The organism is Allobosea sp. GW821-FHT10B12 (assembly GCF_059415545.1).
The window spans coordinates 1-108914 of the sequence record NZ_JBWKNL010000008.1; the positions used below are offsets into that span (position 1 = coordinate 1).

A 108914-nucleotide genomic window follows, 5' to 3' on the forward strand; every position below is an offset into this window, starting at 1 on the left:
CCCGATCGAATTGCCCGGCGCGACCGTGCCGCCGCTGGCGACGCTGACACCGCCGATCGTGCCGGAGCCGCCGAGCGAACCGCCGCTCAAGCTCACCGAGCCGGTTATCGAGCCATTCACCACCAGCTTGCCGGACGAGACCGTCGTCCCGCCGGTATAGGTATTGCTACCTGTCAGGGTCAGCGTGCCAGTGCCGGTCTTGTCGAGTGCACCATTGCCGCTGATCGTGCCCGAGAACGTCGTCGAGGCATTGTTGCTGCCTGCTCTCAGTTTTGTACCGGTGCTGATCTGGATCGTCCCTGCGCCGGCGATGGAGCCGGCGGTCACCGCGCCCAGCCCATCGCTGATCTCCAGCCCCGCGCCGGCGGCGATGCTGTAGTCCGACGCCACCGACAGCGCCTGCGCGCCATTGATGAAGATCGCTCCGGCTTCGATCGTGGTCGTGCCGGAATAGGTGTTGGTGCCGGACAGGATCAGCGCGCCGGCACCCTGCTTGGTCAGGCTGCCCGTGCCGCTGATGGCGCCATTGAAGTTGATCGCATTGCTGCGATTGAAGACGAGCTGGCCATGATTGACGACGTCGCCAAGGATTGAGCCGGTCGTGCCGCCATCGCCGATCTGGAGCGCTCCACCCGAAATCGTCGTGCCGCCGGTATAGGTGTTCGCATCCGTCAGCGTCACCGTGCCGATACCGGTCTTGCGCAGGCCGCCCGCTCCGCTGATCACATTGGCGATGGTGATGTCGACACCATTGGCCTGATCGAGCGTCAGCGTGCCCGAGACCAGCTGGATGCCGCCAAACAGATTGGCAGTCCCTGCGCGCATGATCGTCAGTTTGCTGTCGCCGGACAGCGAGAGGGCATAGCCGCGGATGCCGTCGCCGCTCAGGCCGCCGGCGATCCCACCGCCGGTGGTCATGGTGATGGCGACGTTGTTGCCGACGATGCCCGTGCCTCCTGCGCCAGCCGCGCCAGTCACGAGACCGGCACCACCTGCACCGCCGCTACCGCCTTGGACCCCGTCATCGACCGTGATCACCGCGCCATTGATCGCGGACACGCCGGCACCGCCGGCGCCGCCGGCGCCACCGCCGCCAAACGTGCTGCTGCCGCCCGTGCCGCCGGCACCACCAACGACGTTCTGATAAAGCGTGACCGTCTCGGCGCCCGTCAGAAGCAGACCATGGCCGCCGGCTCCGCCAGTGCCACCGACGCTGCCGAAGCCCGAAACACCGCCACCGTCGCCGCCTCGTCCACCGCGAAGGTCGCGGATGGTTTCCAGCGTCGTCCCTGCACCGCCGGTCAGCGCCAGGCCATGGCCGCCACTGCCGCCGCTCCCGCCGCCGCTCTGGCTGTCGCCTCCGGCGCCGCCATTGCCGCCGGTCGCCGTCTCAGCGAACGTGCCGAGCGCGCCCGTGCCGGTGATCACGGCGCCCCAGCCGCCGGCGCCACCGCCACCGCCGCCCGCCGCCGCCCCAAGGGCACTGCCGCCACGGCCACCATTGCCGCCGCTCGACGCGGTGATCGGAGGCGTCGAACCGACGCTGCCATGAGCACCACCACCGCCGCCGCCGGCGCCGGCGCCGATGATGACACTGCCGCCGCCGCCGATGCCGGCACCTCCCGGGTTTATCCCAGCCGCGCCAGCCGAGCCGCCGGCCCCCGATCCGCCAACGCCGCCGGAAGTGCCGGCGCCGCCACCACCGCCGCCGCCGGAGGCGGCAATATTGCCCGGGCCGCCGCCGGCAGTCGCCGAGTCGGAGCCGCCGTTGCCGCCACCGGCACCACCGGCCCCGCCTTCAGCCATGACAGCGACTGTCGTACCGAGCAGCCCAAGGCCGGCGGTAAGAAGGGTCAGACCGATAAGAGCGGTCGACGCCTTGAGCGACCCACGACGCTTCGGCAAAGGCTCGCCGTCGCGGAACGGGCGAGCACAGGCCGGCGCCGCGATATCAGACAGGTGCCACATGCGCTGTCGCTGAATGCGCGCAGCCAGCAGAACGAATACGAAGGTCACGGCAATCCCCAGCCTAGCTGTCGGCAGGCTTAGGCAGCTCCGCGCGCGAGGCAATGAACAGCCGTTCACAACCCCCCAAATCGATCCGGTGTCGCAAATTTGCAGCGGCGTCCTGGCGGATCATCCGCTCCACCCGCCGCCCACCGGTCTTGCCCTTGCCGCAGCGGCCTGATACCGCAGCGCACAGGGCCGGCGTAGCACAGCGGTAGTGCAGCGGTTTTGTAAACCGAAGGTCGGGAGTTCGATCCTCTCCGCCGGCACCATTCGATTTCGGTGGCCTGCCGCTTGCTTATCATGCCACCGCGACGACGAGGACGACCGGAGCCTGCCGAGCGATGACCTCTGCCGACCAGCGCGACCAATTGCTCGCTCTCGCGCAACGCTGCGAGCGCACCGGCCGCCCCGACCGCAATCTCGACGCCGACATCTACGAGGCGCTCGGCTTCACCGTCCGGCGCAAGCCGACCACCCTGCTCGCTCCCCGCACCCCGCCCGGCGGCATCTATCAGCAGGGCTCGCTGTGGAAGGCGATCGGCAAGATCAGCGCCGAGATCGACGTCGCGGTCAACGTCATCCGCGAAAAGGCGCCGGACTGGAACTGGAGCCTGCAGTCGGTCGCGACCGAGCAGCAGACCTATGAGGCGCTGGTCGCCGGTTGCTCGGGCCAGGGCGCACTCGCCTCGCTGGCGCTCTGCGCCGCGCTGCTCAAGGCCTTCGCCAGGGGGCGGTCCGAGCAATCCCCGGCGCAGGGCGATCAGTAGAAAGCCCGCGGCTTCAAAGGCGAAGCCGATTCGCCGCACATATCGATTCAACCTGCCCGATCAAGCGTCGCTGCCGCGGCAACTTCACGGAAAGTTGACCCTGGGAAACCACAGGGCGGTTGAAGGCGTTGTTCCTCAAGCTAGTTTGGCGCTCGGGCCGATCCGAAGCCCAGGCATGATGCCGGCTGGCGGGGCGCTATCCGGGGGAGGTCATGCTCTTCTCGTTGTTGGAGCCTGACATGGCCCGTTTCGAACCCTCGCGCCGTACCGTGATGGCGGGCGCTGGCGCGCTTACCGCCGTTGCCGCGCTCGATCTGCCCGTCGGCATCGCGCCGGCCCAAGCGCAAGGAGCGCCCGTGAACCAGAATCCCGGATTCTACCGCTACAAGATCGGCGACATCACCGTCACCGCCCTGAATGACGGCTTCGCCAAGCGCCCGCTCGAAGGCTTCGTCCGCAATGCCGAGCTCGCCGACGTCAAGAAGGCGATGGAGCAGGCCTATCTGCCGAGCGACGCGCTCTCGATCACCTTCACCACGCTGGCTCTGCAGATCGGCGACAAGCTCGTTCTGATCGACACCGGCAACGGCGATTCCGGCGCGCCGACCTCGGGCGCCTGGATGAAGAACTTCCAGGCCGCCGGGCTCGATCCGAAGAACGTCTCGACCGTGGTCTTCAGCCATTTCCATGGCGACCATATCAACGGCTTCCGGCTCAAGGACGGCACCGCCGTCTTCCCGAACGCCGAGGTGATGGTGCCGGCAGCGGAATGGGCGTTCTGGATGGACGACGCCAGGATGAACGCCGCGCCCGAGGCGATGAAGGGCGCATTCAATGGCGTGCGCCGCGTCTTCGGCCCAGTCGCCAAGGATGTGAAGCAGTACGAGGCCGGCAAGGAGATCGTCCCGGGCGTGACCGCGATCGCCGCACCCGGCCATACGCCGGGCCACACCGTCTATGCCGTCTCCTCCGGCAACGGCAAGCTGATGGTGATGTCGGACACGACCAACCACCCGGCCCTGTTCGTGCGCAATCCCGACTGGTCGGCGGTGTTCGACATGGACGGGCCGCAAGCGGCCGCCACCCGGCGCAAGCTGCTCGACATGGCGGTCGCCGACAAGATGCAGGTCGCCTTCTATCATGCCCCCTTCCCCGCCACCGGCCATATCGCCAAGGCCGGCAACGGATTCGAGCTCGTACCGTTGCAGTGGAGCAGCGCGATCTGAGACCCTCGCGCACTCCGCTGGGGAAAGGCCGGGGCAAGCGCCTCGGCCTTTCTTTTTGGCGGCGTGTTCGCTGGGTGGCTCGCGATCCTGTCCGGGGCCGTGCTAGACCGCTAGGACTATGCCGACCGGATACCAGCGATGACCGAGCGTTTCGCCGCCATCTCCTTCGTCGCCAGCGAGACGCCCGAGGCTCAGGCCGCGCGCGCCAAGCTGGTCGAACGCTATGGCGACGCCGACCCGGCGCAGGCCGAGGTGATCGTCGCGCTCGGCGGCGACGGGCTGATGCTGCAGACACTGCATCGCTTCATGGGCACCGCCAAGCCGATCTACGGCATGAATCGTGGCTCGGTCGGCTTCCTGATGAACGAGTTCCGCGAGCGGGGCCTGCGCCAGAAGCTCGAGGCGGCGCAGCGCAGCGTCGTCCATCCGCTGGCGATGACCGCGGTCGACTGCAACGGCAAGCGCGTCGAGGCGCGCGCGATCAACGAGGTCTCGCTGCTGCGCCGCTCCTATCAGGCGGCGAAGCTGCGCATCTCGGTCGACGGGCAGGTGCGCCTGTCCGAACTCGTTGCAGATGGCGTGCTGCTCGCGACCCCGGCCGGCTCGACCGCCTACAACCTCTCCGCCAACGGCCCGATCCTGCCGCTCGACGCGCCATTGCTGGCGCTGACCCCGCTCTCGCCGTTCCGGCCGCGGCGCTGGCGCGGGGCCCTCCTGCCCGACCATGCCAGGGTGACGATCGCGGTGCTGGAGGCCGAGAAGCGCCCGGTCAGCGCCGTCGCCGACCATACCCAGATCGACAATGTCATCTCGGTGCAGATCGCGATCGACCGCTCGCTCGACCTCGTCATGCTGCACGATCCCGGCCACAGCCTGGACGAGCGCATCCTGCGCGAGCAGTTCGGCTATTGAGGCTGCTGCGCCGGCCGGCCGAGCCTCGCTGCCAGCCCTCCCTCTACCGGTTGCGCTGCTCTCCCGGCAGGCTTTCGTCAGTTCGCATTTTTGTCGGGGACAAGCCGCGGAAAAGCCCTTGAACAAAACAGGAACATCGTTGATAGTGGCCGCATGGCCGGCTAGGGTCCGGCTCCGGTCGATCGGCCGGTTTTGTGGTGAAGTGCGCAGGAAGTGGAGCCTGTCATGGCTGGTAGCGTCAACAAGGTCATCCTGGTCGGCAATCTCGGGCGCGACCCCGAGGTGCGGCGCCTCGGCAGCGGCGAGCCGGTGGTCAATCTGCGGATCGCCACTTCGGAGACCTGGCGCGACAAGCAGTCGGGCGAGCGCAAGGAGCGCACCGAGTGGCACTCCGTGGTGATCTTCAACGAGAACCTCGCCAAGGTCGCCGAGCAGTATCTGAAGAAAGGCTCGAAGGTTTACATCGAGGGCCAGCTGCAGACCCGCAAATGGCAGGATCAGCAGGGCGTCGAGAAGTACACGACCGAGATCGTGCTGCAGCGCTTCCGCGGCGAGCTCACCATCCTCGACAGCCGCGGCCAGGGCGGCGACGAGTTCGGCGGCGGCAGCGGTGGCGGCTATGGCGACGAGGGTTCTTCGGGCGGCTCCTTCGGCCGCTCGAGCCCGGTCGGCGGCGGCTCGCGCCAGCCGGCGATGGCGAGCGGCGGCAGCAGCAGCGGCTCGCGCTCGTCGAGCCATCTCGACGACGACATCCCGTTCTAGGACTTCTGAGCGGGTTTCATACCTGTCATTCCGGGGCTTCGCGCAGCGAAGAGCCCGGAATCAAGAACCGTTGCCAATTATCGGGATAGTGTTGCGGCCGAAAGCTCCTTTCGGCCGCTTCTTCGTTTCTGGCTTCCGGGCTCAGGCCTGCGGCCTGCCCCGGAATGACGGTAGCGCCAGTTCTTAAGGCACCTCGCCCTCGAAGCGCACGCCGAGCGAGCCGAGCGCGCGCCAGTAGTCCGGATAGGTCTTCGCGACGCAGCCTGGATCGAGGATGGTGACGCCGCCGATCTTCAGCCCTGCAAGCGCGAAGCTCATGGCGATACGGTGATCGGCGAAGGTGTCGATCTCGGCCGGCAGCGTCTGGCCGGCCAGTCCCGGATCGGAGGCGACCAGCAGGTCGTCGCCCTCCTCCGTGCCGAGCCCCTCGCGGATCCGCGACAGGCCCTGCGACAAGGCCGCGACCCGGTCGCATTCCTTCACGCGCAGATTGGCGATGCCGGTGAAACGCACCGGCGTGCGGTTGAAGGCGGCGAGCACGGCCAGCGTCGGCACTGCATCCTGCATCTGCGAGCCGTCGATCTCGGCCCGCAGATTCGGGAAGGCGGCGATCAATTCATGCGCCTTGGCGTCGGGCTGGGTGAAGGCGGAAGCCGGCACGCCGAGATCGATCGCGCCGCCGGTCAGCACCTCCGCCGCCCAGAGATAGGTCGCGGCCGAGGCGTCCGGCTCGATCAGGTAATCGGTCGCAGCATAGCCGGTCGGCGCGATCCGCCAGCCGCCGCCCTGCGGCTCGGAGACTTCGGCGCCGAAGGCACGCATCGTCGCCAGCGTCAGGTCGACATAGCCGCGCGCGCCGATCTCCTGCCCGGTCAGCACGACATCGACGGGATTGCGCGCGCAGGCGCCGGCCATCAGCAGCGCCGAGACGTATTGGCTGGAGAGCCCGCCATCGACCTCGACCAGCCCGCCATCGAAACCACCCTGCCCCGCGATCGTCACCGGCGGGCAGCCGCTCGGCGCGGCGATCGCGACGCCGAGCCTCGTGAGCGCCTCGACCAGCGGCAGGATCGGCCGCTTGCGCATATGCTCGTCGCCGTCGACCACGACCGTGCCGTCGACCAGCGCCGCCGCCGCCGTCAGGAAGCGCGTGGCCGTGCCGGCATTGCCGAGGAAGAGCGGCTTGGCCGGAGCCCGCAACTTTCCGTCGCTGGTGACGATGAAGCTGGTCGCATCGGGCTCGTCGATCGTGACGCCCATGTCGCGCAGCGCCTGCGCCATATAGCGGGTGTCGTCGCTCTTCAGCGCGCCGCTGAGCCGGCTGGTGCCCTTCGCCAGCGCCGCCACCAGCAGCGCCCGGTTGGTGATCGATTTCGAGCCGGGCGGCATCACGCGGCCGGTGAGCGCCGCCGTCGTCGGCAGGATGGTGAGTTTGCTCAGGGCGGATTGGGTCATGGCAGGCTCGCGGCTCGGTCGTGAGGGTCTTAGACCGTGCAGCCGGCAAGCGGAAGGCATACCGTCATTGCGAACCCAAACCGTCATGCTCGCCCTTGTGGCGAGCATCCACGTCTTGAGCACCACTCTCGATCAGAAAGACGTGGATGGTCGGGACAAGCCCGACCATGACGGCGAATGGGTCAGCCCTTCGCCAGCCCGAACCCACCCACCGGCTGCGTGACGACATGGCTGTCGAAGCCGGCGATGATCGGCTTGGCCTTGGCGATCGCCGCCTGCACGGCCGGCAAAGCGAGCGAGGCCTTGTGGCTCTCCTCGCGATCCCAGACCTCGGTCACCCAGATCGCGTCGGCATCGTCGGGATCGCGGGCGACGATGTAGCTCAGGCAGCCTGGCATTTCGCCGCTGCTCTCGAGGATATAGCCGATCAGCGCCTCGCGCTCGCCGGGCTTGGCCCGCATCCTTCCGATCAACCCGTACATGGCAGCGCCCTCTCCCGTTTCGGGCGGCACCCTGCCCAAGCGACGGATGCGGCGCAACCGATCGTCCTGACCGAATCCGTCAGCAGCCCCTGCTCACGTCGGCGGCCGCCGCTGCCGAAGGATCGCCTGCGCCATGCGGTCGAGCAGGATCGCCAGCGCCACGACCGCGAGCCCGCCAACGAAGCCCAGGCCGGGATCGGCACGCTGCAGGCCGAGGAGGACGACCTCGCCCAGCCCCTTGGCGCCGATCATCGAGGCGACCACGACCATGGCGAGCGAGAGCATGATCGCCTGGTTGAGGCCCTGCAGGATCACCGGCCGCGCCAAAGGCAATTCGACGAGCCAAAGCGTCTGCCACGGCCCGAGCCCAAGCGCGCGAGCGGCGTGGATCATGCCGATATCGATGCCGCGCAGGCCGAGCTCGGTCAGCCGCGCGAAGGGTGGCAGGGCGTAGATCAGGGTCGCGAGCAGCGCTGGCGCCCGCCCCAGCCCGAGCAGCATCGCTACCGGGATCAGATAGACGAAGTTCGGAATGGTCTGCATCAGGTCATAGACTGGTGCGAGCGCCCGCCCCAGGCGCGGCAGGCGCGCCGCAGCGACGCCGAGTGGAAGGCCGAGCAGAACGACCAGCAGCACCGCGACGATGACGAGCGCGAGCGTCTGCATCGCCTCGGTCCAGACGCCGAGCCCGACGAGCACCAGCGGCAGGATCGTCATGGCGAGGGCAAAGCGAACACTGCGACGCGCCAGCCAGGCCCCGGCGGCGACGGCCAGGACGAAAACCGGCACCGGGATGAGCAGCAGAGCCGCCTCGACGCCACGCACGGGCGCCGTCAGCAGCCTGCTAAAACCGTCGAGATCACTGCCATAGCCGGTGACGACGGCATCGACCGCCCGGTTGACCAGCCTTTGCAGCGCCTTGCCGAGATCCGGCAGCCCGTCGAGCGTCACAGGCCGGACGCGACCTTGCTGGCGATGTCAGCCGGCAGCCAGGCTTTCCAGACATCCGGTTGGGTCTTGAGGAAGACGAGCGCCTGCTGCTCGGGCGAGACGCCCTTCTCACGTGCCTCGGCGAGCATTTTCGAGGTCAGTTCGCTGGTGGTGGTGTACTTCCTGAAGAAGCCGGCGAGCTGCGGCGCCTTCTTCGCCAGCTCAACATTGGCGCCGATGACGACGCGGCTCACCGGATAGGCAGTGGCGCGCTTGGGCGCATCGCTCGCCTTGAGCTCGTCCCAGATCGCCTGGTCGAAGGCCGGTTCCTCGAGCTTGACCAGGTCATAGGCGCCGAGCAGCCAGCTCGGCCCCCAATAATAGAACACCACCGGCCGCTTGCGCTTCAGGGCGGATTCGACAGCGGCGACGATCGCCTCGCCCGAGCCGCCGCGCAGATTGGTGAAATCGCCGGAGAGCCCGTAGGCGACGAGCTTCTTGCTGTTGATGCCCTCGCAGACCCAGCCGGCGACGCAATTGTAGAAGCGACCCTTGCCCGGTTCGTCCGGATCGGTGAACAGGTCCTTATAGCGCTTGAGGTCCTGCACCGATTTCAGCTCGGGCGCCTTGGCGTCGGGGCCGGAGACGAGATAGCGCGGCACGAACCAGCCCTCGGTCGCATCGGGGAAGGTCGTGCCCAGCGGCTCGACCTTGCCGGCAGCAGATTCCTTGAGCCAGGCCTCGACCGGGTTGGCCAGCCAGATCTCCATGACGATGTCGACATCACCGCGCCCCAGGCCGTTGACCAATGGCGCAATCACGCCCGGCACGCGCTCGACCTTGCAGCCAAAGCCCTTCTCGGCGATGGCGCTGGCGACTGCGCCGTGGAAGGCGGCGGAATCATAGTCGAGCCCGGCCATCTTCAGCGGCCGGTTGAGCTCGCAGGCGAACCCGGAAGCGGTGAGGCCGAGGCCGAACAGCAGCGCGGCCCCTCGCAGAACGGCTTTCATCATGACGATCCCCCGCTGGCTGCTGTGCCCGATCGCGGCACCTGACTCCCCGGAATGTCCACGAAGCGCGAAAGCAGGCGAAATGTTCCGCCCGACAGGCGAAAACCTTAGCGCCGCTTTCAAATCATGGGCACTGCGCAAACGGCGGATGGGATGGACCGCGCGCCTGACCGGACCTGTCAGCAGTGCTAGCTCAGCCGAGCGTAGCGAGCGCCCGCAACGCCTTCAGCGTTTCGCGCAGGCCGCGATGCAGCGGCTTGTCTTTGCGCAGCACGAGGCCGAGGGTGCGATGCACCCGCGGCGACAAAGAGCGCACCACCAGCCCGTCGCTCTCGCCGCGCACCGCCATGCCGGGCAGGATAGCGCAGCCAAGGCCGGCGCCGACCAGCCGCTTGATCGCCTCGACACTGCCGAGCGACATCACCGGGCGCAGCGTCACGCCGGCGCGGGCAAACCATTCATCGGCGATGCGCCGCGTGATGCCGCCGGGTTCGAACAGCAGCACCGGCAGACGCGCCAGCGCTTCGGGCGTCAACCGCGCCGGCAAGTCCATGCCCGGTGGGGCGATCACGGCGAACTCGTCCTCCAGCAGCGGCGTCACGTCGAGGCTGCGGCCCGCGGCCGGCAGCGAGACCAGGCCGATATCGATCTGGTTGTCCTCGATCGCCTTGACGATGTCGGAGGTGTTGCCGGTGCTGACCGTGATCTCCAGCGTCGGGTGGCGCTGGCGCAATTCGCGCAGCACCGGCGGCAGCAGGAAGATGCAGGCGGTGGCGCCGGTGCCGATCCGGACGCGGCCCATCGCTCCGGTCGCGTGCCGCGCCATCGCCTCTTGCGCCGCCGCCACCGCCGCCGCGATCCGGCTGGCATGGTCGAGCAATTCGGTGCCTGCGGCCGTCGGCTGCGCCCGGCGTCCGACCCGCTCGATCAGCACCGTGCCGAGCCGGCGCTCGAGCTCGCGGATCTGCAGGCTGACCGCCGGCTGGCTCAGGCCGAGCCTCTCGGCCGCCGCCGAGAAGCTGCCGAGCGCGATCACCTGGCGGAAGCTGTCGAGCTGATCGAGGCGAAGATCGCGCATCTCAAAGAATTTCTCATGCTCTGCATAACTTCGAGAAGCTTCATTTATGAGACGGCAAAGCGCAAGCTGCCTTGGCGGTTCGGAAGAATCCGACCGCGGCAAGGCGCGAGCGATGAACGGGATCTGGTCTGCAGGACGACAGCTGCTGCTTGAGGCAGCAAACTATCTCGGCTCCTCCCAGCATTCGCGCTATCAGCAATTGCGGACCCTGCGCGAACTCGACGAGCACCGCCTCGCCGATATCGGTGTGACGCGACAGGAGGCGCTGACCGGGCGCCCCGACAAGACGGAAAGGCGGCCCTGCCGGGCCGGAACGATGACGATGACGACCTTTGAGGCCGCCGGCGACGCGGTACCGCCCATCCTCGTCCGCGATGCTGAGGAGGCGGACATGGCCGCGATCCAGGCGATCTACACCCATCATGTCCTTTATGGTCTTGCCAGCTTCGAGGAGACGCCGCCGAGCGTCGCGGAGATGCTGGCACGACGAGAGGCGGTGCTGGGACTCGGCCTGCCCTATCTCGCCGCCGAGCAGGACGGTCGGATCGTCGGCTACAGCTATGCGACGTCCTATCGCCCTCGCCCGGCCTATCGCCACACCATCGAGGACTCGATCTATGTCGCCGATGGGTTCGGTGGCCGGAAGATCGGCTCCTCTTTGCTCGGCGCACTGATCGGCCGCTGCGAGGCCGGGCCCTGGCGCCAGATGCTTGCCAATATCGGCGACAGCGGCAATGCCGGTTCGATCGGCCTGCATCGCCGCTTCGGCTTCGAGCCCGTCGGCACCTTGCGCTCGACCGGCTTCAAGTTCGGCCGCTGGGTTGACACCGTGCTGATGCAGCGCAGCCTCGGCCCGGGGGACGGGATGCTGCCACAGCCATGGACGGCCGGATCGGCCAGGTGATCTCCCGCCGCACCGTCTTCTGCCTCGGGCTGGCGCAGCTCATTTCCTGGGGCATCTCCTATTACCTGGTCGGCGCCTTTGGTGAACTGATCGGCAACGAACTCGGCTGGTCGCAGGCGATCATCCATGGCGGGCTCTCGGCCGGGCTGCTGGTGATGGGGCTGACCTCCGGCGCAGTCGGCCGGCTGATCGACCGCCATGGCGGCCGCGCCGCGATGTGCGTGGGCTCGCTGCTCACCGCCGCGGGCTGCCTCGGCCTCGCTTTCGCCCATACAATCGCCGCTTACTACGCCGCCTGGCTCTGCCTCGGCCTCGCCATGCGGCTCACCCTCTACGACGCCGCCTTCGCAGCACTGGCCCGGATCGGCGGCAGCGCCGCGCGCCGGCCGATCGCCCAGATCACCCTGCTCGGCGGCCTCGCCTCGACCGTGTTCTGGCCGCTCGGCCATGCGCTCGCCGAGCAGTTCGGCTGGCGCGGCGCACTGATCGCCTATGCCGGCTTCGCGCTGCTCACCTTGCCCCTGCATCTGACGCTGCCTGCGGTCTCGGCGCGGCCCCAGTCCGACGCTGCCGCCGCAAAGCCCGTCGTTACGCTCAGCCCGGCCGACACCCGCTTCGCCGGCCTGCTCTATGCGCTGATCGTCACCTTCGCCGGCATCCTCAATGCCGGCATGTCCGCCCATATGATCGGCATCCTCGCCGGGCTCGGCCTGCCCGCCGCGGCCGCGGTCTGGATCGGTGCGACGCGCGGCATCGGCCAGTCCCTGGCGCGGCTCGGCGAAGTCCTGTTCGGGGCGAAGACCAGCCCGTTCGACCTCAACCTCGTTGCCTGCCTGGTGCTGCCGCTCTGTTTCGTCGTCGGGCTCGCCGGTGGCGCGAGCGCCATCGCGGCGCTCGCCTTCGCCTTCTTCTATGGCGCCGGCAACGGCGTGCTGACGATCACGCGCGGCACGCTGCCATTGATGCTGTTCGATCCGAAAAGCTACGGCGCCTATGTCGGCCGCCTGCTGGCGCCTGGCTTCTTCCTCTCGGCCGCCGCGCCCCTCGCCTATGCGCTGCTGATCGAGCGCTATGGCGCCTCGGCGGCGTTGATCCTGTCGGGGACGCTGGCGCTGGCCATGCTGGTCGCGGCGATCCTGCTCCGGCGCCGCTTCCGCAGCCTGCCACGCTCCTGACAATCTCTGTCAGCACACCCCACAAGAACAATGCAGCAACATCGGCGGCTGCGTGCTACTCATGCCCGCCTCTCGCCCGGCTGCACTGGCACGGCACGGCGATTGCCCTATCTGTACGGCTAAAGCTCAATCGGACACCACCATGGCTCGCAAGACCACGCTCGCCGAACAGGCCGCGACGCTGGAAGACATGTTCGACCGCAACCGTGCGGCCGATCCGAATGCCCGCGTCATCTCGGTGCGCGGCGCGCGCGAGCACAATCTCAAGAATGTCGACCTCGCCATTCCGCGCGACAAGCTCGTGGTGTTCACCGGCCTTTCCGGCTCGGGCAAGTCCTCGCTCGCCTTCGACACGATCTATGCGGAGGGCCAGCGCCGCTATGTCGAGTCGCTCTCGGCCTATGCCCGCCAGTTCCTCGAGATGATGCAGAAGCCCGATGTCGACCAGATCGACGGGCTCTCGCCGGCGATCTCGATCGAGCAGAAGACGACCTCGAAGAACCCGCGCTCGACGGTCGGCACCGTCACCGAGATCCACGACTATATGCGCCTGCTCTGGGCGCGCGTCGGCATCCCCTATTCGCCGGCGACCGGCCTGCCGATCGAGAGCCAGACCGTGCAGCAGATGGTCGACCGGCTGGTCGAATTGCCGGAGAAGACCCGCGGCTACCTGCTCGCGCCGGTAGTGCGCGGCCGCAAGGGCGAGTTCCGCAAGGAGATGGCCGACTGGCTGAAGCGCGGCTTCCAGCGCGTCAAGGTCAATGGCGAGTTCTACGAGATCCCGGACGCCCCTAGCCTCGACAAGAAGTTCAAGCACGACATCGACGTCGTCGTCGACCGCATCGTGATCCGCCCCGATCTCGGTGCCCGCCTCGCCGACTCGCTGGAGCAGGCGCTCGACCTTGCCGACGGCATCGCGGTTTTCGAGTATGCCGACGAGAAGGAGGAGAACGGCGAGGCCCGCCGCGTCACCTTCTCCTCGAAGTTCGCCTGCCCGGTCTCCGGCTTCACCATCCCCGAGATCGAGCCGCGCCTGTTCTCGTTCAACAACCCGTTCGGCGCCTGCCCGGCCTGCGACGGGCTCGGCCACGAGATGCGGATCGATCCGGAGATGATCGTCCCGGATCATTCGCTCAGCTTGAAGAAGGGCGCGATCGCGCCCTGGGCCAAGTCGACCTCGCCCTATTACGGCCAGACGCTCGATGCGCTCGCCAAGCATTTCGGCTTCTCGACCACCAAGCCCTGGTCGGAGCTGCCAACGAGCGCCCGCGACGCCATCCTGTTCGGCACCGGCACGGAAGCCGTGCGCATGGCGTATAATGACGGCCTGCGCGCCTATGAGGTGAAGAAGCCCTTCGAGGGCGTGATCACCAATATGGAGCGGCGCTGGAAGGAGACCGAGAGCGACTGGGCCCGTGAGGAGATCGGCCGCTTCATGTCGGAGACGCCCTGCGCGGCCTGCAACGGCTTCCGGCTCAAGCCCGAGGCGCTGGCGGTCAAGATCGACATGCGCCATATCGGCGAGATCTCGCAGCTCTCGGTCAAGGACGCGCTCGCCTGGGTCAGCGCCCTGCCCTCGCGCCTGTCGGCGAAGCAGAACGAGATCGCCCCGCGCATCCTCAAGGAAATCCGCGACCGGCTGACCTTCCTGCTCGATGTCGGCCTGGAATACCTGACGCTGGCGCGCGGCTCGCGCACGCTGTCCGGCGGCGAGAGCCAGCGCATCCGCCTCGCCAGCCAGATCGGTTCGGGCCTCACCGGCGTGCTCTATGTGCTGGACGAGCCCTCGATCGGCCTGCATCAGCGCGACAATGAGCGCCTGCTCGGCACGCTGCGCCGGCTGCGCGACCTCGGCAACACCGTGATCGTGGTCGAGCATGACGAGGACGCGATCCTGACCGCCGACTATGTCGTCGATGTCGGCCCCGGCGCCGGCATCCATGGCGGCGAGATCGTCTCGAAGGGCACGCCGCAGGACATCCTCAGCGACCCGAACTCGCTCACCGGAAAATACCTCACCGGCGAGATGAGCGTGCCGGTGCCGCTGAAGCGCCGCAAGCCGCAGAAGGGCCGCTCCCTGAAGATCGTCGGCGCCCGCGGCAACAACCTCAAGGACGTCACGGTCGACGTGCCGCTCGGCCTGTTCACCTGCATTACCGGCGTCTCGGGCGGCGGCAAGTCGACGCTGATCATCGACACGCTCTACAAGGCCATCGCGCGCAAGCTCAACGGCTCGATCGAGCACCCGGCGAGCCATGACCGCATCGAGGGCATGGAGCATCTCGACAAGGTCATCGACATCGACCAGTCGCCCATTGGCAGAACTCCGCGCAGTAACCCGGCGACCTATACCGGCGCCTTCACGCCGATCCGCGAATGGTTCGCCGGCCTGCCCGAGGCCAAGGCGCGCGGCTACCAGGCCGGCCGCTTCTCGTTCAACGTCAAGGGCGGCCGCTGCGAGGCCTGCCAGGGCGACGGCGTCATCAAGATCGAGATGCACTTCCTGCCCGACGTCTACGTCACCTGCGACGTCTGCAAGGGCAAGCGCTATGACCGCGAGACGCTCGAGGTGAAATACCGCGAGCGCTCGATCGCCGACGTGCTCGACATGACGGTCGAGGAGGCCAAGGACCTGTTCAAGGCCGTGCCCTCGATCCGCGACAAGATGGTGACGCTCGCCCGCGTCGGGCTCGACTATGTCAAGGTCGGCCAGCAGGCGACGACGCTCTCGGGCGGCGAGGCGCAGCGCGTCAAGCTCTCCAAGGAGCTCAGCAAGCGCGCCACCGGCCGCACCCTCTACATCCTCGACGAGCCGACCACCGGCCTGCACTTCCACGACGTCGCCAAGCTGATGGAGGTGCTGCACGAGCTGGTCGAGCAGGGCAATTCCGTGGTGGTGATCGAGCACAATCTCGAAGTGATCAAGACCGCCGACTGGATCATCGACATGGGCCCCGAAGGCGGCGACGGCGGCGGCGAGGTCGTGGCGCAGGGCACGCCGGAGGATGTGGTGCGGATCGGCAAGGGCCACACCGCGCGCTTCCTCAAGGAGGTGCTGGAGCGGCGGCCGTTGAAAGGCAAGGGCGCGCGGGAGGCGGCGGAGTAGAGGTCAGGCCCGCCGCTTACTAGTTTTGAGCCGCGGCTGCCTTTTTCTTACCCGCATTAGCTCGTGCAAATCTGGGTAGACTTGGGCAGTTTGCGACCTGATCCTCGCCAATAATAGCGACAACCTGGGCGGTTAATTCAACGGGAACCCGCATCCGTCCAATTTGGAGTGCGCGGAGAATTGCCAATCTCTGGTGGTCTGCTTTCACTTTTAAAGCTGAGCCGGGCAATAGCAGAAGTTCGGCGCTACAAGACAATGACATTGTCGGAAAATGTTGCCCGCAGACTCGCCGAGCTTTCCGCTCATCCAGCACCGCGCAAGCACCTATCTCAATCGAATAGGCAATAGTAGCAGCTTCGCCATCATCTAAATCTACCCCCCGGGAGCCGTCGATAAGGGTTGCGAGCGTAAGCATTCCATTTTCGCCAAGCTCGCTAACTCTTAGCAAACCCTGATCGATCAAGGATTGCAGCGTAGCGATGTCCTCACTGCCAAAGCGGCAAGACGTCAATAGTTCACGCCTCACGTTAACGGTCATGATAGCTTGGCCGGGCAGAGCCTCCAAAATGGACGCCGCAAACCCGCTTGCAAGAAGATTGATAATCACGCTCGTGTCTAGAACAAGGGAAGCGCTCTTATCAGAGCGGAAGCTTCGTAAGCTCATTCGCTTCGCCTTCCTCCTGCTCAGCGCCGTCTAGAATTATTCGGATCGTATGCCGGTCCATGTCAAGCATACGAGCCAACTGCCCCTCACTATACAATTCCCTTTTCCACGTTTCTCTTATCAACAATGCGAGGCGAGCTGGAACCAGATCACCAGAAATAGAACCTAATGACGGGCGCAAAATAGAATCACCAAGCACTTCGCGTGCCTGTTCGTCGGTGATACCGCCGTTAGCTTGAAACCAATCCCAAGTGCCCTCTCTCGCTAAGTGTAGCTCCTCCAATCGGCGCGCCATCGCTTCCCGCGATACGCCAAATGCATTGGCTAACAAAATTATATGCCGCCGCGTCAGATGAGAATGCCCCGCCGTAATTTCACTGTAACGTTGCTGTATCGCACGCGCAGGCATAGAAAAACACCTTTGAAAGATATTTGCGTAACGTTCCTCTCTGGACTGAAAGCGCTCGTCAGTCGTTAGAACCTCTGGCTGCCTCCTCGTTGCGACAAAGTGACCGAGTTCATGAATTGCCGTTGCAATGACCCGCTCATAAAGCACACTGCCATTCAAAAGAATGCACGCACCGATACGATCATCGTAGGCAAACAGCCCCGATATTTTTGCTGGCAATCTCCGTATGTATACTCTTATCCCGATATGAAGCTCCAATAACGAAATAATGTCGCCAATTGGGCCAGCTCCGATGCCTAACCAATCGCGCATATCTTGCGCATCCTGCTCAGCTTGAAGCCGAATATCGCCGGGCAAGAGGGGTCGCTCTGGCGGATAGTTGCGCGCTCGCACAATGCCAAGCGCGTTTTCAAGTTCAACTTCAGCTCGAACTAGATTACTCAGCATTTTTGATGCATTCTCAGCATCGATATCGATAGCTTCTGCTAGCTTTCTAAATTTTGGAACAAGATCAAGATGGACCGCTTGTTGGCGCAGTACTGCATTCGCCGAAGTACCATAGGCGGCAGCAAGCGTTTGCAGCTCCGCCGTCTGAATACGTCTTTTTCCCTGTTCGATGGCAACAACCGTAGTACGAGCCGCATTGATGAGCGCGGCCGCATCAGCCTGAGTGATTTTTGCTGCTTCGCGGGCAATGCGAAGCCGCTCGCCAACCTCGGCGTCTGGTAGTCGCTCTCTGATTTCAGTCATGATATTCCCCAGGCCCGCCGGTTAATAAACGAGCCCTCTCCTAAGTCTTTTTTGAACGCGGCCAATTCGGTTGCGTGGCTTGCGAAAAGGCTGACTAATTCGCCCTCGATCTCCCCGGCGCTTAGTCTCATAGGCCCTGCAATCTGACGCGCGTGGCGACTTAGCAGCGGCCGGAACTCAGATGAAACCAAATCAGCCATATGCTCTAGATGGAGCAGCCCAGCGAGCGCATACTCTCGAAATGCGAGACCCATACGAGCAAAATCTCGATGGATCCCTTGATCAAGCACTGGCGCTTCCAGATTTTCGCAGATGTAGCGCTCTGGAGCCTCTGAAAGGCCAGCAGCATGTACACTCATACGGCGAAGCATGCACGCCGCACAGACTCCGCATTGCCGCTGCTTTCCATTGACTGAGCTCCATTGCTGATTGCGCCAGCAGGACGTCGTCGTCGCCCACTCCCTTTCGGGATCAAGAGGAGAAAAGGCCTCCAGCGTCTTACCTTTTGTCGACCAGATACGCGGCTGAACAAACTGAATATCACGCTCAAGTAACAAGCGCAGAAACTTGGAAGCTTTATCAAAGAACAGAGGATGATTGCGATAATCTGGATAGCTGTGCCCCAGGGACGCCAATACCGGCCCAAAGACACCTTGACCGCTTTCGGGAACAACGATCGTTGCGGCTCCAGCCATATAAGCGCCGAGCCCGCTGACAACCGCGAACTTCAACCCCCGACTTCGTGCCGTCGTCTCTCCTCGAGCTCTGACTCTATAAGGTACACCGACGAAGGGATCGCGCTGGCGCTTTGACGGGCGCCCCCCAGCCTTCCGGCCTAACCGGACCCGCAGGATACCTGTATTTCTGTTTGCTGCTTCCAGACCGTATACGGCGCGAGAATCCATGCCGTCGCTGTAAGCCATCACCGCGCTCGTTGGAACCTCGAACGGGAACAAGGGCTTGTTGTGAAACGGCTCTTGCGTCTCCCGCTTGGCGAACTCGAAGGACCAAAAATCACCGGTCAGAAACTGCGCCACAGCAACCAAGGCCTCAGAGACCTCAGACGACGCCCATTTAGCGCAATCATATACAGGAATCCGTAGGAAAAAACGGCGAGCCCATCCATGAGCCGGCCGCCGGATACTACGGTCAGCATACTCAATAGCACCCGCAATAACCATTGCGTCAAATAATCTTGGCTCCCACCCCTTAAAATAATAAGTCTCAAGCGCCTTGGTCGAAAAATCAATTGCGCTATCAATTAGAATTTCTCTTGGATTTATATCATAATTACTTTTGAATTCCACAAAATTTAAACTTATTTGGGGCGCGCGGAAATTTGGAGCACGTGAACTCATAGCTTTGGAACTCCGTCATCAAGGCCATCCCGTTGAGTTAACCGCAGTTTTGAACGCCTGACTCGCGTTAATGGGTTCATGATTTCTTTGGCGACGCGCTTTAAGTCAAACGTATCCCGTAACTCTCTTAAACGGCCTCGTAGTTGCCCCGCCTTGGCTGCGCCTGAACGTTCGTGATGCTCTTCCATTCCACGGCAATGCGAGCGAAGAGCCTCGTTTACAGCACCCTCTACAGACACTTGAATGGCAGCGTCGCCCCTTATGCCCTGCTGCAGCGCATCGATTGCATGATCAAGAGCCTGTTGCACAGCAACATCCCCCGCATGGGCGAGCGAAAGCGCCTCCAATTGCCTAGTCGAATCGTCTGGAAAAAGAGAACTTTCGATAATCTCGCGCATGCGCGAGATCGGCAGATTAAAGAGATCTCGCTTGATCGCTATTTCACTCGCTTCACACACCTCGGAAATTGGCGTGCTCAGATTTGAGGCCCGCCGCATCACCGCTTTCCAATGCGGTCGCTGCGGCAAGCTCTTGTAGGGTCCGTCGCTCATGCTGGCCTCCACTGTCAGGCTTCTAATACGAAACACCTGACAATGTCAACACAACGATCACTCCGAGCTGACATTGACAGCAAACTTATCCCCGCCCCCAAAACCTCCGGTATAATCCCCTCGCCCATCACCCATACGGGGCGGCCATCCGGAGGTATGCCAGAGGCTGGGTGAGGGTCGGCGCCTGCGGGCGGGGGTTACGCCCCGCTCCCGGGAGGCTTCGGGGCACCGCCCTGGGGGCAATACGACCCCTGTGCGAGGAGCTCGCTAGATGAAGCGGCTGCAACGGCCACCGCACGGCCCGAGGGAGCGACGACCCGAAGAGGGGACCTGGCTTCCAATGGCATCGCGGCACGGCCAGCAGCCGGCTTCGCAGAAGCGCGGCCCGGAGCTTTAAAATCGCCGAAGGCGGAGCGCCACGGGGCGTGCGGATGAGGCTTCATCCGCGCCGCTTCCTGGCTCAACGGAAGCGGATGCTACTCGACGCGCCTCGCGGCGCTCCGCCAGCCCCGTATTTTCGAAGCGCCCGCAGGCAGGCCTGCGGGCGGGGTCTGGCGCGTGGGTGAAGGAAGAGGCGCGGGAGGCGCAACAGAACCCCTCCAGCCGCGATCGGTCCTCAGTGGTCATTCTCAGGAGTCACCGCTCGCCAGGCGAGCCGCGGGCTGGTCATTGCCCTCCGATGTCCGCCCCTGGGCCAATTTGTCGCCCCAGGCCTGCCATGCCCCTAACTCGCCATTAACCTCGATCGTTCATTTCTTCGGGCGGGTAGTGGCTTCGCGCGGGCTGTAGCTGCTGTGGTGCGAGGGTAGCAAAACCATGCGGCTGATCGTCGGCGCAATCATCGTCTTCGTCTGCGTCTTCGGCAGTTTCGCGGCGATGGGTGGCCACCTCGAGGTCCTTTGGCAGCCGTTCGAGTTCGTCATCATTCTCGGTGCGGCGATCGGTGCCTTCATCATCGGCAACCCCGCGCCGGTCCTCAAGGCCGTGCCGTCCATGCTCGGCACGATCTTCAAGGGCTCCAAGTACAGCCAGGAGTGCTATGTCGAACTGCTGGGGATGCAGTATTCATTGTACAAGCTCGTGAAGCAGAAGGGCATGCTCGCGGTCGAGCAGCACATTGAAAATCCGAGCGAGTCGACGCTGTTCAATGCCTTCCCCACCTTTGCTGCGAACCATCATGCGGTCGAATTCGTCTGCGACTACATGCGCATGTTGACGCTGGGCGCCAACAACGCCCACGAGATCGACGCTCTCATGGACGAGGAACTGGAGACGCACCATCAGGAGCAGGAGCGTCTCGTTTCGGCCATGCAGTCGATCGCCGACGGAACACCGGCGCTCGGCATCGTCGCCGCCGTGCTCGGCGTGATCAAGACGATGGGGGCGATCAAGGAGCCGCCGGAGGTGCTGGGACATCTGATCGGCGGCGCGCTCGTCGGCACCTTCTTCGGCGTCTTCGTCGCCTACGGTTTCTTCGCGCCCATGGCGGCGTCGCTCAAGAGCACCTTCGACGCGGAAGCCAAATACTTCCTGTCACTCAAGGCGGGTCTCCTCGCCCATATCAGCGGCCAGCCGCCGGTGATGGCGGTCGAATTTGCCCGCAAGGCTCTGATGAGCGACGTCCGCCCGACCTTCAGCCAAGTGGAAGCGGCAACCGCCAAACTGGCCGCCTAGCTCCGGCCCAATCTCCAGCAGGGACTCGATGACCAAGCCCGCCCAGACGATTATCGTCAAGAAGGTCAAGAAGGCCGCGCATGCGCACCATGGCGGCGCCTGGAAGATCGCCTATGCGGACTTCGTGACCGCCATGATGGCGTTCTTTCTGCTGATGTGGCTGATCAGCATGACGACGCAGGAGCAGAAGGAAGGCCTGGCGGAGTATTTCGCGCCGGGGGCTCTGAGCCCCAGCACCAGTGGCGCTGGCGGCATGCTGTGGGGCACCGCCCTCGACAAATCAGGCAGCAAGCCGTCGCCGCCGCGCGAGGTGGCGACCGGGACCAAGCCGGAGGACAGGGCGCGCCGGACCAACGCTGGCGGCAGCGCCGACCGCGAGGTCAACCGCTCGGTTGCCGGCCAGCAGGCCAACCACAGCGCGATAGCCAGCCTCCGGCAGACGCTCCAGAGCATGCCCGAAATTGCCGATCTGTCGCGCAACATTGTGATCGAGCCGACCAAGGAGGGGTTGGATGTTGCCCTCTTGGACGAGTCCGGCCGCTCCATGTTCCCCGAGGGCTCGGTCCAGCCCTACCCGAGCACCCGTCGCGTGCTGGAGACGCTTGCGCCCACTCTGCGCCGCCTGCCCAACCGCCTGGCGATCACCGGTCACACGGCCACCCCGCGCCCGGGCTCGGCGGCGGGCGCCGATCCCTGGAGCCTCACCACCGGGCGCGCGCTCGCCGTCCGCGAGATCCTGTCGGGCGCAGGGTTCCCCAACGACCGCTTCGCTTCCGTGGTGGGGCGCGCCGACACCGAGCCGGTCTTCCCCGACAATCCCTACATCTCGCCAAACCGGCGGGTGAGGATCACCCTGCTCAACGAAGAGCCGCCATTGCCCCCGAACCACTTTCGCTGAACACGTCGCCGCGCGGCTGACGAAAGCGAAAATCGCTGGGCCTTGCGTGCTGCGAGAGCGCGACCGATAGTCTTGAGCGCTGCTTGCTCCAAGACTGGGTTTCATCGTGTCATTCGTTGAACAACCGGTTGTTGCGCTCTTCATTTCCCTGGCCCTCGGCTATCTGATTGGCAAGATCCGGATCGGCTCCGTCCAGGTCGGCGGTGTCTGCGGCACGCTGTTCGTCGCGCTGGCGATCGGACAGCTCGGTGTGAAGATCAGCCCGGACCTGAAGAACGTCGCCTTCGCGCTCTTCATCTTCGCGCTCGGCTTCACGGCGGGCCCACAATTCTTCAACAATATTCGCGGCGGCTGGCGCTACGGCATCCTGTCCTTCGTCGAGGTCGTCACGGTGCTGCTGTTGCTGGTAGCGGCCGTCGCGCTCTTCCGGCTCGACTACGGCACGGCCTCGGGATTGTTCGCCGGGTCGGCGACGGAATCCGCCGTTCTAGGCACCGCCTCCGAAGCGATTGCACGGCTTTCTCTGCCGACTGGCGAGATCGAGCGGCTTCAGGCCAACATGGCCACCGCCTACAGCGTCACCTATCTGTTCGGCCTCGTCGCCATCGTCGTCGTCGTCACGCAGATCGGCCCGCTGCTGCTCGGGGTCGATATCCGTGAGGCCTCGGCGGCGCTTGCCCGCGACCTCGGGGCCGAAGACGAGGCCGGCAAGGAGAACGGCGTACCCGAGATCGTCTCGCGCAGCTTCCGCGTCGGGCCGATCGCCGGCAGCACCGTCGGCACCTTCGAGAACAGCGTCAACGGCGTCGTGACCATCGATCAGGTCGGGCGCAGCTCAGGCTTCACCAAGGCGACGACCGAGACCGTGCTGGAGCCGGACGACATCGTGCTGGTGCTCGGCCGGCGGCGCTCCGTAATCGCCGTCAGCGAGCGCCTCGGCCCGGAAGTGCCGATGCCGGCCGGCGACAATGTCCCGCTGGTCGAGCGCGAGGTCGTGCTCGTACGCCGCGAGGTGAGCGGGCGCCGGATCCGCGATCTGCGCCGGCTCGCCAGCGCCGAGCAGCGGCGCGGCGTCTTCATCTCGCGCATTCGCCGGCTCGGCCAGAACATCCCTGCCCTGCCCGGCTCGGTTCTCGAGCAGGGCGACATCCTGACCCTCTACGGCTCGGAGGAGGCGATCATCCGCGCCGCCCCGGAGCTCGGCCATCTGCTGCCGGCGAGCGCCGCGACGGATTTCGTCATGCTCGGGCTCGGCATCGTCGTCGGCCTCCTGCTCGGCGAGCTCGGCCTGCAGGTCGGGGCGCTCAACCTCACGCTGGGCACCGGCGGCGGCGCGCTGGTCTCCGGCCTGATCTTCGGCTGGCTGCACATGCACCGGCCGCAGCGCGGCGCGATCCCGCATGCGGCCGCCGATTTCATGAAGGATTTCGGGCTCGCGACCTTCATTGCCGCGGTCGGGCTCTCCGTCGGCCCGGAGGCCTTCGCCCTGCTCAAGCAATACGGGCTCATCCTGCCGGTGCTGTCGATCCTGGTCTCGGCCCTGCCCGCGCTCGCCTCGCTCTATATCGGCCGCTATCTGCTCCGGATCGAGGCGCCGATCCTGCTCGGCGCCATTGCCGGGCAGCATTGCAGCACGCCCGCGATCAGCGCGCTCGTCTCGCTCGCGGGCAACTCCACGCCGGTCATCGGCTACACCGTCACCTACGCGATCTCCAATGTGCTGCTGCCGTTGATGGGGCCCATCGTCGTCGGCATGGTCGGGCTGATCGGCTAGCGCTCTTGCGGGCTCCATTCTGGCGCCGCAGGTGAGCGCTCGCCAAATGGACCAGTTCGCCAGGCTGATGGCAGTGCTGCACGAGCCGGTCGCGCAGGGCCATTCCGTGGTGGTGATCGAGCATAATCTGATCAGGACCGCCGACTGGATCATCGACTTGGGGGCCCGAAGGCGACGATGGCGGCGGCGAGGTCCCTCCCCCCGCGCCCTTCCGTCGCACGGCATTGTGAGGGTCTTGTTTACGCCTTGTTAAACCGCTCTTGGACATCCCTGCACTGCAAACAGGAGATGACCCGATGATCAGACTGGCCCCTCTCGCGGCGCTCAGCCTTCTCGCGGCCTCGGCCACGGCTTTCGCCGCGCCGGCCCAGCCACTCGGCCAGTTCAAGCAGTGGAACGCGGCCACCTATGACGGCGATAAAGGCAAGCGTTGCTATATCGTCTCCTCGCCGAATGCCGAGACACCTGCGACTTTGCGTCATGGCGACGTATTCTTCTTCGTGCAGACCGCGCCGAACGCGCAGGCACGCACCGAGTCGAGCTTCCAGACCGGCTATGATTTCGCCAAGGATTCGACCGTCACCGTGACGATCGGCGACGAGAGCTTCCGCATGCTGACCTCGGGCAACAATGCCTGGCTGCAGCGGCTGGAGCGCGAGGGCGAACTGCTCGCGGCGATGAAGGCCGGTGACGAGATGGTGCTGGCGGCGCGCTCGGCCCGCGGCAACGAAACCAGCTACACCTTCTCGCTCGAAGGCGTGACCGCGGCCTCGCGGCTGCTGGAGCGGTGTGGCTGACAAAGGCGCGTCTTTCCGGGACTTCGCGTAGCGAAGGGTCCGGAACCCAGAACCGACGCCGCAACTGGACAAGGCACGGCGTCCGATTGCAGAACGACCAGGCACATCGGTTCTGGTTTCCGGGCTCAGGCCTTCGGCCTGCCCCGGAATGACAGAGTGGCTCACAACACCCCGTGGCGCTCGAACACCGAGCGCAGGCTGTTCCCGGCGAGCAGCTCCTCGCGGGTCGAACCCTCGGCCTCGATCTTGGCCAGCGCCAACCGGATCGCCTCGCGTGCGATGGCGCGGGGCACGATAACGACGCCGTCGACGTCGCCGAAGACGAAATCGCCCGGCGCGACGCGGGCGCCGCCGAGCTCGACCGGCTCGTCGGCGGCCATCATCTCGGCCCGGCCCTTGGTGTCGAGCGGGCCGATGCCGCCATGAAAGACCGGGAAGCCGAGCTCGCGGATGCGGCGGACATCGCGCACCAGCCCATCGGTGAGGCAGCCGGCAGCGCCTCTGACCTTCGAGGCAGTGGTGAGCAGTTCGCCCCAGGGCGCGATCCGGTCGGTCGGCCCGTCGCAGGCGAGCACGGGAATCTCGCCGGGCTTGAGGCTGTCGATCAGGTCCATTTCGAGGGCGTAAGGGTTGTGCCCCGCCGGGAGATGGTAGCGCTTCATGTAGAGCCCGGTGCGGGCGAAGCCGCAGAGCACGCTGGCCTCGTCGAGCGGGCGCACGAAGGGTTTCACCGCCTGGTTCGGGAAGCCGAGCTCGTCGAGCACGTCGGAGAGCACCGCCGAATAGAGCCGGCCCTTCAGCCCGGCGAGATCAAGTTCCTGGGCCGGATCCGGCATGCGCTTCCCCTCTCCCTATAATAGAGGGGAAGCTTCCGGGCGGGCCGGCGGCGGGTCAAGCCGTCGCCGCTGCGTGGGGCGGAACAGCGCTCAGCCGGCCATCGCGTCGAGGCGGGCATAGCTCGCCTCCATGCCCTCTTCCATGCCGGTGGCGAGCATCATCTCGCGAGTGGCGGCGTCGGGCAGGGTCATGCGCATGGTCATCAGCGTGCCCTGGCCATCGGCCTCGAAGCGGGTCTCGATATGGTTGTCGGGCGTGACGTCCGGCATATGGAAGCGCTCGATATGGACGATGCGGCTGAACGGCTCGAGGGTGACGTATTCGCCGGTGAGCGTCAGCTCTTCGCCCTTGCCGTCGGTCCACTCATAGCGGAACTTGCCGCCGGGCCGGTGGTCGTTGATGCAGACCGGCATGGTCCAGCCATCCGGGCCGAGCAGCCATTTCTGGATCAGCGCCGTCTCGGTATGGGCGCGGTAGACCGCCTCGGGCGAGGCCTTGAAGCGACGGGTGACGAGGACATGGGTGTCGCCTTCGGTCGTCAGGGTAAGCTTGGTCATTGTCGGTCTTTCTCTTTGCTTGCTTCCATCTCGGCCAGAAGCTGGTCCAGCCGGTCGTAGTTCGCCTCTAAAGCCCGCCTGAGCATGGCGAGCCATTTGTCGATCTCCTCGAGCGCTCCCGGCGCGAGCCGGCAGGGCCGTTTCGTTCCCTCGATCCGCCGGGTGATCAGCCCCGCCTCCTCCAGCACCTTCAGGTGCCGCGACACCGCGGGCTGCGACATCGCGAAGGGCTCGGCGAGGTCCATCACCGTGGTTTCGCCGAGGGCCAGCCGCGCCAGGATCGCCCGGCGCGTCGGATCGGCGAGAGCGGAAAAGGCTGCGTCCAACCTGTTCATGTCGACCTCTCTATATAATTTATCTGTTATATAACTAGTCAAGCATCGTCAAGCGCCTTCTTCGGCGCCATGGCGAAACGGCGATGCGGCTCAGGAACGCGGCGCGAGGATGGCTGCCCGCAGCAGTAGATAAAGCAGCAGCCCGTTGAGCAAATGCCAGCCCCAGTGCAGGCCGAACGGGACCGCGCCGCACAGCGCGGAATCGAGCGAGCGGAAGCTGAGCGACAGGGCGAAGACGAGACCGGCGACGGCGATCCGCGCGCCGGTCGCGGCATCACCGCGCAGCTTTGCCGCCAGCGCGACGCCAAAAAGACCGATCAGAAAGCCGGCATAGCCGGCCGAGCCGCGCATGCCGGCGGGCAGGAACGGCGAGAGCACCGAAGCCAGACCGAAGCAGGCGGCGAGGAAGAGCAGCGCCCCGATCGCCGCGACAAGCGGCGACAGTCCGAGGAACCGGTTGAGCGCCAGGCCGAAATAGCAGAGCGCGAAGAGCTGGATCGGCACGACATCGGCCAGCAGGGTCCAGCGCTGCGGCATAGTGTGGAACAGGAAGGAGCCGACGCCGATGATTGCGACCAGCGCCATCAGCAGCTCAACCGGCCAATCACGCCCCCCCTGCCGCCGCAATATGAGAAATGCCGCCAACGCCGCCAGCAGGAAGGCGGCGTTGCTGATCGCATTGAGCGGCTCGGCCCAGAAGGCCCCGCTCAGCCGCTCGCAATAGCCCGTGCCCTGCATGCTTCGGCCACCCCACCCCGAATCTACGAATCATGCCGCCAGTCTCATGCACGCGCATGACGCCCGCCGCTGAACAGGGCGATAGTCGCCGAATCCGGCCATGGTGAACAGGTCGTTACGCCGCCCCTTGGCCCGGCAACCAATGTTGCAGTGCAAATCGCATAGCGAGCCGCGTCCAATTTGCGTAGATTTTTATCAAAATTGAGCGACCCTGGGCCTCGTCGCATTCTTCGCCTAAAAATTAGGCTCAATTTTCACTGTTCTGACAAAATCGTTAAGCGCCCTGCGCGGGTCTGCGGCCTTTTTGCAAACGATCTCTTAATTTGTCATGCGTTGAAAGCATAACAGAACTGACGACGCGCCCCTGTGAGAAGCACGATGACCTCTCTATATGCAGTGCACAACGAATTCATCGCTGTCGGGGCCAAACCCCGAAAAACCAAAAGGTTATCACCATGTTCCTGTCCATGATCGCTTCCAAGATCCGCGCCTATCTTCGCTATCGCGAGACCGTCCGCGAGCTGTCCCGCCTCACCGATCGTGAGCTCGACGACCTCGGCCTGTCGCGCTCGGACATCCAGTACGTCGCCCGCACCCACGCGACGGCCTGATTTCCGACCGCCCAGGTTGGACGAGTAGTTTCTCCTAGACCCCGCGTTCCTCCCCTCAGGGTCTGGTCGAAGAGCGAATGCCCGCTTTCGAGCGGGCATTTTGCGTTTCTGGGCCTGGATGCAGCCCAATGCCCTTGACCTCGGGCGCCGCCGCGGACACATCGCGGCCATGACAACATCCACCGCAATCGCACCCATCCACATCGTCGGCGGCGGCCTCGCTGGTTCGGAAGCCGCCTGGCAGATCGCGGAGGCCGGGGTTCCGGTCGTCCTGCATGAAATGCGCCCGGTGCGCGGCACCGACGCCCACAAGACGGAAGGGCTGGCCGAGCTGGTCTGCTCCAACTCGTTCCGCTCGGACGATTCGTCGTCCAACGCCGTCGGCCAATTGCATTGGGAGATGCGCCGGCTCGGCTCGCTGATCATGGCCAAGGGCGATGCGCACCAGGTCCCGGCGGGCGGCGCGCTCGCGGTCGATCGCGACGGCTTCTCCGCTGCCGTCACCGCCGCCCTCGAAGCCCACCCCAACGTCACGATCGAACGCGGCGAGATCGCCGGCCTGCCGCCGGCCGAATGGAACAAGGTCATCGTCGCGACCGGCCCGCTCACCTCGCCGGCGCTGGCCGAGGGCATCCGCTCGCTGACGGGAGCAGGTGAACTCGCCTTCTTCGACGCGATTGCTCCGATCGTCCATTTCGATTCGGTCGACATGAACGTGGCCTGGTTCCAGTCGCGCTACGACAAGGCCGGGCCCGGCGGCACCGGCGCCGACTACATCAACTGCCCGCTCGACCGCGACCAGTACGAGGCCTTCATCGACGCGCTGCTGGCGGCGGAGAAGACCGAGTTCAAGGAGTGGGAGGGCACGCCCTATTTCGACGGCTGCCTGCCGATCGAGGTCATGGCCGAGCGCGGCCGCGAGACCTTGCGCTGGGGGCCAATGAAGCCGGTCGGCCTGACCAACAAGCACAATCCGACAGTGAAGGCCTATGCCGTCGTCCAGCTGCGCCAGGACAATGCGCTGGGTACGCTGTTCAACATGACCGGCTTCCAGACCAAGCTGAAATATGGCGAGCAGGCCGCGATCTTCCGGATGATTCCCGGGCTGGAGAATGCCGAGTTCGCCCGGCTCGGCGGCATCCACCGCAACACCTATCTCAATTCGCCGGAATTGCTCGATCCGCAGTTGCGGCTGAAGGCCGACCCGCGCCTGCGCTTCGCCGGGCAGATCACCGGCTGCGAGGGCTATGTCGAGAGCGCGGCGATCGGCCTGCTGACCGGGCGGCTCGCCGCGGCCGAGCGGCTCGGCCAGCCGCTTTCGCTGCCACCGGCGACGACTGCGCTGGGAGCGCTGGTCAACCACATCACCGGCGGCCACATCGTCACCATCGACGAGGGGCCGCGCTCCTTCCAGCCGATGAACATCAATTTCGGCCTGTTCCCGCATATCGAGGGCGTCGCGACGACCGGGCCCGACGGCAAGCGCCTGAAGGGCCCGGCCAAGAGCCTCGCCCGCAAGCAAGCGCTGACGGCGCGCGCGAAGATCGAGCTCGATGGGTGGGTCGGCAAGGCAAGTGTGCAGGCGGCGGAGTGAACCGCGGGATCCCCTCTCCTGGAAGGAGAGGGGTAGGGGTGAGGTGTTCGGACTGGAAACGTTGGCCTGAACCCAACCGCGCAGTCAGCAAGTCGCGTCACTGGTCCAGCGGCCTACACCTCACCCTACCCTCTCCTTACAGGAGAGGGTTCCCCGCGCCCTATTCTTCGCCCGTGAGTTCTACGTCCGCGCCGCGCGCCACAACGTCCATTGCCGCCGCAGCGGTGAGAGGCTGATGATCGTGCGGTAGGGATCGTAGCCGCGCCGCTCCATCTGCCTGAGATAGGGCTCGACCAGCGCGACGGGCAGGAAGGCCGACCTTACCGCATCCGGCACGGTGGCGCTGAGATCGTTGAGCTTGCGCAGATGAATACGCGCCAGCGCCCGCATCTCCTTCAGCGAATAGATCAGCCCCGGCCCGCCGCGCCCGCGGACGATGTCCTCGCGGGTGACGCCGTTGCGGCTGAGCAGGTCGGCCGGGAGATAGACCTGGCCGCGGGCCGCATGCCAGGGGAAGGCGCGCATCAGCCCGGCAAGCGCATAGGCGACGCCGGCATGGCCGGCAGCGGTCGCACCGCCGGGATCGCGGCCCTGGGCCAGCACCAGGCAAGCGAGCCGGATCAGCGCACTCGAGGTCTCGCCGGCATAGCCTTCGAGGTCGGAGAGCGCGGGCATGGGATCGTCATAGAGGTCGAAGACGCGCGCCTCGATCAGGCTCGAGAGCGGGGCGATCGGCAGGCGGAAGCGCCTGACGGTGTCGAGCAGCGCCTGCGCGACCGGGTGCCCCGGCGCAGGCGCGTCCGGGCCGGCCTCGAGCACGTCGCGCCACCATTGCAGGCGGACCTCGCCCGGTAGCGGCTCGCTGACCTGTTCGCGGACGCGCGCGATCTCGTGGCTGAAAGCGTAGAGGGCAAACAGGCCGGGGCGCAGCGCCTCGGGCGCATAGAGCGAGGCGATGTAGCGGTCTGGATCGTGCTCGCGCACCAGCGCGAGGCAATAACCATAGGCCTGCGAGAGCGGACCCGGCGCAGTGCCGGCGCGGTCCTCGGTTTTCGTGGTCATGCGCCCTCCCCGCTCCCGCCGTCACGCGGGTCGAAGCGCCGGCAGTCTAGGCCGGGTCGGCTGGCTTGGCTACGCGGGAGCGGCATGGCTGGTTGGATTTGATCGATGTCCGTCATTCTCGGGCGGAGCGGAGCGTAGACCCGAGAATCTCTTGCTCTGGGCCAAGCCCGAGCACGATGCCTTTACTCCACCGCGATCAGCGCCGCGGCAACGCGTCGCTCCTCGCCGACCAAGACGTTGTACGTGCGCGCCGCCGCGGGCGTCGCCATCGCCTCGACGGTAACGCCCGCCGCCTTGAAGGGATCGCGCAAGGACGGCGGCAGGAAGGCGATGTCGTGGCCGATACCGAGGATCAGGAAGTCGATCGTCTCGGCCTCGTCGAGAACCGGCTGCAGGCTTGCCAGCGTCACCTGCGCGAACGAGGTGACCGGCCAGATCCGGATACCGGACGGCGTCGCCAGGATCGAGCCGCGATGACTCATACCGGCGAAACGAAAGCCGCCGGCGCCAAAGGCATCGAGCTGGTAGCGGCCGGGGACGAAACCGTCGAAGCGTCGTTCCACCAACCCCTTAGACCCGTGCCTTGGCCTCGGCCAGTTCCTCGCTCTGGTCGAGGCGGCCGGCGCGGACGTCGAGATAGAGCAGCACCGGCGTAGAGATGAACATCGCCGAATAGGTGCAGACCATCACGCCGAACAGCATGACAAGCGCAAAGCCCTCGATCGCCGTGCCGCCGAAGAAGACCAGCGCGACCAGCGCCAGAATGGTGGTGGTCGAGGTGATCGCGGTGCGCGACAGGGTCGAGTTGACCGAGAGGTCGAGCAGTTCCGGGATCGGCATGGTCTTGTAGCGACGCAGCAATTCGCGCGTACGGTCGAACACGACCACGGTCTCGTTCAGCGAGTAGCCGACGATGGTCAGGATTGCCGCGATCGAGGTCAGGTTGAATTCGAGCTGCGTGATCAGGAAGAAGCCCATGGTCAGCACGATGTCGTGCATGGTGCCGACGATCGCGCCGATGGCGAGCTGCATCTCGAAGCGGAACCAGAGATAGACCAGCACGCCGATGATCGCGAGTACGACACCGAGCGTGCCGGCCTGGACCAGCTCGCCCGAAACGCGCGGGCCGACCGTCTCGACCCGCCGGAACTCATAGGCTTCGGAGAATGCGGCCCGCGCCCTGGTGACGACCGCCTGCTGCGCGACCTCGCCGCCCGGCTGCAGCGCAAAGCGCATGGAGAGGTCGCCGGCATTGCCGAATTCCTGGACCTCGACCTCGCCGAAGCCGAAGCTATTGGCGGTCTGGCGCACCTGGGCAATGTCGGTCTTGCCGCTCTTGGCCTGCATCTCCATCAGCGTGCCGCCGCGGAAATCGATGCCGAAATTGAGGCCGACCGTCAGGAACAGCACCAGCACCAGCACGGAATAGGCGGCCGAGAACGGGTAGGCGAGCCGCCGCCAGTGGACGATGCGGAACTTGGTGTTGTCGGGAACGATGCGAAGCAGGCGCATGGTTTTTCTCTAACTCCTGGCCTGCGGGCTCAGAACGGAAGGGCCTTCGGCCGCGCCCAGCGATACCAGAGCGCGATCAGCATGCGCGTCAGTGTCACCGCGGTGATGACCGTGGTCAGGATGCCCAGGATGAAGACGACGGCGAAGCCGCGCACCGGGCCGGAGCCGAGTGCGAACAGCGCGACGGCGGCGATCAGCATGGTGACGTTGGAGTCGATGATCGTGGCGAAGGCTCGCGTGAAGCCGGCCTCGAGCGCCGAGACCAGCGACCTCCCGAGTTTGGATTCCTCGCGCATGCGCTCATAGATCAGCACGTTCGAGTCGACCGCCGTGCCGATGGTGAGCACGATGCCGGCGATGCCCGGCAAGGTCATGGTCGCTCCGAGCAGCGACATGAGCCCGAGGATCAGGCAGACGTGCACGAGCAGCGCGATGCTGGCGATGAAGCCGAACAGCCCGTAATTGCCGATCATGTAGAGGATGACCAGCACGGTCGCGATCACCGTCGCCATCTTGCCGGCCTGGATCGAATCCTGGCCGAGTCCGGGGCCGACGGTGCGCTCCTCGACGATCGTCATCTTCGCCGGCAGCGCACCGGCGCGCAGCAGGATGGCGAGGTTGTTGACCTGCTCGACGGTGAAGTTGCCGGAGATCTGGCCAGAGCCGCCGGTGATCGGCGACTGGATCACCGGGGCCGAGATCACCTTGTTGTCGAGTACGATGGCGAGCTGGCGGCCGAGATTCTCGGTGGTCGCCTGGCCGAAGCGCTGGGCGCCGCGGATGTTAAAGCGGAAATTGACGATCGGCTGGCTGGTGCGCTGGTCGAAGGCCGGCTGGGCGTCGATCAGGTCCTCGCCCTCGACGATGACCTGGCGGCTGATCGGGATCGGCTGGCCGCCCTGATCCTGCGAGGGCAGCATGTCGACATCGCTGGCGTTCTGGTCCGCGACCATGCGGAACTGGAGCTTGGCGGTCTCGCCGAGGATCTGCTTCAGGCGCTGCGGATCCTGCAGGCCCGGCACCTGGACCAGGATGCGGTCGAGGCCCTGGCGCTGGATGTTCGGCTCGGTGGTGCCGAGCGCGTCAACGCGCCGGCGCAGCACTTCCATCGCCTGCTCGACGGCGCGGCGGATGCGCTCGTTCGCGCCGGCCTCGGTGACGTTGAGCTGGATCAGCCCGTCGGGATTCTCGGCGACTTCGATCGACTGGTTCCCGGAGGGGCCGAAGGCACCGAAGGTGCCGATCGGCTGGGCGAGCTCGCGGAACTTCGGCATCAGCTTGGCGCGGTCGGCCGCTTCAGGCACGCGCAACTGGACACCGCGCGGGGTCAGGCCGATGCCGCCCTGCAGGCCGACGCGCTCTTCGCGCAGGATGCGGCGGACATCGTCACGCAGCTGCGTGACCTGGCTGCGGATCAGGTCGGCGCGGTCGATCTCGAGCAGGACGTGCGAGCCGCCCTGCAGATCGAGGCCGAGCGTCATCGCATGGATCGGCAGCAGGAAGCGCGGAATCCAGGCCGGGGCGCCCTGCTCGATCGCCTTGCGGGTCTCGGGCGAGAACAGGTTCGGCACGGCGAGCCCGCAGCCGAAGACCAGCACGAGCAGAACGAGAATGACCTTGCGGGCCTGGAGACGAAGCATCTGTATGAACAGCCTTGTTGGCGGGCGCGGGTGCCTTCAAGCCCCGCGCCTCACGGCCTTCAGCTCTTGACCGGCTCGCCCTTGGCGCGCACGTCCGACACCATGCCCTTGAGGATGCGCACGCGCACGCCATCGGCGATCTCGGCCTCGATCTCAGTGTCGTCCACCACCTTCGAGACCTTGGCGATGATGCCCCCCGAGGTGATGATCGTGTCGCCGCGGCGCACGTTCTTGATCATCTCCTGATGCGACTTCACCCGCTTCTGCTGCGGCCTGATGATCAGGAACCACATGATGATGAAGATCAGGACGAACGGAACCAGCGACATCAGCACGTCGTTGGTGCCGCCGCCTCCAAGGCCCTGGGCAAAAGCGGGGGTGATCACGGGAAGGCTCCTTCACGTCGCCGCCGATTGACGGCCGGCCGGCGCGGGGGTTGCAAAATCGCGCGGACTATAGCCAGCGATGTCATGAAATCAATCGAAAGCGAAACCGGTCTTTCGGCCGCATCCCCCAGCTAAGCGCTCCCTGCCCTGCGCGCAATGGTCTTGCCTTCCGAGGTCGTGGAGGTTTATGAGCGTACCGTACCGTTCGGTACGCATCATTTATGCGGACATGCCTGCAATGACCGACACCGCCACCGATCCGACGCTCGCCACCTTGCTGCGCATCGCCGACGCGCTCGAACGCCTCGCTCCGCCGGCCCGGCGCCCAGCCGATCTCACCGCTGCCGACGCTTTCGTCTGGCATGCGGCCGGACACGAGCTTGCGCCGGTCGCCAAGGTGAACCGGGTGGCGCTCTCGCTGCTGCGCGGCGTCGATCATGTGCGCGACACGTTGGCCGAGAACACCGAGCGCTTCGCCCGCGGCCTGCCGGCCAACAACGTCCTGCTCTGGGGCGCGCGCGGCATGGGCAAGTCGTCGCTGGTCAAGGCCGTGCATGCCGACACCAATCAGCGCCTGCCGGCCGGCGCCCTCCCCCTCAAGCTGATCGAGATCCATCGCGAGGACATCGAGAGCCTGCCGGTGCTGATGGGGCTGCTCAAGGCCGACCCGCACCCCGCCATCGTCTTCTGCGACGACCTCTCCTTCGACGGCCAGGACACCTCGTACAAGTCGTTGAAGGCGGCGCTCGACGGCGGCGTCGAGGGCCGGCCGGAGAACGTCGTGTTCTACGCGACCTCGAATCGCCGGCATCTGCTGGCGCGCGAGATGGTCGAGAACGAACGCTCGACCTCGATCAATCCTGGCGAGGCCGTGGAAGAGAAGGTCTCGTTGTCGGACCGGTTCGGCCTCTGGCTCGGCTTCCACAAATGCAGCCAGGACGAATACCTGGCGATGATCGACGGCTATGTCGGCCATTTCGGGCTCAAGATCGAACCCGAGCAATTGCGCCGCGAGGCGCTGGAATGGGCGACGACGCGCGGCTCGCGCTCGGGACGCACCGCCTGGCAGTACATCCAGGATCTGGCCGGGCGGCTGGAAAAGAGATTGGCGGAGTGAGCGAGCTTAGAATAAAAGCTGGCTCGAAACGGGAAACTCCCATGAAAAAGGCACTGAGCTACGTCTTAATTCAGCTTTGGTGGCTTCATCTCATCATGTTGGCGATTTACGGCTATAGTATTCTGTCGACAAGAGCCGACGGAAACACCGCTAAGCTTGAAACCTTATATGACAGATGGTGGGGAATCCCAGCTTACATATCGGCGCTAGCTATATGCTATATGATCTTGGATAAATTTGGCGATAAAAGTAAGTTATAATCTGAACATGACCGGCAACTTAAGGCTAAGTTGAAAACCCTCAGATCGTCATTTCAGAATGCAATGGCCTTGAGAAGCTCCTGATGAGGAGCGCGTCGGTCAGCCTCCTCTCCAAGCTGAGATGCTCGGGTCAAGCCCGAGCGTGACGTGCTTTAGACAAAGCAAAACGGGGCGGCCTTTCCTGGGACCGCCCCGCCTGGTTTCGACCGGTGGGGTCTCGCGAATGCCGGTCGAAGTCTAACCGGGATCAGTTGCTGCTGCTGAGATAGGGCATCGGATCGACCGGGGTCGAACCCTTGCGCAGCTCGAAGTGCAGCTGCGGCGAGTTGACGTTGCCGGACTGGCCCGACTTGGCGACGACCTGGCCGCGCTTGACCTGCTCGCCGCGCTTGACGCTGAGCTCGCCATTATGGGCGTAGGCCGAGACATAGCCGTTCGGGTGGCGGATCAGCACGAGATTGCCATAGCCCTTGAGCTCGCTGCCGGCATAGGCGACGACGCCGCCCTCGGCCGCCTTGACCGGCGTGCCTTCCGGCACTGCGATGTTGATGCCTTCGTTGCCGCCCTTGCCGGCATAGCCGGCGATGACGCGGCCGCGGGCCGGCCAGCGGAAATCGGCGCTGGACGAAGCCGACTCCTCGGCCTTGGGCAGGCTCGCGGTGGTCTGCGGCTCGGGCGCCTTCGGCTCCGGAGCAGGCGCGACGGCCCTGGGCTGAGTGGTGACCTTGTCAGCCGGAGCGCTGGCGACAACCGGCGCAGCAGCCTTGGGCTTGGCAGCGGGAGGCTGGGCCGGCAGGGCCGCGGTCTTGGTCTCGTTGGCCGCCTTGGCAGCCGCCTTGGCCTTGGCCTCGGCAGCGAAGCGAGCGCGGGCCTCGCCCATGCGCTTGGCGTCGGCGGCGGCCTTCTCCTTGGCCTCGGCCGCCTCGACCCTGGGATCGACGGCCACGACCTTGGGAGCAGCGGCCGGCCTGGCAGGCACGGACGCAACCGGACGCGACACCGGCGGCGGCGCGAGGCGTGGCTGCTCGAAACGGTTGTCGCTCGGCGCCGGCTGGCGCGCGGCGGTCTGGGCGCCACCGCCATTATAGACGGGGACGACGATGCGCGAGCCCGGCGTGACCTCGCCGGAGAGACCGTTGGCCTGCATCAGCGCGGAGCGCGGCACGCCGTAGCGGCCGGAGATCACTTCCAGCGTTTCGCCATGGGCGACGACGATCGGCGTGCCGCCCTGGGCGCTCCAGCCGGCGGCGGAACCTGGCGCGCTCGGAGCAGGAGCCGCGGGCGGCGTCGCGCGGAGGGCGACCGAAGAGGTCGGCGGCGGCAGAGGCTGGCTGCGCACGCCCGGATTGCCGGTGGCGGAGGCCGTCTCATAGGACTGGCTGGGCGCGCTGCGGCCGATCGAGCCGGTGGTCGCCGGATCGCGCTGGGACGCAGGGGCCTGAGCCGTCTTGAAGGGGTTGCTGAAGGGCGCCTCGGTGAAGCGCATCGCCTCCGAGGAGCAGGCGCCCAGACCGGCTGCAAGGGCGCAGACCGACACGACGCGAACCACGGATTTCGGCACGGCCAGCTCGACTTGCTTACGCATGGACTCTGCACTCGCGAACGACGCAACTCTACGGTCCGCATTAAAGAGCCGGTTAGGTTAAGAAGGCGTTTCGCTGCTGACAGCTCAGGTGAATTTCTGAAGGGGGCCGCAATCTTCCTGACGGGGGGCTCCCCGTCATGGTCGGGCTTGCCCCGACCATCCATGTCTTCGCTGGTCGAGCGTGGCGTTCAAGACGTGGATGCTCGGCACAAGGCCGAGCATGACGAGCTGGAAGAGCATTGAAGGTTCCAGCGTCAGGCCTTGGCCTGCCCTGGAATGGCGCCGCTCACAGCGCCTGCGACAATCCCGGCGCCAGTGGCGGGATGCGCACGACCCCGCCGAGGGCGTGGTCGAAGCCATCCTCGCTGCGCGTGACGACGACGAGCCGCCCTGCCCCCTCGACACGCAGCGCGCCGACCAGCCGGCCGCCGGTCTCGAGCCGGGCCAGCAGCGCCTCCGGCACCGTCTGCATCACGCCGTTGACCAGGATGCGCTCGAAGCGGCCGAGCGTGCGATCGGGCTGGAAACCGTCGGCATGGCGCAGTTCGACAAGCTTGGCGAAGCCGCCACCGGTGAGGCGCTCATGCGCCGCGAGCGCAAGCGTGCGGTAGCGCTCCAGCGAAACGACCTTGCCGCCCATCGCCGCGAGCAGCGCCGCGACATAGCCCGAGCCGGAGCCGACCTCGAGCACCTGGCAATCGGGCTTCATCTCGAGCGCGCCGACGAGCGCGGCGACGGTATGTGGCGCCGTCATGGTCTGGCCGCAGGGCAAGGGCACGGAAACGTCCTGCCGGGCGAGATCGGCGAAGCGCGACGGCGCGAAATGCTCGCGCGGCACGCGTTCCATCGCCCGCAGCAGCGCGATATCGCGCACGCCGCGCGCCCTGAGCGACAGCAGGAAGGCGACGGTGCGCTCGCTCTCGCTGCTGCTGGCGCCCTCCTCGCTCATTCCAATGGCTTTCAGGCGAAGAGCTGCGCGAAGCGCGTCATCGTCGGCTCATGCGTCAGGTCGAGCTCGAGCGGCGTCACCGAGATCTTCTTCTCGGCGAGCGCGCGCAGGTCGGTGCCGTTGGCCGGCTCGTGCTTCCCACGCTGGAACGCGATCCAGTAATAGGGGTTGCCGCGCCCGTCGCGCCGCGGCTCCAGCCGCATCAGCTCCTGGTCGCGCCGCCCCTGCGCGGTCACCGCAACGCCCGCGACCTCGGCGGGCGCGATGTTCGGGAAGTTGAGGTTGAACAGGATTCCTTCGGGAATCCCCTCCTCCAGCAGCCGGCGGATGATGCCGGGCGCATGCTGCAGGGCGCAGTCCCAGATGATGCTGGTGCGGTCACCAGCCATATAGGCCTGGCTCACCGCGATCGAGGGGATGCCGAGCAGCGTGCCTTCCATGGCGGCGGCGATGGTGCCGGAATAGGTCACGTCCTCGGCGACGTTCTGGCCGCGATTGACGCCGGAGAGCACCAGATCGGGCTTCATCTCGGCCATGACCGAGCGCACCGCCATGATCACGCAATCGGTCGGCGTGCCCTGCACGGCGAAGCGCTTCTCCTCGATCTGGCGCAGGCGCAGCGGGTTCGACAGCGACAGCGAATGCGCCACGCCCGACTGGTCGGTCTCGGGCGCGACGACCCAGACATCGTCGGAGAGCTGCCTGGCAATCTGCTCGAGGACGGCAAGGCCCTCGGCATGGATGCCGTCGTCATTGGTCACCAGGATGCGCATGGGCTCAGGCCGCCTTCTCGATGCGGGTCACCCCGCGCATATAGGGAACCAGCACGTCCGGCACGGTGATCGAGCCGTCGGCGTTCTGGTAGTTCTCCATCACCGCGATCAGCGCGCGGCCGACCGCCGTGCCCGAGCCGTTGAGGGTGTGGACGAAGAACGGGCCCTTGCCGTCCCTGGTCTTGTAGCGGGCGTTCATGCGCCTCGCCTGGAAATCGCCGCAGACCGAGCAGGACGAGATTTCGCGATAGGTCTTCTGGCCGGGCAGCCAGACCTCGATGTCGTAGGTCTTCTGCGAGGCGAAGCCCATGTCGCCGGTGCACAGCGTCATGACGCGATAATGCAGGTCGAGCTTCTTCAGGACATTCTCGGCGCAGGCGAGCATGCGCTCATGCTCCTCGCGCGACTTTTCCGGCGCGGTGATCGAGACGAGCTCGACCTTCTCGAACTGGTGCTGGCGCAGCATGCCGCGGGTGTCTCTGCCTGCCGAGCCGGCCTCGGAGCGGAAACAGGGCGTGAGCGCAGTGTAGCGGCGCGGCAGTTCCTCCTCGGAGAGGATCGATTCGCGCACGAGATTGGTCAGCGGCACCTCGGCTGTGGGGATGAGCCAATGGTCCTCGCCTGCCCGGAACTGATCATCCCGGAATTTCGGCAGCTGCGCCGTGCCGAACATCGCGTCATCCCGCACCATCAGCGGCGGATTGACCTCGGTGTAGCCGTGCTCTTCGACATGGGTGTCGAGCATGAACTGGCCAATGGCGCGGTTGAGGCGGGCGATCTGGCGCTCCAGCACGACGAAGCGCGAGCCGGAGAGCTTCGCCGCCGTCTCGAAATCCATCTGGCCGAGGGCCTCGCCGAGCTCGTAATGCTCCTTCGGCTGGTTGACGCCGACCAAGCGCTTGCCGCCCTCCTCCGGCTTCACGCCATGGCGGCTGTATTCGACATTGTCGTGCTCGTCGACGCCGTCCGGCACCTCGTCGAAGGGCTTGTTCGGGATCGCGGCAAGCTGCTCGTTCAGCGCCTCAACCGCAGCCTTCTCCTCGGCTTCCAGCGCCGGCACCTGCTCCTTCAGCGAGGCGACCTCGGCCTTGAGCTGTTCGGCGAGGGCGAGGTCCTTCTGGCCCATCGCCTTGCCGATCTCCTTGGAGAGAGCGTTGCGGCGCTCCTGGGCGGCTTGCGACTTGCCGATGGCGGCACGGCGCTGATCGTCCAGCGTCAGCAGCGACGACGACAGTTTCTCAAGCCCGCGTCGTTGCAAGCCCCGATCGAACGCCTCAGCGTTCTCGCGAATCCATCTGATGTCGTACATCGCCCAAGCCGATCCGTTGTGGAATCGGCTGATGCTCTAGAGCATGCCGCGCCGGCACGGAAGCGCCCCGTCCGCGCGACGCCGGTGCGGGCACCACAGGGCTCCGGTCACTTTGCGGCACGCGCTCTAGTCGACCCGCAACCTGCGCCCGCCATTCCACAGGAGGAACGGCAGCCCCGAGAGCAGGGCCCTGAGCGCAGCCTCGCTCTGGTGCAGGCCGTTGAGCGAGATGCGCGGCAGCGCGTGGAGATGCCCCGCATGTTCGGCGAAGAGATGGCCCGGCCGGGTCGTCACGGCGCTCGCGAACCCCGCCTCCCTGGCCAAAGCGAACTCGCGCGGCCCGGCGGAGGTCGGGTCGCCGACCGGATAGGCGAAGTGGCGGATGGGCATCTCCAAAGCCTGCTCCAGCCAGGCCTTGCTCTCGACGATCTCGCGTCGCGCAACCTCCTGCGGATGCTTGGCCAGCATCGGATGGCTCAGCGTATGCGCGCCGATGGTGACGCCGGGCGCGCCGGCGAGCGAGCGCAATGTCTCGACCGGCAGGCATTCGCGCTCGACCAGCGCAGCAGGGTCGATGCCAGCCTGCACTGCGAGTCCGGAAATCACCGAGAGCAGAATCGCTTCCGGCGCCTTGCGCAGGCGCCAGTAGAGGCGGTCGAACGCACTCTGCTTCTCGGCATCGGTTCCAGCTGGCGCGTCGAAGCGGCCATCGGGCAGCTCGACCGAGACACGCGGCAGCGCCCGGATCGCCTCCTCCAGCTCCAGCCACCAGAGCCGCGCGCTGCGCTCGGCAAAGCCGCGCACCACATAGAGCGTCCACGGCGCCTCATGTTTCGCCAGCACCGGCCAAGCATGGTCGAGATTGTCGCGATAGCCGTCGTCGAAGGTGAGCGCGACGAAGAAGCGACCGGGCCGCGGATCGGCCAGCCGCGCCAGCGCCTCATCGAGCGAGACGATGTCATAGCCCTCGGCCCGGATCAGCGTCAGTGCCCGGTCGAGGAAGTCCGGCGTGATCTCGAGCAGGCCATTCGGCCGGAAGCCATTGAGCGCGGCCGGGCGGACATGGTGCAGCGTCAGGATCGCGCCCTTGCCTTGGGCGAGCCCCCTGCCCCAGCGATCGGCGCCGGTCGCCGCGATGGCCGCGAAGGCGGCCGAAAAAGCCTTGTGGCGCAGGCTCATGCCCGGCGTCTCCGAGAGATCGATTCAACCCTTCGCTAACGCTGTTCGGCGAAGCTGTCTTGCAACGTCCGCGACAGTGGCAGGTCCGTTCACAATGCGGGGTTAAGGAAAGGGCATGTCCGCCGTCGCCGATCGTGCGCCCGATACGTCCGCCATCCCCGCCTTGCGGCGGGAGGAAGAGGCGCGTCCCTGGGCCCAGCTCCGGGCGAGCAGCGACATTGCGGCCCTCGAAGCGGACTGGCGGGCGCTCGAAGCCGAGGCCTTGGTGACGCCGTATCAGGCCTATGACTGGGTCCGCCCTTACGTCGAGACGATCGGGCGGGCCGAGGGCCAGCTATTTCGTTTCGTCCGCGTCGAGGACGGCCATGGCGCATTGCTGGCCCTGTTTCCGCTGGTGGTCACGCGGCGTCTCGGCACATGCTTCGCCGAATTCATCGGTGGCAAGCACGCCAACTACCACATGGCGCTCTACCGCCCGGGCTTCGCCGAGGCACTCGATGCAGCCGCCACCCAAATGCTGCTGAAGGAGGTCGGCGCGGCGATCGGCGGGATCGACGCGCTGTTCCTGATCAACCAGCCGGCCGCCTGGCAAGGCATCGCCAACCCACCGGCCGGGCTCGCCGCTGGGCAGAGCCCAAGCCGTGCCTACAAGCTCGCGCTCGATCCCCGCGATTGCGACGGCACGCTCAGGCGCTCGATGAGCAAGCATGCGCGCAAGAAGCTGACGACAAAGCGCAACCGCTTTGCCGAGTTCGGGCCGTCCGAACTGGTCCAGGCGCGCAGCGAAGCGGAGATCGAGCGCGTGCTCGATGCTTTCCTGGCGCAGAAGGCCGCGCGCTTCGCCCAGATGGGCCTGCCCGACCCGTTCGCCACCCCGGCCATCCGCGCCTTCCTGCGTCAGGGGGCGATGGGACAACCCGGCCGGCCGCCGGCGATCGAGCTTTACTCGCTCGACCTCGCGGGCCAATCGGTCGCGACCTATGTCGGCGCTGTGCAGGGTGAGCGCTTCTCAGGCATGGCGACGTCCTTCGACCTCGGCTCGGAAGCCGCCCGCACCAGTCCCGGCGAGATCCTCCTGGTCGAGCTGATCAAGCGCAAATGCCAGGCCGGCCTCACCATGTTCGACCTCGGCATCGGCGAAGCCCGCTACAAGACGACGATCTGCGATGACAGTGACGAGCTGGTCGACACCTTCTTCCCCCTGACGGCGAAGGGACGGGCCTATGCCGGCTACAGCCAGGCCAAGCGGGCGCTCAAGCGGCGGATCAAGGCCTCGCCTCTCGCCCTGAAGACGGCGCAGCGCGTCCTCGGCTGGCTGAGACGCCGCAAACCAGCAGAGCAGGACGAGTAGCCCACTCCTGCCAGATGCTGACAAGAAACTGCGGTTGATCTGTCGGCATCTTTTTCAAGGAGCGGGCGACATGACGATCATCAGCGGCAGCTGCCATTGCGGCGCGACCAGGTTCGAGGTGCTGGAGCCGGTGACTGAGGTCACGGCCTGCACCTGTTCGATCTGCTCCAAGCGGGGCGCGCTGTGGAGCTACCACAAGCCGGCGCAGTTCAGGCTGCTGACGCCGCGCGAGAGCCTTTCGACCTATCGCTGGCAGAGCCGGATGGTGGCGCATCATTTCTGCGGCGCCTGTGGCTGCACCACCTTCACCGAATCCCCGGACTGGTCGAGCGGCGAGCCGGACTTCGACAATCCGAAGGTCGCGGTGAACGCGCGCGTGCTCGACGATTTCGACCTCGACGCCGTCCCGGTCAGCGTGATCGACGGCAAGAACCTCTGGTAGCCGACCATCTGTTTGTCAGAGCATTGGTTCCATCCGAAAAGTGACCCCCACTTTTCGGCCCCATGCTCAGGCCGGAACCGGTTCCTTGTCCTGCGAGACCATTTCGGCCCGCTCCGGCGCATCGACCGTGACGAGCACGATCGGCGCCCCGGTGAGATCGGTGAGGCGGTAGGCGGCCTCGACCGCGTGGCCGTTGCCGGCATGGCCGGCCATGACCAGCGCGCCCTGTGCGCGCGCCAGCAGCGGCGACAGCACCTCGGCCTCGTCGGTCGAGGCGGTCGCGACCAGCACCCAGTCATAGGTCTCGCAGAGCGCGTCCAGCGCGACGTCGACGATGTCGGGTGCAGCCAGCACCGCCTCGCGCCCGGCCCGGCCCGGCGCGATCTCGTGCAGGCGCGAATCCTCCTGGCGGGTAATGATGTCGGAGAACATCGCCTCGCCGGCGAGCAGCTCGGAAAAGCCGGCCTGGTCGCGGCCATCGCTGGCGAGATCGACCAGGATGCAGCGGCTGCGCTCGGACAGGAGCTGCGCCAGAGCGCGCGGCGAGGCTTCACCCGGCTCGGCCCCGTCGAGCACCAGCACGAGCGGTGCATGGTCGTCGCTCGCCTTGTTGACGGTCGCCGCGAGTTCGGCCGCCCCAGCATCGGGATCGGCGAGATCGAGATGAAGCTGGCCGATGCGCCCGCCATGGGTCAGGAGGCCGGCGATGCGCTCGCGGCGCGGCTGCGGCGGCGGCGCCTGGGCCTCGCCCTCCTGCCTGTCCGCCTCCTCGTCCTTCGGCGTACCGAAGCTCGGCGCGCCACGGTTCGGCCCCTTGCGGAGCGGGGCGTCCTCTGCCGGAGTCGATGCGCCACCGTTCAGAAGCTCGCGCGAAACCACGGCGGCCAGCGCGACCAGGAAGGTCGCCAGCGTCGCGACGAGAATGGTCGGCAACTTCTTCGGGAAGGAGGGCTGCGTCGGCTCGATGGCGCGCGAGATCACGCGCGCATCGGCGGGCGCCGCGTTCTGCGCGTCGCGGGCGAGCGCCTCGCGATAGCGCAGCATGTACTGCTCGAGCTGCTCGCGCTGGGTGCGCGCCTCGCGCTCGAGCGCGCGCAACTGGACCTCGTCGTCATTGGCGCCCGAGGCGGTCTTCTTCTGGCCTTCGAGCGCCGCGGTGACGCTCTCGACGCGCTGGCCGGCGATCTTGGCCTCGTTCTCCAGCGTGCGCACGGCGCGCTCGGCGGCGGCGCGGATCTGGCCCTCGAGATCGGCGAGCTGGGCGTTCAGCTCCTTGATGCGCGGATGCTCCGACAGGAGATTGCGCGATTCCAGCGCGAGCTGGGCGCGCAGGTTGACGCGCTGCTCGATCAGGCGACGGACGAGGTCGTTGTTGGCGACGTCGGGAATCTCGAAGGTGCGCCCGGCCTTGATCGCATCGCGGATGATCGCCGCCTTGGCCTGGGCCTCGGCCTGCTGGTTGCGCGCATTGGAGAGCTGCGTCGAGAGGTCGGCGAGCTGCTGGGCCGTGATGGTGGTGTTGTTGGTGCCGACCAGCAGGCCGTGGCGGGAGCGGAACTCCTCGACCTTGGCTTCCGATTCCGCCAGCCTTTTGCGCAGAGGTTCGATCGTGGTCGAGAGCCAGGAGGAGGCGCTGCGGGCCGTGTCCTGCTTGGCTGCTTCCTGCATCTCCAGATAGACGGCGGCAATCTCGTTCGCCGCCTTGGCGGCGAGTACGGGATCCTGCGAGGTGAACTCGATCGAGACGATGCGCGAGCGGCCAACCGGGAAGACCAGGAGCCGGTCGTAATACTTCTCCAGCACTCGCTCCTCCGGCGAGCGGTCGGCCGGATGGGCGCCGATGCCGAGGAGGACGCCGACCTTCTTCAGCGCCCCGAGCGCGCCGGCGCCGGAATCGAATTCGGAATTGCCGACCAGGCCGATGCGCTTGATCGCCTCGCGCGCAAGGTCGCGCGACATGATGACCTGAACCTGGCTCTGCACGCCCTCGGGGTCGAATTGCTGGCCGGAACTCTCGCCCCCCGCCTGCCCCGGCCGCGTATAGAAGCTGTCGCGGTTCTCGAGCAGCAGGCGCGCCTCGCCGGTATAGCGCGGCGTGACGACATTGACCGCAACGAAGGACAGACCGAGCGCTGCGAGCGTCGGCCCGATGATCCAGAGCTTGCGCGCCTTGATCGCGGCCCAGAGGGCCGGCAGATCGAGCAGGTCGGAGCGGCTCTCGCCGGCGGCCGCAACGGTGTCGTAGCGAGCGGTCATGAGGCTTCCATTCACGCAGAACTCTCGCATCTCGCGCGAGACGCAGCGTCATGTGAGCCCATTAAGGTTAGTGGCCGGTTAAGAGCGACGATCTCGATTATGCCGGGAAGAACCGGCCCGATCAGCTTTTGTTAACCATGACGACCTATCCCTAGGAACATGTCTCGATGGGTCCGCCGGTGATGATGAGTAGACATCCCGTCTGTCTGGCGCTTGCCGCCGCGCTTGCCATATCCGGCTGCGCGCCGCGCATGGTCGCGCCGGAGTTCGCCGTCGAGACCTCAGCGCCCTACCAGCTCGCCAGTGGCGACAAGCTGCGCGTCATCGTCTTCGGCCAGGACAATCTCTCCAACATCTACGCCGTCGACGGCGCCGGCCGCATCTCGATGCCGCTGATCGGCGCGGTCGAGGCGCAAGGGCGCACGACGCAGCAGCTCGAACGGGCGATCGAGGAACGCCTGCGCGCCGGTTATCTGCGCGAACCGAAGGTTTCGGTCGAAGTCGACGCCTACCGGCCGTTCTTCGTACTCGGCGAAGTCACCAATTCCGGCCAGTTCCCGTTCGTGAACGGCATGACGGTGCAGACGGCGGTGGCGATCGCCGGCGGCTTCACGCCGCGCGGCCAGCGCAATTATGCCGAGGTCACTCGGCTGATGGACGGCCAGCTCGTCACCGGCACGGTGCCGATCACCTATCCGGTCAGGCCCGGTGACACGATCGTGATCAAGGAACGCTGGTTCTGACCGCGACCCGGAGCTTCTAAAGATGTCCGCCGCGGCCGGCTCCGCTCCCCTGACGATCCTGCACGTCTTCCGTGCGCCGCTCGGCGGCTTGTTCCGGCATGCGCTCGACCTCGCCCGCGGCCAGATCGCGCGCGGCCACGCGGTCGGCATCTTCTGCGATTCGAGCACGGGCGGTGCGCGCGCCGACCAGGTCTTCGCCGAACTCGGGCCACAGCTTGCGCTCGGCGTGACGCGCGTCCCGATGTCGCGCTATCCGAGCCTCACCGATATGCGCGCCCTCGCATCGGCGGTGTCGACCCGCAAGCGGATCGCGCCGCAAATCGTGCATGCGCATGGCTCCAAGGGCGGCGTCTATGCGCGCCTGCCCGCTCTGGTCGCGCCTGGGCGGGCCTATGTCACCGCCTATACGCCGCATGGCGGCAGCTTTAACTACAAGCCCGGCAGCGCCGAACACCGCATCTACATGGCGATCGAGCGCCTGCTCGAGCCGGCGACCGACATGTTCCTGTTCGAGAGCGCCTTCATCGCCGGACGCTTCGAGGCCCATGTCGGGCACAAGCCTCGCACCGATCACCGCATCGTCCTGAACGGCATCTCGGAGGCCGAGTTCGAGCCGATCGACCATGCCAAGGCCGAATTCGACCTCGTCTATCTGGGAGAGCTGCGCTCGGCCAAGGGCGTCGACACGCTGATCGAGGCGCTGGCGCTGCTGAAACGCCGCGACGGGCTGACGCCGCGCATCCTGATCGTCGGCTCCGGCCCGGACGAGGCGCTGCTGCGGCAGATGACGGTCGACCAGGGCGTTGCGGCGCAATGCGTGTTCGAGCCGCCGGGGCCGATTCGTGCCGCGCTCGCCAAGGCGCATGTGATGGTGATCCCGTCCCGGGCGGAATCGCTGCCTTATGTCATCCTCGAGGCGGCAGCCGCTGCACAGCCGCTGATCGCGACCGATGTCGGCGGCATCAAGGAGATCTACGGCCCCGGCCATGCCGGCCGGCTGATCGCGCCCGACGAGCCGACGCTGCTGGCCGATACGATCCGGAAGACCCTGGCGACCCCGGCCGTGGAGCGCCTCGCCGAAGCCACCGATCTCGCCGCGCATGTCAGGGCGAATTTCCGCCTCGACGCCATGGTCGACGGCGTGCTCGACGCCTATCGCGCCGCGCTCGTTCGGCGCACCGGCTGACGGCCGACAGGCTCGCGAACGTCTTCGGTTCCGCTTTCGCGAATCCTTCCCTATGCTTGTCCGCGTCGCGGGTCCTCGGCGTTGGCCCTATCCGCTCGCGGCGTGAACCGGTTCGGATGGCGCGAGCATGTGGCGCGACGAACGCAAGGCAGCAGCGCGCCGCGCGCGGCTCGAACGCGAATGGGGGCGGCTCTTCCGCTATGCCTGCGCGCTGACGCGCGACCGGGAGCGGGCGGCCGACGCCGCGCAGGAAGCCGCCTTGCGGGTGCTGACGGCGCGGAGCGAACCGGCGGAGGATCCCGCCTATCGCCGCTGGCTCTACAGCATCCTGCGCAACCTGCTGATCGACCAGAACCGGCGACAGCAGCGCGAGCAGGGAACGCAAGCACCCGAGCCGGCCGACTGGCGATTCGACGAACGCGCGCTCAGCGCGATCACGGTGCGGCAGGCGCTGGAACAGCTGCCCGTCGCGATGAAGGAGGTGGTGGTCTTGGTCGATCTCGACGGCTTCAGCTATGCGGAAGCGGCAGCGCTCATCGGCGTGCCCGCCGGCACCGTCATGAGCCGCCTGTCGCGCGCCCGGGCCATGCTGCTCTCGATCATAGGGGGAGCCAATATCCGCGTGCTCCCGGCCCGCCATGCCGCATCAAGCTGATCCGCACCAATCCGAGGACTGGAAGACGCTCAACGCCTTCGCCGACGGCGAACTGGCTCCGGCCGAGCAACGCGCCGCGGCGGAACGACTGGCGACCTCGCCGGACGCGGCGGAAGCGCTGCGCGGCATCATCAGGCTGAAACAGGAACTGCAGGCGCTGCCGGCCGATGAGGCGCCGCCCCTGCCCTCGCCTTCTGAGCCGCGGCGTCCGCGCTGGCCACAGGTTGCGGCAATCGCGGCTGCCCTCGTTATCGCCAGTGCCGTCGCGCTGACACCGGTCCTCTGGCAGCGCGATAGTGCCGAGACTTTTCTGGCAGTGTCTCTGACGGCGCATGGGCAGTTTGCGAGCTCAACGCCGCCCCAGCCCATGGCCACGATTGCGCCGGCTGCGGCATTGCCCGTAGCGAACGAACTCGCCCGCCTCGGCCTGCAGCCGGTCTGGCAGACGACCTCGGCGACGGGCCAGGTCCGGATCGGCTTCGTCGGCGCGCGCGGCTGCCGGCTCAGCCTGCATGTCAGCCCGCAGGCGGAGCCGACGCCTCGTCCCGATCAGGCCGTCGCGGCGCTGATGGGCTGGAATGCCGGCGAGCGCGGCTATCTGCTGATCGCAACCGGGATGCCGCCGGCCCGTTTCGAGATCATCGCGGGCTTCATCAAGGCGCTGACGAGCGAGCCGGCGGACAAGGTCGAGCCGCTGCGCACCGCCCTGCAGAGCGACTGGCGCGGCGCGCAGCCCTGCCTCGCCTGAAATATTTTGCGACCGGATGGAATGATCCGGCCTAGTCGCGCGTCTTGTCCCTCAGAGGCCGGCGCCAGGACGACGCCGCGAGGGAGGACAGCATGGCGAAGCAGGAACGGTCCCTGAGCGAACTCTATGGCGACGATCCGGAGCGGGCCGACGCCCTTGCCTTCGGCCGCCGTACCGGCTCCTCGCGCCGCGGCTTCCTCGGTGGCGCCGGGCTCGCGGCGATGGGTGCGGCCGTCGGCGGCACGGTCCCGTTCTCCGACACGATGCCTGGCGGGCTGATCCCCGCGGCATTGGCGCAGGGTGCGCCCCCTGCCTCGCCGGCTCCCTCCGCCGCCCCGACAACCGCGGCGCCGAAGGGCCCGCAACTGCTCGACTTCCCCGGCAAGGCCAAGGGGCTCGTCCTGCTCGGCGACCGGCCGCTCGTCGCCGAGACGCCGGAGCACCTGCTCGACGACGACACCACGCCGTTCGAGAAGTTCTTCATCCGCAACAACGGCCAGACGCCGGACGCCTTCACCGAGGGCGACGCCTGGGAGCTGACCATCGACGGCGAGGTCAACACGCCGCTGAAGATCAAGCTCGGTGAGCTCAAGCAGAAGTTCACGCACAAGACCTTCCGCACGGTGCTGGAGTGCGGCGGCAATGGCCGCTCCTTCTTCCAGCCGCAGGCACGCGGCAACCAGTGGACCAATGGCGGCGCCGGCTGCGCCGAATGGACCGGCGTGCCGCTCGCCGACGTGCTGCAGAGCGCCGGCCTCAAGTCGACCGCCGTCCATACCGGCAATTACGGTGCCGACCAGCACCTCTCCGGCGATCCGACCAAGGATTCGATCTCGCGCGGCGTACCGATCGCCGCGGCGCTGGAGCCGCATGCGCTGCTGGTCTGGGCGATGAACGGCCAGCCGCTTCCGGCCATCCATGGCGGCCCGCTGCGGGTGATCATTCCCGGCTTCCCGGCTTCGGTCTCGCATAAATGGCTGAAGCGGATCGCGATCCGCGACAAGGTCCATGACGGCCAGGGCATGGGCGGCACCTCCTATGCGGTCGCGATCAAGCCGATGATCCCCGGCGGCAAGACCGACGATGCCAATATGCGCACCATGACCGACATGCCGGTGCGCGGCATCATCACCAACCCGGCCAACGGCACGCGCCTGGCCGCCGGCACGCGCAAGCTCCCCCTGCGCGGCGCGGCCTGGGACGGGCATGAGGGCGTCTCGCGCGTCGACGTCTCCATCGACTTCGGCGCGACCTGGCAGCCGGCGAAGGCGGCCGAGCCGCGCAACCGCTACGACTGGCGGCGCTGGACGGCCGAGGTCGAGCTGCCTTCGGACGGCTATTACGAGCTCTGGGTGCGCGCGACCGACAGCAAGGGCCGCGGGCAGCCACATGTCGCCGGCGGCTGGAACCCGCAGGGCTACGGCGCCAATCCGATGCACCGGGTCGCGGTGCTGGTCGGGTGAGCAGCATGATCGCACGTATCCGCCGCGCCGGGCTTGGCCTCGGCGCGGGGCTTCTCCTCGCCGCATCGTCGGCGTTGGCACAGGCCCCTGCCCCCGCCGAGGAGACGCCGGAGATGTTCCCGGCCGGGCCGAACCGCGACGAGGCCTTTTATGCCTGCATCGCCTGCCACAACTTCAAGCTGGTCGCGGCCCAGGGCTTAAGCCGCGAGAAATGGAGCGAGACGCTCGACTGGATGGTCGCAAAGCACAACATGCCGGCGCCCGCCGCGGACGAGCGCGAGAAGGTGCTCGATTATCTCGCCCAGGTCTTTCCGCCGAAGGCGCCGTCCCAGCAGGGCGGGTGGAAGAACCCGTTCCTGAACTGAGGCGGCGCCGCCCGGTCAGAACAGCTTGAGCGCGACCACGCCGGCGACGACCAGCGCGATGCCGAGCCAGCCGGCCGGGCGGATGCGCTGACCGAAGGCGAGCGCGCCGACCACGGCCGTCAGCACGAGGCCGACGCCGCCCCAGACGGCGTAGGCGACCGAGAGGTCCATGCCGCGGATCGCCTGCGCCAGGGCGGCGAAGGCACCGACGACGCAGAGCACGCCGAGGGCGCCGACGAGCCGGCGCTTCAGCCCGTCGGAGAGCTTGAGTAGGCTGGTGCCGATCACCTCGAGGGCAACGGCGAGCGCAAGCCAGGCAAGCGCGAAGGCCTGCGCAGAGGCGGCGAAGGTCACACCAGCCTCCGCTCGTCCTCCTCAGTGGCGTCGTGACCGACGCCGCGTTCCAGCAGCACGATGCCGCCGATGATCAGGGCCAGCGCCAGAATGCGCGAGGCCGTCAGATGCTCGGCGAAGAAGGCATGGCCGATCAGGGCGATGCCGACGATGCCGAGGCCTTCCCAGACCGCATAGGCGACGGCCATGGGAATGACCCGTAAGGCGACGCTGAGCAGGGCGAAGGACAACCCGATCAGCACGAGCGGCAGGACCGCGACGAGGACCGGGGCCGCGACGAAGGCCTTCAGCGCCGACGTCGCGAGCAGCTCCACGGCAATGGCCGCGAGCAGGATCAACCAATGAAAAGACATAAGTCACACAAGGGCGCTGGCCCGGGGCGCAGGCGGCGCGGGTGCGGCGTCTGCGGGGTGCGCATCGTTAGCGTTTAAGAGACGAAGTTTGAGATGAAAGGAGCGTTCAGGCTTTCGCCCGAGGCCAGCACATCGCCATGCCCAAATCACCGGAAATACCCGTGGGCAAGGTCAATGAAATATGTGCTTCTCAGACACTCATCGCCATCTCAAATGCCTGAATCTATGCTTTTTGTCAACTCAAGCACGACTTTCAGGGCCTTTCGAGCCCGTTTTCAGACTATCGAAACCCTGCGCTAATACCTTGAAGGCCCGAGCGAAAATCGACCTTTTCGTACGCCCGAAAAAAGATGCTCCGACGAGGCGGTTTCGGACTGCTGGCGACGGCTGAATTCACATCAAATCCCGTTCGCTTCCGCAGAGTCCGATTAAGTCTTCCGTGAGCAATTTGCGCTAGGTGACGAGGGCTTTCAGCGCGGCTGTACCTGCCGCCGCGCGCGAGGACTGGACGAGATGGGCGCTTTCGACGTTCGCGACCTGATCAAGGCGGATTCCGCCGGCTCCGCACCGACGAGCGGAGATGCCGGCAGCACCCGGACCTTCCACCCACTGGCCGAGCGCATCGCCGCCATGCCGGTCAAGCAGACATTGTCGCCGGTGCTGATCGAGGGCCTCGTGCGCCTCGCCGACATGCTGGTGATCCTTAGCGTCGGCGGGCTGATCTTCGCCTTCTACGTCGCCGGCGCGGTCGACTACAGCTTGCCTTACCAGGTCACCGTTCCGCTGATGGCGGTCGGCGCGCTCGCTGCCTTCCAGGCGCTGCACCTCTATCATGTCGGTGCGCTGCGCAACTTCATTACCATGGCCATGCGGGTCGCCGCCGGCTGGACCGTGCTGTTCCTGCTCGCGCTCGCCGGCTTCTTCTTTCTCAAGGTCGGCGACCAGGTCTCGCGCGTCTGGCTCGCCAGCTTCTATGCGGTCGGCCTCGCATTGCTGCTGGCCGAACGGCTGGCGGTCTCGCTCATCGTGCTGCGCCTCACCCGGATGGGACGATTGGAGCGGCGCACTGCCGTCGTCGGTGGCGGCCCGGCCGGCGAGGAGCTGATCAAGGCGCTGGAAGCCCAGCGCGACACGGGCCTGCGCATCTGCGGCGTGTTCGACGACCGCAATGACGACCGCTCACCCGATCTCGTCGCCGGCTATCCCAAGCTCGGCACGATCGACGATCTCGTCGAGTTCGCACGCCGCACCAAGCTCGACCTCGTGATCTTCACCTTGCCGATCTCGGCCGAAGCGCGCCTGCTGACCATGCTGCGCAAGCTCTGGGTGCTGCCGATCGACATCAGGCTCTCGGCCCATATGTCGAAGCTGCGGTTCCGGCCGCGCTCCTATTCCTATATCGGCGCGGTCCCTGTGCTCGACGTGTTCGACCGGCCGATCGCCGACTGGGACATCGTCGTCAAATGGGTGTTCGACAAGATCGTCGGCGTGCTGGCGCTGATCGCGCTCTCGCCGCTGATGCTGGCGACCGCCGTCGCAGTGAAGCTCGGCTCGAAGGGCCCGATCCTGTTCCGCCAGAAGCGCTACGGCTTCAACAATGAGATGATCGAGGTGCTGAAGTTCCGCTCGCTCTATCATGAGATGAGCGACTTCGCCGCCGCCAAGCAGGTGACCAAGGACGATCCGCGCGTCACCCGCGTCGGCCGCTTCATCCGCAAGACCTCGATCGACGAATTGCCCCAACTGCTCAACGTCGTGTTCAAGGGCAATCTCTCGCTGGTCGGCCCGCGCCCGCACGCGATCCACGCCACCGCCTCGAACCGGGCCTATGAGCAGGTCGTCGACGGCTATTTCGCCCGCCACAAGGTCAAGCCCGGCATCACCGGCTGGGCCCAGATCAATGGCTGGCGCGGCGAGACCGACACCGAGGACAAGATCCAGCGCCGCGTCGAGCACGATCTCTATTACATCGAGAACTGGTCGGTGCTGCTCGACCTCTACATCCTGATCAAGACGCCGTTCTCGCTGATGACCAAGAACGAGAACGCCTATTGAGCACGCTGGCGCATGCGCATGACGGTGAAGCCCGCCGCAGGCGGCTGACCATCTCCCATGCCGCGATCAAGCGCGGCGCGCTGTGGCTGCTGACGGCGGTCAGCTTCGTCGCGCTGATCGAGCCGTCACCTTACGAATTCGTCTTCCTGATCGCGCTGCTTGTCTTTGCGCTCACCGGCATCCGCTTCTCGCAGAAGCTGCTGCCGATGGCATTGCTGCTGCTGCTCTACAATATCGGCGGCGTGATCTCGCTGATCCCCTGGATGGACGAAGCGGCCTCGGTCCGCTTCACCGCCGTCTCGGTCTACCTGATGCTGACGGCGATCTTCTTCGCCGCGATCATGGCGGAGGACACGCTCAGCCGGCTCGACACCCTGCGCAAGGGCTACCTGTTCGCCGCCTGGTGCGCCGGCCTTGCCGGTGTCATCGGCTATTTCGACATCGCCGGGCTGGGGAGCATCTTCACGCTCAGCGGCCGCGCCTCGGGCACCTTCAAGGATCCGAACGTGCTCGGCCCCTTCCTGGTGCTGCCGCTGATCTATCTGCTGCATGCCGTGCTCATCGGCCGCATCGGGCTGGTGAAGGGCTTCCTGCTGATGAGCATTCCGTTGCTGGCGATCTTCCTGTCGTTCTCGCGCGGCGCCTGGGGCAACATCGTCGCCGCGACCCTGATGATGGTCGGCCTGAGCTTCCTGACCTCGACCAGCGCCTCGCAGCGCGCCCGCATCGTCTTCCTGACCCTGACGATGCTGGTGCTGGTGGTCGTGGCGATGCTGATCGCCCTCTCCTTCGAGAACATCCGCAGCGTCTTCGAGGTCCGCGCCAGCCTGGACCAGGACTACGACCAGGGCGTCACCGGCCGCTTCGGCAACCAATTGCGCTCGATCCCGATGCTGCTCGACCTGCCGAACGGATTCGGGCCGCTGCGCTTCCGCTTCACCTTCCCGGAAGACCCGCACAACGTCTACGTCAACGCCTTCGCCTCCTATGGCTGGATCGGCGGCTTCGCTTACCTGGCGCTGACCGCGGCGACCTGCATCGCCGGCTGGCGGGCGGTGTTCCGCCGCACGCCCTGGCAGGGCCATGCGATCGTGATCTGGTCGGTGCTGTTCGTCACGATCCTGCAGGGGCTGCAGATCGACACCGACCACTGGCGGCACTTCTACCTGATGCTCGGACTGATCTGGGGGCTGGCGGCACTGCCCACACCGGCTTCGGAAAGTCAGCGGTCCTTGCGCACCACGACATAGGCGTAGGTCGTCACGAAGCGCCAGTCGACCTTGGCCGCCAGCCGGTTGAAGGCGGCATCGAGGCCGCGCAGGCCCGGCATGCGGTCGAAATAGCCGCTGCCCCAGAAGGGCTGGATGTGGATATCGCGGAAGCCGGCCCGCTGCAGCATCGGCGCGAGCGTATCACTGCTGCCGCGGCACCAGTCGTAGAAGGCCGGGAACTTCGGATCGCCGCCACCGTCGCGCCGGGCCGGGAAAAGCGCGTGCACGATGGCGCGCGAAGCCTTCTCCGGCAGGATGTGGTTGAGCGCGAAGACCGGCGCCCACAGGGTCGGCACGAAGGCGAGGCCGATGCCGCCCGGCGCCAGCAGAGCGTGGATGTTGCTCCAGGCGCGCTCGACGTCATGGACATGCTCGAACACCATGCGCGAGACCATCATGTCGTAGCCGCCGCGGGCGATGTCCGGCTCGGAGAGATCGCCGGCGATGTCGAAGCGGGCGGTACGCAACCCTTCCGGCGTCAGCGCCAGCTCGCCCGCATCGATATCGTTGACGACGAGGTCGAGCCCGTAGCGGCCCGCCTCCTCGGCGCTGAAGAGCGGGTCGCGGCCGCCACCGATCTCGCAGAGCCGCTTCAGGCGAAACTGATGCATCAGCGCCAGGATCGTCGCCTCATAGTGATCCCAGGCCCAGCTGGAATGCCAATCGGGCTGGAGGCCGGCGAAGAAGCTATCGAGCGAGCCCTTGCCAGCCACAACGGCGCCCTGTGGCCGCAACGGCCGACGATCGGCCAACGCCATCGACATGACGACAATTCCCGTTTCCAGCTGTGAGGCATGGACCCTGCGCCGGTCGCGCCCGCCGGGCAATCAAAGGCTTAAGAGAAGGTTAACAAATGAGCACGAACTGCTCGAAATGACGCACCTGGCCGACCTTCGCCGAAGGCGCGCCCTCAATTGCACTCCGTCAGTTCACCATTGCTGACTTTGTGCGTGTGACAGGTCACGGGGTGCCGGTCGTCTCGCGCGCAGGCCGAGATTGCCAGCGCGACGAGCAGCGGGATCAGACGTCTGGCAAGCGTGAACGACATGCGACGACCTTCCGAAAGGCGGCGGGAACCTTCCGCCTGCGATTGGCGCAAGGTGAGCCGGTTTCGTCGAAGGCGCGGCAGTGCTGCCGGCAACGCCAGCTTGCCCCCAAGTCCTGCCAGGGTGCACAAGCCATTGCTGCCTAAGCGCCCTCGGTGCTCCGCGCCGGCGAGGCGGGGACCAGAGCGTCGATGATCTGATTGTGGTCAGCGTAGAGCCGCGGCAGATGATGGCGATCGAACCAGCGCGCGTCGTCAGCGTCATCGCCAGCAACGAGTTCGGGTCGATCGCCGGCGCGCCATATCCTGATCAGCACGGCGCCGGAGATGATCCTGCTGCGCGGGTCTCGCTCAATTGCGTCGAAAGCTACTGGCCGCTCGACGGCCTGGATCAGCTCACCAGCAAGGAGATCGACACCGGCCTCCTCCTTGAACTCACGCAGTGCGCAGGTCTGGAAGGTCTCGCTGGGGTCGAGGAAGCCTCCGGGCAGGGCCCAAACGCCGTCCCTCCGCCGGCGGACGAGCGCAATCTTGTCACCGTGAACGACGACGGCATCAGCGCTCAGGTGAGGGCCCCTGCCGTATTTGGCCTCATAAGCGGGATCAGGCAGCAGAGCCTCCTGCAGGTTCGAAGGTCGACACGGCAAGGTGCACCCCGGCATCTCCTAGCTTGAGGCACGGGTGGTTGAAATGATGCAGCTATTCTTCGCGTTCACGATCTCATATCGGTGCCCGCTTTTCTTAGGGGCGATTGGATACGGTCTCTATCGCCTGAATATCGCGGGCAGTTGGTCGCTCAGAGGAAGCGCGCGGCGCTGGGCCTCAGCCGACGTTCGCATCCCGGTCCGGCTGAAATGCCCAGCGAAGGACGATGGCATACGCCACCAGGTTGACAATCGTCCGTGAAAACGTCCGAAGAGCGGGCATCGTGGCTCCAAAGCAGCTGGCCTTAGCCAGCCTTCGCAGCAGTCAACGGAACTGCCCCATCCTCGGTTCCTGTTGGAGCGAAGCTGCCTGAAGCATCGCCCGTCTCGCCGTCTGCGACCACCGTCTCGAGATCGTCGCCCAAGACGCAGAACCGCCTCGTCAACGAGGCCGCGATTCTCACGAGATCCAACTGGCCGTCGATCAAAACCGATTGAAGGTCGCGATTGTCGAGCAGGCGGTCGCCGCCGCGCTTTGGCAGCTGCCTTTCGATCTCACGATAGATCGCTTCGGCCAGCCGTTCGCAATCGCACGACATGGGCGGTCGGGTCCTTCGGTGCCTGAGTGTTACCGAACAAATGGGGTCGAATCGCCGGAAAGGAAGTCCCTGGCTGTATTCGCGGGATGCGGCCAGACCGCGTAATCACCGGCGCCCGCCCTGCCCGCTCGATCCGATGGGTCGATTCGCGCAATGCTGACGACGCGAACGCTGATGGGACTTTCTGTCCCGAACGGCGCACCTTGCTCCCGTTTCGTTCCGAAACGGCTGATGCAAGCCGCTCACACGGATCGCCCAAGATATTGAAATTTAAGAAGAAAATGGTCGGAGCGAGAGGATTCGAACCTCCGACCCCTTGTCCCCCAGACAAGTGCGCTAACCGGGCTGCGCTACGCTCCGACGCGACGGCTTATAGAGGGCAGCCCGCCGCGATGCAACGCGGCAATTTCCAGGTTCGACGTGTCTTTCACACTTGCCGGTCGTCGCCGTGCGAAGGTGGCTCGATCTCCGCGGGGGTGATCCCTCTCCGACCCAAGCGACGCACCAGCGTACGAAGGAGCCCGGCGAACACGATCACCAGCGGCAAGGCCAGAGCTGCGCTGTCTTCGAGCGCGAGCCAGATCGAGGTCGCCAGCGTCGCAACGATCCCGACGGCGAGGAGACTGTTGGTCATGCCAGCCGCCAACCGGCCGCAAAGCAGCAGGACGACGAGGCAAAGCCCCGCGCCATGGCCAATCCAGAATTCAGCCGGCCAACCATATCCCAACTCTCCTGGCGAAGCGGCAAATCGTCAAGCAAGGTCAACGCGCGAAGGCGGCCAAAGTGCCGTTGAACCGCGACAGGCTCGGCATCCTGCGGCATGCTGAGAGGCCTTTCCAATAGGGACGCTCGATGATCCGCCCTGCCCTGCTCGCCCTGTTCGGCCTTCTTCTCGATGGCGGCGACGCCAGGGCCTCATCGTTCTGCCTCATCCCCCAAACGGCCGACGGCTTCGTCGCGCTCCGCGCCGTGCCTGGCGCGCAGGGCCGGCTGATCCTGCGCATGAAGCCCGGCGACGAGGTCCAGATCGTCGAAGGCGGGCGCGGCGGCTGGAGCAAGGTCAGACATTGGCCCGGTGATGCCAGGCTGGCGAAGGGCTATGGCGGTTTCACCGAAGGCCATGTCGCGCGTCGCTTCCTCAGGGATTGCGGCTGAACCGCAGCTCAGGACCCCAAATGGTTCCGGTCCATGAAACGCCGTCGGCGACTTTGCCGGCGCGGGTGGAATCGGCTTCAGTGGGCCGGGTACTGGAGAGCGCCCCCATGGCCACGCCCTGCATCATCACGGTCGCGATCACCGGCTCGCTGCCGAGCAAGCGCGACAACCCGGCAGTGCCGATCACGATCGCCGAGCAGGTCGAGTCGACCCATGCCGCCTTCGAGGCCGGCGCCAGCCTGGCGCATTGCCATGTCCGCAGCGACGAGGGCACGCCGACCTCCGATCCCGAGCGTTTCGGGCGCCTGCTCGAGGGTTTGCGCAAGCACTGCCCGGGCATGATCGTGCAGTTCTCGACTGGCGGGCGCTCCGGCGCCGGCCGGGAGCGCGGCGGCATGATCCCGCTCAGGCCCGACATGGCCTCGCTCTCGACAGGTTCCTGCAATTTCCCGACCCGGGTCTACGAGAACAGTCCCGAGCTGGTCGACTGGCTCGCCGGCGAGATGAAGGCGCACGGCGTCAAGCCGGAGATCGAGGCCTTCGACCTGTCGATGATCTTCAAGGCGGTCGAGATGGGCACCGCTGGTGCGATCGAGGGGCCGCTGCACGTCCAGTTCGTCATGGGCGTGAAGAACGCCATGCCGGTCGACCGCGCCGTGTTCGAGTTCTACATCGCGACGCTGAAGCGCCTCGCCCCGGACGCGACCTGGACCGGTGCCGGCATCGGCCGCGACCAGATCACGCTCAACCGCTGGTCGCTCGAGCTCGGCGGCCATTGCCGCACCGGGCTGGAAGACAATGTCCGGCTCGACCGCGACACGCTGGCGCCTTCGAACGCCGCGCTGGTCGAGCGCATCGTCGCGCTCTGCCCGCAATATGATCGCCGGCCGGCCACGCCGGCAGAGGCGCGAGCCCTGCTGAAGCTGCCGGCAGCCGCCTGAGCAAGGACCTGCAACGGCAAGATTCCATTAACGTATTCTGTTCAAAAGCGGTTCACAGGGTGAACGTTATCTTCATGATATAGGCACCGATTCGTGGAGGCCCGTCATGACCCTGGACTGGCGTAACAGCCTGATGCTCGGCTTCATCGCGGCGGTGTTCGTCGCCTGCCTGTTCGGCCCCTATATGATCTCGGTGGTGCTCGGCGGGCTCGGCCTGACGTGCTATTTCACGAAGCACGCCAGGCCTGGAGCCTAGCGTCGTCTCAAGCGGCGAGCGCCGGACGTTGCGCGAACCAGTCCCGCACCAATCCCAGATCCGCCTGCGACAGGCCGTGCCCGGTCGGCAGGCTGCGATGCTCGACTGCAGCCCCTGCCCCAGTGAGCGTCGCCGCCAACCGCGCCGCGTTCTCTTCCGGGATGATCGGATCGAAACTCCCGGAGACGATCAGCACCGGCTTGCCATTGAGAGCCGCCACCGGCGGCCTGGCGAAGGGCGACATCGCCCGCAGCAGCACCGCTCCCGACAGCACCTCCGGCCGCAGCAGCAGCATCGCGGCGGCGATGTTGGCGCCATTCGAGAAGCCGAGCGCGATCGGCGCCGGCAGCCCGTACTGCGCCCGCGCCTGCTCGACGAAGTCGGCGAGCTCATGGGTGCGCTGGCGCAGATCATCCTCGTCGAAGACGCCTTCGGCGAGACGGCGGAAGAAGCGCGGCATGCCGGCCTCGAGCGTACGGCCGCGCGGCGAGAGCAGCGCCGCTCCCGGCGCAACGGTGCGCCCGAGCGGCAGCAGATCGTTCTCGTCGCCGCCGGTGCCGTGCAGCAGCAGGAGCGGCGCCTGGCCGGGTACAGTCGCCGGCTCGAAGCGATGGATAAAGGTTTCGGACACGCTCATGGCACGGCCTCCTTTCAGAATGTTCGGTGAGGGGCGCCCCGCCCGAAGGCGGAGCGCTTCTCAGGTCAGACGAGCGCCGGCAGGACGGCCTCGATCTCGGCGCGGCGCGTCTCGTACTGCGCCGGCAGCTTGAGCGCGCCACCGAGATCCTCGGCCGGCTCGTCGATGGCAAAGCCGGGCGCGTCGGTCGCGATCTCGAACAACACGCCGCCGGGCTCGCGGAAGTAGACGGAGCGGAAATAGTTCCGGTCCCTCTGCTCGGTGGTCCGCAGGCCGAACGTATCGGACAGCGTCTTCACCATGCGCTCCTGCTCGGCGTCGTCGCCGGCGCGGAAGGCGATGTGATGCACCGAGCCCGCCCCCATGCGAGCCGGCAGGAAGCCGCCGGCGGCGCGCAGGTCGACGACGCTGCCATGCGTCGTGCCCTCGGCCCGCATGCGGACGGTGCTGCCCTCGCGGCCGGCTTCGACGAAGCCGAAGACGTCGCGCAGGATCGCCGCGGTCGTCTCGGTCTTGTCGAGCAACAGCGTGACGCCGTGGAAGCCGCGGATCGCGACTTCAGCGGGCACCTCGCCATTGTCCCAGGCCGGCTCGCTCTCGCTGCCGGGCACTGCGACCAGCGCGAGCCGCATGCCGTCCGGATCGCGGAAGCTCAGCACGGTCTCGCCGAAGCGTTTCTGCGGCACGTCATGCGCGACGCCATTGGCGATGAGCCGATGCGTCCAGTAGCCGACCGCCGCTTCCGGAATCCGGAAGGAGGTTTCCTGCGTTTCGCCGACGCCGAGACGGCCGGCCGCGACATGCTCCCAGGGGAAGAAGGTCAGGATCGTGCCCGGATTGCCGCCGCCATCGCCGAAATAGAGATGCCAGGTGGTCGGGTCGTCGAAGTTCACCGTCTTCTTGACCAGGCGCAGGCCGAGCACCCGGCTGTAGAAGTCGAGATTGCGGCGAGCAGGGCCGGCGATGGCGGTGACGTGGTGAATGCCGTTGATCTGCATAATGTCGTCCTCCGGGCTGCGAGACGCTGCCCTCGTTGACGCCAAGATGATTGCGTTTCGCCAGATTGCCAGACTCAGATCATTGCAAAACAGCAATGTCACCCTCTGAAATTGCCAATTTGAATTGCTGAATCGAAATCGTCATTCTTCGCCGCAGACCAAACCGGTCCTTCGGAGAAAGACCATGATCGACACCCGTTTCGCCCCCTATGGCGCGCTCGCCTTGCGCATCGCGCTCGGCGTCATGTTCATCGCCCACGCCTATCTGAAGTTCGCGATCTTCACCGTGCCCGGCTTCGCCGGCTTCCTCGGTCAGATCGGCCTGCCGGGCTTCCTCGCCTGGCCGATCATCCTGGCGGAGACGCTGGGCGGGCTCGCAATCCTCACCGGCTTCTATGGCCGCTATGTCTCGCTCGCTTTGCTGCCGATCCTGCTCGGCGCGCTCAGCGTCCACGCGCCCAATGGCTGGCTGTTCACCGCCCCGAACGGCGGCTGGGAATATCCCGCCTTCCTGGCGTTCACCGCCCTCGCCCATGTGCTGATCGGCGATGGCGCTCTTGCCCTGCGCCCGGCCGGTGCTGCGCCCAAGCCCGCCCTCGCCTGAGCGCCACCTCGCTATCAAACAGAACGGGCGACAGGTTGCTGCAACCTGTCGCCCGTACCATCTTTGCAGGGCAGCCTTTGAAGGGCAGCATGATTTCGCCGGAGCCGCCTGCTTGCCGAACGCCGCCTCTTCCGTCGCCTGGGACGATTTCCGGCTGATCAAGGCCATTGCCGAGGCGCGCAGCCTGCCGGCCGCGGCCGAATTGATCGGTCTCAACCATTCGACCGTGTTCCGCCGGCTCGGCCAGATCGAGGAAAATCTCGGCACGCGCCTGTTCGAGCGGCACCGCTCCGGCTATGTGCCGACCCCTGCCGGGGAGGAGATGGCTGTCCTCGCCGAGCGGCTGGAAACCGATATCGCCGGCTTCACCCGCCGCCTCGCCGGCCGCGAGATCCTGCCGGCCGGAGAGCTGCGCGTCACCACCAACGACTCGCTGCTGGTCGAATTGCTGACCCCGCTCTTTGCCGCCTTCATGAAGCAATGCCCGGACATCAAGCTCGACGTGCTGCTCGGCAATCAGGCGCTCAATCTCAGCAAGCGCGACGCCGATGTCGCGATCCGCGCCACCGACAATCCGCCGGAGAACCTGATCGGCCGACGCGTAGCCCAGATCGGCTGGGCGCTCTACGGACGCGCCGCAGACTTTCCGGAGGGCGCGCCGGCTGATCAAACGGAACTTGCGCAGCTCCGCTGGATCTCGCTCGGCGACCAGTTCAGCAACTTCAAGGTGGTGCAGTACCGGCAGAAGCACATTCCGGCGGACCAGACCGTCTACAAGCTCAACACGGTGCTTGGCCTGGCCGAGGCGGTCGAAGCCGGTATCGGCATCGGCTTCCTGCCCTGCTTCATCGCGGACAAGCGTCCGGGCCTGGTCCGGCTCGCGGCACCGCAGACCGGCTATGCCGCCGATCTGTGGCTGCTGACCCACCCGGACCTGCGCCACTCGCCACGTGTGCGCCTGTTCCTCGATTTCATGGCGGCCGAGCTCACCAAGTTGCGGTCCCTGATGGAAGGCAGCGTCATAGGCAGCGAGGACACAGAAGCATCCTCGCTGCCCGAGACCTGAAGGGAAATCGAGACGAAGATCAGGCCGCCTGACGGTTGATCCCGGACTCCGCCAGCTTGGTCAGCTTGCTGTCGGCGGCATGCTCCTCGTCGAGATTCTGCTGCAGCAAGGCGGCACAATCCTCGCGGCCGAGCTGCTTGGCCCAGGCGGTCAGGGTGCCGTAGCGGGTGATCTCATAATGCTCGACCGCCTGCGCCGCGGCGATGATGGCGGCATCGAGCACCTGCTTGTCCTCGACCTCGCCGGTCACCTCGTCGGCCTCTTCGAGGATGCCGTCGATCGCCGGGCAGTCAGTTCCCTTGGCCTCGACGCCATGCTGCTGGAAGACCTGCTCGAGCCGGCGGATATGGCCTTCGGTCTCGCCGAGATGAGCCTGCAGACCGTTGCGCAGCTGCGTGTCGGTGGCCTTCTCGATCATGGTCGGCAGCGCTTTCCTGATCTGCTTCTCGGCGTAATAGATGTCCTGGAGCTGATGCACGAAGAGATCGTCCATCGTCTTGATGTCCTTGGAAAACAGGCCCATGCCTTCCTCCTGCTCGCATGTGTCCGGATTGCTGAAACCGACGCCGTCTGCCGACAACGTGCTTCCCTGTCGCTGCAACGTGTGCCGCCGCGAACTGTTCCGGAGATTTGCGATGGCGGATGCAGCCCGCGGACATCTGCGCTAGGCTGCCCGCATGGAACTCCTGATCCCCCTGATCGCGGGCCTCGCACTGATCTGGCTGATCGGCCGCGGCGTGCCCTGGAACGCCAAGCTGACGACCATTGTCGTGACGCTCGCCGTCATCGTCGCGGTCGTGCTGCTCGAGCGCAACGGCCTCTGGCCCGAGGCATTCCGGCGGCGCTGAGACGGCCGCCGGTCAGGCCTGCCGAACTCGCTCAGGAGACGAGCTTGAGGCCGACAATGCCGGCGACGATCAGGCCGATGCAGGCAAGGCGCAGCGCGGTCGCCGGCTCGCCGAACAGGATGATGCCGAGGATGGCGGTGCCGATCGTGCCGATACCGGTCCAGATCGCATAGGCGGTGCCGAGCGGCAGGCTCTTCAGCGCGAGGCCGAGCAGACCGAGGCTCACCACCATGCTGCCGACCGTCAGCACGGTCGGGACAAAGCGCGTGAAACCATGCGTGTATTTCAGGCCGATGGCCCAGCCGATTTCGAACAGGCCGGCGAAGAAGAGATAGGTCCAGGCCATGGCGGCCCTCCTCATGAGAAGGGCGAGGTCGTCCGCGCCTATTGGGAAACGCAAGCGGAAAGCCTGCGGAGGTCGTCCTCACCGGCTGATCTAGCGAGCGAGAGCCAAAGGTTCAAGCACCTGGGCTCACGATGCCCCCCGCTCAGGCGTCCTCGCCGGCCGAGGCCGTTGCCAGGGTGCCATGCAGCAGGCGACGACATTCGATCAGCTCTGAGAGCGTCGCCTTCAGGAAGGCAAGATCGTCGGCACCAACCAATGGCTGGGCCGAGCGTGGCAGGGACGAGAGAAGCGCCTTCGCTGCGAAGCCCGGCTCGGCGGCGGCAGGGTTATGCTGCTGCACCATCTGAGGCGCCGGCGTCGGCTCGACACGCGAGGCCGCGACCTGGGCCGCAGGCGAAGGAACCGGAGCCTTGCCGCCGATGATCTCGCCGCCGCGGCCGATCGCCTGGACATAACGCGGTCCCTGTTCCTTCAGGATGCGCTGCAGGCCCTTGATCGTATAGCCCTCGCCATAGAGCAGGCGGCGGATACCCTTGAGCAGGGCGACATCGTCGGGCCGGTAATAGCGCCGGCCGCCGCCGCGCTTCAGCGGCTTGATCTGGGAAAAGCGCGTTTCCCAGAAACGCAGGACGTGTTGGGGAATGTCGAGGTCTTCTGCGACCTCGCTGATGGTTCTGAATGCGTCTGGGCTCTTGTTATCCAATTCGGCCTCGAATCCGCCGTCGTGGAACTCCAGAGTCACTCCTCCTCACCCGCGCCGTTCAGTCCGTTGATCCGCGCCTTCATCACGTTCGACGGCTTGAACACCATCACGCGACGCGGCTCGATCGGGACTTCGACGCCGGTTTTCGGATTACGCCCGATTCGCTCGCCCTTGTCGCGCACAACGAAGGAACCGAACGAGGATAATTTGACGTTTTCCCCACGCGCGACCGCGTCGCAGATCTCGTCCAGCACCGCCTCGACCAGCTTTGACGACTCCGTCCGCGACAGGCCTATCTTCTGATAGACCGCTTCACACAGATCAGCGCGCGTAATCGTTTGCCCCGCCATCAATTCCTCCAAGGCGTTTCTTCCAGTAGCGGCGTCCCCGTTAACCCTAGCCCCACCGGAGGCGGACGCTAGGCGGGCAGGCGATTGCGGTCAATCCTCGACGCGCTCGCACAGGTTGAAAAACGCGGAAAATCCGCGCTGACGACCGCTAAGAAAATGTCATAAATCCAAAGCGCTTAGCTTGGCCGGCCGAACCGGCGCCGCTACCAGCGGATCAGCGCCGAGCCCCAGGTGAAGCCGCCACCCATAGCCTCGATCAGGACGAGCTGGCCGCGCTTGATCCGCCCGTCCGCATGGGCCTCAGCCAGCGCCAGCGGAATCGAGGCGGCGGAGGTGTTGCCGTGCCTGTCGACGGTGATGACGACCCGGTCCTCGCCGATGCCGAGCTTGTGGGCGGTGGCGTCGATAATGCGGCGATTGGCCTGATGCGGCACGAACCAGTCGATATCGTCGCCGGTGAGCCCGGTCTCCTCGAAGGTGTGGCGCACCGTCTCGGCCAGATTGATCACGGCGTGCTTGAAGACCTCCCGGCCTTCCATGCGCAGGAAGCCGACGGTCTTGGTCGAGCCTGGCCCGCCATCGACATAGAGCTTGTTGGCGTAGCGGCCATCGGAGCGGACATGGGTCGTCAGCACGCCGCGGTCGGCGAGCGTGCCGGTGCCTTCCTCCGCACGCAGCACCACGGCGCCGGCGCCATCGCCGAACAGCACGCAGGTGGCGCGATCTTCCCAGTCGAGGATGCGCGAGAAGGTCTCGGCGCCGATGACGAGCGCGGTCTTGGCGGCGCCGCTGGTCAGGAACTTGTCGGCGGTGGCGAGCCCGAAGACAAAGCCGGAGCAGACGGCCTGCAGGTCGAAGGCGGCGCCTTGCGTGATGCCAAGCTCGGCCTGGATATAGGTCGCGGTCGCCGGGAAGGTGTGGTCAGGCGTTGCGGTGGCGACGATGATGAGGTCGACCTCGCTCGCCGGGATGCCGGCATCGGCGAGCGCAGCTTCGGCCGCTTTCAGGCCAACCATGCCGGTGGTCTCGCCCTCGGCGGCGATGTGGCGGGAGCGAATGCCGGTGCGCTGGACGATCCACTCGTCGCTGGTGTCGACCTTCTCAGCCAGTTCGGCATTGGTCAGGATGCGCGCCGGCAGATAGGAGCCGCAGCCGCGCAGGACGGATCGCATTCTGGACAAGGACGTTTCTCTTCCCTACTCGCCGCCGACGGCTTGCGGAACAGCCGGTGCTGCGCTGGGCCGCGCCGTCGCGGCGACCATCTCGCGCACCTTCGCCATCAGATTCTCGCGCGCCATCTCGTAGCCCAGTTCGGTCGCGCTGGCGAACCCGACGGCATCCGTGCCGCCATGGCTCTTGATCACGATGCCTTCAAGGCCGAGGAAGACGCCGCCATTGACCTTGCGCGGGTCCATCTTGTCCTTCAGCGCAGCGAAGGCGCCACGGGCAAGAAGATAGCCGATTTTCGACATCAGCGAACGGCCCATCGCGGCACGCAGATATTCGCCGATCTGCTTGGCCGTGCCTTCGGCCGTCTTGAGCGCAATGTTACCGGTGAAGCCCTCGGTGACGACGACGTCGACCGTGCCCTTGCCGAGATCGTCGCCCTCGACGAAGCCGTGATAGTCGAGATGCGGGAGGTTGCCTTCGCGCAGGATGCGACCGGCCTCCTTCACCGCCTCGACGCCCTTGATCTCCTCGACGCCGACATTGAGCAGGCCGACGCTCGGCCGGTCGATATCGAAGACGACACGCGCCATCGCCGCGCCCATCACGGCAAGGTCGACCAGATGCTGCGCATCGGCGCCGATCGTCGCGCCGACATCGAGCACGACGCTTTCGCCGCGCACCGTCGGCCACAGGCAGGCGATCGCCGGCCGGTCGACCTGCGGCATCGACTTCAGGCAGAACTTCGACATCGCCATCAGCGCGCCGGTGTTGCCGGCCGAGATGGTGACATCGGCCTCGCCGGTCTTGGTCGCGTCGATGGCGCGCCACATCGACGACTTGTAGCGGCCATAGCGCAGCGCCTGGCTCGGCTTGTCGTCCATCTTCACCGAGACCTCGGTGTGGTGGAAGGTGGTGACGGCCTTCAATTGCGGATGCGCGTCGAGCAGCGGCACGACCAGCGCCTCGTCGCCGAAGATCACGAACTTCGTGTCGGGGCGGCGTTCGAGCGTGATGGCGGCGCCCGGAATGACCACGGATGGGCCGTGATCACCGCCCATGGCGTCGAGCGCGATTGTAACCGGACGTGTCATGCGGAGGTGATCGATTCCAGGCGCTGCGCCCCCTGCCGGGGCGGCCGGGCGGGCGGCGGACAATAGCGGGTTGGCCGCCCGCCGCAAGCCAAGGTGTTGAGGTTTTTGGCAGTCATTGCTCGCGCTTCAGCTGCAGGAGCGCAGCGAAGGGCGATTCGGCCGGCGTCTCGGGAGCCGGTTCGCTGAACTCCACGCCAGGCTTGCGCGGATAGTGATCGAGCGACAGCGCCAGGAATTCGAGCGTGACCGCACCGAGATCGATCGCGCCGTCGACGATCGGCTCCGGCTGCTCCTCCTCGTTGAGCAGCACCTCGATGTCGATCTCGTCGTCCTCGGACGGCTGCGCCATTGCGGCGATCTCTTCCTCCGGCACGAAATCGAGCTTGACCGGTACGTTGAGCTCGACCGGGAAGGCCTCGAGCGTGACGACGCAGTTCTGGTGCAGCCCCGCCTTGATCATGCCTTCGAGCTTCACCCGCTCGCCGTTGCGCGAGAGCGAATAGCTCGCCTTCAGCGCCTCGACCGAGGCCACGCCGAGAAAGGCCGCGATCGCGGCAAGATCGCCCTGTTCCGGCACGATCTCGAGCGCGACCGGGCGCAAGGTGATGCTCTCGACCCGGATCGGGCGGCGAAGCGGTAACTTGTCCTGATCGGAAACGGTCATGCGGTAACGCTGTCGGAGAAAGGTGGGAACAAGGGATCGGCGGCAAGGATATCGTCGAGCGAGCGCGTGGCCAAGACGAGCGCAGCCGCCCTGACATGGCGTGCGAGCGCCGATGCGGCAACCCCGGGTGCAATATTGCGGATGAGCGCTGCCTCGAAGGCCTCAGCCTGCTTTGAGGCGAACGCCTCCTCATAGCCGCCAAGACGGCCATAGAAGCTGCGGCCGATCTTCTTCATCCGCTTCGGCACGGCGACGTCGCTGATGCCGCCCTGGCGAAAGCCGAGCTCGAGATAGGCGAAGCTGGCGTCGATCAGATCCTGCGCCGCGTCAGCCGCCGGCGCCGGCAATTCGCGCAGGCGACGCAGCACCAGGAAAAGATGCAGCGTCAACGCCTCGAAACGCCCTTCGAAGTCATCCGGAATGCCGCCTTGCAGATAAAGGGCGGGCTGGCGCGAGGCGCCGACAATGCGCTCCAGCAATACGTTGACCGGCGCCGTGCGCGCGCGCTTCCTGCCGAACAGGCCGAAGATCACAGCCCTACCCCACCTTTCCCGACTTGCTTGACTAAAAAGCGACTTGCCTTGCCAAAGCCATGCTCGGGCGTTACGCCAAGCGCACCCACCCTGACAAGCGCGGCAGCTCCGCGCGCCTCCCCTTCGGATCCGCCACGCATGACTGCTCCGACCCGCCGTACCGCCCTGATCGGCTCGCTGACCGCTGCGCTGGCGCTGGCCGGCTGCGGCAACGCCACCAATCTCGGCTTCCGCGTCCGCACCTCGGCCGGCCTCAACGAGGAGTTCACCCGCGGCTTCGTCATGGACGACGAGCTGATCGCCAAGGTGAAGGTCGGCATGGACGTACAGACGGTGCTGACCACGCTCGGCACGCCGTCGACCACCTCGACCGTCGGCAACCGGACCTTCTACTACATCAGCCAGAAGGTTCGCCGGCGCTTCCAGTTCCAGGATTTCAGCGTCATCGACCAGAACGTGCTGGTGATCTATTTCAACAAGGGCTTCAAGGTCGAACGCATCGCCAATTACGGCCTGCAGGACGGCGTGATCTTCGACTTCATCAGCCGCACCACCGCAACCGGCGGCGAGGAGCAGAGCTTCCTGCGCAACCTGTTCCGTGGCGTCACCAAGTTCACGCCGTTCGGCTCCTGACGAGCGTTTCTCCTCGCGGCATGAAAAAAAGCCCCGCGGCACTGCCGCGGGGTTCTTTTTTTTGGGGGGGCGGTTTCGTACTCCTCAGGCGCCTTTCGGCCTCCGCTCCGGCAGCGTCATCGCGAACACGCCGACGATCACCAGCGCAAGCCCGGCCCAGGCGGTCGTGCTCAGGCGCTCGCCGAGGAAGAGGACACCGATGGCGACACCGGTCGGCACGCGCAGATAGGCGACCGAGGTGGTGCCGACCGTGCCGAGCCGGTCGATCAGCCGGAAATAGAGGATGAAGGCGAGCGCAGTCGAGAACACCGACAGCGCCAGCAGCGCCTGGACCGATTCGCTCGATGGCGAGAGCGTCCAGGGCCGATCGACGAGCAGGCTGAACGGGATCAGGATTACGGCGCCGCAGATCAGCGAGCCGGCGGCCGGCATGATCGGGTCGAGCCCCTTGAAATTGCGCCCGAACAGCGCTGCCCCGCCATAGCAGGCCGCCGCCGCGACCAGAGCGAGCTGCGCCCAGAGCTCGCGGCCGAAGCCCGACAGCGCCTCGACGCCGATGATCAGGCAGACGCCGAGCAAGCCGGCCACGACGCCAAGCAGCTTGCGGCCGGCTGCGGCCTCGGCCCGAAACAGCAGCAGGCTGAGCAGGAAGGCGAAGATCGGCGAACCGGCATTGAGGATCGTCGCAAGGCCAGCATCGACGCTGGTCTCGGCCCAGGCGATCAGCGTGAACGGCACGGCGCTGTTGAGGCAGGCCTGGATCAGGAAGCGCCGCCAGATGACGGGATCGCGCGGCAGGGCAAGGCTGCGCCAGCGGATGACGACGATGAGGAGCACGCCGGCGATCAGCGTCCGTGCCGCGATCAGGGTCAGCGGCGGGATCGTCTCGACCCCGAGCTTGATGAAGCTGTAGGAGGCGCCCCAGAGCGTCGCCAGCACGAGCAGCGCGGCAAGATCGGTCGGATGCCCGGATCGTGCGGTGGTGGAAGCGGCTGGGGTGGTCATCAGGTCCTCCTTGGATGGCCGGGACCATGACAGGCGACGGCGGGCGCGTCGTGCTGGAACGCTACGGTTCTGGCCGTAGGTTCCCGGACCGATTCAAGTCCCTCCGGGATTGATTCCGCTGCTTCGCGCAAGTCTTTGTGCGGCAAGGAAAAACCCCGCGGATCGCTCCGCAGGGCTTCACTTCGACAGGCCGTGTTGCCTGCTCAGCTATGCGCCAGGATGGCGAGCAGCAGGAGCGCGATGATGTTGGTGATCTTGATCGCGGGGTTCACGGCGGGGCCCGCCGTGTCCTTGTAGGGGTCGCCGACGGTGTCGCCGGTGACCGAGGCCTTGTGCGCCTCCGAGCCCTTGAGATGGCGCACGCCGTCCTTGTCGACGAAGCCGTCCTCGAAGCTCTTCTTGGCATTGTCCCAGGCGCCGCCGCCCGAGGTCATCGAGATCGCGACGAAGATGCCGGTGACGATCACGCCCATCAGCATGGCGCCGACGGCCGCGAAGGCCTGGTTCTTGCCGGCGATCGCGTTGATGACGAAGAAGGTCACGATCGGCGCCAGCACCGGCAGCAGCGACGGCAGCACCATTTCCTTGATCGCCGCCTTGGTCAGCAGGTCGACGGCGCGGGCATAATCCGGCCGATCCGTGCCCTGCATGATGCCGGGCTTCTCCCGGAACTGCCGGCGCACCTCCTCGACCACCGAGCCCGCCGCCTTGCCGACGGCGGTCATGCCCATGCCGCCGAAGAGGAAGGGGATCAGGCCGCCGAGCAGCAGGCCGACGACGACATAGGGGTTCGACAGGGTGAAGTCGACGGTGACGCCCTTGAAGTACTGGAAGGTGGTCGAACCCGCCTTGTTGGCCTCGGCCACGAAGAAGTTGAGGTCCGAGGTATAGGCGGCGAACAGCACCAGCGCGCCGAGGCCGGCCGAGCCGATCGCGTAGCCCTTGGTGATCGCCTTGGTGGTGTTGCCGACCGCGTCGAGCGCGTCGGTGGAGTGACGAACCTCCTTGGGCAGGCCGGCCATCTCGGCGATGCCGCCGGCGTTGTCGGTAACCGGGCCGAAGGCGTCGAGCGCGACGACGACACCGGCCAGCGCCAGCATGGCGGTGGTGGCGATGGCGATGCCGAACAGGCCGGCGAGGCCATAGGAGACGATGATGCCGGCGATGATCACGATGGTCGGCAGCGCCGTCGATTCCAGCGAGACCGCGAGGCCCTGGATGACGTTGGTGCCGTGGCCGGTGACCGAGGCCTGGGCGATCGAGACGACCGGGCGCTTGCCGGTGCCGGTGTAGTACTCGGTGATGACGACGATCAGCAGCGTGACCGCGAGGCCGACCAGCGCACAGCCGAACAGGGCGCCCGAGGTGAAGGTCGCGCCCTGCCCCGTGGTGAACGAGGCGGCGAAGCCGCCGAACATCAGGTAGTTGACCGCGGCGATCGCGCCGACCGAGAGCACGCCCGCGGCGATGAAGCCTTTGTAGAGCGCGCCCATGATCGACTGGTTGGCGCCAAGCTTGACGAAGAAGGTGCCGATGATCGAGGTGACGACGCAAGCCGCGCCGATCGCCATCGGGTAGAGCATCATCGCGCCGAGCACGGGCTGGCCGGCGAAGAAGATCGCGGAGAGCACCATGGTCGCGACCAGCGTCACCGCATAGGTCTCGAACAGGTCGGCCGCCATGCCGGCGCAGTCGCCGACATTGTCGCCGACATTGTCGGCGATCGTCGCCGGGTTGCGCGGATCATCCTCGGGAATGCCGGCCTCGACCTTGCCGACGAGGTCGGCGCCGACGTCGGCGCCCTTGGTGAAGATGCCGCCGCCGAGACGGGCGAAGATCGAGATCAGCGAGGCGCCGAAGCCCAGTGCGACGAGCGAATCGATGACGACGCGGTCCGAGGGGGCGAAGCTCTTCACGCCGGTGAGGAAGCCGTAATAGCAGGCGACGCCGAGCAGAGCGAGACCGGCGACCAGCATGCCGGTGACCGCGCCCGCCTTGAAGGCGACGTCGAGGCCGTCGCCGAGCGACTTCATCGCGGCTTGGGCGGTGCGGACGTTGGCGCGGACAGAGACGTTCATGCCGATGAAGCCGGCGACGCCCGAGAGCACGGCGCCGATCAGGAAGCCGATGCCGACATAGGCGCCGAGCAGCCAGGTCAGGCCGAGGAAGAGCACGACGCCGACCATGCCGATCGTCATGTACTGGCGCTTGAGATAAGCCTGCGCGCCTTCCGCCACCGCGCCGGAAATCTCCTGCATGCGCTGGCTGCCGGCATCGCGTTTCATCACGTCGCCATAGGCCCATAAGCCGTAGACGATCGATAACGCACTCAAGACAATGATGATGAGCAAGGCCGACATCGAATTTCCTATCCCTGAGAATTCGTCATCCGGGGCAGGACGCCCCGACGGAGCCGGTTTTCCGGTTCTTTGAACGCAAGGAACGGCTCAGTCGGCCTCGCAAAGAATCAGGCCAACAGCGCCGATCACCAGTGTCGGGGAGGATTGTTGCCCAGTTTCCGCCAGAATCGCAAACGGGTCGGCTGACAATTTTGGGAGAATGTCAGGGCTCAGCACAGCATTGTGCCGTTCGGCCGCGAGCTTTCGAGAATGGCTCTAAAGCGCCACGTCCCGATTGACGTTTTTGTAGAGCAGGTAGCAGGCGTCGCCGAAGCCGGTCGGATAGAATTGCTGCGGGCAGTAGCCGCCCATCCAGATGAAGTCCTCGGCCCAGATCTCGTGCCAGTCCTGCCCGAGGAAATAGAGGCCCTGCCCTTCCAGCATGTAGAGCCCATGCTCCATCACATGGGTCTCGACATCGGGGAAAAACGCGCCGGGCTTGAACCACATCAGGTTCATCTCGAAATCGAAGCGCATGTCGCCATAGGGCAGCAGGAACTGGAAGCCGCGCCCCTCCATGCCGGTGTGGTTGGTCAGCGGCACAGCGTCGCGATGCGACAGGATCGGCTCAGGCACGGCGAGGCTGGGCGCCGGCTCGTAGCGCTTGCGCAAGGCGAGCACGCGCACCGCAGCGCCGCTGTCGTTGCGCAGCGAAAATCGCATCCCGCCCGGGACATAGGCAAAGCTGCCGGGGCGGAAGGAGGTGCCGGCCGAACCGTCGATGGCGAACGCCGCCTCGCCTGAGAGGCCGTAGTAGAAGTGCTGGACGTCGTCCTCGGCGAAGGGCGCGAGCGTGCCGCCGCCAGGCTCGATCTCGAGCACATATTGCGCGAATTGGGCCCCGAGCACCGGCGCCGCGAGAATGCGCGCAATGGTCTTCTCAAAATGCGGCAGCCGGCTGACCAGCACGCCCTCGGGCGGCATGAAGGCGTAGTTCCTCTGCACGACGCCGCGGTTGTGGCCGATCGCGCCCGCGACGGGGCGGCCGGCGAACTGGGGAAGCTGGTGCGGGCGCATGCGAGGTCTCCTGCTTGAAGCGGCCTACCCCGCAAGGATCACGCCGCCACCCGCCTCTGCAAGCCCTGCCAGGCGACCAGCGCCAGCGCGATCGCGACCGGCGGAAAGACCAGCCAGTTGACGCTGTCCCAGCCGCCGGCGCTGAGCAGCCCGCCCGAGGAGAAGGAGGCGATAGCGACCGAGCCGAAGACGAGGAAGTCGTTGGCGGCCTGAACCTTGACCCGCTCCTCCGGCCGGTAGCAGTCGGTGACCAGCGCAGTCGCGCCGATGAAGCCGAAATTCCAGCCGACCCCGAGCAGCACGAGCGCGATCCAGAAATGCGCGACGCTGAGGCCGGTGAGGCCGACCACCGCCGCGAGCGCGGTGAGTACAAGGCCGGCAGCAGTGAGCTTCTCCTTGCCAAAGCGGGCGATCAGGCGGCCGGTGAAGAAGCTCGGCGCGAACATGGCGAGCACATGCCACTGGATGCCCAGCGCCGCGTCACCGACGCTGTGGCCGCAGCCGACCATGGCGAGCGGCGCCGCCGTCATGACGAAGCTCATCAGCCCGTAGGTGACCAGCGCCGCGATCACCGAGGCGATGAACCTGGGTTGGCGCATGATCTCGGGAAGTGGCCGGCCACCGCTGGCCTTGACCGTGGCCACCGGCGGCGCGCGCAGGGCCAGAACGACGCCGATGGCGATGAGAGCGAGCACGCCCTGGGCCAGGAAGCTCGCGGCGAAGGGGGCAGCCGGCGTCAGGTCGCGCGTCCAGAAGACCGATTGCGGTCCGATCACCGCCGCCGCCAGCCCGCCGATCATCACCCAGGAGATGGCGCGCGGCTTGAAGCTCTCGCTCGCCGTATCGGCCGCGGCGAAGCGGTAGCTCTGGACATAGGAGCCGTAGAGCCCGCAGAGGAAAGTCCCGAGGCAGAACAGCCAGAACAGCCGCTCGGCAATACCGGTGGCGGCAATGGCCGCGCCGATCGCACCGATCAGCGCGCCGATGACATAGCCGCTGCGGCGGCCGAGCCGACGCATCATGAACGCGGCCGGGATGACGCCGGCGGCGAGGCCGAGCTGCATCAGGCTGACCGGGACGGTGGCGAAGGCCTGGTTCGAGACCAGCTGCGAGCCGACGATGCCGCCGAGCGAGATCACGATCGCCGGGCTCGCGCCGCCGAGCGCCTGCGCGCCGGCGAGCACCAGCGCGTTGCGCCTGGCGAGCGTATCGCCATCCATCACCGGAACATGCTGGTTCATCGCAGCCGCCGCCCTTCGCGGCCGCGCGGCCGCTTTCTAAAAATGAGCGAAGGAGCCGCGCGCGAAGGTTCGCGGCCGGCCCGCTTCGGTATAGCGCACGCTCCCTGCCTCGGCAGTGACACGCCCGATGCGTGCCAAGCCAAGCCCCGCCGCCTTAGCCGCAGCGGCGAGAGAAGGATATTCTCCTTCTGGGACCGCACAGAGAATTTCGTAGTCGTCTCCGCCCGTCCAGGCCAGTTCCGCCAATGCGGGATCGGCCATGACGGCATTGCGGGCCGCGGGCGAGAAAGGCACGGCGTCGAGATCGATCTCGGCGCCTGCCTTCGAGGCTGCCAGCAGCTTGGCGAGATCGCCAACGAGGCCGTCGGAGATGTCCATCGCCGCCGAGGCATGTGCCTGCAGGGCAGCTGCGAGTGCGGTTCGCGGCTGCGGGTGCAGATAGCGGTCGGCGAGGAACGCGCGATCAGCCTCGGAGAGCTTGCCGACCCATGCCGGGCGGTCCGGCCCATGCGCCTTCAGCCCGAGCGCGCCATCGCCGATCGTGCCGGTGACGGCGACGACATCGCCCGGCTTCGCACCGGAGCGCAGCACCATGCGGCCGGCGGGAACGCTGCCGAAAGCGGTGATCGACAGCGTCAGCGGGCCGGCGGTCGAGACGGTGTCGCCGCCGATCAGCGGGCAGGCGCCCTCGCCCGCCATGGCAGCGAGTCCCTCGGCGAAACCGGCGAGCCATCCTTCCGTCCAGCCCTTGGGCAAAGCCAGCGTCAGCACGAAACCGTCAGGCTTGGCGCCCTTGGCGGCGAGATCCGACAGATTGACGCCAAGCACCTTGCGCCCGATCGAGGCTGGCGGATCGTCCGGGAAGAAATGCACGCCGGCGACCAGTGCATCGGCGGTGATGACGAGCTCATAGCCGCGCGCCGGGCGCAGCAGGGCAGCGTCGTCGACGAGGCCGAGCCCATCGCGGCCGGCGATCGGCGCGAAATAGCGGGCGATCAGCTCGAATTCACCGGGGGATTGGGTTCCGGCCACGGCGCCGCTCACGCCGCCGGCGCGTCGAATTCCTCGGCGCGGACGTCGCGGGCCATCTTGTCGAGCACCGCATTGACCATGCCGACCTCCTCGCCCTCGTAGAAAGAGCGGGCGACTGCGACATATTCCGAGATCACGGCGCGGGCCGGCACGTCCTTGCGGAAGGCGAGCTCGTAGGCGCCGGCGCGCAGGATGGCGCGCACGACGGCCTCGACGCGTTTCAGCGGCCAGCCGGAGGCCAGGAGATCGTCGACCGAGCGGTCGACCAGACGCTGCTCGCGCACGACGCCACCGAGCAGATCGCGGAAGAAGGCGATCTCGGCCTTGGGGAGCTCGATATCCTCGACCTCCTTGCCGATCCAGAAGGCTTCGAACTCGGCCATGGCCTCGACCACGCCGCGCCCGCCGACCTCCATCTCGTAGAGCGCCTGGACGGCCGAGAGCCGCGCGCCGCGGCGCATCTCGGATCGGCTCATTTCGACTCCTCCGCCAGCGAGCGCTTGTAACGCAGCACCGCGAGCGCAGCTTCCGCCGCGCCGCCGCCCTTGTCCATCTCGCTGCGGTTGGCGCGGGCCCAGGCCTGGGCATCGTTCTCGACGGTCAGGATGCCGTTGCCGAGCGGCAGGGCGAAGGCGACCGACAGGTCCATCAGCGCGCGCGAGCTCTCGCCAGCGACGATGTCGTAATGGCCGGTCTCGCCACGGATGACGGTGCCGAGCGCGATGACGGCCTCATAGGGATCGACCGCCTCATCGGCGGCGCGCAAGCCGATGACGATGGCGGAGGGGATTTCGAGCGCGCCGGGCACGGTGACGACGTCGACGCGGCAACCGGCCTTCTCCAGCACGGCGGTGGCGCCGGCGAGGAGCTCGTCGGCGAGGCCATCATAGAAGCGGGCCTCGACGACGAGCACGCGGGCGCCGTCGAGCGGAGTGACCGAAACGGCCGATGATTGCCGGGATCCGGCCATGGTGACATTCCTCGTCTGGGATTGAGGACGCTGGTTAGCCGCCCGGGCGCGCCTCCGCAAGCCGCGCGGCATACCGCGCCATCAGATCGACCTCGACATGGACGCCGTCCCCCTTCCGGCGCTCACCCCAGGTGGTGACGCTGAAGGAATGCGGGATCAGCAGCACCGTGAAGACGTCGTCCTCGACGCTGTTCACGGTCAGCGAGGTGCCATCGAGGCAGATCGAGCCCTTGGCGGCGATGAAGCGGGCAAGCCCCTGCGGCGCGCGGATATGGAAACGCGCCGTCGCGCCCCAGGGTTCGTTCGGGTCAGCGGCGATCTCGTCGATCTTCAGGATGGTGCCGACGCCGTCGACATGGCCGGTGACGAGATGGCCGCCCAGTTCGTCGCCCATCTTCAGCGAGCGCTCGAGGTTGATCTTGGTGCCGGGCATCCATTCGGCGACCCTGGTCTTCGCCAGGGTCTCGGCCGCGGTCTCGACCTGGAAGACGCAGCCGGGCTCGCCCTCCTCGCGCGGCTTCAGCGCCGTCACGGTCAGGCAGACGCCGGCGCAGCAGATCGAGGCGCCGAGCTCGATGCCGGAGGCTTCCCAGGGGCAGGACAAATCGAACTGCTTGAGGCTCGGGCCCTTGGTCTCGGCGCGGGTGACGGTGCCGATGGCGGTGACGATGCCGGTGAACATCAGGCGATCCTCGTGAAAACTTCGAAACGGTCGCAGCCGATCTGCCCGGCTTGCGTGACGGCGTAGATTTCGGGATCGGCGAGCAGCGCCGCAAGCCCCGGCCTGACGGCGACGATGCCCTCGGCCCCGAGCGGCTTCGGCGAGGTCGAGACGATGACCTCGTCGGCGAGGCCCTGCAGGGCGAGTTGCTCGCCGATCGTCGGGCCGCCTTCCGAGAAGATGCGGGTGATGCCGCGCGTCGCCAGCAGGCGCAGCGCCTCAAGCAGATCGAGATGGCCGTCGGCGCCGCGCGAGACGCGCATCACCTCGACGCCAGCGGCGACCAGCTTCTCCTCGGCCGCAACCGGCGCATCCTCGGCCGCTATCACCCAGAGCGGCACTGTCGCCGCCCCTTGCACCAGCTTGGCGGTCAGCGGCAGGCGCAGGGAAGAATCGAGCACGACGCGGACCGGCGAGCGGACTTCCATTCCCGGCAGGCGCACCGTCAGCAGCGGATCGTCGGCGAGAACGCTGCCGATGCCGAGCATGATCGCATCATGGCTGGCGCGCAGGCGATGCACCCACTCACCCGATTCCGGACAGGAGATGGCAAGGCGCGCGCCCCCCGCCCCGCCGGCGAAGCCGTCCGCCGTGCGCGCGACCTTGAAGGTCACCATCGGCCGCCCTTGCGTCACCCGCAGGACATGGCCGCGATGGCTGCGCTGCGCCTCGTCCTCCAGCAAGCCGGTGACGACCTCCACACCCGCCATGCGCAGCAAAGCGTGGCTGAGGCCGGCGATCTGCGGATTGGGGTCGGCCATAGCCGAGACCACGCGCCTGACGCCGGCGAGCAAGGTGCGTTCGACGCAAGGCGTGCCGCCACGGATCGTGCGATGCGAGCAGGGCTCCAGCGTGACGTAAAGCGTGCCGCCGCTCGCGGCTGCGCCGGCCTGCTCGAAAGCCATCGCCTCGGCATGCGGGCGGCCGCCCGGTTGCGTGCGGCCCTCGCCGACGATGACGGGACCATCCGGACCATTCTGCACGACCACAGCGCCGACGCTCGGATTCGGCCAGGTCTGACCGAGACCGCGCGCGCCGAGTTCCAAGGCCCGCGCCATGAAGGCGCGGTCGATCGCGTCCTGATCAGGCATCGTCGCGGGCAGGCGCCGGCTTGGTCGCGGGCTCGATCTCATCGCCGCCGAGCTGGCCGAGCAGTTCCTCGAAATCACGGGCCTCGCGGAAATTCCGGTAGACCGAGGCGAAGCGGACATAGGCGACGTCGTCGAGCGACTTCAGTCCCTCCATCACCAGCTCGCCGATCGCCGAGCTCTGGATCTCGCCTTCGCCGGAGCTTTCGAGCTGGCGGACGATGCCGTTGACCATGCGCTCGATCCGCTCGGGCGCGACCGGACGCTTGCGCAGCGCCACCTCGATCGAGGTCTGCAGCTTGTCGCGGTCGAAGGCGGTGCGCCGGCCCGAGCGCTTGACTACGGTGAGCTCGCGCAGCTGCACGCGCTCGAAGGTGGTGAAGCGGCCGCCGCAATCCGGGCAGACGCGCCGGCGCCGGATCGAGGCGTGGTCGTCGGTCGGCCGCGAATCCTTCACCTGGGTATCGAGCGAGCCGCAATAGGGACAGCGCATGAACTGGGCCTCGAGGTTGACTTGAGGGACGATACCGTCCGCGGCCCTTCATTGCCTCAGCCATGCCGTCGCAGGCCAGCGAAAAACGACCAGCCGGCGGCAAGGGGCACGCACGAGACCGCGTGACCGTCCGGCTACCGGCCGCGACCCTCGCAAAAATGACGACAGGCGATTGGCCTTCCCATGGCAAGCTATCGTCCTGCGACCCGCCTGCGCCTGACTGCCGACCCCATCGCCTGCCAATCGGAGTTTCGCAGATGTCCAATGACAATGTCGGCGACGCCTTTGGCGGCCTGGTCGTCCTGGCCTTCGACCTTCTCGACAGCGAGATCCACAGGTCTCCCGAACGTCTCGCCGAGATCCTCAAGAGCCCGGTCGTGCTGTCGACGGCACAAAAGGGGCTGCTGAGCTTTGCGAACGCCAAGCTGAAAAGCCAGACGACCCAGCTTTCGCCCGAGGATATCCAGAAGCTGCGCTCGATCGGCGACGACGTCCTGTCCAAGGCGGCCGACGAGTATTTCAAGCAGATCAAGAAGTCGTCGGCCTATAAATCTCTGGAGAAGCAGGTCGACGCCTTCAAGGAGGCCGCCAGCTCGTCAGCGCTCGGCGTTTGGGTCGATCAGCACAAGGGCATCGTCTACGTCGTCGGCGCCGCGCTCGCGCTCGGGGCGGGCGCGGCCCTGTTCGTCACCAAGCCGAACAATGGCGCGGTGACGCTCGGCCTGCAGCAGCTGGAGAAGCTGAAATTCGAGGTGGTCAAGCTCGGCGCGCTCAAGCTCGGCGTCGGCGGCATCGTCTTCGATCCGACGGCCGAGCTGGTCGGCGCCAAATTGACCGGCAAGCTGAAATGGGAGCGGCTGAAGCTCGATCTTTCGCTTCAGGTCGTGACCAAGTCGGCCGCGATCGAGAAGGTCGAGGGCGAGGTTATGGTCCAGTACGGCTCGTTCGAGCTCAGCGGCATCATCAAGAAGGACGTGACCAAGCCGACCGTCGACCTCAATCTCAAGCTGAGCGCGACGGAGGACCGCTTCAACGTCGCCGTCGCCGCACAGGTCAAGGACGGCCAGTTCGGCGGCAGCGCCTCGGCCGGTTACAAGGTCATGAAGGGGCTCGACCTCAACGCCGAGCTGAGCCGGACCAACCGGGGCGATGCGCCCGGCGGCCCGGAGAACCTGTTCATGATCAAGCTGACCGGGACCTTCCCTTAAAGACTGGTCCCGGCCTCTTCCCGCTCAGTAGATCGGGAAGCGCGCGGTCAGCTCGTGGGCCTTGGCCTTGACCGCCTGCTCGACGGCGGCGTTGCCCTCTTCGCCATTGGCGGCGAGGCCGTCCAGAACCTCGGCGATCAGCTCGCCGACCTTCTTGAACTCGGCGACGCCGAAGCCGCGCGAGGTCGCCGCCGGGGTGCCGAGACGAATGCCGGAGGTGACCATCGGCTTCTCCGGATCGAAGGGGATGCCGTTCTTGTTGCAGGTGATGTGGGCGCGCCCCAGCGCAGCCTCGGCCGCCTTGCCGGTGACCTTCTTCGAGCGCAGGTCGACCAGCATCAGGTGGTTGTCGGTGCCGCCGGTGACGAGGTCGAAGCCCTTCGACTTCAGCGTCTCGGCCAGCGCCTTGGCGTTGGCGACGACGGCGTGGGCGTAGGTCTTGAACTCCGGCTGCAGCGCCTCGTGGAACGAGACGGCCTTGGCGGCGATGACGTGCATCAGCGGGCCGCCCTGCAGGCCCGGGAACACGGCCGAGTTGATCTTCTTGGCGATCGCCTCGTCATTGGTCAGCACCATGCCGCCGCGCGGGCCGCGCAGCGTCTTGTGGGTGGTGGTGGTGACGACATGGGCGTGCGGGAACGGCGAGGGATGCGCGCCGCCGGCGACCAGCCCGGCGAAATGGGCGATGTCGACCATGAAATAGGCACCGACCTTGTCGGCAATCTCGCGGAAGCGAGCGAAGTCCCAGTGGCGGGCATAGGCCGAGCCGCCGGCGACGATGATCTTCGGCTTGTTCTCGACGGCGAGGCGCTCCATCGCGTCATAGTCGATGATCTGGTCGACGACGCAGACGCCATAGGGCACGACCTTGAACCACTTGCCCGACTGGTTGACCGGGGCGCCGTGGGTGAGATGGCCGCCGGCGGCGAGGTCGAGACCCATGAAGGTGTCGCCCGGCTGCATCAGCGCCATGAACACGGCCTGGTTGGCCTGCGAGCCCGAATTCGGCTGGACATTGGCGAACTGGCAGTCGAACAGGCGGCAGGCGCGCTCGATCGCGAGCTTCTCGGCGATGTCGACGAACTGGCAGCCGCCATAATAGCGCCGGCCCGGATAGCCCTCGGCGTATTTGTTGGTCATCACCGAGCCCTGCGCTTCGAGCACGGCCTGCGAGACGATGTTTTCGGAGGCGATCAGCTCGATCTCGTCGCGCTGGCGACCGAGTTCGAGCTCGATGGCGCGGGCGATCTCGGGATCGACATCGGCAAGGCCGGCGCCGAAGAAGGAGTTGGAGAGGTGCTTGCGCGCGGCGTCGGTCATGTCCGGCTCCTGAAGAATGCGGCGGCCGATCGCGGCCCAGCCCCGTGCGCGGTCCCTATCACGCACGGTGAGGCTGTCCAAGTGATAGATAGCCGCGGAAGAAGCTCTTGGGGGATGGCGGGGCGAGGCTGGATGAGGGCAGTGTAACATCGACCGGGGCGAGGCAACTGCCGCCGCCACCTCAGCAATCGAAAGCGGGGGGAGATGACTCAATCCGACACGCGCTCCCGGATCATCGCCGCAGCCGAGACGCTGTTCTATGGCCATGGCCTGCACAGCGTCGGCGTCGATGCGATCGCCGAGGCGGCAGGCGTCACCAAGCGCACGCTCTATAATCACTTCCAGAGCAAGGACGAGCTGATCGCCGCCTATCTCGGCGCGCGCGACACAGCTGCGATCGAGCGCTACCGGCAATGGCTCGGCGATCCCGGCCGGCCATTGCCTGAGCGGATCGCGACCCTGTTCGGCGAGCTGGCCGAGCATGCGAAGCGCCCGAAATGGCGCGGCTGCGGCTTCACCCGCGCCGCGGTCGAGCTCGCAGGCCAGCCCGGCCATCCGGCGGTCGCGATGGCGGCCAGCCACAAGCGCCGCTTCGAAGCCTGGCTCGCCGGGGAACTGCGCGAGGCTGGCCTTGCCGGGCCGGAGCCGGTCGCCCGGCAGCTCGCGATCCTCGTCGAAGGTGCGATCGCGCAGATGCTGATCCATCGCGACACCAGCTACGCGCTGTCTGCGGGCGAGGCGGCGGGCGTCCTCGTCGAGAGCCATCTCGCCCGGGGCAGGGAGCAGGCCGTGGGGCCAAGTCACCCGCTCCGCGCATGCTGCCCGGTATACCGACTAGTGAATTTCATCTGATCGACCGGCGCCTATCGTCCCCTTGCTTTCGCGGGGAGACCGATCGTGCCGACACCGACATCCAAATCCTGGCCGCCTGCGCTGATTCTGGCCCTGATCGCAGCCGGGACGATCCTGTCGATCTCGATGGGCTTGCGGCAGAGCCTCGGCCTGTTCATGGAGCCGATGGTGCGCGGCGCCGGGGTTTCCGTCGCAGGCTTCGGTTTCGCCATGGCGCTGCAGAACCTGGCTTGGGGGATCGGCCAGCCTTTCATGGGCGCGCTCTGCGACCGCTATGGCGGGCGTATCGTCGTGATCGGCTCATCGGCGCTGTTCTGCGCCGGCCTCTATCTGATCGGCACCGGCAGCCAGCTCGGCCTGCAGCTCGGCGGCGGGCTGATGATCGGCCTTGCCGTCGCCGGCACCTCGCATGGCGTGCTGGTCGGCATCATCTCGCGCCTCGCCTCCCCTGCCGTGCGCGCAACCGCAATCGCGATCCTCGCTGCAACCGGCTCGCTCGGCACCTTCGTATTGGCGCCGACGACGCAGGCGTTGATCGAGCGCTGGTCGTGGCAGGGAGCTCTCGGCGGCTTGGCCGCGCTGGCGGCCGGCATGGCGGCACTCGCCTTGCTCTTCCGATCAGGCGGCAGCGCAGCTGGCCCGTCGCAAGAGAAGCCTGACCCGCGCCGCGCGATCGCCGAGGCGATGGCCGACCGCTCCTTCGTGATCTCGACGATCGCCTTCTTCGCCTGCGGCTTCCAGTTGATCTTCATCGCGACGCATCTGCCGAAATACATCGCGATCTGCGGCCTGCCGCCGTCAGTCAGCGCCGAGGCGCTGGCGCTGATCGGCATCTGCAATGCGGTCGGCACCCTCGTCGCCGGGTATCTCTGCCAGCTCTGGGGCAACCGGACGGTACTGGCGCTGATCTATCTGCTGCGAACCGCCTCGATCGCCGTGTTCTTTGCCCTGCCCGTCAGTGTCGAGACGACCCTGGTCTTCGCTGCCGCCATGGGGCTGCTCTGGCTCAGCGTCGTGCCGCCGGTCAGTGGCTTGATCAACTCACGCTTCGGCACGGCGAATTTCGGGACGCTTTTCGGCGTGATGTTCCTGAGCCATCAGCTCGGAGCCTTTCTCGGCGCCTGGCTCGGCGGGCTGAGTTTCGAGTGGAGCAGCAGCTATGCGATCGCCTGGGTATCGCTGATCCTGGTCGGCGCAATGGCTGCGATCCTGCAGTTCCTGGCCAAGGACGAAGGATCGCCACGGCAGCAGCCGGCGTGAGGATCCCGGCCTCGGCCCCGCAGATCAGTCGCGCATCGACGCCCGTTTGCGACCGCCGGACGGGTGATAGACGAGCTTTCTGTGCGAGGCGGCCTTCAAAAGGCCTCTGAAGGTCGGGCATTCCAGATGGCTCGGAGCAGGACAGTCGGCGACGTGACGGAGCATATCCCGTAGCGCCCGCAGTTCGATGATCTGCCGTTGCAGCTTGTCGGCCCTCGTTCGCAATTGGTCCCGCGGGATCTCGGGCCTGCCGTCGCGCCCGAACATGCCGGCGATCTCCTCCAGCGAGAAGCCGGCCGCCTTGCCCATGGCGATCAGCGACAGCTTCAGCAGCACGTCGGCATCGAACTGCCGCCGCAAGCCATACCGGCCCACGGAGGAAATGAGGCCGATCTCCTCGTAGTAGCGCAGCGTCGACGCCGTCACGCCCGAGCGTTCCGCGACCTCGCCTATGTCCAGAACAAGCATGCTTGACCTCAAGTCGACTTGAATTCGTACGCTCTGCCGAAAGGTTCACTTCGGCAAGAGGTTCATCATGGAAGCTATTCTCGTTTCAAAGCAAATTCCGATCTGGCAGGACCGGCGCGCCATCGCGCTTCTGATGGCGGCATCGCTCACCACCATGGCGAACGCGACGATCGCCCCGGCCCTGCCCGGGCTGGAGCGGCTGTTCGTGGACGATCCCAACGCCGCCCTGCTGACGCGGCTGCTGGTACCGGCGCCCTCGCTCAGCGTCGCGATCTTTGCCCCGCTGGCGGGAATCGCCGCCGACCGGACCGGGCGGCGCAGACTGCTGCTCATCGGCGTCCTGCTGTTCGTCGTCTCGGGATGCGCCGGGCTCGTGCTGCCCGACCTGCCGACGATCTTCGCGAGCCGCCTCGTGCTCGGCATCGCGGTTGCGCTGATCATGACGGCGCAGACGGCTCTGATCGGCGACTATTTCAGCGGCGACAACCGCAACGCCCTGACCGGCCTGCAGATCTCGGCCCGCAATCTCGGCGGCCTCGTCTTCATCCTGACCGCCGGCTGGGCCGCGACGCTTTCGCCGCGCCTGCCCTTCGCGATCTACGGGCTCGCCGCCGCCTTCCTGCCGCTGATGTGGCTGGTCATCGTCGATCCGCCGCGGCTGCTACCGGCTGATGGCACGAAGCCGGCGAGTGTGAACGACGATCAGCCCGCTTGGCGGCTTCTCCTGATCTTGCTCGTGCTGCTGCAGGGCGCCACGAACATGATCTTCTTCGTCATGCCGACGCAGCTGTCCTTCTTTCTGGATGCGCGGGGCTATGACAGCGCCATCATGACCGGCTCGGCGCTGGGCGTGCTGATGCTGTCGGGCGGCGGCTTCGCCCTGCTCTATCCCCGTGTCCAGCGTGCCACCGGCTATGCCGGCATCTTCGCGCTGGGCTACGGAGCGATGGCGCTGGGCTTCCTCTTGCTGGTCACCGCCTCAACGGCCCTATCGATCTTCGGCGCGGTCGCCGCGATCGGCGCGGGCTACGCGCTGGTCTCGCCGAGCTTCGTCGCCCTCGCCTTGAATCTGGCGCCGCCGCAGAAGCGCGGGCTCGCCGGTGGCATCCTCACCGCCTCGATCTTCATCGGCCAGTTCTGCTCGCCGCTGCTCAGTACGCCCTTGATCGCAGGCTATGGATATCCTGCCCTCTTCGGCGGCACGGCCGTGCTCCTCGCGGTGATGACGGCTACGGCTGTATCGGCAGGCGGCACAAAACGGCTCCGCCGGCGCTGATGCGACGAAATGGAATGCGGCGGCGCGCCCGCTCTGCTCTATTCCACAACTTGAGCAGGCCGACTCGCCACCCAGCGGCGCAACCGCCGGCTGCAATGAAACCGACATCGGGATGTCGCAGCGCGCCTGCGATATCCGGCGACAAGAAGAAGGGGATGCCGGCGTGACCCAGGATGCGCAGCAGATCGAGGCCGAAGCGCCGGAATGGCCGCCCAAGCGCCGCTCGCCCCTGCACGCCTTCTTCGAAAGCGGCGCCGCCGCCGGCGTCCTGCTCGTCCTCGCTGCGGCGAACGCGCTGATCATCGCCAATTCGCCGCTCGGCCTGCTCTATTTCAAGGTGCTGGAGACGAAGGTCGCGGGCCTCTCCGTCCTGCACTGGATCAACGACGCGTTGATGGCGCTGTTCTTCCTGCTCGTCGGACTGGAGATCAAGCGCGAGTTCATCGAGGGCCAGCTCGCGAGCTGGAGCCGGCGCGCTTTGCCCGCCTTCGCCGCGCTCGGCGGCATGATCGCGCCCGCGCTGATTTATGTCGCGCTTGCCCGCGGTGACGCCGAGGCGATACGCGGCTGGGCGATCCCCGCCGCGACCGACATCGCCTTCGCGCTCGGCGTGCTTGCCATCCTCGGCTCGCGCGTGCCGGTCTCGCTGAAGATATTCCTGACCGCGCTCGCCATTCTCGACGATCTCGGCGCGATCCTGATCATAGCCCTGTTCTATTCCGGCGACCTCTCGCTGCCGATGCTGGCCGGCGCCGCCGCCTGCCTCGCCGTGCTGATCGCGCTCAACCTGCGCGGCGTGCGCTCGCTGCCGCTCTATCTCATCGTCGGCGCCGTGCTCTGGTTCTTCGTGCTGAAGTCCGGCATCCATGCCACGCTCGCCGGCGTCGCGCTGGCGCTGACCATTCCGATCGGCGGCCACGGCACAGAGAGCGACGAGCCCGAGCATTCGCCACTGCACACGCTGGAGCACAAGCTCCACCCGTGGTCGTCCTATTTCATCGTGCCGGTCTTCGGCTTCGCCAACGCCGGCGTCTCGATCGCCGGCATGTCGCCCTCGCTCCTGCTGACGCCGGTGCCGCTCGGCATCGTGCTCGGGCTCTTCCTCGGCAAGCAGATCGGCGTCTTCGGCTTCGCCTGGCTGGCGGTCCGGCTCGGCCTCGGCACCATGCCGGCCAAGGCGACCTGGGCGCAGCTCTATGGTGTCTCGCTGCTTTGCGGCATCGGCTTCACCATGAGCCTGTTCATCGGGGCGCTGGCCTTCGCGAATAGTGCCGCGCTCAACGACGCCACCAAGATCGGCGTGCTCGCCGGCTCGGCCCTGTCGGCGGTGATCGGCTATGTCGTGCTCCATGTCGCGGGTCGGCATCTGGCGACGGCGGAGGATGAGCCTGTGCCGGTGGCCGTGCCGCGCAAGCGGGCGCATTGAGCGCCGGACCGCAAGATCGCGACAGTCAGCGAAATCGGCAGACGGCCCGATCCGGCGGCAGACCCTATCCCTTCGATCAGCGGATGATCCGCAGCATCGAAGGGAGATCGATCATGAAGACCTGGTTCATCACCGGCGCATCACGCGGTTTCGGCCAACGTATCGCGCGCCTTGCCCTGGAGCGCGGCGACAATGTCGTCGCCACCGCCCGCCGCGCGCCGGCCGTGATCGAAGCCCTGGGCGAGCATCCTAGGCTCCTTGCCCTGTCGCTCGACGTGACCGAGGAAAAACAGGCTCTGGCAGCCGCCGAGGCTGCGATCGCCCGCTTCGGAGTGATCGACGTGCTGCTGAACAATGCCGGCTACGGCCTGCTTGGCGCGGTCGAGGAGGCGAGCGCCCAGGAGGTGGAACAGCTCTACCGCACCAATGTGTTCGGCCTGCTCAATGTCACCCGTGCCGTGCTGCCGCATATGCGGGCGCGCCGATCGGGCCGCATCCTCAACATTTCCTCGGTCGGCGGCTATCGCAGCGCGGCTGGCTTCGGCGTCTACTGCTCGACCAAGTTCGCGGTCGAGGGGCTGTCCGAAGCGTTGCACGCCGAGCTCGCGCCGCTCGGCATCCATGTCACGGTGGTCGAACCCGGCTATTTCCGCACGGATTTTCTCGACGCGTCCTCGCTCTCGGTCAGCCCGCACGGCATCGCCGACTACAACGGCACGGCCGGTGCCGTGCGCACGCATGCGTCGGTGCTGAACCATCAGCAGCCCGGCGATCCAGCCAAGCTCGCGCAGGTGCTGGTCGCGTTCGCCGATGCGCCGAACCCGCCCGTGCGGCTGCCTCTGGGCAGCGACACGATCGCGGCGATCGAAGCGAAGCAGGCGGCGGATGCCGAGATCCTGCGGGAGTGGCGGCCGGTCTCGTTCTCCACCGATTTCGCCAACGCAGCCGCCTGATCTGCCGGCTTGCGATCGTGAGCAGGGGCACCGCTCCCGGTCGCCCGCGACCGAAGCCAGGCCTTGCGCCAGCCCGGCGGTGGATTGCGAGGAGGCCACCGCTTCGTTCATAGTTCCGGCCGCATCCGCACCTCGGCGAACAGCTTCGCCGAGGTGCACTTTCGGTTGCGAGCTTGGGGGCGATGCGTCGTCGCGATCACCATGGCGGATGAGGGTGGGACGCTGGGCAATGCGCCGGCCTCGCTCGGGCGCATCCTCGACCGGGCACCGCCGGTCACCGATGCTGTCCTGCGCGGTGACACCCGCCTGACCGCTCCCTGGGGCCACGGCGCCCTGCACGATTACCTGCCGGGCATGGCCGGCCATGTCGTCATCACCTATTACGGCGAGCCGCAGGATATCGTGTGGCGCAGCGCCGGCGAGCGCCTGGCCGGCAAGACCCGTCCGGGCACGATCACGATCATTCCCCAGGGCCATGAGGGGCGCTGGGACATCGCCGGACCGATCGGCGTCAGCCACGTCTTTCTCCCGCATCAGCGGCTTCTCGCCTGCGCCGAGCAGCTGACCGGCGGCAAACCCCTCGAACTGCTCGGCCGCGTCGGTTTCGACGACCCGATCGCCGCGCGCGTCATGGAGATGCTGGGCCGCGACGCCGCAGCCGCGGCCGATCCGGCCGCACAACTCTTCGTCGAACAGGCGACGGATCTGCTCGTCGTCCAGCTCCTGCGCGGCCACTCCTCCTTCGGCGCGATCTCGGCCCCCGCACAAAGCGGCCTCGCCGACTGGCAGGTCCGCAAGGTCACGAGCTACATGCAGGATCACCTCGGCGAGGCGGTCGGGCTCGACGATCTCGCCGCGCTGGTCGGCCTCAGCCGCTTCCACTTCTGCACGGCGTTCCGGAAGGCGACCGGCCGCACGCCGCATGCCCAGCTCGTCGAATTGCGGATGGACCGGGCCCGGCGCATGCTGACCAGCCCGGAGCTGGCAGTGACCGAGATCGCGCTTGCAGTCGGCTACGAGACGCCCTCTTCCTTCACAGCGGCGTTCCGCAAGGCGACCGGCGTCACGCCGAGCGCGTTCCGCCAGCGGCTGTAGCGCTCGCGCTTCCGGCACCGCAATTTCGCGATAGTGGCCGCAACGGCGGGACGGTCGCGCATCGAGTGCTCCCCTATTCCTTGGACATCGGACGCCACCGGCGCCGACCAGACAAGGGAGCAGGACCATGAGCAAGAAGACCATCCTCATCACCGGCGCCGCGGGCGGCTTCGGCAAGGGCGCCGCGATCGGCATGGCGAAGAACGGCCACGACATCATCGCCACCGTCCATGTCTCGTCGCAGGTGACGGCACTGCGCGAGGACATCGCCGCGCTGGGGCTGTCCGACCGCATCCGCGTCGAGCGCCTCGACCTGACCGACGCCTACGACATCAAGCAGGCGCTCAAATGGGATGTCGACGTTCTCTGGAACAATGCCGGGATGGGCGAGGCCGGCCCGGTCTGGGAAATCCCGCTCGACCTCGTCCGCAAGAATTTCGAGGTCAACGTCTTCCTGCCGCTGCTCCTGACGCAGGGCGTCGTCCAGCGCTGGGTCCGCGAAGGCAAGAGCCAGGGCAGGAAGGTGGTCTTCACCTCGTCCATGGGCGGCCTGTTCACGCCGGCCAACTGGGGCACCTATGTCTCGACCAAGCACGCGCTGGAATCGATCGCCGAAGCCCTGCAGCAGGAGCTGGCCTCCTACGGCGTCAAGGTTCAGACCATCAATCCGGGCGCCTATTACACCGGCTACAACGAGACGATGGCGGACAATCCGTTCCGCTGGCTCGACGACGAGGTCAACTTCACCAAGCGCGCCGAGCTGCGCAAGGGCTTCGACGACTTCTTCGCCACGCCGGAAGGCAAGATGGATCCGGCCAAGATGATCGAGCGGATGATCGAGATCGTCCCGGCCGACGAAGGCAATTTCCGCAACGTCGTGCCGAAGTCGATCGAGGACATGCTGAAGGCGCACCAGCTCGCCGCCTGGACGAACCGGATCTGACCTTGCGTCTCGTCCCCGCCGGCTGCAGCCGCCCTCGCCCGGCTCGCTGCAGCGGCCCCAGCCCCTTCCAAAAGGAACCAGCAATGAGCATCACCCAGGCTCAGGCGCGGACCGCCACGGCGGCCGCGGAACGCGAGGCCGCCGCGGTCGGCGTTCCCATGAACATCGCCGTCTATGACGACGGCGCCAACCTCAGGGCCTTCGTTCGGATGGATGGCGCGTTGCTCGGCTCGGTCGACATCGCGCTCGGCAAGGCCCGCACCGCCGCATTGTTCGGCTTCAACACCGAGGCGCTCTACGAGTTCAGCAAGCCGGGCGGCACCTCGCCGGGCTTCGACCGGACGAATGGCGGGCTCGTGGTCTTCGCCGGCGGCATCCCGGTGCGCGACGCCGAAGGTCGCCTGATCGGTGCCGTCGGGGTGTCAGGCGGTGCAGTCGCGCAGGACTATCAGGTCGCGACGGCGGCTGTCGCGGCGCTCGCCACAGGCGCATGACGGCAGGTGTCGAGAAAGCAGGCGCGCCGAGAGTGTGACCGGCATCATCACAAAATCGCCGCAGCTGCGGCGGAACCATGGCGGGCGAAGCGAGTTACCTCCCCAGCGGTGGAGGCGGCAATGGGCTTCAGTCTTCTGGAAATCTCGATCGTGATGGCGTGCATCTCGCTGCTCGGCTACCTGATCGCCGACAGAGTGGCCTAACCAGACCGACCGCAGGCGAGGTCAGCTCGCCTGCACCAGCCGCCGCAGCCGCTCGCGCCCGGCGGCCCTGATGTGATCACGGGCCGCGGCTTCGGCTTTGGCGGGATCGCGAGCCTCGATCGCCGAGACGATGGCATCATGCTCGGCATGCGCCCGCGCCGCCCGGTCCGCATCGAGCAGCGTCGAAGCCCCGAGCAGAGCCCGCGCATCGCGCAGCGCGTTCAGCGCCTTCAGCAGATAGCGATTATGCGCCGCGCCATAGAGCGCCGAATGGAAGCGCTCATTGTGACGGGCGAGCTCCTGCGGCTGCGCAAGCAGCCCGGCTTCGATCGCATGCAGATCGCGCAGCAGCGCAACCTCGCCCTCCGAGGCATGGCGCGCGGCGAAGGCCGCGACGGTCCCCTCCAGCACCTCGCGCATCGCATAGAGCTCGGACACCGCCTGGTGATCGAGCGTCTTGACGACGAGCGTGCGCGAATCCCGGGTGAAGAAGCCCTCGGCCTCGAGCCGGCGCACCGCCTCGCGCAAGGGCGTGCGGCTCATTTCAAGGCGCGTGGCCAGGTCCTCCTCGCGCAGGCGCATGCCGGGCCTGAGCTCGCCGGCGTCGATCGCCTCGCGCAGGCGGGCATAGGCCTGGCCCGCAAGCGAGCGCACCGGCTGGACATCGGCAAACACCGTCAAACTGCGCCCTCTCCACTTCCAGCACCGGCTGCGGTGATCGCCCGCCCCCGCGCCGAAATCAACGCTTGCCCTCACTCTCTCGTTTCAGCATACTTCGGTATACTGAAAATAAGAACCGTCTGGGAGGCCACCTTGTCACGCCGGATCGCCAAGCTTCTGCTCTCCGCCGCTTTAGTCGCCATGCCCACCATCGCCGCCAAGGCACAGGACTGGCCGAGCAAACCGATCACCATGGTCGTGCCCTATGTCGCCGGCGGTGGCACCGACGTGATCGCGCGGGCGGTGGCACAGAAGCTCCAGGATCGCCTCGGCGTCGGCGTCGTCGTCGAGAACCGCGCCGGAGCCGGCGGCAATCTCGGCACCACCGCGGCGGCGCAGGCCCCGGCCGACGGCTACACCGTGCTGATCAGCAATATCGGCCCGATGGCGGTCAATCCGAGCCTGTTCAAGAACCTCAAGCACGATCCGGCCGAGGTGCTGGAGCCGGTGACGCTGATCGCCAAGGCGCCGCTGCTCCTGCTGGTCCACCCCTCGGTCAAGGCCAACTCGGTCGCCGAATTGATCGCGCTCGCCAAGGCGCAGCCGGAGGGGCTGACCTATGGTACCGCCGGGCATGGCTCGGCCAACCATATCGCCACCGCCCTGTTCGAGCTGATGGCAGGCGTCAAGCTGAAGCACGCCCCCTATCGCGGCGCCGGCCCGGCGCTGAACGACCTCATCGGCGGGCATATCCCGATGATGTTCGCGACGCTGCCCTCGGCTATCGGGCATGTGCATGGCGGCAGCCTGAAGGCGCTTGCGGTCACCACCGCCGAGCGGGCGCCGGCCCTGCCGCAGGTGCCGACGCTGGCGAAGGCCGGCGTGCCCGGCTACGAGGCCAGCGGCTGGTATGGCGTCTTCGTGCGCAAGGGCACGCCGCAGGCGATCATCGACAGGCTGCGCAGCGAGGTCGCGACCATCATCAACCTGCCGGAGGTGCGCCGGAACCTCGAGCTCGAAGGTGCCCAGCCGATCGGCAACACGCCCGCCGAGTTCGCCACCTTCGTCAAGGCCGAGCGCGAGAAGTGGTCGAAGATCGTCGCCGAAGCCGACATCAAGATCGAGTGACGCGTCCTACCGCCCTATCCCTTCCATCAGCCACGGACCGACGCCACCCATGACCGACACGACCTCACCTGCCCTGCGCCTGCTCGTCCTCGAAGGGGATGGCATCGGCCCCGAGATCGCGGCGGCGACCTGCAAGGTGCTCGACGCCGCCAGCGCGCTGTTCGGCTTCAAGCTCGCCTATGAGCGGGCAGAGATCGGTTTCGCCGCTCTCGCGAGCCAGGGCACGACCTTCTCTGAGGCGGTGCTGGAGGCCGCCAAACGTGCAGACGGCGTCATTCTCGGCCCGGTCTCGCACAACGAATACCCGCCGGCCGAGAAGGGCGGGCTCAACCCGTCAGGCCAGCTGCGCAAGCGACTCGACCTCTACGCCAATATCCGCCCGGCGCGCTCGCGCGAGGGCTTTGCGCCGCGCTGCGGCAAGCCGCTCGACCTCGTCATGGTGCGGGAGAACACCGAAGGCTTCTACTCCGACCGCTCGATGCATCTGGGGCCCGGCGAGATCATGCCGACGCCGGACCTCGCCATGTCATTCCGCAAGGTGACGCGGCAAGCCTCCTTGCGCATCGCCGAAAGCGCCTTTGCCCTCGCCCGCCAGCGCCGGCGCAAAGTCACGGCCGTGCACAAGGCCAATGTGCTGCGCATCTCCGACGGGCTCTTCCTCGAATGCGTGCGTGCCGTGGCGGAGCGCTATCCGGATGTCGAATACGAAGAGAAGATCATCGACGCGATGGCGGCGCTGCTGGTGCGCGACGCCAGCGTCTTCGACGTGATCGTCACCACCAACATGTTCGGCGACATCCTGTCCGACCAGGCCTCCGAGATCTCCGGCAGCCTCGGCCTCGCCGCCTCGCTCAATGCCGGCGAAGATCACGCGGTGGCGCAGGCCCAGCACGGCTCGGCGCCCGATATCGCCGGACGCGACCTCGCCAATCCGGCCTCGCTGATCGGCTCGGCCGCGATGCTGCTCGCCTGGCTCGGCGAGCGGCGACAGGCCCCTGCCCTGCTGCAGACCGCGCAAGCGATCGAGCGGGCGATCGACCTGACGATCAAGGCGCCGGAACTGCGCACCCGCGATCTCGGCGGTCCGCTCGGCACCAGGGCCTTCGCGAGCTGCGTTGCCGCCAACCTGGCCGAGGTGGCCTAGCGAGCCATCATTCACAAGCCTCGAACGCTGCCAACAACGCCCGTCCCAGTTCACCATTGCCAGACGGGCTTCTCACTATCTTTCCCGGCAAGGGCTCGTAGCCGTCGCGAGCGCCGCCATTGCGGGTCGGCAGGAAGGAGATCGTCTCCCCGGCCCTCTCGATCTCGACGCATTTGGCGGATTGGGCGAAGCTGTTCCAGGACTTGACGCCGGCTGCGTCCAGCAGTGGATCAGTCAGCCCCGTCCAGTCCGCCGGATGCGGCACGCCGGTCTTCGACCCGGCGAGCGCCTGCAGAACGCCCGCACCGAGTTTGCCGTCTTCACCCGGCTCGTGAGCGAGCACCGGCGGCCAGAAGATCAGGACGCCATCAGTCGTCCTTGCGTCGGGATGCAGGAAGACCTTGTTCTTCCGCAGATAGGCGGTCGCGGCTTGCATGGCAGTCTCACGGATAGACCCGGATCGTGACGGTTACGCCACGCTGCGCGCCATAGGCAACGATGTCGTTGAGGACGGCGCGCTGCGCGGCCGTACCGGCATGCGGCACCGCGACCTCGAGCGTGCGGCCGGCGATCTGTCCGGCCTGGACACGCGCACCGGCCCAGCTTCGCCCGGAAAAAGCAGCAAGATCATCGACATAGCGCGTCATCACGCTCCTCAGCGCCTGCGCGCTCTGGTAGCTGGCAGCGTTCAGGTCGAGGCTCTTGATGCTGGTCGCGATGCCCGCGGCGAAGCGGTCGATCACCGGGAAATTTCCGGGCAGGTTGGCGCCGAGCGCTCGCTCGATCGCGACGCCGCGCGTCGCCGGCCCGAGGCTCCAGACATTACTGGCAGGGCCAGCCATGGGCGCAGCCCGCATCATCGGCACGGACATGCCGAGGCCGGCCAGCGAGGGGCCTATCCGCTGCGCGAAGCCGAGCGGGTCTTCCCGCAGATCCTCGGCCATTCTCTGGACGTCGCCGGGAATGCGGCTGAGGGCCTCCCAGCTATTGCTCAGATAGCTGCCGAAATCGCGGGCAAGGTCATCGACCCATGACGGAGCGGCCGGCTCCGGACGGGCGGCCGGCATTCCATCCAGAGGCTGGCCGGCCGGGTCGAGCCCCGTGACGAAACCGGTATAGAGGCCGCTGGGGTCGGGGAATCCGGCCAGAGTGAGATCGGTCTGCGCCGGCGCCGTTCCCGGTCCCAGAGCCGCGGCTACCGCCGCCTTCTGCACATCGGCAACCGCGGGTCCGGTGACGGCGCGCCCGTTCGCATCGATCTCGCAAGTGATCCGCCCCTGCGCGGTGACGTCGGCGACCACATTGTTGGTCACAGGATCGATGTCGCCGGGCGAGAGCTCCTGGCTCGGGCTGAGATTGGCACTCGCTGCATCGACGGCGCGAGCATCGGCAGCGAGCGAGGCAGCCGCCGGTGCGGCGTCATTGAAATCGCGCAAGCCTTCATCGCCGAGCGTGCAGGCAGCTGGCGAGTCGGCATCGTCCTGCGCAGCCTCGGTCTCGCCGGCCGCCTCGCCGAGGGCACCGCCGAAACTGTCCGCCTCGGCCTCGGAGGTCGCGCCAGCGCTGCCAGTACCTGTCGAATTGCTGCCAGCGACCCCGCCGGCACTGCTGTCGGACACCCCGCCCGTGCCGGCCGAGCTGGAGGAACCGCCCGTTCCTCCGCTGCCCGCGCCACTCGCTCCGCCGACGCTCTCGAAGCAGATCCGGATGCCCAGTCGCTCGAGCAGCTCACCTGACAGCCACATCGGTCGCCTCCCGCGTGATGCGGGAACTGTGCGCCCACGCGCTGACGACAAGCTGTCATCGCTTCCGGCGCGGGCGACGGTCGCTCCGGTGCGCTGGCGAACCCAAAAAATGGCTGCTTGATGCAGGCGCAATCGCCCATCCTGCGGAGGACATGACGGCAGCGGGAACGCCTTCACGACTGGCGAATTGAAAGGAGGCGCCTCTCGATCCGGGGCGCGGCCGGAGCCTTCAGATGCCGACTGCCGATCATTCCGCCGCCGCGATCAGGCAGCTCGCCTCCGACTTCCAGAAATGGCCTTCCTCACAGACAGCGAAGGCGCTCGCGCAGATCGCGAAACAGGCCAGTGCGTCCTCCGGAGAGCTCGCTCCTTATTTTGAACGCATTCACCTCGCGGCCACCGACTTGCTCAAGCCCGGAGCCAGGCCCGACCCGACCTATGCCGCGCTGCGGCGGGCGGTGGCGATCCTCGATACCGTCACGAAGGTCAAGCGACAGGTCGAAGGCGGGCTGCAATGATCTGACATAAAGCAAAAAAGCTCCCGGCTTTCGCCGGGAGCTCGTAATGCGGAAGGCTTTAAACCGAGCCGGGCTCAGATGTCCTGATCGCCCTGCAGGGCAGCGACCGGGACCGGGCCGAGCCCGTCCTTGTTGTAGATGTCGTCGCGGAACTGCACGCCGCCATCGGGCGTCGCCCAGGCGGTGATGTAGACCCAGTAGCAGGGCACCGGATTGGCGATGCGGGCGTTGACGCGCTCGCCCGAGGCGATGGTCTCGTCGATCTTGGCGCGATCCCAGCCGGGCGTCTCCTTGAGCAGGAAGGCGATGTAGTCGCGCACGTTCTGGACGCGGATGCAGCCCGAGGAGACGAAGCGGAAATCGTCGCCGAAGATGCCCTTCGACGGCGTGTCGTGCATGTAGACGCCGTGCGGGCTCGGGATGTTGATGCGCACGAAGCCGAGCGAGTTGAACTCGCCGCCCGGATCCTGGCGGAAGGTGTAGCGGGTCGCCTCGTCCGAGCGCCAGTTGACGCGCTCGGGCGGAATCTCGCCATTGGGACCGATGATGCGGATCTTGTTCTCGGTGAGGTAGCTCGGCTCCTTCTGCATCTTCGGGATCAGATCCTTGCGGATGATCGAAGCCGGAACCGTCCAGGTCGGGTTGAAGTTGACCTCGGGGATCTTGGTCTGCAGCAGCGGCGACTGGCGGTCGATCTTGCCGACGCCGGCGGCGTGGCGGGTCGCGACATGGCCGTTCTCGACCGTCTCGACCGCCGCCGCCGGGATGTTCGCCACGACATAGCGATTGCCGAGATTGCCCGACCAGGTGCGCAGGCGCACGATATTGGTCTCGAGCTGGCGGATGCGCCGGTCGACCGGCACGTTGAGCGCAGTCAGCGTGGCGCGGTTGATGCTGCCGGTGGTCGACAGGCCCATGCGCGACTGGAAGCGGCGCACGCCGCCCTCGACATAGGAATCATAAATGTTGCTGTCGCCGGCGGAGGCGTCGAGATCGCCGGTGATGATCAGCCGCTGGCGCAAGGCGACGACGCTGGCGCCGCGCGAGCCGACGGCGAGCTTGTCGCTGACCTGCAGAGGCTGCCAGCCGCCGCGTGCAGCGAGCGCCCGATAGGCCTCGACCGCCTGCTCGGTCGCGGTCAGTGCGGCCGGAGACAGCATCGGCGTCGAGGAGCGCTGTACCGCATTGCGCGAGCCGGCATCATAGCTCTGGCGCCATTCGGCCTGCTGGGCGAAAGCCGGCAGGCTCGCACCGGCGGCAGCACCCGACAACAGGGCCAGGAGCGTCTCGCGACGCGTCAGGCTGAGTTTCGGCATCGATCGTAACCCCTTGGACTTCGCATATCATCGGAGCGGGACGCGACCCGCCCCTTCGGCCGGGCATGAGCCACGGCCGGTCGCTGGGGACGATCCCTTACCACAGTTAACAGCTCATGATGAGCGCGGCATTTTTAGGGCGGCGATGCGTCGCGCTCACGCGGGTTTGATCGCTGTGGCCGGAAAGAAGTCGCTGTGGCCAGAAAGAAACAGGCGCACGCGCCCCGGCCTGAAGGCTGGAGCGCGCTGCGGGATATTCTTCTTGGAACGGGGCTGAACGCCCCGCCTCTCAGAGCTTGTAGCGGATCTGGTCGGTCCAGAAGCGCTCGAGGCGCAGCAGGGCATTGTTCATCCGCTCGAAGTCGTCGGCCGCGATGCCGCCGATCTGCTCGACCGTGCGGACATGCTTGTCGTAGACGCCCTTGACGATGTGGTGCACCTCGCGGCCCTTGTCGGTCAGGCTGATGCGCACCGAGCGACGGTCGATCCGCGAACGGGCATGGTGCAGGAAGCCGAGCTCGACCAGCTTCTTGACGTTGTAGGAGACGTTCGAGCCGAGATAGTAGCCGCGGGTGCGCAGCTCGCTGGCCGAGAGCTCGGCGTCGCCGATATTGTAGAGGAGCAGCGCCTGCACGCTGTTGACGTCGTCGCGGTTGCGACGCTCGAACTCGTCCTTGATCACGTCGAGCAGCCGGCGATGCAACCGCTCGACCAAGGTGAGGGACTCAAGGTAAAGTGGCTTCACCTTGAGCTGAACCTCTTCGGACGCAGCCGGCTCCACAGTCTTTACATTGCTCTTCATGGTAATATCCCGCCTGTTGATTACCGGCCAGGATTTGTCTCCCGGTCCGCTTCTGAGAGACACCATAGGCGGGGCGGATGAAAACGAGTTTAAATATCAGGATGAATCAGGGATTTACCCTTTTGGGTGAATCCAAAATGAACCGCAAATCTCTTAAGCTAAAGCGATTCTTACCGCAGCTCAGCGTATTCGAGGCAGGCGCGCCGCCTCAGGATTCCTGATTCTCGGCCGCCCAGGTGGCGAGGAAATAAGCCAGCACCAGTGCGACATAGGTGCCGATCAAAGCCGGCGAAACCGTCAGCCAGCGCGGGAAGAAGAAGCCGAGCAGCAGCTGGCTGACGGCGGCGAGCAGCCAGAGCACGCCGCCCCAGGTCGCGGTCAGCCAGAGGCCGACGCCGGCGACGAGATCGAAGACCGCGAAATAGACGGTGATCGCCTGGAAGGTCAGCGGGCGCGTCTCGAAGGCAGGGCCTGGTTCGAATACCAAACCGAGGCCGAGGATCGTCGCCCAGTGCATCAGGCCCTTGCCGATCCAGACCACCGAGAGCAGGCGCAGCAGCCAGACCAGCAGCAGCCGCCAACGAACCCGGCGCTTCACCTCACCTGTCTGGCCCGGACCGCGCAGGATCTCGCCATCGCGCAATACCGCCATCTCAGCCGCCCAGCACGAGTTCGGTTTCGCCGAGCGGGGCGAAATAGGACGCGACCGCTGCCGGATCGAGCTCCTCCAGCGTCTGCGGCCGCCAGGACGGCGCCTGGTTCTTGTCGATCACCACCGCACGCACCCCTTCATAGAAATCATGGCCGTGCGTAACGCGCGAGACGATGCGGAATTCGAGCTGCATGGCCTCGGCGAAGCTGAGCGAGCCGCCGCGGCGCATCTGCTCGAAGGCGATGGCGACGCTGGTCGGCGACTTCGCGCGGATCGTCGCGAGCGTCTTGGCGGCAAAGGCATCGCCAGCGGCCGCCCTGGCGTCCAGACGACCGAGGACATCGGACAGGGTCGCCGCGCCGAAGCAATGCGCGATCGTCGCACGCTCCGGCGCGAGCTTGCCCGGCCCGGGATCGTGAGCGAAGCGCGCCAGCGTCTCATCGACCGGCTCGGGACCGGTCAGTGCCTCGGCGAGCTCGGCCATGCGCGCCGACGGCACTGCATGCGTCGCGAGCCCGAACGCCAGCGCGTCGGCTTGGCCGACACGGTCGCCGGTCAAAGCGAGATAGGTGCCGCTGTGATCCGGCAGTCGCGGCAGGGCATAGGTCGCGCCGACATCGGGGAAGAAGCCGATGCCGACCTCGGGCATGGCGAAAAGCCAGCGCTCGCCGGCGACACGATGGTTGCCATGCAGCGAAACGCCGACGCCGCCGCCCATGACGATACCGTCGACCAATGCGACATAAGGCTTGGGATAGCTCTGGATGCGGATGTTGAGGATGTACTCCTCGCGCCAGAAGGTGAGCATCTCCTCATATTGGCCGGCCTTGCCGAGATCGTGCAGGGCGCGGATGTCGCCGCCGGCGCAGAACGCCTTCTCGCCGGCTGCGGTGATGACGATGCGGGTGACGGCGGGATCGTGCTCCCAGGCGTCGAGCGCCTTGGCCAGTTCGCGCACCATGACGAGATTGAGCGCGTTCAGCGCCTTCGGCCGGTTGAGCACGACGAAGCCGGCGCTACCGCGGATTTCACAGATGATGTCCTGATCCTGCGCCATGCCCGCCTCGACCCGATCCTTAGGCGGTTCTGGAAGGCGAGCCCGGGCTTGTCAACGCGAGTGCCGGCCCGGCCCCGTCCGGGCCTCAGCGCACGGTGACGATGCCGCGGCCGAAGCCGCCATGGGCACTGGGCAGAATCGTGCAGACCATGGCCCGGCCATGGCTCTGCTCGACCGAGCGCAGCGCCGCGACCTGCTCGGCATAACTTTCGGTGGCGCGCAGACCGGCGAGCGTGCCTTTGATCTCGCGCAAATTCCTGTCGAGCTTGTCCTGGCCGACGCGCAGGGACGGGCAATGGCGCTCGGCATAGTCGGCGGAAGCGAGCGCGCTCGCCGTCTGCGCCTTGATCGCATCGCGGCGCGTCACCTCGGCCTGCGAAGTCGTAGCGGTCAGCATTGCCGCAAGCGCAGCGAGAGCAAGAGGCCGTGGGCGCATCGCCTATCCTTTGATGACCGCGAGATCGCCCGCGCCGAGCAGGCTTGCGTCGCTCTGGTCTGCTCTCGCCGGCTGCGACCATCGTGACTGTTTTGGAATCGTTCCGATGTGTTAAAGCATCGCCGGCAAGCAAGTATCGCGTTCGAAGCGGAGGCGTCGATGGCATCCAAGGTTGTGCGCCCTTTCCCGGCACCGCAGGAGCGGAAGGCCGAGGCAGCGGCCGCCATGACGGACGCGCTCGGGCTCACCCGCCGCATGCGCCGCAACCGCAAGGCCGAGTGGTCGCGCCGGCTGGTACGCGAGAACCGCCTGACCACCGACGACCTGATCTGGCCGATCTTCCTGATCGATTCCACCGAGCCGATCTCGCCCGTCGCCTGGATGCCGGGCGTCGACCGGCTCAACATCGACGAGGCCGTGCGCCAGGCCGAAGCCGCGGCGAAGCTCGGCGTTCCCGCGATCGCGCCCTTCCCCTATGTCGACCGTGCCCTGCGCGACGAGACCGGCTCGGAAGCGCTCAACAGCCGCAATCTGATGTGCCGCGCGGTGCGCGCGATCAAGGCGGCGGTGCCGGAGATCGGCATCATCTGCGACGCGGCCCTCGACCCCTACACCTCGCATGGCCATGACGGTGTGATGGATGGCGAGACAATCCTGAACGACCCCAGCGTCGGCATACTCGTCCGGCAGGCACTGGCGCTGGCGGATGCCGGCGCCGACGTGATCGCGCCCTCCGACATGATGGACGGGCGCGTCGGCGCGATCCGCGCCGCGCTCGACGGCGACGGCCACGAGGACGTGCAAATCATGGCCTATTCGGCCAAGTACGCCTCGGCCTATTACGGCCCGTTCCGCGACGCGATCGGCACCAATGCCACGCTCATCGGCGACAAGCGCACCTACCAGATGGACCCGGCCAACAGCGACGAGGCCATCGCCGAGGTCGCGCTCGATCTCGAAGAGGGCGCCGACATGGTGATGGTCAAGCCCGGCCTGCCCTATCTCGACGTGATCGCGCGGGTGAAGGACACCTTCCGCGTGCCGACCTTCGCCTATCAGGTCTCCGGCGAGTACGCGATGATCATGGCGGCGGCCAACAACGGCTGGCTCGACGGCGACAAGGCGATGCTGGAGAGCCTGCTCGCCTTCAAGCGCGCCGGCGCCGATGGCGTGCTGACCTATTTCGCGCCGCGAGTGGCGAAGATGCTGAAGGCCATCGCCTGACCTAGCCGGCCAGGCGATAAACGGAAACGTGCGAGCGCGACTCAGCCGTGAAAAGCGCCCCGGCCCAGTCCGCGTGCCGGCTCTCCAGCACGAAGCCGGCCAGCTGAGCCATCAGGTCGAGTTCCGCCGGCCAGATGTAGCGGTGCGGCGAGCGGAACAGCTCGGCCTGCTTGCCCTCGCTGAATCTGAAATGGTGCGAGACCACCTGCTGGTTCAGCACGTCATAGGTATCGAGGCCGATATAGTCCGCCTCGGATTGCCAGACCACGGCCTGCTGTCCCGGCGGCAGCTTGCGCAGTTCGGGCACCCAGAGCTCGATCACGAAACGACCGCCGGGTGAGAGATGGCGCGCCGCATTGCGAAAGCACGCCACCTGCTGCGCCTGTGTGAGCAGGTTCGAGATCGTGTTGTAGACGAGGTAGACAAGCGTATAGCTCCCAGGAACGGTGGCGGCCGCCATGTCGCCGAGGACGACGGGGATCGTCGCTTCGTCGACCTTGGCCCGTAGCTGCGCGATCATCGCGGGCGAGAACTCGATGCCCGCCACCGGCACGTTCCGCTGGCTGAGCGGCACGGCGATGCGGCCTGTCCCGATCGCGAATTCGAGCGCCCTGCCACCCTCTGCGAGTTGCGCAAGCCGCTCGACTGCCGGCTCCAGCACGTCAGGAGAGAACATCCCGGTTCCCGGCGTGTCATAGGTCCTGGCCGCTTCAGCGTTCCAGAGCTCATCCTGCTGCATGCCAGCCATCCTGCCACCACCGTCCGATCGGGATCGGACAGCCATGACCGGATGTGCGCCGCCCCCTCGATTTATCAAGACCCGCGATTGCGCATGCGCGCAGCATCGCTGCGAGTTCCAACGCCCCGGTTCTCGCGCTAGCGTGCGCCGCGATGCGCGCCCTGCTCACGTCGATTCTGCTCTGCCTCGCGCTCGCTGCCTGCGGGCGCTTCGACACCGATCAGATCCGCGCCTGCCGGCTGGCGATCCCGGCGCTGAATCCGACGGGCACCGTCATCACCATCGAGGGCACCGGCTCAGGCCCGCGCGCCGACATCCTGCGCATCAGCTACCGGGCGCAGGCGCCGGAGGCACAGCCGCGCCGGCGCAGCATCGATTGCATCTTCGCCGGAGAAGGTACCACGCTGCAGCGCGGAGCCTTGGCAGGGCTCGCCTCCGACGGCGTGCCGATGACCGATGCGAGCTTCCTGCTGTTGCGGCGCTTCTATCTCGAATACAAGGCGGAGCCCCCGGTCGACCCGGGCGCCGTGCCGGGCGCCGACCTTCTCACTCTGTCGCCGGGCCTCGCCTACGGCCTGCAGCAAGGTCTCGCCGCCCTGCCCTCGGCCGCGATCTACGCGCTGCTCGCCAGCGCCTATGCGCTGATCTACGGGCTCAATGGCCGGATCCTGCTGACCTTCGGTGAATTCTCGGCCCTGGGAGCGCTCGCGGCCGTGGTCGGCGTGGCGCTGACATTGTCGCTCGCCGTCTCGACACCGGTCTCTGGCCTGTTCATCGCCTTCGCCGTCGCCATCGCGGTCAGTGCATTGCATGGCTTCGCCATGGGCCGTTTCGTGCTCCGCCATCTCGACAAGCGCAATGGCCAGCAGGTGCTGATCGCGACGATCGGGCTCGCCATCGCGCTCTCGGAGTATCTGCGCCTGGCGCAAGGCGCCGAACTGCGCTGGCTGCCGCCGGTGTTCAACGAGCCATTGCCGCTGGCACGGGCCGAGCAGTTCATCGTCACCGCGACGCCGGTCTCGCTCGCCATGGCCGGGCTCGGCTTCAGCGCCGCGACCTGCCTCATCCTCTACCTCGCCCGCTCGGCCTATGGCCGGGCTTGGCGCGCCGTCGCCGACGATGCCAAGACCGCCTCCCTGTTCGGGATCGACCCCGGCGCGGTGCACGACCGGGCGCTGATCATCGCCTGTGCGATCTGCGGCGCGGCCGGCGTCATCGTCACCGTGATCTATGGCGGCATGGGCTTTTCCGGTGGCTTCACGCTCGGCCTCAAGGCGCTGGTCGCCGCCGTGCTCGGCGGCATCGGCTCGGTGCCCGGCGCCTGCCTCGGCGGGCTCGTCATCGCCGCCTTCGAGGTGCTGTGGTCGGCGACAATGCCGCTCGAACAGCGCGACATCGCAGTCTATAGCTTGCTCGCCGTGACGCTGATCTTGCGCCCCGGTGGCTTCTTCGGCGACGGCGCGCTGACGCCGCGCCAAGTGTAAAACGGGGGAACAGATGGGTAGCGGCTTTTCGATCAGCTTCGCCGATATCGAGGCGGCTGCGCAGACCATCGAAGGCCATGTGCTGAGGACCCCATTGATGCCGGCGCCGCGCCTGTCGGCGCTGACCGGGGCAGAGGTCTTCGTCAAGCACGAGAACATGCAGGCGACCGCCTCCTTCAAGGAGCGCGGCGCCGTCAACAAGCTGCGCAGCCTGACGGATGACGAAAAGCGCCGCGGCGTGATCGCGATGTCGGCCGGCAACCACGCCCAGGCCGTCGCCTATCACGCCAAGCGCTTCGGCATCCCGGCGACGATCGTGATGCCGGAGACGACGCCGCTGGTGAAGATCGAGAACACGCGCGCCCATGGCGCCGAAGTCGTTCTGTTCGGCGAGACGCTCTACGAATCGGCGCAGAAGGCGCGCGAGATCGCGGCGCAGAAGAGCCTCGTCTTCGTCCACCCCTATGACGATGCCGCGGTGATGGCCGGCCAGGGCACGGTCGCACTGGAGATGCTGCGCGAGGCGCCCGAGCTCGACATGCTGCTGATTCCGCTCGGCGGCGGCGGGCTGATGGCCGGCAACGCCATCGCCGCCAAGGCACTGAAGCCGTCGATCGAGCTGATCGGCATCGAGGCAGCGCTCTACCCCTCCTTCCACAATGCCGTGCATGACGCGACGATGCCGATCGGCGGGGCGACGCTGGCCGAGGGCATCGCGGTCAAGACCGTCGGTACCCAGACGCTGCCGGTCGTGAAGGAGCTGGTCTCCGACATCGTGCTGGTCGGCGAGGACCTGATCGAACGCGCCGTCAACGCCTATGCAACCCTGCAGCACACGCTGGCGGAAGGCGCCGGCGCCGCCGGACTCGCGGCGATGCTGAAGGAGCCGGAGCGCTATCGCGGCCGCAAGGTCGGACTCGTGCTCTGTGGCGGCAATATCGACGCGCGGCTGCTGGCGGCGATCATGGTCCGCGAATTGGAGCGCGAGCAGCGCATCGCCGCCTTCCGCCTCACCGCCAGCGACCGGCCGGGCCTGCTCGGCAAGGTCGCGAGCCTGTTCGGCACGCTCGGCGCCAACATCCTCGAAGTCAGTCATGGCCGGCTCTTCCTCGACGTCCCGGCCAAGGGCGTGACGCTCGATGTTACCGTCGAGACCCGCGACGAGGCGCACACCGCCGCGATCGAGGACGCGCTGCGCCAGGAAGGCTACGCGCCGCGGCGGATCTACCCGCGTGGCCTTGCGGAACCGGGCGGCTGATCAAACATTACTGTCCGGTGGGCCATGTCGGTCCCTGAGCAATGAGGAACTCAACGTCGATGTCGAACCCGTCCTATCGCCAGCCGCCGATCGTCGCGCTGGAGGACCGGCCGCTGCAGGATACGCGCGGCGTGCTCGGCTCGCGCCTGTTCGCCTGGATCGGCGACGTCGTCGTCCTGTTCATCCTGGGCAGCATGGTCTGGTTCCTGCTCGCGATCCTCGGCATCGTCACCTTCGGCCTGACCTGGCTGCTGATGGGCGGCGCGACGATCGCCGTCGCGCTCGGCTATGCCGCCATCACCATCGGCGGCCGCAAGCAGGCGACGCTCGGCATGCGCATGGCCGGTCTCAGGGTCGAGACCGCCTCGGGCGGCCGGCCGGATGCGCTGGCGGCGGCCGTACACGCGCTGTTCTTCTACGTCGCAGCCGGCACGGTCGGCCTCTGGTTCCTCGACATCGCCTGCGGGCTGGTGCGCGAAGACCGGCGCCTCGGCCACGACCTCCTGACCGGGCTGGTGGTGGTGCGCGCCTGAAGTTTCCCGTCATGCCCGCCCTTGTGGCGAGCATCCACGTCTTGAACACCGCAATGCAGGAAGGAAGACGTGGATGGTCGGGACAAGCCCGACCATGACGACAGAGGCGGTCGGCTAGAAGCGATAGCGCAGCAGGAGCCCGATGCGCGCCAGCGGCGGGATCAGCGAGAAGAACTGCATCGCGAAGCGCGCCGGCCAGGACATCCGCGCAATCTGCGCCGCATCGTAGCCGTCGGGATCGTAGGCGGTGAGCTCCGTCACGAGCTCGAGGCCCGGAACCTGCCGCTCCAGCTCGGCGGGATCGTCGAGCGCCCAGTGCAGCACCGCGCCGGTCGCCTTGATCGAGGGCTGCAGCGCGATCAGCTTGAGGCCGAGCGGGCTATAGGCGTCGAAGACGATCTCGCCGCTGCGGCAATGCCGCACCAGCCGCTCCAGCAGCAGCGGCACCTCTTCCTCCGGCAGATAGGGCAGCAGCCCTTCGGCCACGATCATCGCCGGGCGGTCCTGCGGCAGTGCGTCGAGCCAGCCCGGCTCGGTTACCGACGAGCCGATCAGGTGATAATCGTCGCGCGCCGGATAGAGCTTGCGCCGCAGCGCGATGACGTCGGGGTAGTCGACCTCGAACCAGTCGACGCCGGCAGGCGGATCGATCCGGAAGACGCGGCTGTCGAGCCCGCAGCCGAGATGCAGCACGATCGCATTACGGTTGTCCGCGAGAAAATCGCACGTCCAGCCGTCGAATGTATGGGCGCGCATGGCAAGGCCGACCATCAAATCACGGTCGACCTTGAGCCTGGCGAAATCATAGTCGATGCGGGCTGCGGCCGCGGCGGCGAAACGATCCCGGAGCAGGGAATCGGGCAACAGGCTCTCGCCGGCCTTGGCCCAGAGCGTGATCAGCAGGGTTTCTTTTTCGCGGGTCAACGCGACCGTTTCGGTCTGCATCGCATCACCCCTGCCCTTGGGGGTCTCCGGATATCCCCGCAAGCGCAGGCTAGCATCAATCCGCGGGTTATCCCATGCGGTGCGGCCGCCATAGCCTTGCCGCTTGTTGCCGCCGCGCCGACTGCTAAACTCCCCCTCACCTCGGCGGTTCCGGAGCCTGCCTGACGTGACACGTCCCTTGCGGGATGCCCCGCAATTCTACCTGACCTCGCCAACGCCCTGCCCCTATCTGCCGGGCCGCGAGGAGCGCAAGGTGTTCACACACCTCGTTGGCGCACGGGCGCGCGACCTCAACGATGTGCTCTCGCAAGGCGGCTTCCGGCGCTCGCAGAGCATCGCCTACCGGCCGGCCTGCGAGACCTGCCGGGCCTGCATCTCGGTCAGGGTCGTGGTCGCCGATTTCCGGCCCTCGCGCACCTTCCGCAAGATCCTCTCGCGCAACAGCGACCTGATCGGCGAGGCGCTGCCGCCGCAGCCGCGCTCGGAGCATTATTCGCTGTTCCGCGGCTATCTCGACGATCGCCACCCCGAAGGCGGCATGGCGACGATGTCGGCGCTCGACTTCGCCATGATGGTCGAGGACACCCATGTCGAGACCAGCCTGATCGAATATCGCCGGCGCGGGCCCGATAGCGGCTTCACCGGTCGCGGCCAGGGCGATCTCTTCGCCTTCGCCCTGACCGACCGGCTGAGCGACGGGCTCTCCATGGTCTATTCGGTCTATGATCCTGCACTCGAAGCGCGCTCGCTCGGCACCTTCATGGTGCTCGAGCATGTCGAGCGCGCCCGCAAGCTCGGCCTGCCCTATGTCTATCTCGGCTACTGGGTCGAGGGCTCGCCGAAGATGGCCTACAAGGCCCGCTTCCTGCCGCAGGAGCGCCTGATGCCGCAGGGCTGGGAACGGGTGGGCTGACGCGGCCTCTCGCAATCGCGCATAGTCGGTCCACCAGCGCAATCTAAACGCGAAAATAGTCAGTTTCGGCAGTTTAAATCGTTTAATACGCACGCCAGCGCTGCAAAATCCGCACTTGCCCGCTGTGCCCCGCTCTGCGCAAGGTGCCGGCAAGGCCGCCGGAGCGGCCGCACCGGAGGAAATATGACGGATACGCTGACCGAGCGCCTCGAACGCTGCTACACCGGCATCATCCACGACACGATGCGCGCCATGGGGCTGAAGGACTTCACCCTGCCGCCGGCGCTGCGCCCGCTGCTGCCCGGCGTGAAGCTCGCTGGCCCGGCCTTCACCGTCGAGGGCAAGACCGGCGAATTCGACGCTCACGAGACCCTGCTCGGCTGGACCGGCCTGCTCTCGGCCGCCAAGCCCGGCCATGTCTGGGTCTGCCAGCCGAACACCGAGGAAGTCGCGCTGATGGGCGAGCTCTCGGCCGAGACGCTGAAGAACAAGGGTGTGCGCGGCTGCGTCATCGACGGGCTGTCGCGCGACACCGAATTCATGGTCGAGATGGGCTTCCAGGCCTATTTCAAGGCCTATACGCCGCGCGACATCGTCGGCGTCTGGCTGCCCAAGGCTGTCGACGAGCCGATCAAGATCGGCGAGGTCTGGATCCGGCCGGGCGACTACATCCTCGCCGACCGCGACGGCGTCGTCCGCATACCGGCGGAGATCATCGAGGAAGTGCTGGAGAAGTCCGAAACGGCGATCTCGGCCGAGAACAAGGTCCGCACCGCGATCCTCGCCGGCACCGACCCGCAGCAGGCCTATCTGCAATTCGGCAAGTTCTGATGTCCCAACACGATCCCCGCCTGATCCTGCTCGATCCGCGCGACAACGTCTTCGTCGCGCGCACCCGCCTGCCGGCGGGCGAGCCCATCGAGACCGGCACCGGTCAGGCGGTGATCGATCGCGACATCGCCCTCGCCCACAAGATCGCCCGGCGCGCCATCGCGCCCGGCGAGAAGATCCTGAAATACGGCGCGCCGATCGGCGTGGCGACGATCGCCATCGCTGCCGGCCACCATGTCCACGTCCAGAACATGAAGAGCGACTATACGCCGACCTATCATCTCGAGGACGAGCGCAAGGCGGGAGCGGCGCAATGAGCGAGCTTCAAGGCTATCTCCGCAGCGACGGCCGCAAGGGCATCCGCAACGTCGTCGCCGTCGCCTATCTGGTCGAGTGCGCCCACCATGTCGCACGCGAGATCGCCCTGCCCTGGCGCGAGCACGAGGTCCACGCCATCGGCTTTCCGGGCTGCTATCCTAACCCTTACGCCGAGCGGATGATGGAGCAGCTCTGCACCCATCCCAATGTCGGGGCGGTGCTGCTGGTCTCGCTCGGCTGCGAGAGCTTCAACAAATATGCGCTGGAGCGGGTGGTGCGCGCCACCGGCCGGCCGGTGAAGACCATCGTGATCCAGGGCACCGGCGGCACGCGCGCCTCGATCAAGGAAGGCCGCGCCTGGGTCGAAGAGCAGCGCATCGCGCTCGACACCGCCGAGACCGTGCCGATGCAGGTCAGCGAGCTGGTGATCGGCACCGTCTGCGGCGGCTCGGACGGCACCTCCGGCATCACCGGCAATCCGGCGGCCGGCCGCGCCTTCGACCAGCTCATCGCCGAAGGCGCCTCCTGCATCTTCGAGGAGACCGGCGAGCTGATCGGCTGCGAGCACATCATGGCGGCGCGCGCGATCACGCCCGAGCTCGGCGTCGAGTTGGAGAAATCGGTCGCCAAGGCGGCGCGCTACTATGCGACGCTCGGCTACGGCTCCTTCGCCGCCGGCAATGCCGAGGGCGGGCTCTCGACCATCGAGGAGAAGTCGATGGGCGCCTATGCCAAGTCGGGCGCCTCGCCGATCTCGGGCCTGCTCAAGCCCGGCGACGTGCCGCCGCGCGGCGGGCTCTATCTGCTCGACGTGGTGCCGGATGGCGAGGTTCGCTTCGGCTTCCCCAACATCAACGACAATGCCGAGATCGCCGAATTGATCGCCTGCGGCGCGCATTGCGTCTTGTTCGTCACCGGGCGCGGCTCGGTCGTCGGCTCGGCGATCTCGCCGGTGGTCAAGATCTGCGCCAATCCGGAGACCTATCGGCGGATGAGCGACGACATGGATGTCGATGCCGGCCGCATCCTCGAAGGCCGGGCGAGCCTCGACGAGGTCGGCACGGAGATCCGCGACCTTGTCGTGT

The 108914-nt window shown here is 66.6% G+C and carries 114 protein-coding genes, 2 tRNA genes and 1 pseudogene (1 of these 117 running past the window's edge); 53 read left to right on the top strand and 64 right to left on the bottom strand.

Annotation, left to right across the window (positions count from 1 at the left end):
• Positions 1–1806 (bottom strand): autotransporter-associated beta strand repeat-containing protein (locus tag AC07O0_RS23700; protein ID WP_494626302.1); only part of this gene is annotated, 1806 nt, incomplete at its 3' end.
• A gap of 398 nt (positions 1807–2204) precedes the next feature.
• Here AC07O0_RS23700 and AC07O0_RS23705 point away from each other — a divergent pair.
• From AC07O0_RS23705 to ssb, 5 genes are all read left to right on the top strand, one after another.
• Positions 2205–2279: transfer RNA gene (locus tag AC07O0_RS23705), tRNA-Thr, on the top strand.
• Between the two features lie 72 nt (positions 2280–2351).
• On the top strand, positions 2352–2777 hold the full coding sequence (locus tag AC07O0_RS23710) for a hypothetical protein (protein ID WP_494626303.1): 426 nt from the start codon (positions 2352–2354) through the stop codon (positions 2775–2777).
• A gap of 239 nt (positions 2778–3016) precedes the next feature.
• Positions 3017–4003 carry an MBL fold metallo-hydrolase gene (locus AC07O0_RS23715; RefSeq protein WP_494626305.1) on the top strand — a complete coding sequence of 329 codons (987 nt, stop codon included), beginning with the start codon at positions 3017–3019 and terminating at the stop codon, positions 4001–4003.
• 138 nt (positions 4004–4141) lie between these two features.
• Entirely contained in the window at positions 4142–4915 is a 774-nt protein-coding gene (locus AC07O0_RS23720; protein WP_494626307.1) for an NAD kinase, read from the top strand.
• A gap of 225 nt (positions 4916–5140) precedes the next feature.
• Positions 5141–5677, top strand: coding sequence for a single-stranded DNA-binding protein (gene ssb / locus AC07O0_RS23725; protein WP_494626309.1), 537 nt, complete (start codon positions 5141–5143; stop codon positions 5675–5677).
• 183 nt (positions 5678–5860) lie between these two features.
• Here ssb and aroA read toward each other — a convergent pair whose 3' ends face one another.
• The 5 genes from aroA to AC07O0_RS23750 all read right to left on the bottom strand — a co-directional run bounded on the left by aroA (position 5861) and on the right by AC07O0_RS23750 (position 10632).
• On the bottom strand, positions 5861–7132 hold the full coding sequence (gene aroA, locus AC07O0_RS23730; RefSeq protein ID WP_494626311.1) for a 3-phosphoshikimate 1-carboxyvinyltransferase: 1272 nt from the start codon (positions 7130–7132) through the stop codon (positions 5861–5863).
• A 182-nt stretch (positions 7133–7314) separates the two neighbouring features.
• The gene (locus AC07O0_RS23735) at positions 7315–7614 is read right to left on the bottom strand and encodes a putative quinol monooxygenase (protein ID WP_494626312.1); all 300 of its coding nucleotides are present in this window, start codon (positions 7612–7614) and stop codon (positions 7315–7317) included.
• A gap of 93 nt (positions 7615–7707) precedes the next feature.
• Positions 7708–8565, bottom strand: a complete 858-nt coding sequence (locus AC07O0_RS23740) for an ABC transporter permease (protein WP_494626314.1) — start codon at positions 8563–8565, stop codon at positions 7708–7710.
• Complete coding sequence (locus AC07O0_RS23745) at positions 8562–9554, bottom strand: ABC transporter substrate-binding protein (RefSeq protein ID WP_494626316.1); 993 nt, start codon at positions 9552–9554, stop codon at positions 8562–8564. The genes AC07O0_RS23740 and AC07O0_RS23745 overlap by 4 nt, the downstream gene beginning before the upstream one ends.
• A 193-nt stretch (positions 9555–9747) precedes the next feature.
• Positions 9748–10632 (bottom strand): LysR family transcriptional regulator, encoded by an 885-nt coding sequence (locus AC07O0_RS23750; protein ID WP_494626318.1) that lies wholly within the window; start codon positions 10630–10632, stop codon positions 9748–9750.
• Between the two features lie 112 nt (positions 10633–10744).
• Between AC07O0_RS23750 and AC07O0_RS23755 the strand changes: the two are divergent.
• The 4 genes and pseudogenes from AC07O0_RS23755 to uvrA form a co-directional block, all read left to right on the top strand.
• A pseudogene (locus AC07O0_RS23755) lies at positions 10745–10885 on the top strand (YjiS-like domain-containing protein); the annotation flags it as partial.
• Between the two features lie 63 nt (positions 10886–10948).
• A complete protein-coding gene (locus tag AC07O0_RS23760; protein ID WP_494626694.1) occupies positions 10949–11536 on the top strand; it encodes a GNAT family N-acetyltransferase in 588 nt (195 codons plus the stop codon).
• Positions 11512–12711 carry an MFS transporter gene (locus AC07O0_RS23765; RefSeq protein WP_494626319.1) on the top strand — a complete coding sequence of 400 codons (1200 nt, stop codon included), beginning with the start codon at positions 11512–11514 and terminating at the stop codon, positions 12709–12711. Before AC07O0_RS23760 ends, AC07O0_RS23765 begins: the two co-directional genes overlap by 25 nt.
• A 142-nt stretch (positions 12712–12853) precedes the next feature.
• A complete protein-coding gene (uvrA, locus tag AC07O0_RS23770; RefSeq protein ID WP_494626321.1) occupies positions 12854–15817 on the top strand; it encodes an excinuclease ABC subunit UvrA in 2964 nt (987 codons plus the stop codon).
• Positions 15818–15836: 19 nt separating this feature from the next.
• On the opposite strand, the gene AC07O0_RS23775 is transcribed toward uvrA, so the two are convergent.
• The 4 genes from AC07O0_RS23775 to AC07O0_RS23790 are packed head-to-tail and all read right to left on the bottom strand — an operon-like array spanning position 15837 to position 19549.
• On the bottom strand, positions 15837–16481 hold the full coding sequence (locus tag AC07O0_RS23775) for a PIN domain-containing protein (protein ID WP_494626323.1): 645 nt from the start codon (positions 16479–16481) through the stop codon (positions 15837–15839).
• Positions 16456–17640: a helix-turn-helix domain-containing protein gene (locus tag AC07O0_RS23780; protein ID WP_494626325.1), complete on the bottom strand. Its 1185-nt coding sequence runs from the start codon at positions 17638–17640 to the stop codon at positions 16456–16458. The genes AC07O0_RS23775 and AC07O0_RS23780 overlap by 26 nt, the downstream gene beginning before the upstream one ends.
• Positions 17637–18998: a 7-cyano-7-deazaguanine synthase gene (locus AC07O0_RS23785; protein ID WP_494626327.1), complete on the bottom strand. Its 1362-nt coding sequence runs from the start codon at positions 18996–18998 to the stop codon at positions 17637–17639. Before AC07O0_RS23785 ends, AC07O0_RS23780 begins: the two co-directional genes overlap by 4 nt.
• Positions 18995–19549 (bottom strand): hypothetical protein, encoded by a 555-nt coding sequence (locus tag AC07O0_RS23790; protein WP_494626329.1) that lies wholly within the window; start codon positions 19547–19549, stop codon positions 18995–18997. The genes AC07O0_RS23785 and AC07O0_RS23790 overlap by 4 nt, the downstream gene beginning before the upstream one ends.
• Positions 19550–20365: 816 nt before the next feature.
• Here AC07O0_RS23790 and motA point away from each other — a divergent pair.
• From motA to AC07O0_RS23810, 4 genes are all read left to right on the top strand, one after another.
• A complete protein-coding gene (gene motA / locus AC07O0_RS23795) occupies positions 20366–21223 on the top strand; it encodes a flagellar motor stator protein MotA (RefSeq protein WP_494626330.1) in 858 nt (285 codons plus the stop codon).
• 28 nt (positions 21224–21251) lie between these two features.
• Positions 21252–22121, top strand: coding sequence for a flagellar motor protein MotB (locus tag AC07O0_RS23800; RefSeq protein ID WP_494626332.1), 870 nt, complete (start codon positions 21252–21254; stop codon positions 22119–22121).
• A 106-nt stretch (positions 22122–22227) separates the two neighbouring features.
• The gene (gene aspT / locus AC07O0_RS23805; protein ID WP_494626334.1) at positions 22228–23895 is read left to right on the top strand and encodes an aspartate-alanine antiporter; all 1668 of its coding nucleotides are present in this window, start codon (positions 22228–22230) and stop codon (positions 23893–23895) included.
• Positions 23896–24191: 296 nt separating this feature from the next.
• Positions 24192–24692 carry an invasion associated locus B family protein gene (locus AC07O0_RS23810; protein WP_494626335.1) on the top strand — a complete coding sequence of 167 codons (501 nt, stop codon included), beginning with the start codon at positions 24192–24194 and terminating at the stop codon, positions 24690–24692.
• Between the two features lie 161 nt (positions 24693–24853).
• Here the strand turns inward: AC07O0_RS23810 and AC07O0_RS23815 are convergent, their stop codons facing one another.
• The 4 genes from AC07O0_RS23815 to AC07O0_RS23830 form a co-directional block, all read right to left on the bottom strand.
• Positions 24854–25528, bottom strand: a complete 675-nt coding sequence (locus AC07O0_RS23815; protein WP_494626337.1) for an RraA family protein — start codon at positions 25526–25528, stop codon at positions 24854–24856.
• 90 nt (positions 25529–25618) lie between these two features.
• Positions 25619–26086: an SRPBCC domain-containing protein gene (locus tag AC07O0_RS23820; RefSeq protein ID WP_494626339.1), complete on the bottom strand. Its 468-nt coding sequence runs from the start codon at positions 26084–26086 to the stop codon at positions 25619–25621.
• Positions 26083–26421, bottom strand: coding sequence for an ArsR/SmtB family transcription factor (locus tag AC07O0_RS23825; RefSeq protein ID WP_494626341.1), 339 nt, complete (start codon positions 26419–26421; stop codon positions 26083–26085). The genes AC07O0_RS23820 and AC07O0_RS23825 overlap by 4 nt, the downstream gene beginning before the upstream one ends.
• Before the next feature lie 90 nt (positions 26422–26511).
• Positions 26512–27159: a ceramidase domain-containing protein gene (locus tag AC07O0_RS23830; RefSeq protein ID WP_494626342.1), complete on the bottom strand. Its 648-nt coding sequence runs from the start codon at positions 27157–27159 to the stop codon at positions 26512–26514.
• 455 nt (positions 27160–27614) lie between these two features.
• Between AC07O0_RS23830 and AC07O0_RS23835 the strand changes: the two genes are divergently transcribed.
• Both AC07O0_RS23835 and trmFO read left to right on the top strand, forming a co-directional pair.
• Positions 27615–27770 (top strand): DUF1127 domain-containing protein, encoded by a 156-nt coding sequence (locus AC07O0_RS23835; RefSeq protein ID WP_092157112.1) that lies wholly within the window; start codon positions 27615–27617, stop codon positions 27768–27770.
• Between the two features lie 169 nt (positions 27771–27939).
• Entirely contained in the window at positions 27940–29364 is a 1425-nt protein-coding gene (gene trmFO, locus AC07O0_RS23840; RefSeq protein WP_494626344.1) for a methylenetetrahydrofolate--tRNA-(uracil(54)-C(5))-methyltransferase (FADH(2)-oxidizing) TrmFO, read from the top strand.
• Positions 29365–29544: 180 nt separating this feature from the next.
• On the opposite strand, the gene AC07O0_RS23845 is transcribed toward trmFO, so the two are convergent.
• The 5 genes from AC07O0_RS23845 to yajC form a co-directional block, all read right to left on the bottom strand.
• Positions 29545–30426: a phytoene/squalene synthase family protein gene (locus AC07O0_RS23845; RefSeq protein WP_494626346.1), complete on the bottom strand. Its 882-nt coding sequence runs from the start codon at positions 30424–30426 to the stop codon at positions 29545–29547.
• 182 nt (positions 30427–30608) lie between these two features.
• Entirely contained in the window at positions 30609–30992 is a 384-nt protein-coding gene (locus AC07O0_RS23850; RefSeq protein ID WP_494626348.1) for an Mth938-like domain-containing protein, read from the bottom strand.
• Between the two features lie 4 nt (positions 30993–30996).
• Entirely contained in the window at positions 30997–31938 is a 942-nt protein-coding gene (gene secF / locus AC07O0_RS23855) for a protein translocase subunit SecF (RefSeq protein ID WP_494626350.1), read from the bottom strand.
• 29 nt (positions 31939–31967) lie between these two features.
• Complete coding sequence (secD, locus tag AC07O0_RS23860) at positions 31968–33578, bottom strand: protein translocase subunit SecD (RefSeq protein ID WP_494626352.1); 1611 nt, start codon at positions 33576–33578, stop codon at positions 31968–31970.
• Positions 33579–33637: 59 nt separating this feature from the next.
• Positions 33638–33907 (bottom strand): preprotein translocase subunit YajC, encoded by a 270-nt coding sequence (gene yajC, locus AC07O0_RS23865; protein WP_092163796.1) that lies wholly within the window; start codon positions 33905–33907, stop codon positions 33638–33640.
• A 286-nt stretch (positions 33908–34193) separates the two neighbouring features.
• Here yajC and AC07O0_RS23870 point away from each other — a divergent pair, with 286 nt between their 5' ends.
• Positions 34194–35081 carry an ATP-binding protein gene (locus AC07O0_RS23870; protein WP_494626354.1) on the top strand — a complete coding sequence of 296 codons (888 nt, stop codon included), beginning with the start codon at positions 34194–34196 and terminating at the stop codon, positions 35079–35081.
• A 507-nt stretch (positions 35082–35588) separates the two neighbouring features.
• Here the strand turns inward: AC07O0_RS23870 and AC07O0_RS23875 are convergent.
• The 5 genes from AC07O0_RS23875 to AC07O0_RS23895 all read right to left on the bottom strand — a co-directional run bounded on the left by AC07O0_RS23875 (position 35589) and on the right by AC07O0_RS23895 (position 41136).
• Positions 35589–36926, bottom strand: a complete 1338-nt coding sequence (locus AC07O0_RS23875) for a peptidoglycan DD-metalloendopeptidase family protein (RefSeq protein ID WP_494626356.1) — start codon at positions 36924–36926, stop codon at positions 35589–35591.
• A gap of 286 nt (positions 36927–37212) precedes the next feature.
• Entirely contained in the window at positions 37213–37875 is a 663-nt protein-coding gene (locus tag AC07O0_RS23880; RefSeq protein WP_494626358.1) for a protein-L-isoaspartate O-methyltransferase family protein, read from the bottom strand.
• A gap of 11 nt (positions 37876–37886) precedes the next feature.
• A complete protein-coding gene (gene surE, locus AC07O0_RS23885) occupies positions 37887–38648 on the bottom strand; it encodes a 5'/3'-nucleotidase SurE (protein WP_494626359.1) in 762 nt (253 codons plus the stop codon).
• 4 nt (positions 38649–38652) lie between these two features.
• Positions 38653–39957 carry a serine--tRNA ligase gene (serS, locus tag AC07O0_RS23890; RefSeq protein ID WP_494626360.1) on the bottom strand — a complete coding sequence of 435 codons (1305 nt, stop codon included), beginning with the start codon at positions 39955–39957 and terminating at the stop codon, positions 38653–38655.
• A gap of 126 nt (positions 39958–40083) precedes the next feature.
• Complete coding sequence (locus tag AC07O0_RS23895) at positions 40084–41136, bottom strand: polysaccharide deacetylase family protein (RefSeq protein ID WP_494626362.1); 1053 nt, start codon at positions 41134–41136, stop codon at positions 40084–40086.
• Positions 41137–41251: 115 nt separating this feature from the next.
• Between AC07O0_RS23895 and AC07O0_RS23900 the strand changes: the two genes are divergently transcribed.
• Positions 41252–42487 (top strand): GNAT family N-acetyltransferase, encoded by a 1236-nt coding sequence (locus tag AC07O0_RS23900; protein ID WP_494626364.1) that lies wholly within the window; start codon positions 41252–41254, stop codon positions 42485–42487.
• A 70-nt stretch (positions 42488–42557) separates the two neighbouring features.
• Positions 42558–42929 carry a GFA family protein gene (locus tag AC07O0_RS23905; RefSeq protein ID WP_494626366.1) on the top strand — a complete coding sequence of 124 codons (372 nt, stop codon included), beginning with the start codon at positions 42558–42560 and terminating at the stop codon, positions 42927–42929.
• Between the two features lie 66 nt (positions 42930–42995).
• On the opposite strand, the gene AC07O0_RS23910 is transcribed toward AC07O0_RS23905, so the two are convergent.
• A complete protein-coding gene (locus AC07O0_RS23910; RefSeq protein ID WP_494626368.1) occupies positions 42996–45185 on the bottom strand; it encodes a GumC family protein in 2190 nt (729 codons plus the stop codon).
• A gap of 167 nt (positions 45186–45352) precedes the next feature.
• On the opposite strand from AC07O0_RS23910, the gene AC07O0_RS23915 reads away from it, so the two are divergent.
• From AC07O0_RS23915 to AC07O0_RS23940, 6 genes are all read left to right on the top strand, one after another.
• The gene (locus tag AC07O0_RS23915; RefSeq protein ID WP_494626370.1) at positions 45353–45928 is read left to right on the top strand and encodes a polysaccharide biosynthesis/export family protein; all 576 of its coding nucleotides are present in this window, start codon (positions 45353–45355) and stop codon (positions 45926–45928) included.
• Positions 45929–45950: 22 nt separating this feature from the next.
• Positions 45951–47114, top strand: a complete 1164-nt coding sequence (locus AC07O0_RS23920; protein ID WP_494626372.1) for a glycosyltransferase — start codon at positions 45951–45953, stop codon at positions 47112–47114.
• A gap of 127 nt (positions 47115–47241) precedes the next feature.
• Positions 47242–47769 carry an RNA polymerase sigma factor gene (locus tag AC07O0_RS23925; RefSeq protein WP_494626374.1) on the top strand — a complete coding sequence of 176 codons (528 nt, stop codon included), beginning with the start codon at positions 47242–47244 and terminating at the stop codon, positions 47767–47769.
• Positions 47753–48517 carry an anti-sigma factor family protein gene (locus AC07O0_RS23930; RefSeq protein ID WP_494626376.1) on the top strand — a complete coding sequence of 255 codons (765 nt, stop codon included), beginning with the start codon at positions 47753–47755 and terminating at the stop codon, positions 48515–48517. The genes AC07O0_RS23925 and AC07O0_RS23930 overlap by 17 nt, the downstream gene beginning before the upstream one ends.
• A 92-nt stretch (positions 48518–48609) precedes the next feature.
• Entirely contained in the window at positions 48610–49980 is a 1371-nt protein-coding gene (locus AC07O0_RS23935) for a sulfite oxidase (protein WP_494626377.1), read from the top strand.
• Between the two features lie 5 nt (positions 49981–49985).
• The gene (locus tag AC07O0_RS23940) at positions 49986–50345 is read left to right on the top strand and encodes a hypothetical protein (RefSeq protein WP_494626379.1); all 360 of its coding nucleotides are present in this window, start codon (positions 49986–49988) and stop codon (positions 50343–50345) included.
• Between the two features lie 15 nt (positions 50346–50360).
• Here AC07O0_RS23940 and mdtI read toward each other — a convergent pair whose 3' ends face one another.
• Together mdtI and AC07O0_RS23950 are read right to left on the bottom strand one after the other, a co-directional pair.
• On the bottom strand, positions 50361–50699 hold the full coding sequence (gene mdtI, locus AC07O0_RS23945) for a multidrug/spermidine efflux SMR transporter subunit MdtI (protein WP_494626381.1): 339 nt from the start codon (positions 50697–50699) through the stop codon (positions 50361–50363).
• Positions 50696–51052 (bottom strand): DMT family transporter, encoded by a 357-nt coding sequence (locus AC07O0_RS23950; protein WP_494626383.1) that lies wholly within the window; start codon positions 51050–51052, stop codon positions 50696–50698. Before AC07O0_RS23950 ends, mdtI begins: the two co-directional genes overlap by 4 nt.
• Positions 51053–51565: 513 nt before the next feature.
• Here AC07O0_RS23950 and AC07O0_RS23955 point away from each other — a divergent pair.
• Both AC07O0_RS23955 and AC07O0_RS23960 read left to right on the top strand, forming a co-directional pair.
• A complete protein-coding gene (locus AC07O0_RS23955) occupies positions 51566–53107 on the top strand; it encodes an undecaprenyl-phosphate glucose phosphotransferase (RefSeq protein WP_494626384.1) in 1542 nt (513 codons plus the stop codon).
• Positions 53104–54357, top strand: a complete 1254-nt coding sequence (locus tag AC07O0_RS23960) for an O-antigen ligase family protein (protein ID WP_494626386.1) — start codon at positions 53104–53106, stop codon at positions 54355–54357. The genes AC07O0_RS23955 and AC07O0_RS23960 overlap by 4 nt, the downstream gene beginning before the upstream one ends.
• Here the strand turns inward: AC07O0_RS23960 and AC07O0_RS23965 are convergent.
• The 5 genes from AC07O0_RS23965 to AC07O0_RS23985 form a co-directional block, all read right to left on the bottom strand.
• Positions 54330–55142 (bottom strand): class I SAM-dependent methyltransferase, encoded by an 813-nt coding sequence (locus AC07O0_RS23965; protein WP_494626388.1) that lies wholly within the window; start codon positions 55140–55142, stop codon positions 54330–54332. The two genes, AC07O0_RS23960 and AC07O0_RS23965, sit on opposite strands and share 28 nt — an antisense overlap.
• A 424-nt stretch (positions 55143–55566) precedes the next feature.
• Positions 55567–56085 (bottom strand): NUDIX domain-containing protein, encoded by a 519-nt coding sequence (locus AC07O0_RS23970; RefSeq protein ID WP_494626390.1) that lies wholly within the window; start codon positions 56083–56085, stop codon positions 55567–55569.
• A gap of 287 nt (positions 56086–56372) precedes the next feature.
• Positions 56373–56666 carry a hypothetical protein gene (locus AC07O0_RS23975; RefSeq protein ID WP_494626392.1) on the bottom strand — a complete coding sequence of 98 codons (294 nt, stop codon included), beginning with the start codon at positions 56664–56666 and terminating at the stop codon, positions 56373–56375.
• Positions 56667–56948: 282 nt separating this feature from the next.
• Positions 56949–57026, bottom strand: a tRNA-Pro gene (locus AC07O0_RS23980).
• A 67-nt stretch (positions 57027–57093) separates the two neighbouring features.
• Positions 57094–57300 (bottom strand): hypothetical protein, encoded by a 207-nt coding sequence (locus AC07O0_RS23985; protein WP_494626394.1) that lies wholly within the window; start codon positions 57298–57300, stop codon positions 57094–57096.
• 218 nt (positions 57301–57518) lie between these two features.
• Here AC07O0_RS23985 and AC07O0_RS23990 point away from each other — a divergent pair, with 218 nt between their 5' ends.
• The 3 genes from AC07O0_RS23990 to AC07O0_RS24000 all read left to right on the top strand — a co-directional run bounded on the left by AC07O0_RS23990 (position 57519) and on the right by AC07O0_RS24000 (position 59018).
• A complete protein-coding gene (locus AC07O0_RS23990; RefSeq protein ID WP_494626395.1) occupies positions 57519–57821 on the top strand; it encodes an SH3 domain-containing protein in 303 nt (100 codons plus the stop codon).
• A 107-nt stretch (positions 57822–57928) separates the two neighbouring features.
• Entirely contained in the window at positions 57929–58762 is an 834-nt protein-coding gene (locus tag AC07O0_RS23995; RefSeq protein WP_494626397.1) for a 3-oxoadipate:acetyl-CoA acetyltransferase, read from the top strand.
• Positions 58763–58868: 106 nt separating this feature from the next.
• Positions 58869–59018 carry a hypothetical protein gene (locus AC07O0_RS24000; protein ID WP_454029610.1) on the top strand — a complete coding sequence of 50 codons (150 nt, stop codon included), beginning with the start codon at positions 58869–58871 and terminating at the stop codon, positions 59016–59018.
• Positions 59019–59025: 7 nt separating this feature from the next.
• Here AC07O0_RS24000 and AC07O0_RS24005 read toward each other — a convergent pair whose 3' ends face one another.
• Together AC07O0_RS24005 and AC07O0_RS24010 are read right to left on the bottom strand one after the other, a co-directional pair.
• Positions 59026–59655 carry an alpha/beta hydrolase gene (locus AC07O0_RS24005; RefSeq protein WP_494626399.1) on the bottom strand — a complete coding sequence of 210 codons (630 nt, stop codon included), beginning with the start codon at positions 59653–59655 and terminating at the stop codon, positions 59026–59028.
• Positions 59656–59720: 65 nt separating this feature from the next.
• The gene (locus AC07O0_RS24010; protein WP_494626401.1) at positions 59721–60653 is read right to left on the bottom strand and encodes a ring-cleaving dioxygenase; all 933 of its coding nucleotides are present in this window, start codon (positions 60651–60653) and stop codon (positions 59721–59723) included.
• A 184-nt stretch (positions 60654–60837) separates the two neighbouring features.
• On the opposite strand from AC07O0_RS24010, the gene AC07O0_RS24015 reads away from it, so the two are divergent.
• Both AC07O0_RS24015 and AC07O0_RS24020 read left to right on the top strand, forming a co-directional pair.
• On the top strand, positions 60838–61257 hold the full coding sequence (locus AC07O0_RS24015; protein ID WP_494626403.1) for a DoxX family protein: 420 nt from the start codon (positions 60838–60840) through the stop codon (positions 61255–61257).
• 112 nt (positions 61258–61369) lie between these two features.
• Complete coding sequence (locus AC07O0_RS24020; RefSeq protein WP_494626404.1) at positions 61370–62323, top strand: LysR family transcriptional regulator; 954 nt, start codon at positions 61370–61372, stop codon at positions 62321–62323.
• 19 nt (positions 62324–62342) lie between these two features.
• Here AC07O0_RS24020 and AC07O0_RS24025 read toward each other — a convergent pair whose 3' ends face one another.
• Positions 62343–62846 carry a YciE/YciF ferroxidase family protein gene (locus tag AC07O0_RS24025; protein WP_427361609.1) on the bottom strand — a complete coding sequence of 168 codons (504 nt, stop codon included), beginning with the start codon at positions 62844–62846 and terminating at the stop codon, positions 62343–62345.
• A gap of 154 nt (positions 62847–63000) precedes the next feature.
• Between AC07O0_RS24025 and AC07O0_RS24030 the strand changes: the two genes are divergently transcribed.
• Positions 63001–63171, top strand: coding sequence for a hypothetical protein (locus AC07O0_RS24030; RefSeq protein WP_494626406.1), 171 nt, complete (start codon positions 63001–63003; stop codon positions 63169–63171).
• 31 nt (positions 63172–63202) lie between these two features.
• Here AC07O0_RS24030 and sugE read toward each other — a convergent pair whose 3' ends face one another.
• From sugE to AC07O0_RS24065, 7 genes are all read right to left on the bottom strand, one after another.
• The gene (gene sugE / locus AC07O0_RS24035) at positions 63203–63517 is read right to left on the bottom strand and encodes a quaternary ammonium compound efflux SMR transporter SugE (protein ID WP_454029604.1); all 315 of its coding nucleotides are present in this window, start codon (positions 63515–63517) and stop codon (positions 63203–63205) included.
• Positions 63518–63659: 142 nt separating this feature from the next.
• Positions 63660–64220 (bottom strand): MerR family transcriptional regulator, encoded by a 561-nt coding sequence (locus AC07O0_RS24040; RefSeq protein ID WP_494626409.1) that lies wholly within the window; start codon positions 64218–64220, stop codon positions 63660–63662.
• 35 nt (positions 64221–64255) lie between these two features.
• Positions 64256–64570, bottom strand: a complete 315-nt coding sequence (locus AC07O0_RS24045; protein ID WP_137883763.1) for an integration host factor subunit alpha — start codon at positions 64568–64570, stop codon at positions 64256–64258.
• Positions 64571–64773: 203 nt separating this feature from the next.
• Positions 64774–65751: a beta-ketoacyl-ACP synthase III gene (locus AC07O0_RS24050; RefSeq protein WP_494626410.1), complete on the bottom strand. Its 978-nt coding sequence runs from the start codon at positions 65749–65751 to the stop codon at positions 64774–64776.
• Positions 65752–65766: 15 nt separating this feature from the next.
• Positions 65767–66831, bottom strand: a complete 1065-nt coding sequence (plsX, locus tag AC07O0_RS24055) for a phosphate acyltransferase PlsX (RefSeq protein ID WP_494626412.1) — start codon at positions 66829–66831, stop codon at positions 65767–65769.
• 112 nt (positions 66832–66943) lie between these two features.
• Entirely contained in the window at positions 66944–67495 is a 552-nt protein-coding gene (locus AC07O0_RS24060) for a YceD family protein (RefSeq protein WP_494626414.1), read from the bottom strand.
• The gene (locus AC07O0_RS24065; RefSeq protein ID WP_494626416.1) at positions 67492–68028 is read right to left on the bottom strand and encodes a ubiquinol-cytochrome C chaperone family protein; all 537 of its coding nucleotides are present in this window, start codon (positions 68026–68028) and stop codon (positions 67492–67494) included. Before AC07O0_RS24065 ends, AC07O0_RS24060 begins: the two co-directional genes overlap by 4 nt.
• Positions 68029–68166: 138 nt before the next feature.
• On the opposite strand from AC07O0_RS24065, the gene AC07O0_RS24070 reads away from it, so the two are divergent.
• Positions 68167–68661, top strand: coding sequence for an outer membrane protein assembly factor BamE (locus AC07O0_RS24070; RefSeq protein WP_494626418.1), 495 nt, complete (start codon positions 68167–68169; stop codon positions 68659–68661).
• Between the two features lie 84 nt (positions 68662–68745).
• Here AC07O0_RS24070 and AC07O0_RS24075 read toward each other — a convergent pair whose 3' ends face one another.
• From AC07O0_RS24075 to nrdR, 10 genes are all read right to left on the bottom strand, one after another.
• On the bottom strand, positions 68746–69666 hold the full coding sequence (locus AC07O0_RS24075) for a DMT family transporter (protein WP_494626419.1): 921 nt from the start codon (positions 69664–69666) through the stop codon (positions 68746–68748).
• A 203-nt stretch (positions 69667–69869) separates the two neighbouring features.
• Positions 69870–72026 (bottom strand): sodium-translocating pyrophosphatase, encoded by a 2157-nt coding sequence (locus AC07O0_RS24080; RefSeq protein ID WP_494626421.1) that lies wholly within the window; start codon positions 72024–72026, stop codon positions 69870–69872.
• A 255-nt stretch (positions 72027–72281) separates the two neighbouring features.
• Entirely contained in the window at positions 72282–73082 is an 801-nt protein-coding gene (gene allE / locus AC07O0_RS24085; protein ID WP_494626423.1) for a (S)-ureidoglycine aminohydrolase, read from the bottom strand.
• A gap of 38 nt (positions 73083–73120) precedes the next feature.
• Positions 73121–74323 carry an MFS transporter gene (locus AC07O0_RS24090; RefSeq protein ID WP_494626425.1) on the bottom strand — a complete coding sequence of 401 codons (1203 nt, stop codon included), beginning with the start codon at positions 74321–74323 and terminating at the stop codon, positions 73121–73123.
• Between the two features lie 36 nt (positions 74324–74359).
• Positions 74360–75355 (bottom strand): thiamine-phosphate kinase, encoded by a 996-nt coding sequence (thiL, locus tag AC07O0_RS24095; protein ID WP_494626426.1) that lies wholly within the window; start codon positions 75353–75355, stop codon positions 74360–74362.
• A gap of 8 nt (positions 75356–75363) precedes the next feature.
• Positions 75364–75831: a transcription antitermination factor NusB gene (gene nusB, locus AC07O0_RS24100; protein ID WP_427361594.1), complete on the bottom strand. Its 468-nt coding sequence runs from the start codon at positions 75829–75831 to the stop codon at positions 75364–75366.
• A complete protein-coding gene (gene ribH, locus AC07O0_RS24105) occupies positions 75828–76325 on the bottom strand; it encodes a 6,7-dimethyl-8-ribityllumazine synthase (protein ID WP_494626428.1) in 498 nt (165 codons plus the stop codon). Before ribH ends, nusB begins: the two co-directional genes overlap by 4 nt.
• Before the next feature lie 34 nt (positions 76326–76359).
• The gene (locus AC07O0_RS24110; protein WP_494626430.1) at positions 76360–77007 is read right to left on the bottom strand and encodes a riboflavin synthase; all 648 of its coding nucleotides are present in this window, start codon (positions 77005–77007) and stop codon (positions 76360–76362) included.
• The gene (ribD, locus tag AC07O0_RS24115) at positions 77007–78137 is read right to left on the bottom strand and encodes a bifunctional diaminohydroxyphosphoribosylaminopyrimidine deaminase/5-amino-6-(5-phosphoribosylamino)uracil reductase RibD (protein ID WP_494626432.1); all 1131 of its coding nucleotides are present in this window, start codon (positions 78135–78137) and stop codon (positions 77007–77009) included. The genes AC07O0_RS24110 and ribD overlap by 1 nt, the downstream gene beginning before the upstream one ends.
• The gene (nrdR, locus tag AC07O0_RS24120; RefSeq protein WP_346363749.1) at positions 78130–78627 is read right to left on the bottom strand and encodes a transcriptional regulator NrdR; all 498 of its coding nucleotides are present in this window, start codon (positions 78625–78627) and stop codon (positions 78130–78132) included. The genes ribD and nrdR overlap by 8 nt, the downstream gene beginning before the upstream one ends.
• A 257-nt stretch (positions 78628–78884) precedes the next feature.
• Between nrdR and AC07O0_RS24125 the strand changes: the two genes are divergently transcribed.
• The gene (locus tag AC07O0_RS24125; protein WP_494626434.1) at positions 78885–79835 is read left to right on the top strand and encodes a hypothetical protein; all 951 of its coding nucleotides are present in this window, start codon (positions 78885–78887) and stop codon (positions 79833–79835) included.
• A gap of 24 nt (positions 79836–79859) precedes the next feature.
• On the opposite strand, the gene glyA is transcribed toward AC07O0_RS24125, so the two are convergent.
• Positions 79860–81155, bottom strand: a complete 1296-nt coding sequence (glyA, locus tag AC07O0_RS24130) for a serine hydroxymethyltransferase (RefSeq protein ID WP_454029587.1) — start codon at positions 81153–81155, stop codon at positions 79860–79862.
• Between the two features lie 204 nt (positions 81156–81359).
• Here glyA and AC07O0_RS24135 point away from each other — a divergent pair, with 204 nt between their 5' ends.
• Complete coding sequence (locus tag AC07O0_RS24135; RefSeq protein ID WP_494626437.1) at positions 81360–82007, top strand: TetR/AcrR family transcriptional regulator; 648 nt, start codon at positions 81360–81362, stop codon at positions 82005–82007.
• Positions 82008–82052: 45 nt separating this feature from the next.
• The gene (locus tag AC07O0_RS24140) at positions 82053–83267 is read left to right on the top strand and encodes an MFS transporter (protein ID WP_494626439.1); all 1215 of its coding nucleotides are present in this window, start codon (positions 82053–82055) and stop codon (positions 83265–83267) included.
• A gap of 24 nt (positions 83268–83291) precedes the next feature.
• Here the strand turns inward: AC07O0_RS24140 and AC07O0_RS24145 are convergent, their stop codons facing one another.
• Positions 83292–83735, bottom strand: coding sequence for a helix-turn-helix domain-containing protein (locus AC07O0_RS24145; protein ID WP_494626441.1), 444 nt, complete (start codon positions 83733–83735; stop codon positions 83292–83294).
• A 67-nt stretch (positions 83736–83802) separates the two neighbouring features.
• Here AC07O0_RS24145 and AC07O0_RS24150 point away from each other — a divergent pair, with 67 nt between their 5' ends.
• From AC07O0_RS24150 to AC07O0_RS24175, 6 genes are all read left to right on the top strand, one after another.
• Positions 83803–85011: an MFS transporter gene (locus AC07O0_RS24150; protein ID WP_494626443.1), complete on the top strand. Its 1209-nt coding sequence runs from the start codon at positions 83803–83805 to the stop codon at positions 85009–85011.
• Between the two features lie 163 nt (positions 85012–85174).
• Complete coding sequence (nhaA, locus tag AC07O0_RS24155) at positions 85175–86437, top strand: Na+/H+ antiporter NhaA (RefSeq protein WP_494626445.1); 1263 nt, start codon at positions 85175–85177, stop codon at positions 86435–86437.
• Between the two features lie 113 nt (positions 86438–86550).
• Positions 86551–87390: an oxidoreductase gene (locus tag AC07O0_RS24160; RefSeq protein WP_494626446.1), complete on the top strand. Its 840-nt coding sequence runs from the start codon at positions 86551–86553 to the stop codon at positions 87388–87390.
• A gap of 63 nt (positions 87391–87453) precedes the next feature.
• On the top strand, positions 87454–88485 hold the full coding sequence (locus AC07O0_RS24165; RefSeq protein ID WP_494626448.1) for a helix-turn-helix domain-containing protein: 1032 nt from the start codon (positions 87454–87456) through the stop codon (positions 88483–88485).
• Between the two features lie 127 nt (positions 88486–88612).
• Positions 88613–89428, top strand: a complete 816-nt coding sequence (locus AC07O0_RS24170; RefSeq protein WP_494626450.1) for an SDR family oxidoreductase — start codon at positions 88613–88615, stop codon at positions 89426–89428.
• A gap of 83 nt (positions 89429–89511) precedes the next feature.
• Complete coding sequence (locus AC07O0_RS24175; RefSeq protein ID WP_494626452.1) at positions 89512–89922, top strand: GlcG/HbpS family heme-binding protein; 411 nt, start codon at positions 89512–89514, stop codon at positions 89920–89922.
• A 225-nt stretch (positions 89923–90147) separates the two neighbouring features.
• Here the strand turns inward: AC07O0_RS24175 and AC07O0_RS24180 are convergent, their stop codons facing one another.
• On the bottom strand, positions 90148–90801 hold the full coding sequence (locus tag AC07O0_RS24180) for a GntR family transcriptional regulator (RefSeq protein WP_494626696.1): 654 nt from the start codon (positions 90799–90801) through the stop codon (positions 90148–90150).
• A gap of 138 nt (positions 90802–90939) precedes the next feature.
• Here AC07O0_RS24180 and AC07O0_RS24185 point away from each other — a divergent pair, with 138 nt between their 5' ends.
• Positions 90940–91914 carry a Bug family tripartite tricarboxylate transporter substrate binding protein gene (locus AC07O0_RS24185; protein ID WP_494626454.1) on the top strand — a complete coding sequence of 325 codons (975 nt, stop codon included), beginning with the start codon at positions 90940–90942 and terminating at the stop codon, positions 91912–91914.
• A gap of 49 nt (positions 91915–91963) precedes the next feature.
• The gene (locus AC07O0_RS24190) at positions 91964–93058 is read left to right on the top strand and encodes an isocitrate/isopropylmalate dehydrogenase family protein (RefSeq protein WP_494626456.1); all 1095 of its coding nucleotides are present in this window, start codon (positions 91964–91966) and stop codon (positions 93056–93058) included.
• A gap of 7 nt (positions 93059–93065) precedes the next feature.
• On the opposite strand, the gene AC07O0_RS24195 is transcribed toward AC07O0_RS24190, so the two are convergent.
• Together AC07O0_RS24195 and AC07O0_RS24200 are read right to left on the bottom strand one after the other, a co-directional pair.
• Positions 93066–93494 carry a contact-dependent growth inhibition system immunity protein gene (locus AC07O0_RS24195; protein ID WP_494626457.1) on the bottom strand — a complete coding sequence of 143 codons (429 nt, stop codon included), beginning with the start codon at positions 93492–93494 and terminating at the stop codon, positions 93066–93068.
• Positions 93495–93501: 7 nt separating this feature from the next.
• On the bottom strand, positions 93502–94803 hold the full coding sequence (locus AC07O0_RS24200; RefSeq protein ID WP_494626459.1) for an endonuclease toxin domain-containing protein: 1302 nt from the start codon (positions 94801–94803) through the stop codon (positions 93502–93504).
• Between the two features lie 233 nt (positions 94804–95036).
• On the opposite strand from AC07O0_RS24200, the gene AC07O0_RS24205 reads away from it, so the two are divergent.
• Entirely contained in the window at positions 95037–95321 is a 285-nt protein-coding gene (locus tag AC07O0_RS24205) for a hypothetical protein (protein ID WP_494626461.1), read from the top strand.
• Positions 95322–95395: 74 nt separating this feature from the next.
• Here AC07O0_RS24205 and AC07O0_RS24210 read toward each other — a convergent pair whose 3' ends face one another.
• The 5 genes from AC07O0_RS24210 to AC07O0_RS24230 form a co-directional block, all read right to left on the bottom strand.
• Positions 95396–96637 carry a L,D-transpeptidase family protein gene (locus AC07O0_RS24210; RefSeq protein WP_494626463.1) on the bottom strand — a complete coding sequence of 414 codons (1242 nt, stop codon included), beginning with the start codon at positions 96635–96637 and terminating at the stop codon, positions 95396–95398.
• Between the two features lie 289 nt (positions 96638–96926).
• The gene (gene ldtR, locus AC07O0_RS24215) at positions 96927–97439 is read right to left on the bottom strand and encodes a transcriptional regulator LdtR (protein WP_427361582.1); all 513 of its coding nucleotides are present in this window, start codon (positions 97437–97439) and stop codon (positions 96927–96929) included.
• A 208-nt stretch (positions 97440–97647) separates the two neighbouring features.
• On the bottom strand, positions 97648–98091 hold the full coding sequence (locus AC07O0_RS24220) for a DUF6163 family protein (RefSeq protein ID WP_454029576.1): 444 nt from the start codon (positions 98089–98091) through the stop codon (positions 97648–97650).
• Position 98092: 1 nt separating this feature from the next.
• Entirely contained in the window at positions 98093–99148 is a 1056-nt protein-coding gene (locus tag AC07O0_RS24225) for an enoyl-CoA hydratase/isomerase family protein (RefSeq protein WP_494626465.1), read from the bottom strand.
• 85 nt (positions 99149–99233) lie between these two features.
• Complete coding sequence (locus AC07O0_RS24230) at positions 99234–99584, bottom strand: hypothetical protein (RefSeq protein WP_494626467.1); 351 nt, start codon at positions 99582–99584, stop codon at positions 99234–99236.
• Between the two features lie 159 nt (positions 99585–99743).
• Between AC07O0_RS24230 and hemB the strand changes: the two genes are divergently transcribed.
• A complete protein-coding gene (gene hemB / locus AC07O0_RS24235) occupies positions 99744–100808 on the top strand; it encodes a porphobilinogen synthase (protein WP_494626469.1) in 1065 nt (354 codons plus the stop codon).
• A 1-nt stretch (position 100809) separates the two neighbouring features.
• Here the strand turns inward: hemB and AC07O0_RS24240 are convergent, their stop codons facing one another.
• Entirely contained in the window at positions 100810–101547 is a 738-nt protein-coding gene (locus AC07O0_RS24240) for a class I SAM-dependent methyltransferase (protein ID WP_494626471.1), read from the bottom strand.
• Positions 101548–101699: 152 nt separating this feature from the next.
• On the opposite strand from AC07O0_RS24240, the gene AC07O0_RS24245 reads away from it, so the two are divergent.
• Genes AC07O0_RS24245 through AC07O0_RS24255 form a run of 3 tightly spaced genes read left to right on the top strand, consistent with a single transcriptional unit; the run spans position 101700 to position 104822 of the window.
• The gene (locus AC07O0_RS24245) at positions 101700–103031 is read left to right on the top strand and encodes a branched-chain amino acid ABC transporter permease (RefSeq protein WP_494626473.1); all 1332 of its coding nucleotides are present in this window, start codon (positions 101700–101702) and stop codon (positions 103029–103031) included.
• 13 nt (positions 103032–103044) lie between these two features.
• Positions 103045–104289: a threonine ammonia-lyase gene (locus AC07O0_RS24250; protein ID WP_494626474.1), complete on the top strand. Its 1245-nt coding sequence runs from the start codon at positions 103045–103047 to the stop codon at positions 104287–104289.
• A gap of 59 nt (positions 104290–104348) precedes the next feature.
• Complete coding sequence (locus AC07O0_RS24255) at positions 104349–104822, top strand: RDD family protein (protein ID WP_494626476.1); 474 nt, start codon at positions 104349–104351, stop codon at positions 104820–104822.
• 114 nt (positions 104823–104936) lie between these two features.
• Here the strand turns inward: AC07O0_RS24255 and AC07O0_RS24260 are convergent, their stop codons facing one another.
• Entirely contained in the window at positions 104937–105767 is an 831-nt protein-coding gene (locus AC07O0_RS24260; protein WP_494626478.1) for a class I SAM-dependent methyltransferase, read from the bottom strand.
• A gap of 166 nt (positions 105768–105933) precedes the next feature.
• Between AC07O0_RS24260 and AC07O0_RS24265 the strand changes: the two genes are divergently transcribed.
• From AC07O0_RS24265 to AC07O0_RS24280, 4 genes are all read left to right on the top strand, one after another.
• Entirely contained in the window at positions 105934–106680 is a 747-nt protein-coding gene (locus AC07O0_RS24265) for an arginyltransferase (protein ID WP_454029567.1), read from the top strand.
• Between the two features lie 183 nt (positions 106681–106863).
• A complete protein-coding gene (locus tag AC07O0_RS24270; RefSeq protein ID WP_092158727.1) occupies positions 106864–107511 on the top strand; it encodes an RraA family protein in 648 nt (215 codons plus the stop codon).
• Entirely contained in the window at positions 107511–107828 is a 318-nt protein-coding gene (locus tag AC07O0_RS24275) for a UxaA family hydrolase (RefSeq protein WP_427361572.1), read from the top strand. Before AC07O0_RS24270 ends, AC07O0_RS24275 begins: the two co-directional genes overlap by 1 nt.
• Positions 107825–108914, top strand: partial view of a UxaA family hydrolase gene (locus AC07O0_RS24280; RefSeq protein WP_494626481.1) — the 5' portion only. Its footprint extends 110 nt past the window's final position; 1090 of the gene's 1200 nt are visible here — the first part of the coding sequence; the start codon lies at positions 107825–107827; its stop codon lies off the right edge, out of view. The genes AC07O0_RS24275 and AC07O0_RS24280 overlap by 4 nt, the downstream gene beginning before the upstream one ends.

What these genes read in the sequence shown, in the direction of transcription:
- AC07O0_RS24150 (WP_494626443.1), top strand. Translation starts at nt 83,803, where the DNA reads ATGGAAGCTATTCTCGTTTCAAAGCAAATTCCGATCTGGCAGGACCGG.
- AC07O0_RS24195 (WP_494626457.1), bottom strand. Translation starts at nt 93,494, where the DNA reads ATGCAAGCCGCGACCGCCTATCTGCGGAAGAACAAGGTCTTCCTGCAT.
- AC07O0_RS24025 (WP_427361609.1), bottom strand. Translation starts at nt 62,846, where the DNA reads ATGGGCCTGTTTTCCAAGGACATCAAGACGATGGACGATCTCTTCGTG.
- AC07O0_RS23955 (WP_494626384.1), top strand. Translation starts at nt 51,566, where the DNA reads ATGGGCGCTTTCGACGTTCGCGACCTGATCAAGGCGGATTCCGCCGGC.
- AC07O0_RS23995 (WP_494626397.1), top strand. Translation starts at nt 57,929, where the DNA reads ATGGCCACGCCCTGCATCATCACGGTCGCGATCACCGGCTCGCTGCCG.
- AC07O0_RS24030 (WP_494626406.1), top strand. Translation starts at nt 63,001, where the DNA reads ATGGAACTCCTGATCCCCCTGATCGCGGGCCTCGCACTGATCTGGCTG.
- AC07O0_RS24170 (WP_494626450.1), top strand. Translation starts at nt 88,613, where the DNA reads ATGAGCAAGAAGACCATCCTCATCACCGGCGCCGCGGGCGGCTTCGGC.
- AC07O0_RS23925 (WP_494626374.1), top strand. Translation starts at nt 47,242, where the DNA reads ATGTGGCGCGACGAACGCAAGGCAGCAGCGCGCCGCGCGCGGCTCGAA.
- AC07O0_RS23835 (WP_092157112.1), top strand. Translation starts at nt 27,615, where the DNA reads ATGTTCCTGTCCATGATCGCTTCCAAGATCCGCGCCTATCTTCGCTAT.
- AC07O0_RS24015 (WP_494626403.1), top strand. Translation starts at nt 60,838, where the DNA reads ATGATCGACACCCGTTTCGCCCCCTATGGCGCGCTCGCCTTGCGCATC.
- allE (WP_494626423.1), bottom strand. Translation starts at nt 73,082, where the DNA reads ATGCGCCCGCACCAGCTTCCCCAGTTCGCCGGCCGCCCCGTCGCGGGC.
- hemB (WP_494626469.1), top strand. Translation starts at nt 99,744, where the DNA reads ATGGCATCCAAGGTTGTGCGCCCTTTCCCGGCACCGCAGGAGCGGAAG.
- AC07O0_RS23775 (WP_494626323.1), bottom strand. Translation starts at nt 16,481, where the DNA reads ATGAGCTTACGAAGCTTCCGCTCTGATAAGAGCGCTTCCCTTGTTCTA.
- ribD (WP_494626432.1), bottom strand. Translation starts at nt 78,137, where the DNA reads ATGCCTGATCAGGACGCGATCGACCGCGCCTTCATGGCGCGGGCCTTG.
- AC07O0_RS23830 (WP_494626342.1), bottom strand. Translation starts at nt 27,159, where the DNA reads ATGCAGGGCACGGGCTATTGCGAGCGGCTGAGCGGGGCCTTCTGGGCC.
- AC07O0_RS23870 (WP_494626354.1), top strand. Translation starts at nt 34,194, where the DNA reads ATGCCTGCAATGACCGACACCGCCACCGATCCGACGCTCGCCACCTTG.
- AC07O0_RS24160 (WP_494626446.1), top strand. Translation starts at nt 86,551, where the DNA reads ATGAAGACCTGGTTCATCACCGGCGCATCACGCGGTTTCGGCCAACGT.
- ribH (WP_494626428.1), bottom strand. Translation starts at nt 76,325, where the DNA reads ATGGCCGGATCCCGGCAATCATCGGCCGTTTCGGTCACTCCGCTCGAC.
- AC07O0_RS23895 (WP_494626362.1), bottom strand. Translation starts at nt 41,136, where the DNA reads ATGAGCCTGCGCCACAAGGCTTTTTCGGCCGCCTTCGCGGCCATCGCG.
- uvrA (WP_494626321.1), top strand. Translation starts at nt 12,854, where the DNA reads ATGGCTCGCAAGACCACGCTCGCCGAACAGGCCGCGACGCTGGAAGAC.
- AC07O0_RS23880 (WP_494626358.1), bottom strand. Translation starts at nt 37,875, where the DNA reads ATGAGCGAGGAGGGCGCCAGCAGCAGCGAGAGCGAGCGCACCGTCGCC.
- AC07O0_RS23760 (WP_494626694.1), top strand. Translation starts at nt 10,949, where the DNA reads ATGACGATGACGACCTTTGAGGCCGCCGGCGACGCGGTACCGCCCATC.
- AC07O0_RS24250 (WP_494626474.1), top strand. Translation starts at nt 103,045, where the DNA reads ATGGGTAGCGGCTTTTCGATCAGCTTCGCCGATATCGAGGCGGCTGCG.
- plsX (WP_494626412.1), bottom strand. Translation starts at nt 66,831, where the DNA reads ATGACACGTCCGGTTACAATCGCGCTCGACGCCATGGGCGGTGATCAC.
- AC07O0_RS23810 (WP_494626335.1), top strand. Translation starts at nt 24,192, where the DNA reads ATGATCAGACTGGCCCCTCTCGCGGCGCTCAGCCTTCTCGCGGCCTCG.
- AC07O0_RS23735 (WP_494626312.1), bottom strand. Translation starts at nt 7,614, where the DNA reads ATGTACGGGTTGATCGGAAGGATGCGGGCCAAGCCCGGCGAGCGCGAG.
- AC07O0_RS24230 (WP_494626467.1), bottom strand. Translation starts at nt 99,584, where the DNA reads ATGCGCCCACGGCCTCTTGCTCTCGCTGCGCTTGCGGCAATGCTGACC.
- AC07O0_RS23845 (WP_494626346.1), bottom strand. Translation starts at nt 30,426, where the DNA reads ATGACCACGAAAACCGAGGACCGCGCCGGCACTGCGCCGGGTCCGCTC.
- AC07O0_RS24245 (WP_494626473.1), top strand. Translation starts at nt 101,700, where the DNA reads ATGCGCGCCCTGCTCACGTCGATTCTGCTCTGCCTCGCGCTCGCTGCC.
- nusB (WP_427361594.1), bottom strand. Translation starts at nt 75,831, where the DNA reads ATGAGCCGATCCGAGATGCGCCGCGGCGCGCGGCTCTCGGCCGTCCAG.
- glyA (WP_454029587.1), bottom strand. Translation starts at nt 81,155, where the DNA reads ATGACCGACGCCGCGCGCAAGCACCTCTCCAACTCCTTCTTCGGCGCC.
- AC07O0_RS24135 (WP_494626437.1), top strand. Translation starts at nt 81,360, where the DNA reads ATGACTCAATCCGACACGCGCTCCCGGATCATCGCCGCAGCCGAGACG.
- AC07O0_RS24225 (WP_494626465.1), bottom strand. Translation starts at nt 99,148, where the DNA reads ATGGCGCAGGATCAGGACATCATCTGTGAAATCCGCGGTAGCGCCGGC.
- AC07O0_RS24260 (WP_494626478.1), bottom strand. Translation starts at nt 105,767, where the DNA reads ATGCAGACCGAAACGGTCGCGTTGACCCGCGAAAAAGAAACCCTGCTG.
- AC07O0_RS24045 (WP_137883763.1), bottom strand. Translation starts at nt 64,570, where the DNA reads ATGGCGGGGCAAACGATTACGCGCGCTGATCTGTGTGAAGCGGTCTAT.
- AC07O0_RS23950 (WP_494626383.1), bottom strand. Translation starts at nt 51,052, where the DNA reads ATGTCTTTTCATTGGTTGATCCTGCTCGCGGCCATTGCCGTGGAGCTG.
- AC07O0_RS23820 (WP_494626339.1), bottom strand. Translation starts at nt 26,086, where the DNA reads ATGACCAAGCTTACCCTGACGACCGAAGGCGACACCCATGTCCTCGTC.
- AC07O0_RS24125 (WP_494626434.1), top strand. Translation starts at nt 78,885, where the DNA reads ATGTCCAATGACAATGTCGGCGACGCCTTTGGCGGCCTGGTCGTCCTG.
- AC07O0_RS23985 (WP_494626394.1), bottom strand. Translation starts at nt 57,300, where the DNA reads ATGACCAACAGTCTCCTCGCCGTCGGGATCGTTGCGACGCTGGCGACC.
- AC07O0_RS24240 (WP_494626471.1), bottom strand. Translation starts at nt 101,547, where the DNA reads ATGCAGCAGGATGAGCTCTGGAACGCTGAAGCGGCCAGGACCTATGAC.
- ldtR (WP_427361582.1), bottom strand. Translation starts at nt 97,439, where the DNA reads ATGAAGAGCAATGTAAAGACTGTGGAGCCGGCTGCGTCCGAAGAGGTT.
- AC07O0_RS24145 (WP_494626441.1), bottom strand. Translation starts at nt 83,735, where the DNA reads ATGCTTGTTCTGGACATAGGCGAGGTCGCGGAACGCTCGGGCGTGACG.
- AC07O0_RS23750 (WP_494626318.1), bottom strand. Translation starts at nt 10,632, where the DNA reads ATGCGCGATCTTCGCCTCGATCAGCTCGACAGCTTCCGCCAGGTGATC.
- AC07O0_RS23990 (WP_494626395.1), top strand. Translation starts at nt 57,519, where the DNA reads ATGATCCGCCCTGCCCTGCTCGCCCTGTTCGGCCTTCTTCTCGATGGC.
- aroA (WP_494626311.1), bottom strand. Translation starts at nt 7,132, where the DNA reads ATGACCCAATCCGCCCTGAGCAAACTCACCATCCTGCCGACGACGGCG.
- AC07O0_RS23940 (WP_494626379.1), top strand. Translation starts at nt 49,986, where the DNA reads ATGATCGCACGTATCCGCCGCGCCGGGCTTGGCCTCGGCGCGGGGCTT.
- AC07O0_RS24075 (WP_494626419.1), bottom strand. Translation starts at nt 69,666, where the DNA reads ATGACCACCCCAGCCGCTTCCACCACCGCACGATCCGGGCATCCGACC.
- secD (WP_494626352.1), bottom strand. Translation starts at nt 33,578, where the DNA reads ATGCTTCGTCTCCAGGCCCGCAAGGTCATTCTCGTTCTGCTCGTGCTG.
- AC07O0_RS24005 (WP_494626399.1), bottom strand. Translation starts at nt 59,655, where the DNA reads ATGAGCGTGTCCGAAACCTTTATCCATCGCTTCGAGCCGGCGACTGTA.
- ssb (WP_494626309.1), top strand. Translation starts at nt 5,141, where the DNA reads ATGGCTGGTAGCGTCAACAAGGTCATCCTGGTCGGCAATCTCGGGCGC.
- trmFO (WP_494626344.1), top strand. Translation starts at nt 27,940, where the DNA reads ATGACAACATCCACCGCAATCGCACCCATCCACATCGTCGGCGGCGGC.
- AC07O0_RS24090 (WP_494626425.1), bottom strand. Translation starts at nt 74,323, where the DNA reads ATGAACCAGCATGTTCCGGTGATGGATGGCGATACGCTCGCCAGGCGC.
- surE (WP_494626359.1), bottom strand. Translation starts at nt 38,648, where the DNA reads ATGCGCATCCTGGTGACCAATGACGACGGCATCCATGCCGAGGGCCTT.
- AC07O0_RS23800 (WP_494626332.1), top strand. Translation starts at nt 21,252, where the DNA reads ATGACCAAGCCCGCCCAGACGATTATCGTCAAGAAGGTCAAGAAGGCC.
- AC07O0_RS23710 (WP_494626303.1), top strand. Translation starts at nt 2,352, where the DNA reads ATGACCTCTGCCGACCAGCGCGACCAATTGCTCGCTCTCGCGCAACGC.
- AC07O0_RS23970 (WP_494626390.1), bottom strand. Translation starts at nt 56,085, where the DNA reads ATGCCGGGGTGCACCTTGCCGTGTCGACCTTCGAACCTGCAGGAGGCT.
- AC07O0_RS23875 (WP_494626356.1), bottom strand. Translation starts at nt 36,926, where the DNA reads ATGCGTAAGCAAGTCGAGCTGGCCGTGCCGAAATCCGTGGTTCGCGTC.
- AC07O0_RS23910 (WP_494626368.1), bottom strand. Translation starts at nt 45,185, where the DNA reads ATGACCGCTCGCTACGACACCGTTGCGGCCGCCGGCGAGAGCCGCTCC.
- sugE (WP_454029604.1), bottom strand. Translation starts at nt 63,517, where the DNA reads ATGGCCTGGACCTATCTCTTCTTCGCCGGCCTGTTCGAAATCGGCTGG.
- AC07O0_RS24210 (WP_494626463.1), bottom strand. Translation starts at nt 96,637, where the DNA reads ATGCCGAAACTCAGCCTGACGCGTCGCGAGACGCTCCTGGCCCTGTTG.
- AC07O0_RS24205 (WP_494626461.1), top strand. Translation starts at nt 95,037, where the DNA reads ATGCCGACTGCCGATCATTCCGCCGCCGCGATCAGGCAGCTCGCCTCC.
- AC07O0_RS24255 (WP_494626476.1), top strand. Translation starts at nt 104,349, where the DNA reads ATGTCGAACCCGTCCTATCGCCAGCCGCCGATCGTCGCGCTGGAGGAC.
- secF (WP_494626350.1), bottom strand. Translation starts at nt 31,938, where the DNA reads ATGCGCCTGCTTCGCATCGTTCCCGACAACACCAAGTTCCGCATCGTC.
- AC07O0_RS23785 (WP_494626327.1), bottom strand. Translation starts at nt 18,998, where the DNA reads ATGAGTTCACGTGCTCCAAATTTCCGCGCGCCCCAAATAAGTTTAAAT.
- serS (WP_494626360.1), bottom strand. Translation starts at nt 39,957, where the DNA reads ATGTACGACATCAGATGGATTCGCGAGAACGCTGAGGCGTTCGATCGG.
- AC07O0_RS23790 (WP_494626329.1), bottom strand. Translation starts at nt 19,549, where the DNA reads ATGAGCGACGGACCCTACAAGAGCTTGCCGCAGCGACCGCATTGGAAA.
- AC07O0_RS24010 (WP_494626401.1), bottom strand. Translation starts at nt 60,653, where the DNA reads ATGCAGATCAACGGCATTCACCACGTCACCGCCATCGCCGGCCCTGCT.
- AC07O0_RS23765 (WP_494626319.1), top strand. Translation starts at nt 11,512, where the DNA reads ATGGACGGCCGGATCGGCCAGGTGATCTCCCGCCGCACCGTCTTCTGC.
- AC07O0_RS23720 (WP_494626307.1), top strand. Translation starts at nt 4,142, where the DNA reads ATGACCGAGCGTTTCGCCGCCATCTCCTTCGTCGCCAGCGAGACGCCC.
- AC07O0_RS23745 (WP_494626316.1), bottom strand. Translation starts at nt 9,554, where the DNA reads ATGAAAGCCGTTCTGCGAGGGGCCGCGCTGCTGTTCGGCCTCGGCCTC.
- motA (WP_494626330.1), top strand. Translation starts at nt 20,366, where the DNA reads ATGCGGCTGATCGTCGGCGCAATCATCGTCTTCGTCTGCGTCTTCGGC.
- AC07O0_RS23935 (WP_494626377.1), top strand. Translation starts at nt 48,610, where the DNA reads ATGGCGAAGCAGGAACGGTCCCTGAGCGAACTCTATGGCGACGATCCG.
- AC07O0_RS23780 (WP_494626325.1), bottom strand. Translation starts at nt 17,640, where the DNA reads ATGACTGAAATCAGAGAGCGACTACCAGACGCCGAGGTTGGCGAGCGG.
- AC07O0_RS24070 (WP_494626418.1), top strand. Translation starts at nt 68,167, where the DNA reads ATGACTGCTCCGACCCGCCGTACCGCCCTGATCGGCTCGCTGACCGCT.
- AC07O0_RS24190 (WP_494626456.1), top strand. Translation starts at nt 91,964, where the DNA reads ATGACCGACACGACCTCACCTGCCCTGCGCCTGCTCGTCCTCGAAGGG.
- AC07O0_RS23825 (WP_494626341.1), bottom strand. Translation starts at nt 26,421, where the DNA reads ATGAACAGGTTGGACGCAGCCTTTTCCGCTCTCGCCGATCCGACGCGC.
- AC07O0_RS24175 (WP_494626452.1), top strand. Translation starts at nt 89,512, where the DNA reads ATGAGCATCACCCAGGCTCAGGCGCGGACCGCCACGGCGGCCGCGGAA.
- AC07O0_RS23815 (WP_494626337.1), bottom strand. Translation starts at nt 25,528, where the DNA reads ATGCCGGATCCGGCCCAGGAACTTGATCTCGCCGGGCTGAAGGGCCGG.
- AC07O0_RS24275 (WP_427361572.1), top strand. Translation starts at nt 107,511, where the DNA reads ATGTCCCAACACGATCCCCGCCTGATCCTGCTCGATCCGCGCGACAAC.
- AC07O0_RS24270 (WP_092158727.1), top strand. Translation starts at nt 106,864, where the DNA reads ATGACGGATACGCTGACCGAGCGCCTCGAACGCTGCTACACCGGCATC.
- AC07O0_RS24080 (WP_494626421.1), bottom strand. Translation starts at nt 72,026, where the DNA reads ATGTCGGCCTTGCTCATCATCATTGTCTTGAGTGCGTTATCGATCGTC.
- AC07O0_RS23915 (WP_494626370.1), top strand. Translation starts at nt 45,353, where the DNA reads ATGGGTCCGCCGGTGATGATGAGTAGACATCCCGTCTGTCTGGCGCTT.
- AC07O0_RS24000 (WP_454029610.1), top strand. Translation starts at nt 58,869, where the DNA reads ATGACCCTGGACTGGCGTAACAGCCTGATGCTCGGCTTCATCGCGGCG.
- nrdR (WP_346363749.1), bottom strand. Translation starts at nt 78,627, where the DNA reads ATGCGCTGTCCCTATTGCGGCTCGCTCGATACCCAGGTGAAGGATTCG.
- AC07O0_RS24200 (WP_494626459.1), bottom strand. Translation starts at nt 94,803, where the DNA reads ATGTGGCTGTCAGGTGAGCTGCTCGAGCGACTGGGCATCCGGATCTGC.
- AC07O0_RS23975 (WP_494626392.1), bottom strand. Translation starts at nt 56,666, where the DNA reads ATGTCGTGCGATTGCGAACGGCTGGCCGAAGCGATCTATCGTGAGATC.
- AC07O0_RS23965 (WP_494626388.1), bottom strand. Translation starts at nt 55,142, where the DNA reads ATGTCGATGGCGTTGGCCGATCGTCGGCCGTTGCGGCCACAGGGCGCC.
- yajC (WP_092163796.1), bottom strand. Translation starts at nt 33,907, where the DNA reads ATGTCGCTGGTTCCGTTCGTCCTGATCTTCATCATCATGTGGTTCCTG.
- AC07O0_RS24060 (WP_494626414.1), bottom strand. Translation starts at nt 67,495, where the DNA reads ATGACCGTTTCCGATCAGGACAAGTTACCGCTTCGCCGCCCGATCCGG.
- AC07O0_RS23900 (WP_494626364.1), top strand. Translation starts at nt 41,252, where the DNA reads ATGTCCGCCGTCGCCGATCGTGCGCCCGATACGTCCGCCATCCCCGCC.
- AC07O0_RS24220 (WP_454029576.1), bottom strand. Translation starts at nt 98,091, where the DNA reads ATGGCGGTATTGCGCGATGGCGAGATCCTGCGCGGTCCGGGCCAGACA.
- AC07O0_RS23930 (WP_494626376.1), top strand. Translation starts at nt 47,753, where the DNA reads ATGCCGCATCAAGCTGATCCGCACCAATCCGAGGACTGGAAGACGCTC.
- AC07O0_RS23905 (WP_494626366.1), top strand. Translation starts at nt 42,558, where the DNA reads ATGACGATCATCAGCGGCAGCTGCCATTGCGGCGCGACCAGGTTCGAG.
- AC07O0_RS23715 (WP_494626305.1), top strand. Translation starts at nt 3,017, where the DNA reads ATGGCCCGTTTCGAACCCTCGCGCCGTACCGTGATGGCGGGCGCTGGC.
- AC07O0_RS23920 (WP_494626372.1), top strand. Translation starts at nt 45,951, where the DNA reads ATGTCCGCCGCGGCCGGCTCCGCTCCCCTGACGATCCTGCACGTCTTC.
- AC07O0_RS24110 (WP_494626430.1), bottom strand. Translation starts at nt 77,007, where the DNA reads ATGTTCACCGGCATCGTCACCGCCATCGGCACCGTCACCCGCGCCGAG.